The following is a 113,813-nucleotide window of genomic DNA, read 5'->3' on the forward strand; positions in this document are numbered from 1 at the left end:
CAGCGGAGGGGAAACGCCCGGTCCCATCCCGAACCCGGAAGCTAAGCCCTCCAGCGCCGATGGTACTGCGACCGCCAGGTCGTGGGAGAGTAGGACACCGCCGGAACACCCAACCACCCCCACCACACACGCCCCCGAGACCACCCGGTCCCGGGGGCCATTCGTGTGTCCGGGGTCGGAATCGAAGCAGACGATTCCCCTGGTCGGTGGAGCCCGGTGGGTCCTCGGCCGCTCGTTACAGTGGCCGCCGTGTCCCCGATGTTGTGGCTCGTGACGCCGTCGGATTCGCGCAAGCCGACGGGGGCGAGCCGATGACGAGCATCGACGCGCCGATCGGCTCCGGGCCGGACGCGCTGCGGCGGGCCGCCCGCGACCAGGACGATTCCGAGCTGGCCGAGCTCGCGGTGCACTACTTCGACCGGCTGCCCCGCGAGGAGCGCGTCGACGACCCGGCCGAGGCGCTGGCGATCGTCCGCGCCCACCGCAGCCTCGCCCGCCTCCACGTGCCGGGACAGCCGGTGACCGCGGTCCTCGGCGCCGGCGCGGAGTCCCTGCCGGGCCTCACGGCGCCGGATTCGGATCGGGTGTTCGTCCTGGTCGTCACCGACGACATGCCCTACCTGATCGACTCGGTCATCGCGGAGCTCTCGCGGACCGGGACCGTCGTGCACCGCGTGGTGCACCCCGTCGTCGTGGTCCGGCGCGCGCCGGACGGCGCACTCCGGGAGATCCTCCCGGACGCGGACCCGTCCGACCTCCCGCCCGGGGCGGTCGCCGAGTCGTGGATGAACCTCGAGCTCGAGGTGGACGCCGGGTCGGAGTCGGTCCGCGAGCTGGCCACCGACCTGCACGAGCGGTTGACCGCCGTGCTGGCGGACGTGCGGGACGTCGTCGACGACGGCGAGGCCATGCTGGCCCGGGCGCGGGCGGTCGCCGACGACCTCGAGTCCACGCCGCCCCCGGTGCCCGAGCACCGCACCGACGACACCGTCGCGCTGCTGCACTGGTTCGCCGACGGCAACCTCACCTTCCTCGGCTACCGGTACGGCACCATCAACGGCGACGACGAGCAGGACGCCCCGGGTCTGGGCATCCTGCGGCGCGACAGCCCGGCGGCCCGGGCCCTCACCGCGGGTCCCGACCTGGCCGAGCGGCAGGCACTCGACCCGGACACCCTGTCCGAGGTCTCCGCCCCGGACCGCACCGGCAACGACCAGTCCACGCTGCTCGTCCTGACCCGGGCGAGCGCCCGCTCGACCGTGCACGAGCCGGTGCACCCGCTCTACGTCGGGGTCCGGGTGTTCGGGCCGGACGGCCGCGTCGTGGGGGAGCACCGGTTCCTCGGCGTGCTGACCGTCGCGGCTCGGAGCGCCGACGTCATGCGCATCCCGGTCGTGTCCCGGCGCGTGCGGGACGTGATCCGGCAGACCGAGTTCCCCGTGGAGTCGTGGTCCGGGCAGCGGATGCTCGAGGTGCTCCAGACCTACCCGCGGGCCGAGCTGCTGTGCACGGACCGGGAGTCGCTCCTGGAGACGGTCACCGGCGTCCTCGCGCTCGCCGAACGGCGACGGGTGCGGCTGTTCCTGCGCCGCGACCGGTGGGGCCGGTACTTCTCCGCGATGGTCTACCTGCCCCGCGATCGCTACACCACGGCGGCGCGGCTGCGGATGCAGCAGCTGCTGCTGGACCGGCTCGAGGGCACCGACATCGAGTACACGGCGCGGGTCACCGAGGACCAGCTCGCGCTGCTGCACGTCACCGTCCACACCGGTCAGCGCGAGCCGGTGCGGCCGGACATCCCGGCGCTGACCGCGGAGCTCGCCGAGGCCGCCCGCACCTGGACCGACCGGCTGCGCGCCGCCGCCGGCCCCGCCGAACGCCGCGCGCTCGCCGCCCTCGGCGTCGCCGAACCGTTCAGCCAGGCCTACCAGGAGGACTTCCTCCCCGAGCAGGGCCTCGCGGATCTGCTGGTCCTCGACGGCCTGACCGGCCCCGACGACGTCGCCGTCCGGCTCTACCGGCCCCCGGAGCCCTCGCTCGACGACGGGGCCGAGGACACCCGGCTCAAGCTCTTCCTCATGGGCCGCCGCATCACGCTGTCCTCTGTCCTGCCGGTGCTGCGCTCGCTGGGCATCGAGGTCATCGACGAGCGGCCGTACGAGGTCCGGCGCAGCGACGGGGCCGTCGGGTGGATCAACGACTTCGGCCTGCGTCTGGGCCAGACCGCGACCGATGCGCACCCCGAGGACCTCCGCGACCGCTTCGCCGACGCGTTCACCGCCGCGTGGCGCGGCCTCGCCGGCACCGACGAGTTCAACTCGCTGGTCCTCACCGCGGGCCTGACGTGGCGCGAGACCGCCCTGCTGCGCGCGCTGGCCCGCTACCAGCGCCAGATCGGCAGCCCCTACGGCCAGAGCTACATCACCGACGTCGTCGGGGCGCACGCCCAGGTCGCGGTCGGTCTGGTCAGGCTCTTCGAGGCCCGGTTCGACCCGGACCTCGTGCCCGACCCGGCCCGCTACCCGAACGGCCGTCCCGACGTCGTCGCCGAGCTCGACGGCGAGGTCGAGGCGGCGATCGACGCCGTCACCGGCCTCGACGCGGACCGGATCCTCCGGGCGATGCTCGGGCTGGTCCGCGCGACGCTGCGCACCACCTTCTTCCTCCGCGACGCCGACGGCGCCCCGCGCGAGTACCTGGCGTTCAAGCTCGACCCCGCCCGGGTCCCCGGCGTGCCCGAGCCGCGGCCGGCGATCGAGACCTTCGTGCACTCCCACCGCGTCGAGGGGGTGCACCTGCGGTTCGGGCCGATCGCCCGCGGTGGGCTGCGCTGGTCGGACCGCCTGCAGGACTACCGCACGGAGATCCTCGGGCTGGTGAAGGCGCAGGCGGTGAAGAACGCCGTCATCGTCCCGGTGGGCGCGAAGGGCGGGTTCGTCGTCAAGCGCCCGCCGGCCGCGAGCGGGGACGCCGCCACCGACCGGGACGCCCAGCGCGCCGAGGGCGTCGCCTGCTACCGGATGTTCATCTCCGGCATGCTCGACCTCGTCGACGACCGCGAGGGGCACGCCGCGAACTCGGCGGCGCGGACCCCCGACCGGATCGTGCGCTACGACGAGGACGACACCTACCTCGTCGTCGCGGCCGACAAGGGCACGGCGACGTTCTCCGACATCGCCAACGGCGTCGCGAAGGACAAGGGCTTCTGGCTCGGCGACGCGTTCGCCTCGGGCGGGTCGGTCGGCTACGACCACAAGGCCATGGGCATCACCGCGCGCGGCGCGTGGGAGTCGGTGCGGCGTCACTTCCGCGAGCTCGGGCGCGACGTGGCGACCGACGAGATCACCGTCGTCGGGGTCGGCGACATGTCCGGCGACGTGTTCGGCAACGGCATGCTGCTCTCCGAGCACCTGCGCATCGTCGCCGCCTTCGACCACCGCCACGTCTTCCTCGACCCCGACCCGGACGCCGCCACCTCGTTCGCCGAGCGCACGCGGCTCTTCGGGCTGCCGCGCTCGTCGTGGGCGGACTACGACGAGACGCTGATCAGCGCGGGCGGCGGCGTCCATCCCCGCACCCTCAAGCGGATCCCGGTCACCGACCAGGTCGCGGCGGTGCTCGGCATCGAGCCCGACCCGGTCGGGCTCGACCCTGCCCAGCTCATCCGCGCCATCCTGCGGGCGCCGGTGGACCTGCTGTGGAACGGCGGCATCGGGACCTACGTGAAGGCCTCCGACGAGACCCAGGCCGACGCGGGCGACAAGGGCAACGACCCGGTGCGCGTCGACGGCGCCGAGCTGCGTGTCGCGGTCGTCGGCGAGGGCGGCAACCTCGGGCTGACCCAGCGCGGGCGCATCGAGTACGCGCGGGCCGGCGGCCGGGTGAACACCGACGCCGTCGACAACTCGGCGGGCGTCGACTGCTCCGACCACGAGGTCAACATCAAGATCCTGCTCGACTCGCTGGTGGAGCGCGGCGAGCTCGCGGCCGAGCGGCGTGACGAGCAGATCGCCGCGACCACCGACGACGTCGCCGCCCTCGTGCTCGCCGACAACGTCGCCCAGAACGAGCTGCTCGGCGTCGCGCGGGCCCACGCCGCGGACATGCTCAACGTCCACGAGGCGCTCGTACGGGACCTCGAGGCCCGCGGCGAGATCGACCGGGAGCTCGACGTCCTGCCCGGCACCGAGGGCTTCGAGGTGCGCCGCGCCGCGGGCGAGGGGCTCTCCGGTCCGGAGCTCGCCACGATCATGGCGCACGTGAAGCTGGACCTCACCGAGTCGCTCGCCCAGACCGAGCTGCCCGACGCCGAGGTGTTCGCCCGCCGGCTCCCGTCGTACTTCCCGCCGGTGCTGTCCGGGACCTACTCGGAGGCGGTCGCCGCGCACCCGCTGCGCCGCAGGATCGTGACGACGATGCTCGCCAACGACGTCGTCGACGGCGGCGGGCTGTCCTACGTGCACCGGCTCGTCGCCGAGGTGTCCGCGACCCCGTCCGACGCGGTCCGCGCCTACCAGGTGGCCACCCGGGTGTTCGGGCTCGACGCCCTCGCCGCGGACATCGCGAAGGCCACCGCCGAAGGCCTCCGGACGGAGGTCGCCGACCGGTTGACCCTCGCCGCGCGGCGGCTGCTCGACCGCGCGTCGCGGTGGCTGCTCATCCACCGCCCGCAGCCGCTGGCGGTCGGCGCGGAGACGCAGCGGTTCTCGAGCGCCGTCGCGGCCCTCGACCCGCAGGTGCCGGCGATGCTGCGCGGCGTGGAGGCCGAGGGGCTCGCCGACCGGGTGCAGACGATGGTCGACCTCGGCGCGCCGATGGGGCTCGCGGACCGCGCCGTCGGCGGCCTCTACAGCTTCGGGCTCCTCGACGTCACCGAGATCGCCGAGATCGCCGAGGCCGACCACGACGGCGACCCCGACGACCTGTTCGCCGTCGCCGAGATCTATTACGCGCTCTCCGACCACCTGGGGCTCGACCGGCTGCTGACCGCGGTCGCCGGGCTCTCGCGCGCCGACCGGTGGGACGCGCTCGCCCGGCTCTCGCTGCGCGACGAGCTGTACTCGTCGCTGCGGGCCGTCACCCTCGACGTCCTCGCCGACACCGACGACACCGAGACCGCGGACGAGAAGATCGAGCACTGGGAGCAGGCCAACGCCTCCCGGCTCATGCGCGCCCGGACCTCGCTCGGTGAGATCGCCCGGTCCGGGCGCAGCGACCTCGCGACGGTGTCGGTCGCCGCCCGCCAGATCCGCAGCATGGTCCGATAGGAGGCCCGTGACCTACGACGTCGACGTCCCCCTGCGCTGGTCCGACCAGGACCCGTACCGGCACGTCAACCACGCCAAGGTCGTCACCCTGCTCGAGGACGCCCGGGCGTCGCTGCTCTTCGACGCCGCCGTCCAGCACGGCGTCTCGGCGTTCGAGGCGGGCCTGCTGGTGGCGAAGGTGCAGGTCGCCTACCGGCGTCCGATCCCGTGGCACCCGCGCGGGGTCCGGGCCCGGATGTGGTGCGAGCAGCTGCGGGCGGCGTCGTTCACGGTCGGTTACCAGCTGCTGCTGCCCGACGGGGACTCCTGGGACGCCGCGAAGCCCGCCGTCGTCGCCGACACCCAGCTCGTGCCGTACGACCTCGCCGCGGAGCGTCCCCGGCGTCTCACCGACGAGGAGCGGTCCTTCCTGGACCGCTACACGGTCCCGTGAGCGGCCCGAACGGCGCCGCGCTCCCGGGTCTGCGCACCCCGGGCCGGCTGACGGTGCCGGACCGGGCGCAGCGCGACGACCTCGCCGAGTTCGTCGGGCGCGCGGTGCGGCTCGACGGCGCGGTCGTGGTGCGGCTGCGGGCCCGTCCGGGGTCCGACGGGGAGCCGGACGCGGTGCAGGCCTGGGCGCCGACGCCGTTCGACGCGCTCGTCACCCGCACCGCGCCCGGCGGCGTGGTGCCCGACGACGTCACCGTCGTGGGCTCCGACCTGCTCGCCGCCCTCGCTGTCAGCGGCGCCGAGTCGGTGGAGCCGGGCACCCCGGTGGACGACCGCTGGCGCGGCCCGCTGCCCCCGGTGCGCCCCGATCACCGGTGGGAGGTCGTCGGGGAGGTCCCGGCTGCCGAGATCGACGGGCTCGCCGAACGCGGGGTCGCCGCGGCGCGGGCGGGGGATCCGAGCGGTCGGCCGTCGGCGGCGCTGCTCGACCAGGTCGTGCTCACCGTGACCGGCGACGGCTCCGGCACCGAGGTCCGCGTCCCGATGCGCTGCGTGTTCGCGCTCTCCGGGATGGGCTTCGTCGGGTCGGGGGAGACGGGCGGGACGGTGCGGGTCGCGACGGACGGCGGGTGGCTGCGGCTGGACACGCGCGGCGGCGCCGTGGTGCGCCGCCGTCGCGCCCAGCTGCCGTGGGCCTGACGGCCATGTGCGTGCGTTTCCGTGTCCAGACACGGAAACGCACGCACATGCGCGTCAGCGCAAATTCGCGCGCAGGAAGTTGAGCGTCTCGTCCCAGGCGATGGTGGCCTGCGCCGGGTCGTAGGTGCCCATGTGGTTCTCGTCGTTGAAGAACGCGTGCCCGGCGGGGTAGAGCCGGAAGTCGGGGCGGCGTCCGGACTCGGACTCGATCCGGTCGGCGAGGGCCTTCACCGCCTCCGGCGGCGCCATCGAGTCCTGCTCGCCGAAGTGGCCGAGCATCGGGGCGGAGAGGTTCGCGAAGCTCGGGTAGTCCTCGCCGAGCACGCCGTAGAACGGCACCGCGGCGCCGATCTTGTCGCCCTGCTGCGCGGCGAGCACCATGACGAAGCCGCCGCCCATGCAGAACCCGACCGTGCCGACCTTGCGCCCGACGACGGCGTCGTGGCCGAGCAGGAAGTCCACGGCGCCACCGAGGTCGGTGGCCGCCTGCTGCACCGGGAGCTGCTGCATCAACCGCCCCGCCTCGTCGGCGTCGTGGGTGGTGGTGCCGCCGTAGAGGTCCGGGGCGAGCGCGACGAAGCCCTCCGCCGCGAGCCGGTTCGTGACGTCGGCGATGTGCGACGTCAGGCCCCACCACTCCTGGATGACGACGACGCCGGGGCCGGCGCCCGACTCGGGCAGGGCGAGATAGCCGTGGGCGGTGCCCCCGTTGCTTCCGAAGGTGACGTTCTGCAGCGGATTCTCTGCCATGGCCGCCACCATCCCAGACGTCAGAACGCCTTGTTCATCATGCTCATCGCGGCCATCTCCATGTACTCCCAGATCTGGCGATGCCGCTCGGGGTCGAGCGCGGCCTCGTCGACGGCCACGCGCATGCAGCGCAGCCACGCGTCGCGCTCGAGCGGGCCGATGGGGAAGGGGGCGTGACGCATCCGCAGCCGGGGGTGCCCGCGCTGCTGCGAGTAGGTCTGCGGCCCACCCCAGTACTGCTCGAGGAACATCCGCAGCCGGTCCTCCGCCGGTCCGAGGTCCTCCTCGGGGTAGAGCGGGCGCAGGACGGGGTCCTCGGCGACCTGCTCGTAGAACCGGTGCACGATCTGGCGGAACGTCTCGTGGCCGCCGACCGCGTCGTAGAAGGTCTGGGGACTGCTCACGCCCACCACCGTCTCAAATCGCCGCGCACCGTGTCCGGGGCGCCCGCCGGACTCACCGCCCGGCCGCCGGCGTCGCGGAGCCGAACGCGGTCGGTGCCGGGACCCCCGCCACGTCGAGGGCGGTCTTCACCGCCCCGGCCACGGCCCGCTGGACCGCCCACTGCTCGCCCGGCCGGGTGCGCACCGTGAGCCGCAGCAGGATGCCCTCCGCGGTCACCGACTGGACGCCGAGCATGTCGGGCGGGCCGAGGACCTTGGCGGCGACCCGGGGCTGGGTGCACTCCTGGGCGGCGGCGGCCTGGGCGAGCTCCTGGGTGTGCTCCACGTCGGCCGAGTGCCCGACCGGGATGTCGACGACGGCCACCGAGTAGCCCTGGCTGGAGTTCCCGACCCGCAGCACCTCGCCGTTGCGGACGTACCAGACGGTCCCGGCGATGTCCCGCAGCGTCGTCACGCGGAGACCGACGGCCTCGACGGTGCCGCTGGCCTCGCCGAGATCGACGACGTCACCGACCCCGTACTGGTCCTCGAGCATCATGAAGATCCCGGAGAGGAAGTCCCGGACGAGGTTCTGGGCGCCGAAGCCGATGGCGACGCCGACGACCCCGGCCGACGCGATGATCGGCGCCAGGTTCACCCCGAACTCGCCGAGGACCAGGACGAACGCGATGCCGTAGATCAGCATCGTCGTGAACGAGCGCAGCACCGACCCGATCGTCTGGGCGCGCTGCGTCCGGCGCTCCACGATCTGCGGGGCGGCCTCGCGCAGGCTCGCCGCCGCCCGGTCGCGCAGCGGGCGCAGGATCTTGGGCACGCGGCCGGCGTGCGCACCCGCCGTCAGGCGCTTGATGCCGCGGTGCAGCGCGTAGCGCAGCAGGACCGCCACCACGACGATGATCGCGACGGTCACGCTGTGGGAGACGATCGAGTCCGCCGACCGCGACAGCCAGCTCGCGTGGGTGTACTGGAAGACGCGGGCGCACAGCGACCCGGCGTCGTTCGCGCAGGACGGCGCGTCCACCGGGACCCCGGGCAGCACCGTCGTCGTGGTCTCGACGACGGGCGGCGTCGTCGTGGGGGTGGGGGGCGGCGTGGGCAGCGGGACCTGGGCGGCGACGTCCATGCCGGCGGCGGGCAGCACGCCCGCGCACGATACGGAGAGCCCCTCGCGGCCGGTGCGGAGGCTCCCCCGTACCACCGCGACGCCACGGCCGGGAACGCCGAGGTGAACGGTGCTTTATCACAGGTGCACAACGGGCCCGGATGTGGTCGACTGTGGTCACTCTCGGTGGGAGGTGGTCGTGTGCCCGAACGACAACCCAGGACCGTGACGCCGCTGATACGCGGGGTCGACGCGGGCGGGGGTCCTGAGCCCACCGCCGGTCCGGTCGAGGCGATCCCGATCGCCACCCCCGCTCCCGTCCCCCTCGATCCGCCCGCCCCCTCCGACGCGGGCGACGACGACGTCACGGTCACCGTCCGACCCGAGCCGGCCGCGCCCGCCTGGGGCCGACGCCGCGTGCTGCTCCTCAACGCCACCTACGAGCCCCTCACCGCTCTCCCGTTGCGCCGCGCGATCGTCCTGCTCGTCTGCGGCAAGGCCGACGTCGTCCACGGCGACCCCTCCGGGCTGGTGCTGCACTCCGCCGCCGGCTCCGTCGAGGTCCCCTCCGTGATCCGCCTCCGGGTGTACGTGCGGGTGCCCTACCGGGCCCGCGTGCCGCTCACCCGGGCCGCGCTCATGCACCGCGACCGCTTCCGCTGCGCGTACTGCTCGGGCAAGGCCGAGACCATCGACCACGTGGTGCCCCGCAGCCGCGGGGGCACGCACACCTGGGAGAACTGCGTCGCGTGCTGCGCCCGGTGCAACCACAAGAAGGCGGACAAGCTGCTCGCCGAGCTGGGCTGGCCGTTGCGCACGATGCCGACGGCGCCGCGCGGGCGGCACTGGCGCCTCCTGGCCGGGCTCGTCGACGCCGACCCGCAGTGGCTGCCCTACCTGGGGGAGACCGCGGCCTGATCCGCCCGCCTTCACGGACCGGTCGTCCGGGCGCCGCTGCCCGGACACCGTCGCGGGGGCATGATCGCGCGACGTGAGCGACCTGCACGAGCTGACCGCGCTCGAGACCGCCGAGGCGATCCGTCGGGGGGACGTCCGCGTCCTCGACGTCGTCGACCACGCCCTGACCCGGGCCGAGACCCTCGGGGCGAGGCTCGGCGCGTTCGCCGTGCTCACGCCCGACGTCGCGCGGGACGCCGCGGCGGCGCTCGACGGGGCCGTCGCGCGCGGTGAGGTGTCCGGGCCGCTCGTGGGGGTCCCCACGGCGATCAAGGACCTCACGATGACGGCGGGGGTGCCGACCGGGCGCGGGTCCGTCGTGACCCGCGGCTGGGTGCCCGAGCACGACGACGACCTGGTGGGCCTGCTGCGCGCGGCCGGCACGGTGAGCATCGGGAAGACGGCCGTCCCCGAGTTCGGGCTGCCCTGCTACACCGAGCCGGCGGGGGCGCCGCCCGCCGTCACGCCGTGGGACGTGTCCCGGTCGGCCGGCGGGTCCTCCGGGGGTGCGGCGGCCGCGGTGGCGGGCGGCGTGCTGCCGGTCGCGCAGGGCTCCGACGGGGGCGGCTCGATCCGCATCCCGGCGTCGGTGTGCGGGCTGGTGGGGATCAAGACGACCCGGGGGCGGATCCCGGCCGGGCCCGCGGGCGGGGATCCGGCGGGGCTGTCGGTGCCGGGGCCGCTCGCGCGCACCGTCGCCGACGCGGCGGCCCTGCTGGACGCGTTGTGCGGCGGCCGGAGCTGGCCGGGCGAGCCGTTCGTGCCGGCGCCGCCGCCGGGCGGGGGATACCTGGGGGTCGCGCGCGGCGGGCCGGGTCCGCGCCGCCGGATCGGGCTCTCGACGGCGCCGCCCTACGGGGACCTGTCGGCGCTGGTCGGTCCGGCGGCCGGCCCCGCCGTCGTCGACCCGGTCTGTGCCGCGGCCGCGGAGGACACCGCCGCGGTGCTGGCCTCGCTCGGGCACGTCGTCGAGCCGGTCGACCTGCGCCTCTCGGACGAGGCGGTCGCGGCCTTCGTGACGCTGTGGGCGGTGCTCGCGCTCGCCGACCCGGCCGCCCCCGACGACGAGGAGCGCCTCCAGCCCCTGACGCGGCTGCTGCGCGCCCGGGGCCGGGAGGTCGGCCCGATGACCGCGCTCGGCGCGCTGCACACCGTGCAGGTCGAGACGCGGCGGATCGTGGCCGCGCGGGCCCATCTCGACGCGGTCCTCACCCCGTCGGTGGCGCTGCCGCCGCGGCCCGTGGGCTGGTTCTCCGCCGACGGCCCGGAGACCGACTTCGCGCGGCAGGTCGCCTTCACCCCGTGGACGGCGATCGCGAACATGACCGGCGAACCGGCGATCGGGCTGCCGACGGGGTGGCCGGTCCTCGGCGGCACGACGTTGCCCGTGGGCGTGACGCTGCGGGGGCGCCGCGGCGAGGAGGATCTGCTGGTCGCGCTGGGTGCGGAGCTGGAGGCGGCGCGGCCGTGGGCACACCGTCGGCCGCCCGTGTGGTGACCGGTTCCGACGACGGACGCCTCTACGACACGACGTAGCAGCCGCTTTCCACTACGGTTCGCCCCGTGAGACCGATCGAGACGATCCTGATCTACGTGGTGATCCCGATCGTCGTCCTGCTGCTGCTGTTCGCGCTCACCGCGGTGCGGAAGCCGGGCGGCAAGGCGGCGCGCTACCGCGTCGGGGACGACTGGCCGCACGAGCCGCTGTGGTGGATCGGCAACCCCAAGGGGACCGGCCTGCCCGAGCCGACCGTCGACGCCGTCGGCCGCCCGACGACCCGGACCGCCCGAGGAGGCGCACGTGGCACCTGGTGACCTGGCCCGGCCGCAGGCCGGCCCCGGCGAGACCCCGGCGGTGACCAGTGCGGGACTGGCGGAGGAGCCGGTCTCCGGGCACGCGCGCGTCCCGACGGCGTCGGGGCGTGTCTCGGAGGCGACGGAGGTCCTCGCCGAGGACAAGCGGGTGCCGTTCTCGCCGTCGCAGCTCTCCCGCATCGACGAGGCGCTCACGCGGACCTCGGCCGAGACGGGCCTGCTGTTCACGCTGTGGGTGGGCGAGCTCGGCGGACGCTCCCGGGAGCGCGCCGAGGAGCTGCACGCGACGCTCGGGGACGAGGCGGCCGAGGCCGTGCTCATCGCGGTGTCGCCCGGCGAGCGGGTCGTCGAGGTGGTGACCGGGGAGGAGTCGGTGCGCCGGGTCGACGACCAGGGCGCCAAGATCGCCGTCGGTCAGATGGTCTCGCGGTTCACCGAGTCGGATCTGGTCGGCGGCATCGTCGAGGGTCTGCGCGTGCTGGGCGACCACGCGGGGAGCGCTCCGCGCATGTGAATGGATTTGGTCGTCTGGACGACCAAATCCACTCACATGCGGTCGAAGTCGCGCGCCGCGAGCGCCCGGACGATCCCGGCGCGGCCCTCGGAGACCAGCCGCCGCAACGACGCCGGGTGCTCGTCGGCCAGCCAGCGGTCGGCCGCCTCGACCGTCGCCGGCTCCACCGCCCACGACGGGAACAGGCCCTGCACCATGGGCTGGGCCTGCTCCGAGGAGCGCCGGCCCCACACCTCGTCCACCGACGCGAAGTACTTCTCGGTGTAGGGCGTGAGCAGCGCGCCCTGGGAGGGGTGCGAGAAGCCCATGATGATCGCCATGTTGATCGCGTTGGGCAGCGAGTCGTCGTAGACGGCCCGCTCCCACGCGGTGGCCTTCGCCTCCGGGGTCGGGACCAGTGCCCGCGCCCGCTCCGCCATCCGGAGCCCGGTCGCGGTGTTGTCCCGCGCCAGCTCGGCCTCGATCTCCCCGGCGCCCGCGGCTCCGTGCGCGACGAGGGCGTGCAGCAGCCGCCAGCGCAGGTCGGTGTCGACGGTGAGGCCTTCGAGCGGCGTGGTCCCCTCCCGCCACCCGGCGATCGCCTCGAGGGCCTCCCGGGTCAGCACCGAGCCGGCGAGGGCGTTCACCAGCGCGAGCTGGTGGTCCGAGCCGGGCTCCGCGCGGCGGGCGAGGTCCAGCAGCGTCGCGACGAACGACGGCCAGCCCTGCTCCACGGCCCACGTCGGGTCGGCGTAGGAGGCGAGCGCGGTCTGGGCCTGCAGCAGCAGCCGCTGCACGACGCCGACCTCGGTCTCGGCGGGCAGCCCGTTGAGGACCAGCGTGACGAAGTCGCGGGCCTTGAGCTCGGCCTCGCGGGTCATCTCCCACGCCGCCGACCAGCACAGCGTGCGCGGCAGCGGGTCGGCGACGTCGCCGATGCGGTCGATCAGCGTCGTCAGCGAGCGCTCGTCGAGGCGCATCGTGCAGTAGGTGAGGTCGTCGTCGTTGACCAGCACGAGCGCGCCCGCCGCGACGCCGACCAGCTCCGGGACCTCGGTGCGGTCGCCGGTCACGTCGAGCTCGGTGCGGTGCCGGCGGACGAGCTTGCCGTGGGAGTCCTCGTCGTAGATCCCGACGGCGATGCGGTGCGTGCGGGTCTCGCCCGCGCCCGGCCGCGCACCGCCCTGGGTGACCTCGAAGCGCTCGTACCGGCCGTCGGACCCGACCGCGAACGACGGGCTCAGCGAGTTCAGCCCCGTCGTGCGCAGCCACTGCGCGCTCCAGCCGGACAGGTCACGGCCGGAGGCCTCGGTCAGCGCGCCGAGCAGGTCGTCGAACGTGGCGTTGCCGTAGGCGTGCCGTGAGAAGTAGAGCCGCAGCCCGGAGAGGAACTCGTCCTGCCCGACGTAGGCGACGAGCTGCTTGAGCACCGACGCGCCCTTGGCGTAGGTGATGCCGTCGAAGTTGACCTCGACCGCCTGCAGGTCGGGGATGTCCGCGGCGATCGGGTGGGTCGAGGGCAGCTGGTCCTGCCGGTACGCCCAGGACTTCTCGACGTTCGCGAACGTGGTCCACGCGTTGCGGTACTCGGTGGCCTCGGACTGGCTCACGACGCTGGCCCAGGTCGCGAACGACTCGTTGAGCCACAGGTCGTCCCACCAGCGCATCGTCACGAGGTCGCCGAACCACATGTGCGCCATCTCGTGCAGGATCGTCTCGGCGCGGCGCTCGTAGAGGTAGCGCGTGACGCGGCTGCGGAAGACGTAGTCCTCGAGGAAGGTCACCGCGCCGACGTTCTCCATCGCGCCGGCGTTGAACTCCGGCACGAAGAGCTGGTCGTACTTGGTGAAGGGGTAGGGCACCCCGAAGTTGCGGTGGTAGAAGCCGAAGCCCTGCTTGGTCTCGGTGAACAGCCGCTCGGCGTCCATGTGGTCGGCGAGGCTCGCGCGGCAGTAGATGCCCAGCGGGATCGTGCCGTGGTCGTCGGAGTAGGTGTCGGTCCACTTCGCGTAGGGCCCGGCGATCAGCGCGACGAGGTAGGTCGAGATGCGGACCGTGGTCTCGAAGGCGTGGTGCACGGCGCCCGACTCGATCGTCGTCGTCGTGGACTTCGCGCCGTTCGAGATCACTTCCCAGCTCGGCGCCGCGAGCGCGGTGAGGCTGATCGTGGCCTTGAGGTCGGGCTGGTCGAAGCAGGCGAACATCCGCTTGGCGTCCGCGGTCTCGAACTGGCTGTAGAGGTAGACGCCGCCGTCGACCGGGTCGACGAACCGGTGCAGGCCCTCGCCGGTGTTCATGTACCGGCAGTCGGCGTCGACGATCAGCTCGTTCTCGGCGGCGAGGTCGGGCAGCGCGATGCCCTTCTCCTCGTCGTAGCCGGAGACGTCGAGCGCGACCCCGTTGAGGGTGGCGCTGCGGACACCCGCCGCGACGATGTCGATCCAGCTCGCCGCGCCCGGCGAACCGCAGCGGAACCGCGCCGTCGTCGTCGAGCGGAAGGTCGTCTCCCCGGGGCCCGCGGCCCCGTCGGTCAGGTCCAGCGAGACCGTGTAGGAGTCGACGTCGAGCATCTCGGCGCGCGTGCGTGCGTCGGCCCGGGTGAGGTTCGGAGCAGCCACGCGGCTCACCCTATCCACGCGGCCGTGCCACACGCCCCCGCGTCGATGCCCCGTCGCTCCGCTCGCCCCGGGCGAGCGGGAACACACTTGCCGCTTCCACCGTTCGCTCGGGTACAGACCCGTTGCCCGAGGGAAGCCTGGTGTCATGACCGCTGCCGCAGAGAAGACCCGCGTCGACTTCTGGTTCGACCCGCTGTGTCCCTTCGCCTGGATCACCTCACGGTGGATCCTCGAGGTCGAGCAGGTCCGCTCGATCGACGTGCACTGGCACGTGATGAGCCTCTCGGTGCTCAACTCCGGCCGTGAGCTCGACGAGAAGTACCAGTCGATGATGGACGAGGGCTGGAAGCCAGTCCGGGTGTGCATCGCCGCGGCGCAGAAGCACGGCGACGAGATCCTCGCGCCGCTCTACACCGCCATGGGCACCAAGATTCACAACGAGCAGAACAAGGACTTCGACGACGTCATCGCGAAGTCCCTCGACGAGGTCGGCCTCGAGGCGGACCTGGCGAAGGCCGCGACGTCGACCGACTACGACGACGCGCTGAAGAAGTCTCACCACGAGGGCATGGACCCGGTGGGCATGGACGTCGGCACCCCGACGATCCACGTCGACGGCTCGGCCTACTTCGGCCCCGTCATGACCCGCATCCCGCGCGGCGAGCAGGCCGGCACGATCTTCGACGGCGCGAAGCTGCTCGCGGGCTACGAGTACTTCTACGAGCTCAAGCGGACCCGGAACACCGAGCTCAAGTTCGACTGACGTCATGTGCGTGCGTTTCCGTGTCAGGGCACGGAAACGCACGCACAGGCGCTACGCGCCAAGGCATCCGCACAGAGCCGAACCGCCCGGTCCGGCCCACCCGAGTTGCCGCAGCCGGGCGGCGACGACCGCGCTCACGGCGCAGGGGTCGCCGGCGACCTCCTCCCAGCCGAACGTGAGCCGCGCCCGGCCGGCCAGTTCCGCGGCGTTGTCCCGGGCGCGGTCGATGACCCCGACGCGGCGGTCGGAGTGCCACCGCCAGCCGTCCAACCGGACGATCAGCTCACCGTCGGGCACGTGGTAGCGACAGTCCTCGTAGCGCTCGACCCCCTCGACGACGACGGGCGCCTGACGTTCCGCGACCGGTAGGCCGTGGGCCTCCTCGACGTTCACGAGATAGGTCGCTTCCAGCGCGGACCCCACACCATCCGCGAGTTTCGCGGCGGCGTGGCGGAGTGCGGTGGCGTAGCGACGCGGGCGTCGCCGCTCGAGGGCGGCGAGGAGCGCCGTCGCCGGCACTTTCATGCCGAGGGCGGCGTGCAGCAGCGTCCGCATCCCGGCTCTGGCGTCCGGTTCCAGGACGGCGAGGTCGGAACAGGTGTCCGCGGCCGAGACCGTCGGCATGTCCTCCCGGTCGATCACGATGTGCCGGAACGCGCGGCTCCGGTGGATGACCACGCCGGGGTGGGGGTCGGCGGAATGGCCGTAGGGCACCGTCACGTGGACGACGCCGTCGTCGCGATCCCGTAGACCGAACCTGGCCGCTGCGCTGCGATGGCTCAGAGCCACTTCGGGCCCCGCACACAGGAGCGCCGCCCGCTCGCGCTGGCGCCTGGTCGGCGCGCCCGTCGTCGTCCGGAACACCTTGCGGCCGACGCGTACCCAGCGTCCTGCGGCGAGCTGGGCCTCGATCCATTCGTCTGTTCCTCACGCAGGCGATGACCTGCGAGCGCGTGATGTGGTCGTCCTGGGCGTCGCGAAGGGCCTGGATGGCCGAGTCGTCTCTCATGGTCAGGACGGTCGGGGACACCGGCCCGCCTGGCGAAATCCGCGGGCCCGGCCTGTGGACGGTTCGGGGCCGGACTGCCACCCGTGGATGGGCGGTGCTGCGGACGGCGTAGTGCGGGGCTCCGCCCCTCGTGCGTGCGTTTCCGTGCCCAGGCACGGAAACGCACGCACGAGGCGTCAGCCGAACTCCGCCCAGCCCTGGTCCAGGACCGGTTCGTCGTCGCGCGTGGTGCGGAAGTGCGTGCCGCCCTCGCCGTCCCACACCGCGACCTCGAGCTCGTCACCCGGCAGCACCGGCCGGGTGAAACGGGCGTGCATCGCGACGAGCTTCCCCGGGTCGCCGGCGATCGTGCCCAGCGTCCGGGCGGCGAACCCGTAGGTGCACATGCCGTGCAGGATCGGGCGCTCGAAGCCGGCGCGCCGGGCGAAGGCCGGATCGGTGTGCAGCGGGTTCCGGTCGCCGGTGAGCCGGAAGAGCAACGCCTGGTCGGAGCGGACCGGCATCACGACGCGGCGGTCCGGCTCGCGCTCGGGGATCGGTCCGGGCGGGGTCACGACGGCGGGTGCGAGGGGAGGATCCGGTCGCTCTTGGCTGCCGAGGGTTCCCCTCGTGCGGGACGAGCCGGCCGTCTCTCCGCGGATCATGACCGTCTGCAGCGTCTCGGCCAGCAGCGCGCCGGTGCCCGCGTCCACCGCCTCGGCGCGGGTGCGCACCAGCACGCCGCTGCGCTTGTCCTCGACCCCGACCACGGACCCCGTCACGCGCGCCCGGCCCGACGACGGCAACGCCGCGTGCACCCGGAACGCCTGCTCGGCGTGCAGGACCCGGGGATCGTCACCACCCGCGTCGACCCGGGCCCCGCGCGTGACGATGTTGGCGAAGCCCGGCAGGACCCGCGGTCCGTCGCTGCCCTCGAGGTTCTCGGTGGTGAACTCGAGGTCGGCGAGCGGGTCGGCCTGGCCGGCGCCCACCGCGAGCGCGTAGAGCATGACGTCGTCGGGGCCCCAAAAGAACTCGACGGGTTCGGCCCGCGCGCCCAGCAGATCCGGCCTCAGCGCCACGGCCCGACGACACCAGACTGATCGTCGTTCCACAAGGGCGTTGACACAGAGGCGGCTCCGCCGCATGTGAACGAATCTGGTCGTCCAGGCGACCATATTCGTTCACATGCCGAAGGCCGGCTCCCGACCCTCGAACCGCGCCGCGACCGCCTCGGCCTGGTTCGGGCTCCCGATCAGCTCGGCCATCGCGTCCTGCTCGGCCGCGAACCCCGCGGCGGCGTCGACCCGACCCGCGACGCCGAGCAGCCGCACCGCCCAGCGGACCGCCTCCGGGTTCCGCGTCGCGATCTGGCGGGCCAGCGACAACGCCTCCGCCCGCGGGTCCTCGGCGGTCCGGGTCGCCAGGCCGAGCGTGACCGCCTCGGTGCCGCTCACGACCCGCCCGGTCAGCGTCAGCTCCGTCGCCACGTCCCGGCCGACGAGCTCGGGCAGTACCTGGGTCCCGGTCATGTCGGGCACGAGACCCCAGAGGATCTCCAGGACGGCGAGCCGCGCGTCCGGGGCGACGAGGCGGATGTCGGCGCCGAGGGTCAGTTGGAGCCCCCCGCCGAGCGCGTGCCCCTGCACCGCCGCGATCACCGGGACCTCGAGCTCCCGCCAGACGTGCACCGCTCGCTGCCCGGTCGCCTTCGCGGGACCGTCGGACGGCGGGAGATCCACCGTCGCGCTCGGTCGGTCGCCCCGCGCGAGGTCGCGGAACGAGGAGCGGTCGAGCCCGGCACAGAAGTCCGGGCCCTCGGCGGAGAGCACCACGGCCCGTACTGACCGGTCGTCGCGCAGCGCCGTGCCCGCCTCGATGATCGCCCCGAACATCGCGGGATCGAGCGCGTTGCGCTTCTCCGGGCGCGAGAGCCGGACCTCGGCCACGCCGCCGCTGATCTCGACGTTCACGCGATCGCTCATGACCGGTCCTCCACGGTCCGCCGCGCGATCGCCGCGTTGCTCGGGCTCCTGGTGCCACCACGACCGCGCGACATACCGGTAACTTATCGATCGTTCAGTGACGACGCGAGGGAGCGCCCGTGGCGGAGGAGAACTGGCGGGAACGACTGCGGACCTGGCTCGCCGAGCATCCGCCGCCGCCCGAGGCCCACACCGACGTCGCCGCGGCGCAGCGCTACCAGGCGCAGTTGCACGACGCCGGGTACGCGGGCCTGACCTGGCCGAAGGAGTGGGGCGGGCAGGGACTCGGGGCGGTCGAGGCGCAGGCGTTCGCCGAGGAGTCGGCCGCGGCCGACCTGCCGACCCGCCCGTTCATGATCGGCATGGGCATGACCGGCCCGACCCTGGTCGACCTCGGCACGCCCGAGCAGAAGCGCCGCTACCTGCCGCCGCTGCTGCGCGGCGAGGAGATCTGGTGCCAGCTGTTCTCCGAGCCGGGCGCCGGGTCCGACGTCGCGAGCCTGCGCACCCGCGCGGTGCGCGAGCCCGACGGCAGCTGGGTGCTCTCGGGGCAGAAGGTCTGGACCTCCAACGCGCAGTGGGCCGACGTCGCCGCGGTGCTCGCCCGCACCGACCCGGACAAGCCCAAGCACGGCGGGATCACCATGTTCGTGCTCGACATGCGCCAGCCCGGGGTCACCGTGCGGCCGCTGGTCGACATGACCGGGCACGCCCCGTTCAACGAGGTCTACCTCGACGAGGCCCGCGTCCCGGCCGACGGCGTGCTCGGCGAGGTCGACGGCGGGTGGCGCGCGGCCACGACGATGCTGGGCCACGAGCGCGTCTCGATCAGCGGGATGCGCCAGCGACGGGGCCGCGGGGTCACCTCGGCGGCGCTGACCGAGCTCGCCCAACGCCGCGACGTGGCCGGCGACCCGCTGGTGCGCGACCGGCTCGCCGACCTCTACGCCCACGAGCGCGTGCTGGAGCTCTTCACCGACCGGATGCGCCAGGAGACCGCGGCGGGCGTCCCGGTCGGCGCGCGGGGATCGGTCGGCAAGCTCGCGGGCGCCCTGCTGGCCCATCGCGGGGTCGAGGTCGCGGGGCACGTCGCCGGCGCGGACGCCGTCGCCTGGGAGGTGTCCGACGACGGCGAGGGTCCGGGCGACGATCTCGCGCTCGGCATCGCCTCGGCCCCGGCGGCCTCGATCGCCGGTGGCACCAACGAGATCCAGCGCTCGATCATCGGCGAGCGCGTGCTCGGCCTGCCGCGCGAGCCCGCCGCCGACCGTGATCGTCCGTTCCGTGACGCCCCCACCGGGGAGGTGGACCGTGCAGCTGGTTCCCACGTCTGAGCAGGACGAACTGCGGTCGGCCGTTCGTGCGCTGCTCGACAAGCAGGCGCCGAGGGCGGTCCGCGCGACCGTCGACGACGGCGCCGGCTACGACCGCGACCTCTGGCGCCGGCTCGGCACCGAGCTCGGCGTCCTCGGGCTCGCCGTGCCCGAGGAGCTCGGCGGTGCCGGGGCCGGCCACGTCGAGCGCGCGATCCTCGCCGAGGAGCTCGGGCGCGCGCTGCTCCCGTCGCCGTTCCTCGGTTCGGCGGTGCTCGCGACGGACCTGCTGGTGGGTCTCGACGACCGCTCCGGGCTGCTCGGGGCGCTGGGCTCGGGGGAGCGGATGGCCGCCGTGGCCGGGGTGCTCGGTCCGGCGGGAGACGTCTCGGTGTCGGGTGGAGGGCTCCGCGGTTCGGCCGGTCCGGTCGTCGACGCCACCGACGCCGACGACCTGCTCGTCGTCGTCGACGGCGTGGTCCACCACCTCGACGCGACCGGACCCGGCGTCGTGCGCACCCCGTTGCGGTCGCTCGACCCGACCCGGCGTCATGCTCGTGTCGACCTCGACGGCGCCGCCGCGACCCGACTCGGGAGCCTGGATTCCGACGCGCTCCAGCGGGTGCGGGACCTGGCCACGGTGGCGATCGCGGCCGAGCAGACCGGCGTGATGGGGGCCGCGGTGGACCGCACCGTCGCCTACGTCTCCGACCGGGTGCAGTTCGGCCGCGTGATCGGGTCCTACCAAGCGGTCAAGCACGGCTGCGCCGACATGTACGCGTCCACCGAGCAGGCGGTCTCGGCGGTGCGCGCGGCCGCGTGGGCCGCCGACCACGACCCGGACGCGCTGCCCCTCCCGGCCGCCGTCGCGCGGGTCTTCGTCGGGCCGGCCGCGTTCGCCGTGACGAACTCGATGGTCCAGTACCACGGCGGCATCGGCTACACCTGGGAGCACGATGCGCACCTGTTCTACAAGCGCGCGAAGTCCGACGAGCTGCTGAGCGGCCCGCCCGGTGCGGCGCGGGCCCGGCTCGCCGAGCTGATGAAGGTCTGATGCGTACCCGGGGACGGACATCCGGGGTGCGGTGACGTTCTAGGCCGCCGGTGATCACCGGCCGGCCGGTCGGTGGCTGGTCCGGGCAAGATCAGCGGGCCTGGGTGGCTGTCGCCGCGGCCGTGCGCCGCCGTGCAGGTCTGTTGATCACCGCGCGGCCTGGAGAGAGGTACGGGTGCAGCGTCTCGTCCCGCGTTCACCGCGGTTTCGAGCGAGCGCTCGCTAAGGTGACCCGCCGGTGCCCGTCCGAGGGAGGCACGCGATGGAGACCGAGCACGGCGACTGGCGCACCTACGACGACGTCGTGCTGTCGCCGGTCCTCACGGCCGCTCTCGACGCGTTCGTCGAGTTCGGGTACCACGGGACGACGGTGCGGATCATCGCCGCGCGCGCGTCGATGTCGGTGCCGGGGCTCTACTACCACTACCCGGGCAAGCAGGAGATGCTCGCCGCACTGCTCGCGCGCTCCCTCGACGAGCTGCTCGGTCGCAGCACGGCGGCGGCGCACGACGCGGACGACGACCCGGTCGCGCAGTTCCGGGTACAGGTCGAGAACGCGGTGCTGTTCATGACCCACTGCCAGAAGCTGCGCCTGCTCGCCTCGCGCGACGTCATCTCGCTCGACGAGCCGGCGCGCTCCGCGCACGTCGCCCGCCGTGACGAGCTGCAGGAGCACGTGACGATCCCGCTCGCCCGCGGGCAGCGGGAGGGTTGCTTCACGGTGGACGACCCGGCGGCCGCGGCCCGGGCGGTGCTCGACATGTGCCGAGGAGTGGCGGACTGGTACCGGCCCGACGGGCCCGAGAGCCCGGAGCGGATCGCCGAGCGCTACACGGCCTACGCCTTGGCGCTCGTCGGGCGTACTTTAGCGAGCGATCGGTAAAACCGAGCTCGGTCGAGAGGATCCCTCGATGACGCGGATGACGTACGCGGCCGTCCACGAGCCGCACACCGACCTCGCCGGTCTGGAACGTCCCGACGAGACGACGCTGCGCGAGCAGGTCCGGGCGTTCGCGTGGGACCGGCTCGAGCGCCGGCGGGGCGAGATCGACGAGAAGCGGCTGTCCCGCGAGCTCATCCCGCTGCTGGCCGAGCAGGGGTACCTGGCCACGCTCGTGGCCCCGGACAAGGGCGGCTCCGGGCTCGGACTCGGGGCGAGCGTCGCGATCGCCCGCGAGCTCGGCGGCGTGGTCCCGTCGCTCGCGGCGCTGCGGGCGATCTGCGGGAACTTCGTGGCCAAGCCGATCGAGGAGTTCGGCACCACCGAGCAGATCGACACCTGGCTGCGGCCGCTCGTCCGCGGGGAGATCACCACCTCGCTGGCGATCACCGAGCCGGCCTCCGGCTCCGACGTCGCGCACATGACGACGACGGCGACCCGCGACGGCGACGGGTGGGTGCTCCATGGCGCGAAGAAGCACGCGAGCGGCGCCGCCGAGGCCGACATCGTGCTGATCTACGCGGCCACCGAGCCCGAGGCGGCGGCCTCGCGGCGGCTGACGGCGTTCCTCGTCCCGACCGACCGGCCCGGCGTGAGCATCTCCCCGGACACCTACCTCGGCCTGCGCGGCCTGTCCCACGCCGAGATCGAGCTCGACGGGGTGCGGCTCGACGACGCCCACCGGCTCGGCGAGGTGGGGGAGGGGCTGCGGATCCTCTACTTCGGACTCGCGGCCGAGCGGATCGACATCGCGGCGCGGGCGACCGGGTGCGCGTCCCGGGCGTTCGAGGAGGCCCGGGCGTTCTCCGCCGACCGCGGGCTGCCCGGCCGGCCGATCCGCGCCCACCAGGGGGTGTCCCACCGCATCGCGGACATGCGGACGACGATCGACGCCGGGTGGCTGCTGACGTTGCGTGCCGCCCGGCTCTACGACCGCGTGCTCGCCGAGCAGGGCCCCGAGGAGGCCAACCGGGTCTGCGACGAGGAGTCCTCGATCGCCAAGCTGTTCTGCGCCCGCGAGAGCTTCGCGGTGTGCGACTCGGCGATGCAGGTGATGGGCGGCCTCGGCTACGAGTACGGGACGGCGGTGGAGGGGATGTTCCGCGACTCGCGGGTGTTCCGCTTCGGTGGCGGCACCGACGAGATCCAGCAGCACATCATCCAGCGCGAGGAGTACCGCCGCTTCCGGACCAGCCGGGAGGGCTGAGATGACCTCCACCGCCTCGACGACGAGGCACGCCGACCTGGGTGCGCTGCGCCGCGAGATCCGCGAATTCCTGACCGAACAGCGCGCGGCCGGGGCGTTCACCCCGACCGTCGACGTCTTCGCCCGCTCCCACGACCCCGCGTTCAGCGCCCGGCTCGGGGGCCGCGGGTGGCTCGGGATGACGTGGCCGGCCGAGTACGGCGGGCACGAGCGGAGCGTGCTCGAACGGTTCGCCGTGCTCGAGGAGCTCCTGGCCGCCGGGGCGCCGATCGGGGCGCACTGGATCGCCGAGCGCCAGACCGGCCCGCTGCTGCTGCGCCTGGGCACCGAGGACCAGCGCCGCCGCTTCCTGCCCGCGATCGCGGCGGGCGAGCTGTTCGTGTCGATCGGGATGAGCGAGCCCGACAGCGGCTCCGACCTCGCCTCGGTGCGCACCCGCGCCGAACCGGTCGAGGGAGGGTGGTCGCTGTCCGGCCGTAAGATCTGGAGCACGTTCGCGCACCGCAGCGGGTGGCTCCTCGCGCTCGTGCGGACCGGCCCGCCCGGCGACGACCGCCACGGCGGGCTGAGCCAGATGTTCGTCGACCTGTCCTCGCCCGGGGTCGAGGTCAGCCCGATCGCGTCGATGGGCGGCGGGCCGGCCCACTTCTGCGAGGTCCTGCTCGACGAGGTGTTCGTCCCGACGGAGCTGGTGCTCGGCACCGTCGGCGAGGGCTGGGCGCAGGTCAGCGGGGAACTCGCCGACGAGCGCAGCGGGCCGGACCGCTACCTCACGGCGTTCCCGCTGCTCGCCGCGCTCGTCAGCGCGTACTCGGCCGCCGGGTCCGAGGCCCTGGACCCGACGGCGGCGGTGCGGCTCGGCGAGATCCTCGCCCGGCTGCGCGGGGTGCGGGCGCTGTCGATCGAGGTGCAGCGGGCGCTGGCCGCCGGCGAGGCACCCGTCGTCACCGCCGCGATGGTGAAGGACCGCGGGACCCTGCTCGAGCAGGACCTCGTCGAGGTCGCGGCGGCCCTGACCGCGGACCTGCCGACCGCCCGCGACCGCACCCTCGACCGGCTGCTTACCACCGCGCAGCTCGCCGCACCCACGTTCACCCTGCGCGGCGGGACGACGCAGATCCTGCGCAGCATCGTGGTGCGCTCGCTCGACGGGCGTCCGGCTGCGCACGACGACGTCGCCGACGCGGTCGACGACCTCGTCGACGCCCACGCGGAGGTGATGCGCGGCGAGGAGCGCACCCTCGGCTGGAGCCCGACCCTCTGGGCCGCGTTCGTCGAGGGAGGCTTCGCCGAGGCGCCGCTCCCCGGGACCGTCGACGACTCCGCCGCGGGGCGCTCCGTCCTGCGCGCCCTGGGCCGCCGTGCCGCGCCGATCGGAACGGTCGAGCACGCCGTCGCCACCTGGACGCTGCAGGCGAGCGGACTCCCGGTGCCCGACGGTGTCCTCACCCTCGCCGTCGCGCCGCTCGTGGGGCCTGCCCGAGAGCCGGGCGCCCCCTGGGCGGGTAGCGCCGACGCCGTCGTCGTGCACGGGACCACCGGGACGCTGTCCCTGGGCCCGCTGCCCGACCCCACCGCCGCCGACCTCGCCGGAACCCGGTGGGCGCCGGTCGACACCGATCAGCCGGGGGCGCCGGCCGCGGTGGACCCGCGGCCGGTGCTCGAGCTCGGGCGGCTGCTCGTCGTCTCCGGGGCGATGCGCCGGGTGCAGGAACTGACGGTCACCCACGCGAGGTCGCGCAAACAGTTCGGCCGGCCGCTCGCGGCGTTCCAGGCGGTCGGTCAGCAGCTCGCCGAGCTGGCGGGCGCGATCGCCGAGGCCGACGCGGCCATCGACGCGGCGGCGGACGCCCTCGACGTCGGGAACAGCGAGCCGCTCCTCGCCGCGATCGTCGACACCGACCTGGCCGTCCGCCGGGTGACGGCGATCGCACACCAGGTCCACGGCGCGCTCGGGGTGACCGCCGAGTACGAGCTGCACCACCTCACCCGGCGTCTCACGGCGTGGCGCACCACCGGCACCTCGGCGACCGCGGCCGCCGCCGAGATCGGACGCCGAGCGGTGCACGACGGGGCCGACGCGCTCTGGCCGGCGCTCGCGACGGACACGGCGTGACGGCGGCCGACCCGGTCCCGCCCGCGCTCGAGGGCATCCGGATCATCGACCTGACCAGCACGTTCATGGGCCCCTACGCGACGATGCTGCTCGCCCGGATGGGCGCGGACGTGATCAAGGTCGAGACGCCCGACGGCGACGTCGTCCGGCACATCGGTCGCGGCCGCAACCCCGGGATGGGCCCGATCTTCCTGGCGGCCAACCACGGCAAGCGCAGCATCGCGCTCGACCTCAAGCACCCCGAGGGCCGGCGTGCGCTCGACTCGCTGCTCGCGACCGCGGACGTGTTCGTCACCAACCTGCGGCCGGCTGCTCTGGACCGTCTGGGCCTGACGGCCGAGGCGCTGCTCGCCGCCCACCCCCGGCTGGTGTTCGCGACGCTGCCCGGCTTCGGCAGCGCCGGGCCGTACCGCGACCGGGCCGCCTACGACGACGTCATCCAGGCCGCCAGCGGCCTCGCCGCGGTGCAGGGCGGGACGGGCGAGCCCGGGTACGTACGCACGGTGGTCGCGGACAAGGCGGTCGGGCTGCTCGGGCTCGGCGCGATCACCGCGGCGCTGCTGGGCGTGGCGCGGACCGGGCGCGGCCGGGCGGTCGAGGTGCCGATGTTCGAGTCCATGGTCGAGTTCTTCCTGCTCGAGCAGCAGAACGGCCGGGTGCTCGACCCGCCGACCGGGCCGACCGGCTACTCGCGCACCTCCTCGCCCAACCGGAAGCCGTACGCCACCGCGGACGGTCACCTCGGGGTCGTCGTCTACACCGACCGGCAGTGGCTCTCGTTCTTCGACCTCATCGGGCGCCCGGAGCTCGCCCGTGAGGAGCGCTTCGCGACGATCACCGCGCGCACCGAGAACATCGACGAGCTCTACGGCCTGCTCGCCGAGACGCTGCCCTCCCGGACGACCGACGAGTGGCTCGCCGCCCTCGGTGCGGCCGGCATCCCCGCGCAGCCGGTCCTGACGTCGGACGATCTCCTCGACGACCCGCACCTGGCCGCCGTCGGGCTGTTCGAGCCGCTGGAGCACCCGAGCGAGGGCCGGTTGGTGCTGCCGCGGTTGCCGGTGATCGTCGACGGTGCGTCCGCCCCGCCGGTGCGTGGGGCGCCGCGGCTCGGCGAGCACGGCGCGGAGGTGCTCGCCGAGGCCGGCTGGGACGCGGCGGAGATCGCGATGCTGGGGCTCCGCCCCATGTGAGTGAATTTGGTCGTCATGACGACCAAATTCGTTCACATGGCGCGGAGGGCCTCAGCACGCGCCAGCAGCTCCTCGGCCAGCTTGACGTGCGCGGCGTCGACGAGCTTCCCGTCGACCCCGGTCGCGCCGAGTCCCGAACGCTCGGCCTCCCGGTACGCCTCGACGTTGCGCCGCGCGTTCTCGACCTCGTCCGGGGTGGGGGAGTAGACCTCGTTGGCGAGCTCCACCTGCGACGGGTGGATCGCCCACTTCCCGGAGAACCCGAGCGCGGAGGCGTACCCGGCCTCGCGGGTGTAGCCCTCCGGGTCGCGGTAGTCGGGGTAGGGCGCGTCGATCGCGAGGACCCCACCGATCCGGGCCGCCACGGCCACCCGAGCGCGGGCGTGGTGCCAGAAGTCGCCGGGGTAGGGCACCGTCGGGACGAAGTTGGTGTCGACGCGGGTGCCCATCGAGACCGAGAAGTCGCCCGCGCCGAAGATCAGGGCGTCCAGGCGGTCGGAGACGGTCGCGATCTCGACGGCGTGCTCGAGCCCGGCCACGTCCTCGATGAGCACCTCGAGACGGATGGGCCGCTCCCGACGGAGCTTGGTCTCCAGCTGGGTGAGCAGGGTGTCGACCCACCAGACGTCCCGCGCCGCGGTCGCCTTCGGGACGATGATCGTGTCGAGCTGCTCGCCGGCCCGCGTGACGATGTCGATGACGTCGTCGTGACACCACTCGGTGTCGACGCCGTTGATCCGCACCGCACGGGCCGTGGTGCCCCAGTCGATGTCGCGCAGTGCCTCGACGGCCTTCTTGCGGGCGTCCGGGCGCTGGGCGGGCGCGACCGCGTCCTCGAGGTCGAGGAACACCAGGTCGGCGCCGGAACGCGCGGCCTTCTCGAACATCCGCTCGTTGCTGGCGGGCGTCGCCAGCTCGGAGCGACGGACGGGCAGGGGCGAGCGAAGCGACGGGGAAGGGACGGGCGGCATCAGATCACTCCTCGGGAGCTCAGGTCGTCGATCTCGGAGCCGTCGAGCCCGACGACCTCGCTCAGGATCTCGCGGGTGTGGGCGCCGAGCTCGGGGCCGAGGTGCTCGACGCGCCCCTCGACGCCGGAGAGCCGCGGCACCGGGGACTGCACGAGCAGGCTGCCGAGCTGGTCGTCGGGGATCCGGCGGAAGACCTCGCGGGCGACCATCTGGTCGTCGGCGACGAGGTCGGTGACGTCGTAGACCGGCGCCGCGGCGATCTCGGCGGCCTCGAACACCGCCATCGCCTCCTCGAGGGTCTGCTTCGCGACCCAGTCGGCGACGATGCCGTCGACCTCCGTCGCGCGGGCCAGGCGTTGCTGCGGGTCGGCGAAGTCCGGGTCCTCGGCGAGGTCACCGCGGCCGATCGCCCGGAACACCCGCAACGCGACGGTCGGGGCGCTGCCGGACATCGCGATCCAGCGGCCGTCGGAGGTCTGGTAGGTGTTCCGCGGCGCGGAGATGTCCCACTTGTTGCCCGCCCGACGGGGCACGGTGCCGGTCGCGTCCCACGTGACCAGCGACTGCTCGAGCACGCGGGCCAGCGGGTCGAGCAGGTTGACGTCGACGAGGCGTCCGTCGGCGCCGTGCACGTCGCGGTCGTAGAGCGCCATCATCACCGCGTACGCGGCGTTCAGGGAGGCGACGCCGTCGGCGAGCATGAAGGCGGGCAGCGTCGGGGGCCCGTCGGCTTCGCCGGTCATGTGGGCGAACCCGCTCATGGCCTCGCCGAGGGTGCCGAAGCCGGGCCGCTCGCTCTTCGGGCCGGTCAGCCCGAACCCGGTGATATGCAACATCACGATCTTCGGGTTCACGGCGTGCAGCCGCTCGTGGTCGAGGCCCCAGCGGCGCAGCGTCTGCGGCCGGGTGTTGGCGACGACGACGTCGCAGTGCGCGGCGAGCTTCCGGGTCAGCTCCTGCCCGTCGGACGTGCGCAGGTCGACGGTGATCGAGCGCTTGTTGCGCGACACGCTCTTCCACATCAGCCCGACGCCGTCGCGCTGCGCGCCCCAGCCGCGGATCGCGTCGCCGACGCCCGGCGGCTCGAGCTTGATCACATCGGCGCCGAACTCGCCGAGGTAGGTCGCGGCGAGCGGCGCCGCCGCGAGCGACGCCATGTCCAGCACACGCAGGCCGGTGAGGGGGAGATCAGGCATCAAGGCGCTCCGGGCGGGGGAGTCCGAGGGTCTCGCGCAGCGTGGTGCCCGGGTACTCCGAGCGGAACACTCCGCGGCGGCGCAGGTGCGGCACGGCCATGCGGACCACGTCCTCGAAGGAGCCGGGGAAGTGCGTCGCCGCCAGGACGAAGCCGTCGCAGGCCTCGGCGTCGTACCACTCGTGCATCTGCTCGGCGACCTGCTCGCCGGTCCCGACGAACCGCGGCCCCTGCAGCAGCGTCGCCCGGTGCGCGGCGAGGGTGCGCAGGGTGAGCTCCTCGCCCTGGGTGTGCTTGCGTACTCCCTCGACGAGGCCGCGGATGCCGGTGACGCTCGAGATCAGCTCGTCGGTGATCGGGTCGTCGAGGTCGTGGCCGGAGAAGTCGTGGTTGAGCAGTTCGGAGAGCAGCGCGAGCGACGCCATCGGGTGCACCAGCTGGTCGAGGAAGATCTCCTCCTTCTCCTTCGCGATCGACTCGGTCTCGCCGATGACGGTGTAGGCCATCGGCAGGATCCGGACGGCGTCGGGGTCGCGCCCGAAGGCGGCGATGCGGTCCTTCTGGTCGCGGTAGTGCTCGACGGCGACCTCCCGGCTCGGGTCCCCGGTGAAGATCAGCTCGGCCCACCGGGCGGCGAAGTCCCGCCCACGCCCGGACGACCCGGCCTGCAGCAGCACCGGCCGGCCCTGCGGCGAGCGCGGCACCGTCAGCGGACCCCGCACGTCGAAGTACTTGCCGTGGTGGTGCAGCTCGTGGACCTTGCCCGGATCGGCGAAGATCCCACCCTCCCGGTCGCCGACGATCGCGCCGTCCTCCCAGGAGTCCCAGAGCCGCGCGACGACGTCGACGAACTCCTCGGCCCGGTCGTAGCGCTCGTCGTGCCCGAGGTGGATGTCCTGCCCGAAGTTGCGTGCCTCGGCGTCGTTGACGCTGGTCACGACGTTCCAGGCGCTCCGGCCGCGGGTCAGTTGGTCGAGCGTGGCGAACGTCCGAGCCACGTGGAAGGGCGGGTAGTAGGTCGTGGAGTACGTCGCGCCGAGCCCGAGGTGAGTCGTCGCGGCGGCGCACACGCCGAGCACCGCCGTGAGGTCGAGCTTCACCGGCCGGGCGCCGTAGCGGACCGCGTCGTCGGTCGAGTCGCCGTAGATCGCCGGCATCGCGAGACGGTCGTCGAAGAACATCAGGTCGAACGTGCCCTCCTCGAGGACGCGCGCGATCCGTTGGTAGTAGCGCAGGTCGAGGTAGTCGTCGGTGGCCGACGGATACCGCCACGACCCCGAGTAGACCGAGACGTTGGACGCCTGCAGGAAGGCCACCAACGACATCTGTTGCGACCGGGCCATGGCGCCTCCTCGCTCGTACCTGATATATCAGGAGGCTGACAGTAGAGCCTGGCGACCGGCAGGGTCAACGGGGGAGGAGCTCGTCGATGAGCGCACCTGACAGCGATCACGGGCCGGTGATCGACGCCTTCCTGCACACCCCGTGGCTCGGCGGCGACGACCCGGCCGACCCCCGCGGGGACCGGGTCGACTGGACCGGCGACGCGCGCCTGGCCCGCGTCATGCACACGTTCCGGCACGACGAGGCCGCGTTGCTCTCGGCGGACGATCTCCTCGCCGCGATGGACGACGCCGGGACCACGAAGGCGCTGCTGCCCGCGAAGGTCTACTACCGGGCGACCGAGGACGGCGTCCGCGCGGTCCATCGGGAGATCGGTGCGCTGACCCGCGCCTCGGGCGGGCGGCTCAAGGGCGTCGCGACGATCCCGCCGCCCGAGCTGGGGCCGGGTACCTACTGGGACGTCATGGCCACCGTGCGGGTGCTGCGCGACGCGTACGCCGAGCACGGCGTCGTCGGGGTACACCTGACGCCCGCGCCGTGGGGGATGCCGCCCGACCATGCGTGGTTCTGGCCGGTGCTCGCCACCTGCTCGGAGCTCGGGCTCGCGGTGTTCGTGCACGTCGGGATGCCCGGGCCGCTGTGGCCGGCCGAGCACCAGGACCCGGTGCACCTGGACCGGATCGCGCTGGCCTTCCCCGACCTCGTGATCGTCGCCCACCACATCGGCGACCCGTGGACCGAGACCGCGGTCCGATTGGCCGCGCGGCACCCCAACCTCTACCTCTGCACCTCGGCCTGGGCGCCGTCCCGCTACCCAACCCCGCTGGTGGGGTTCCTGCGCGGCGGATGGCACGGCACGGTCGGCGCGGAGAAGGTGCTCTTCGCGACCGACCACCCGCTCCTCGACATCGGGCGCGCCACCGCCTCGGCCCGCGCGCTCGGCCTCGACGAGGAGCGCTCGCGGGCGTTCCTGCACGACAACGCCCGTCGGCTGTTCTGGCCGGAAGAGGAGTCATGACCGCACCGCTGGACGGCATCACCGTCGTCGACCTCACCCGCAACCTTGCCGGTCCCTACGCGACGATGGTCCTGGGCGACCTCGGCGCGCGGGTGATCAAGGTCGAGCGCCCGGGGACCGGGGACGACACCCGCGCCTGGACCCCGCCGACCTGGGGCTCCCCGCCGCGCTCCGTGTTGTTCGACGCGCTCAACCGCAACAAGGAGAGCGTGACGCTCGACGTCGACGACCCGGACGACGCCGCCCACCTGCGTGCGCTGGCCGCGCGCGCCGACGTCGTCGTGGAGTCCAACCGCGCCGGCGCCCTCGAGCGCCGCGGCCTGGGCTTCGAGCAGATCCGGGAGCTCAACCCGCGGATCGTGTACGTCTCGATCTCCGGGTTCGGCAGCGTCGGGCCCGACCGCGACCGGCCGGGATACGACGCCGTCGTCCAGGCCGCCTCCGGCGTCATGAGCATCAACGGCGAGCCCGGCCGGATGCCCTCGCGGGTCGGACCGTCGATCGTCGACCAGGGCACCGGGATGTGGGCGGCCCTGGGCGTGCTCGCCGCGCTGCGCCGCCGCGACGCCGACGGCGAGGCCCAGCATGTCGAGACCAGCCTCTACGAGACCGGTGTCTCGTGGGTCGGGTACCAGACCTCGAACTACCTCGCGAGCGGCACCGTGCCGGGACCGCAGGGATCGCGGCACTCACAGTCCGCGCCGTACGAGGGGTTCGCGACCCGCGACGGTCACCTGCTGATCGCCACGCTCAACGACGCCCTGTTCCGTCGGCTGTGCACCGCGATCGGGCGCGAGGACCTCGCCGACGACGACCGCTACCGCACCAACCCCGACCGGGTCGCCCGCCGCGACGAGCTGGCCGCGCAGATCGCGGCGGTCCTGACCGGCGACGACACCGCGGCCTGGGAGGCCCGCCTGCGCGAGCACGGCGTGCCCTGCTCGGCCGTGCGCTCCCTCGACGAGGTGGCCACCGACCCGCAGACCGCCGCGCTCGGCCTGCTGCGGGACTACGACCACCCCGACGTCGAGGGCATGCGCCTGGTCGACCACCCGCTGACCTACAACGGCACCCGCTCCTTCCGCCACGACTGGCCGCCGGGGCTCGGGGAGCACACCGGGGCGGTCCTCGGCGAGGATGGGCACTCGGTGAACGACCGTTGACATGACGGTCGTCGGATTGCGAGGCTCCACGGAGGTCAGTGACCGGGGTGTGCGAACGCTTGCTCCGATCCACACCGACGACGGAGGTCGCCGTGGAAGCTCGGGTGCAACGGGTCCTGATCTGGTCGGGCCCTCTGATGGTGGTCCTCTGGGTCGGGGCCTTCATCGGCATCGCGGGCTGGTTCCCGCCCTCGCCGCCGTCGAGCAGCGCACCCCAGATCCTCGACCTGTACGCGAGTCACCCGAACGCGATCAAGTTCGGCATGGTCGTGTCGATGGCGGCGTCGGCGCTGCTCGTGCCGTGGGCGGTGGCGATCTCGGGCCAGCTGCGGCGCATCGACGGCGCCAAGGCGCTCGCCGACGTGCAGATGGTGTCGTGCGCGCTGCTCTCGCTCGAGTTCATCACGCCGATCGGCGTCTGGATGGCCGCCGCGTTCCGGTACGACGGCCGGGCCCCCGACGTCACCGAGGCGCTGCACGACGTCGGCTGGATCCTGTTCATGACGGTGATCTGGTCGCTCTGGATCCAGCTGGTCGCCATCGGCGTGGCCGTGCTCATCGACCGTCGGACACCCACGGTGCTGCCCCGCTGGATCGGCTATCTCAACCTCTGGGTGGCGGTCCTGATCATCCCCGCGGGCCTGGTCCTCTACTTCAAGAACGGGCCGTTCGCCTGGAACGGGCTGATCGGGCTCTACCTCCCGCTGACCGCGTTCGTCATCTGGGTGTTCTCGATGACGCTGACCGTCCACCGCAACCTCGGCCGGCAGATCGCCGAGGCCGACGAGGGGAGCGAACCGGCATGGACGAGGTCTTCGACCACATCGTCATCGGAGCGGGTCACAACGGGCTGACCGCCGCCGTCACCCTCGCCGAGGCCGGGCACCACGTGGCCGTCGTCGAGCGCCTCCCGGAGCCGGGCGGGCTGACCACGGCGCTGCCGCGGGTCGAGGCGGCCCCGGAGCACCTGCTGCACGTCGGCGCCATGGACGACATGTTCATGTCCGGCACCAGCCTCGCCGGCGACCTCCGCCTGGCGGACCACGGCCTCGAGTCGATCTCGCTCGAGCAGCCGTACGGGTGGATGGGCGAGGAGGGCGAGACCCTCGTCCTGCACCGCGATCTCGAGCGCACCCTCGACGAGATCCGGTACTTCTCGCCGCGCGACGCCCGCACCTACGCGGAGCTCCACCGGACCCTCGACTGGTTGGTCGGCCTGCAGGCCCGGCTGGGCGCCCGTCACCCGCGCGACCTCGGGCGTCTCGACCTCCTCAAGATCGCGATGTCGGCGGGCGCGAGCCGGCGGACCCGCTCGCTGCTCGGCCGGATGCTCTCGTCGAGCATCTTCGAGCTGGTCGCCGACACATTCTCCTCGGACGCGATGCGCGGCCTGTGCGCCTACTGGTGCAGCATGTTCGGGCCCGCGAACCTCGACGGGAGCGGGCTCTACCTGGTCGGGTTCGCGGCGGTGCACCGCGGCGCCGGGGTGCAGCGGCCGCGGGGCGGGATGAGCGCGATGATCGAGGCGCTCGCGTCGTCGGTGCGCTCCCGCGGCGGCGAGGTCCGGTGCGGGCACGGCGTCGAGCGCATCGTCGTCGACCGTGGGCGCGCCACCGGCGTCCGGCTCGACGACGGCAGCGAGCTGTGGGCGCGCCGGGCGGTGCTGAGCTCGTGCGCGCCGCAGCACACCCTCGGCCCGATGCTCGACGACGGCGTGCTGGACCCGGCCGACCGGATCAAGGTCTCGATGCTGCCCGCGAACGCCGCGAACGTGTCGCTCTTCAAGATCGACATGGCGGTGGGCGGGCGGCTGTCGTACCCGCGGGCCCAGGCCGTCCGGGCGCGCCGCGACGATCTCGACCTGCGACCCACCACGTTCATGACGGGGACCCTCGAGGACCACGTGGCGCAGTTCCACGCCATGAACGCCGGCCGGAACGTGTCCGACCCGCCGGTCTACCTGGCGATCCTCTCGGCCACGGACCCGACGCTCGCCCCGGACGGGCAGGACGTCCTGTACATGCTGTCGAACTGCGCGGCCCGGCCGAGTGCCGGCTGGGACGCCGAGAAGGACGGCTACAGCAAGGCCATGACCGCGGGCGCCGAGCGCTACCTGGACGGGCTGGACGCCGAGATCGGCCGGGTCGAGCACTCCCCGCTCGATCTCGAGCGGGTGTTCTCCCTCCCCAACGGCTGCTTCTTCCACGTCGACATGACCCCGACCCGGCTCGGCATGAACCGGCCCGCCGCCGGCCTGGGCGGCTACGACACCCCCGTCGAGGGGCTCTACCTCGCCGGGTCCGGGGTGCACCCCGGCGGCGGGGTCAGCGGGTGGCCCGGCCGGCTGGCCGCCCGGCACGCCCTGGCCGCCCGGTAGGTCTCACTCCGGGCGCAGGTGCGCCGAGGCCTCGTCGTCGGCGCGGCGCCAGAGCTCCACCGCCATCGGCTGCTCGCCCTCCTCGAGGATGTGTCCGACGAGGCCGATCGCGCGCGCCATGACGCCCAGCCCGCGGACCGCGCGCAGCGGCAGCCCGAGTTCGCAGGTCAGCGCCCCGATCGCGCCGGTGGCGTTGCACGGCAGGTCCTTGCCGATCGCCCGGCCGCCCGCGGCGGCGACGAGCTGGACGAGCTCGACGTAGCGCCCGGAGAGCCCGTTCTCGGCGGCGATCTCGAACAGCCGGGGCGCCCGCGGGTCGACCGGCTTGTGGAACGGGTGCCCGATCCCCGGGACCGGCTCCTTCCGGGCCCGGAAGCCCGCGACGATGCTCTCGGCGGCCGCCTCGAGGTCGGTGGACCCGTCGTCGTCGGCGAGGGCGTCGGAGAGCATCCGCGCCGCGCCCTCGGTGCTTCCGACGAAGACGCTCCCCAGTCCGCACAGTCCCGCGGCCACCGCGGCCTGCAGCGACTCCGGCGCGCCCGCATAGGTCATCCGCGCGGCCAGCGCGCTCGGCGTGAGGCCGTGCTCGACGAGCGTGATCAGGAGCGCGTCGTAGACCCGCGACTGCTCGGCGGTCGGCCGACGCCCGGTGAGCTGCAGGAACGAGAAGTCCGCGAGGGTGAAGTGCCCGAGGATCTCGTTCGGCAGGTCCAGGCCCCGCACGGAGATGCGGTCGGGCGTGCTCCAGGCGATGTCGGAGCGGATCGGCGTGGGCTGGTACGTCACGGGTGTCCTCTCGGTGTGAATCGGGTGATGCCTGATATATCAGCTCTGTGGGAGACTGGCCGGACCGACGGGTGGAGGGGTACGTGGACGAGGCCGACGAGGGGCCCTGGGCGGTGGCGGGCGCGTCCGCCGGGCGCCTCGGGGACACCGTGCGGGACCGGGTCGCCCGCGAGCTGCGCGACCGCATCCTCACCGGCCGCTACGAGCGCGGCGAGCGTCTCGACCTCGACGCCGTCGGTGCCGAGCTGGGCACCAGTCGCACGCCGGTCCGGGAGGCGTGCCTCGCGCTGCAGACCGAGGGACTGCTGCGGATGGCGCCGCGCAGCGGGGTCACCGTGCTCGGCGTCGAGCCCCAGGAGGTGCTCGACAACTTCCTGCTCATGGCCCGCCTCTCCGGCTTCGCTGCCGAGCTCGCGGCGCAGCGGATCACCGGCGCCGAGCTCGCCGAGGTCGCGGGGATCAGCGACGCGATGCGCGAGGCGTCGCAGGCGGGGAAGTCCATCGCCGAGCCGAACTGGCGGTTCCACCGCGAGATCCACCGGGCGTGCCGGTCCCGACGGTTGATCAGCCTCATCGCGCAGACCGGGCGCTCCATCCCGCGGACCTTCCTCGAGGTCTTCCCCGAGCACGTCCCGTGCGCGCTCGACGAGCACGACGAGCTGGTCGAGGCGCTGCGCCGGCGCGACGGCGACGAGGCCCGCCGGGTCACCGAGCGGCACTACGCGGTGCCGGCGGAGCTGGTGAGCGGCGTTCGCTGACGCATGTGCGTGCGTTTCCGTGCTCCAGCACGGAAACGCACGCACGTGACCGGAGGTCAAACCAGCTCCGCGGCGCGCTCCCGCAGCACGCCGGTGCGTACCTTCGGTCCGTTGGTGCCGGCCGTCGTCGGGAGCTCGTCGAGCACGACGATGCGGGTAGGCACCTTGAACCCCGCGAGGTTCGCCCGGCAGTGGGCGAGCAGCACCTCCTCGGTGCACTCCGCGCCGGCCGGGCCCTCGGCGGGCACGACGAACGCGACAGCGACGTCCGCGCCGCCCCCGTCCTTCGTATCGCCAGCCTTGGCGCCCACGACCTTCCCCGTCGCCACCGCGTCGTGCTCGATCAGGAACGCCTCGATCTCGGCGGGCTGGACGAGGAAGCCGCGCAGCCGCAGCGCGTCGCCGGCGCGGCAGGAGTAGAGGTAGCCGCGGTCGTCCGGGTCGAGGTGGCCGAGGTCGGAGGTCCGCAGCCATCCCTCGGGGGTGATCGCGGTGGCCGTCGCCTCCGGGTTGCCGAAGTAGCCGCTCATGACGTGCGGACCCCGGAACAGCAGTTCCCCGGTGTCGCCGACCGGGACGTCGGCGCCGCTCTCCGGATCGACGACGCGCACCTCGATGTCGTCCGACACCGGACGGCCACCCCCGCGGACCCGGCGCTCCCACTCCAGGTCGGCGTCCTGGATGGCGGCCAGCGCGAAGCCCTCCGACGAGCCGTAGACCCCGCAGACCGGCACCCCGAAGCGGTCCTGCGCCCAGCGCGCGACCTCCGCGGAACGCCCGGAGAAGTCCGCGATCGCCCCGTGCCGCCACGCCGGCAGCTCGACCGGATCGGCCTCCCAGGCGTCCTTGATCCGGCCGAAGAGGTCGTCGCCGCCGACGAGGTGGGTGACGTCGTGCTCGCGGGCCAGCCGCAGCGCGGCGGCGGCGTCGAAGACCGGCTCGAGCACGATCGTGGCGCCCGCCGCCAGGGCGGCCATCGCCGCGGTGTGCCCGAAGACCCCGGCCAGCGGCAGCGGGAGCAGCAGCACGTCACCCGGCCCCAGGCCCTGCGCGCGCCCGGCGTGTCCGCCGTGGGTCACGACGGACGCCTGGTCGTGGGCGGCCAGCTTCGGGGCGCTCGTCGAGCCGGAGGTGGTGAAGAGCTTGAACGTGTCGCCGGCCTTCCCGACGGCGGGTATGGCGGGGTGGTCGGTCCGGTCACCTGACGCGTGGGCGCCGCCGCCGAGGTCGAAGCCGCCGAGGTCCGCGGTGGCGGGCGCGCGGACCACGTGCACCGTCGGCGTCGCCCCGGTGTCCTCGGCCGCCGCCCGCAGCGTCCCGGCGAGGTCGAGATCGCGGGACCCGGTCCGGAACGCGAACGGCACGACGACGTGGGCCGGCGCGGCGGTGCGCAGCAGGTGCGCGACCTCGTGGCGCTGGTAGCGGGTGTGGATCCCCAGCGACACCGCGCCCAGAGCACCGAGCGCGAACTCGAACGCCACCGCCTCGGGCCAGGTCGGCAGCCACACCCCGACGACGTCGCCAGGGCGCACCCCGCGGGCCGCCAGCTCGGCGCGCAGCGCCGCGGCCCGTTCGGCCAGCCCGGCGTAGGTGACCGCCTCGCCGTCGGCGATCAGGGCCACCCGATCCGGATGCCGCCCCGCCAGGTCGTCCAGCATCGTCGTCGCCGTGGGCACGGGTTCCTCCCGGGGAGTCTCAGGCGTCGCGGGGCAGGCCGAGCACCCGCTCCGCGAGCACGTTGCGGGTGATCTGCGAGGTGCCGCCGCCGATGGTGGTGAACCGGCTCCGAAGGTAGAGCCAGCCGAAGTCCTCGTCCTCGTCCACGCCGGCCTCACCGAGCAGCCGCAGCCCGACGTCGGCGATCCGCTGGATCCGCTCCGAGTTGACGATCTTCGCGACGTTGGCCTCGGCCGCGGGCCCGGCGCCGGTCATCGCGCGCAGCAGCCGCCGTAGGTTGAGCGCCTCGACCGCCTGCTCCTCGGCGATCGCGTGGCCGACCTCGCGGGCGAACCCGGCGTCCTCGGGCCGGGTCCGGCGCCACAGGTCGAGCAGGGCCGCCGCGTTCACGGGGGAGCTGCGCTCGCCGATCGTCGTGCGTTCGTTGCCCAGCAGCGTCCGGACCACGCGCCAGCCGTCGTCGACGTCGCCGACCACGTCGCCGTCGGGGACGAAGACGTCGTCGAGGAACACCTCGTTGAAGCTCGTGTCGCCGAAATCGCTCGCGGTGGGCCGCGCACCGCCGACGATCTCCCGCAGCGGCCGCACCGTGATCCCGGGCGCGGCCATGTCGACGATCATCAGCGAGATCCCGGCGTGCTTGGGCTTGTCCGGATCGGTCCGCACGGTCGCGAGGCCGTGGGTCGCGGTGGCGGCGTGGCTCGTCCAGACCTTCTGCCCGGACAGCAGCCAGCCACCCTCGGTCCGGACCGCCCGGGTCCGGACGGCGGCCGCGTCGGACCCGGCGTCGGGCTCCGAGGACAGCTGGCACCAGGTCACCGTCCCGCGCAGCGAACCCGGCAGGTACCGCGCCGCCTGGTCGGCGGTGCCCTGCTGGCCGATGGTCATCGGCACCCAGGGCACGTCGATGACCCGGCGGGGGAGCGCCTTCGCCTCCTGCTTGACCACGTACTGGGTCAGTGTGTCGGCGTCGAGCCCGTAGGGCCGCGGCCACTCGGGCATGAGGTGGCCGGACGCGGCGAGCGCCTCTGCCTGCTCGTCGACCGGGAGCGAAGCGATGCGCGCCACCAGCTCACGGGCCCCGGCGCGGACATCCGCTGCTTCCGGCGGGAGCGGCACCTCCCGGGCGCGGTCCACACCCCCGGCCGCCCGAGCGGCGACGTCGGCATCCGCCTGCCCGCCCGGGTCGAACACCGCCGCGAGCATCCCCGCGCGACGCAGGTAGAGGTGGGCGGGGTGGTCGAAGGTGAAGCCGATCCCGCCGTGGACCTGGATGTTCGTCTCGGCGCAGGTCCGGAACGCGGGGAGGGCGACGGCGGCCGCCACGGCGGCGTCGAACGCGGCCCGTTCCTCGTCCGCGCCGGTGGGCCGGGCCGCGTCCCAGGTGGCCGCGGCGGCGGTCTCGGCGGCCACGAGCATGTCGGCGCACAGGTGCTTCACCGCCTGGAACGAGCCGATCGTGCGGCCGAACTGGCGGCGGATCTTCGCGTAGTCGACGGCCGTCGCGGTGACAGCGGCCGCCCCGCCCGCGGCCTGGGCCGAGGCCAGTACCCGGCCGACGCGCAGCGCGAGAGCGGCACCGCCGGGGAGCACCTCGCCGGCGTCGTGGGCGACCCCGGAGCAGCGCACCCGACAACCACCGGAGCTGCGGTCGAGCACCGTGACCGGCTCGCGCGTGGTCCCGGCGCGGTCGGCGTCGACGACGACGAGGTCGGGTCCGCGCCGCAGCAGCAGCACGTCGGCGACCGTCCCGCCGAGGACGAACCCGGCGTCCCCGTCGAGCGTTCCGGAGCCGCCGAGGGCCGTCGCGGCCACGCGCTCCCCGCTCCCCAACGACGGCAGCAGCCGCTCGCGCAGCGCCGGCGACCCGAGCGCGTCGATCACCGCGGACGACAGCACCGTCGCCAGGAACGGACCCGGCGCGCAGTGCTCGCCGACGGCCTCCATCACCAGGCACGCCTCGAACAGCCCGGCGCCCGCCCCGCCGACGTCCTCGCCCAGGTGCAGCGCCAGCCACCCCTGTTCGGCGGCCTCGGGCCACAGCGCGGGCAGCGTCTCCTCGGGCGCGTCGAGGGCCGCGTGCGCGGCGGGCAGCGCCTTCATCCGCTCCAGCGCGCGACCGAGGACCGCCCGGAACGCGACGTGCTCCTCGTCGACGGCGATCGTCATCGTGCCTCCTCCGCGATCGGCAGGGCGGGCGGTTCGGGGAGGTCCGACGCGGACGGGCGCAACGCCCCGGCGATCGGCAGCGGCACCGCCGGCAGGGTCGCGCCCCTACCCGTCGTCGTGACCTGGTGGGCGAGCACCCCGCGCGCGACGACCTGCTCGTCGGCCACCGCATCGGCCAGGTCCCGCGGCCACTGCCCGGCGGCGCCGCCGGCCACGCCCCAGTAGACGAAGGTCAGCAGGTTCTCGGCCATCGCGACGTCGAGGTGCGCGCCCACGCCGGTCCGGTGCCGCCGCAGCAGTGCCAGCAGGATGTTCACGACGGCGGGGTAGGAGCCGCCGCCGATGTCGGCCCACGTCGTCGCGGGCATCGGGGGAGCGCCGTCGGTGCCGTGGACCAGCGAGAGTAAGCCCAGTTCGGCGGCGAAGTTGAGGTCGTGGCCGGCCGCCTGAGCCTTCGGTAGCGTGGCGTTGCGTTGAACTTCGAAGATCTTGCAGTAGAGATCGATGGGTCGGTCTCGCTGTGAGGAGTGCTCGCGATGCCCACGATCTCTGTCACGCTCTGTGCCGAGGTTCCCGAGCTCGCTGAGGGCCCGGGCGCCTTGAGCTGGTCGATGGTCGAGGCGTGGGCGGTGGCGATGCGTGAGGAGGTTCCGGCCGCGGCGCTGGCGGTGTCGTTGGAGCAGGTCCAGGACCAGCTCATCGACCGTGTGTGCGGGCCCCGCTGGCTACCGGTGCGGGGTCTGCCCGCGCCGTTCGGCTGCCCGGGATGCGGAGTCATGCAGGACTTCGCCCGCAAGGGCAAGCGCACCCGTGCTCGCCGGGTCGACACCTCGGTCGGGGTGGTGCGGCTGCAGCTGGCCAACGTGGGTTGCCGCGACTGCGGCCGGGTGTTCGCGCCGCTGCTGTTGATGCTCGATCTGACCGGGCGGCGTCGCACCGACCGGCTGGCGGTCGACCTGGCCGAGCTGGCCAGCCAGATGTCGTTCGCCCGAGCCGGGGCGGTGGCCCACAGCTTCGGGGTCCCCGCCTCGCCCGGCCGCGCCCACCAGGCCGTCGCGGACATCGCTCCCCGGCTCGCCTCGGTCGGGCGAGTGGAGCTCGGTGGCCCCTCGCGCGCCGCGGTGGTCGTGCTCGATGGCACCGGGGTCCGCGCGGGGCGTCGACGCCTGGGCGTGAACACCAACATCGCCCTCGGGCTCAGCGCGCGCAGCGGGCCGCGTCGCCGGCGACGCGCCCAGACCGCGCTGCTCGGGCTGACCGTCGATCAACCCTGGTCGGCCATGGCGACCCAACTCGCCGCGCTCGAGACGCCGACGATGGTGGTCGTCGACGGCGAACTCGCGGTCACCCGCGTCGCGGAGCTGACCTGGCCCGATGTCCCGATCCAACGCTGCTGGTGGCACCTGGCCCGCGCGCTGCGCTGGGCGCTCTACGCCGACAAAGCACCTCATCGCTGGTCCCGCGACAAGCGCGGCGAGCTCACCGAGCTGTTGCGCAGCACCGCCCGGGAACACCTGACTCACGCCCAGGCCCTGGCCCGCTACGACGCCTTCGTCGACTCCGTGCGCGCCGAAGACCACCACGCCGCCCTGGAACTGCTCACCGGCGCCCGCGACCAGGTCTTCACCTGCCTGCAACCAGGCATCCGACACGACCTGAGGCGTCTCGGCGGCCCCGAGCTCGGCAGCGGCCTGCTCGAACGCGTCATGCGCGAACTCAACGCCCGCACCGACATCGGCGGCAGCCGTTGGTCGGTCGACGGGCTCCGCGACCTGATCACCATCCAGCTCACCCGCATGACCCACCACCCAGCGTGGACCACACTGCGCCAGTCAACCCATCCGCCGAACCCCATCGACTTCAAGATCAATCACCTGAAGTTCAACGCTGGCTGACGCTACCGAGCCTTCGGCCCGTCCTGGCCGTAGCCGGTGATCGAGCAGTAGACCAGTCCCGGGTGGGCATCCCGCAACGCGCCGGCGCCGAGCCCCAGCCGGTCCATCACCCCGTGCCGGAACCCCTCGACGACGACGTCGGCGGTGGCCGCCAGCTGGCGGGCCCGCGCGGCGCCGGCGACCGACTTCAGGTCGAGCGCCACCGAGCGCTTCCCGGCGTTGAGCAGCGTGAACCGGATCGAGGACCCGTCGGCGGCGAACGGCGGCATGTGCCGCATCTCGTCGCGGTGCGGGGCGCGCTCGACCTTGAGCACATCGGCGCCCTGCTCGGCGAGCATCACCGTCGCGAGCGGGCCGGGCAGCAGCGTCGTGAAGTCGAGGACCCGCACGCCGTCGAGGGCTCCGCCGGTCGACGGGGCCGGGTCGAGCCAGGTCATCGGCCCTCCCCCTCGGCCCCGGTCGAGTCGACCCAGGTCAGCAGCACGTCGACGGCAGCGCTGCGCCCCGGGACGCTGGACACGAGGAACGGGTTGACGTCGGCCTCGAGCAGCCGGCCCCGGTGGTCGAGGGCCGCGTCGGAGAGCGCGACGACGGCGTCGACCAGGTCGTCGACACACGCTGTCGGTCGGCCACGGGCCCCGTCGAGCAGCGGGAAGCCCTTCAGACTCCGGATCATCCGCGCGGCCTGATCGCGGTCGATCGGCGGCAGGCCGAACGCGACGTCGCCGAGGGTCTCCACGAACACCCCGCCCAGCCCGACCATGACCACCGGGCCGAACGTCGGGTCGTCGGAGAGCCCGAGGACGGTCTCCACGCCGTCGAGCATCGGCTGGACGACGACGTCGCCGACGCCGTTCCGGTCCCGGATGGCGGCGAGATCGCGGTAGGCCTCGGTCAGCGCCACCGGATCGGCGAGACCGGCGCGGACGAGGCCGTGCTCGGTCTTGTGGGCGTCGCCGGTGCCCTCGAGCTTGGCCACCACCGGCCACCCGAGCGCGCCCGCCGCCGCCCGCGCCTCGTCGTCGTCGGACACCGTCCGGGACTCGACGAACGGGATGCCGGGGAGCCGCCCCGCCGCAGCGGGGCCGGTCTCGACGACGACGGCCCGCGTCGGGTTGTCCGGCGGTCGGGCCGGCTCGTGGTGGGTGGCGGCACCGACCCGGGCGGGCGCGGCGGCCGCGATGGCGTCGACCGCGTCGATCGCCAGCGGCTCGACCGGGATGCCCGCCGTGCGCAGCTCCTTCTCCGCCTCGGCGTTCGCGAGCCCGGTGATGATCAACGGCTTCCCGTGGGCCGCCCCGACCCGGACGATCGCAGGGACGAAGACGTCGCTGATGTGCTTCGCCTGCAGCATGTACGCGAAGCCGAGTACGGCGCTGTGGACCTCGGCCCGGCCCAGCACGTGGTCGAGCACCGCTTCGAGCAGGTCCGGGCGGCTGCCGATCTGCCCGGTGAGGTCGAGCGGGTTGTCGAACCGCGCGGCGGGCAGCGCCTCGGCCGCCGTGGGGTCGGGCGGCGGCGGGAGCGGCGGGACGTCGAGGTCGCGCTCGACGCAGAGGTCGGTCAGCAGCGTGGCGACCCCGCCCGAGAGGCTGAACACCGCGACCCCACGCCCCTGCGGGACACACCCGGCGTCGTAGCACCGCAGGGCCGCGAGGAACTCGTGCTCGTCGCGGGCGCGGAGCACGCCGTGCTGGCGGAACACCGCGTCGTAGACCTCGTCGCTGCCGGCCAGCGCGCCGGTGTGCGAGGCGGCGGCCCGCGCTCCGGCCTCCGAGGTCCCGATCTTGAGGGCGACGACGGGCGTGCCCTGCTCCTGCGCGGTGGCGAGCGCGCGGCGCACCCGGTTGCCGTCGGCGAACCCCTCCGTGATCAGTCCGATGACCGAGACCCCGGGGTCGTGGGCCATCATCGCGAGGCAGTCGGCGACGTCGACGTCGGCCTCGTTCCCGGGGTCGACCACCCATCGGTAGCCGATCCCGCGGGCCTTCGTGACGGCCGCGCCCAGGTAGCCGGCGAGCCCGCCGCTCTGGCTGACCACCGCGACCGAGCCCGGCCCGGGCAGCGCGCCGAGCGCGACGTCGGTGGCGAACGTGGCGAACAGGCCGCGCGCCGGGTGGCGGACGCCCGCGGAGTTCGGGCCCATCAGCGTCACTCCGGTCTCCCGGGCCGCGTCGGCGAGCTCGGCCTCGAGTGCCGCGCCGGCCGGGCCGGACTCCCGGAACCCCGCGGCCATGCAGATCGCGGTCCGGCCGCCGCGGGCCGCTAGCTCGCGGACGGCCTCCGTCGTGTGGGCGGCGTCGACGGCGATGACGGCGAGGTCGGGGACCTCGGGGAGCGCGGCGATCGAGGGGTGGCAGGGCAGGCCGTGCAGTTCCGTGACGCGCGGGTTGACCGGGAGCAGCGTCCCGTCGTACCCGCCGTCGACGAGGAAGCGCAGCACCCGGGCGCCGACGCGTTCGGGCCGCGAGCTCGCGCCGACCACGGCGATCGAACGGGGGTGGAACAGCGGCTCCAGGCGCGGGTCGACCGGGAGCGGCTCGACGGTCATGCCTGCGGGTCCCGCTTCATCAGGAAGACGCGGGTGCACTCGCACACGACCTCGTCGTGCTGGTTGAGCCCCTCGTGACGGGCGGTGACGATGCCGGCCGCCGGGTTCGACCGGGACTCCCGCTTCTCGACGACGGTGGTGCGCGAGCGCAGCGTGTCGCCGTGGAAGACCGGCTTCGGGAACGTGATGTCGGTGAAGCCGAGGTTCCCCAGCGTCGTCCCGAGGGTCATGTCGTAGACCGGCATCCCGCAGACCAGCCCGAGGGTGAAGACGCTGTTGACGATGCGGGTCCCGAAGTTCGTGTCCTTCGAGGACTCCTCGTCCATGTGCAGCGGCTGCGGGTTCATGGTCAGCGCCGAGAACCAGGTGTTGTCGGACTCGGTGATCGTCCGCCGCAGCGGGTGATCCAGGGTCTCCCCGACGACGAACTGCTCGTAGTACATCCCGGCCACGTCAGCGCTCCTCTCGTCAGTCCCGGCTCGCGGAGGCGACGATCGCCCGCGCGGTCTTCGCGTGCGCCGCGTCGATGTGCTGGCCGCGGTAGTCGACCGAGGCGGCACCACCGGCGGCCGCCTCCTCGAAGGCGGCGACCATCCCGCGGTAGAACTCGATCTCCGCCGCGTCCGGCCCGTAGATCTCGTGGACCGGCGCGACGTGGTTCGGGTGGATGAGCATCTGGCCGTCGTAGCCGAGGTCGCGCTGGGCCTGCGCGAAGCTGCGCAGCCCGTCGAGGTCGGCGATGTCCTGCCACATCCCGCAGACCGCGAATGCGTGCCCGGCGGCCCGCGACGCGAGCAGGATCCGGCTGCGCAGGTAGAGCGTCTCGTGGCCCTCGAGGGAGAAGCGGTAGCCGAGCGAGCGAGCGGTGTCGGCGTCGCGGGCGGTGGCGCCGACCAGCGCGGTCATGCGCGGGGAGGCGCTCGCGATCTCCTCGCAGTGCGCCATGCCCGGCGCGGTCTCCAGCGAGGCGAGGAACGCGGTGGAGCCGATCTCGACGCCGTTGCGGTGCTCGGCGTGGGTGACCAGGGCGTCGTAGCGGATGACGTCGTCGCGCCCGTCGAGCTTGGGGAGCACCAGGCCGGTGAGGCCGGGCCGGACCAGGGCCTCGACGTCGAACCCGACGTGCTCGGAGTGCAGGTCGTTCGGCCGGCCCCAGAACGCCGTGCCGCTGGTGCCGGCGTGGGTGCGGAGGGACTCGACGACGGCGTCGCGGGCCTCGGCCTTCGCGGACTCGGCGACGGCGTCCTCGAGGTCGAGGATCACCGCATCGGGGCCGGCCCGCAGCGCCTTCTCGACCCACGACGGGCGCTGGCCGGGCACGAACAGCATCGAGCGGTACGGCCGGATCACACGCGCCTCCACCTCAAGGTACCTGATATATCAGACACTGGACTCTGCTCCCGTCCGGCTGCCGTTGTCAACTGGGTGCGCTCCGCGCTCGTGAGCAGTAATTGCTGCTCTGGCCTCAATTACTGCTCACGAGCGCGGAGCGCACCTACACCGCCGTCCACCCGCCGTCGACGGAGAGCGTCGTGCCGGTGACGTAGCTGGACGCATCGGCCGCCAGGTAGACGAGTGCGCCGTGGAGCTCGGCGAGCTCGCCCGCGCGGCCCATCGGGGTCTGGCGCCGCATCCACCGCTCGGCGCCTTCGTCGGAGAACATCCCCGTCGTCATCTCGGTGGAGAAGAACGCCGGTGCGATCGCGTTGACCCGGACACCGCGCCGGGCCCACTGCGCGCCGAGCTCACGGGTCAGGTTCACGACGGCGCCCTTGCTCGCCGCGTACGACGCCTGCGGGACCTGCCCGGACCCGACCAGCCCGAACATCGACGCCACCGTGATCACCGAGCCGCGGCCGGCGTCGAGCATCGGGCGGGCGGCCGCGCGGGTGAGCGCGAAGACGGCGTTCAGGTTGACGTCGACGACCCCGCGGAACGTCTCGACGCTCTCGTCCTCCGCCGGCCCGATGTGGTGGGTCCCGGCGTTGTTGACCAGCACGTCGATGCGCCCGTGCTCGGCGAGCGTCCGGTCGACCAGGTCCTGACAGGCCGCGGGATCCCCGACGTCGCACGGCACCGGGAGCGACCCGGGCAGCTCGGCGGCCAGCTCGTCGAGGCGTTCCTTGCGGCGCGCGGCGAGCACGACGCGGGCCCCGCGCTCGGCGTAGCAGCGGGCCGCGCTCGCCCCGATGCCGCTCGACGCGCCGGTGATCACGACGACGCGGTCGGTCAGGTCGAAGAGCGGGTCAGGGCTCACGTCGAGGGCTCCAGGACGACGGGGAACGAGGACATGCCGCGGCTGACCAGCGTGGGGTGCCACACCGGCTCGGTGGTGCCCTCGGCCATCGTCGGGAAGCGGCGGTGCAGGCGCTCGAGCGCGATCGTGCCCTCGAGGCGGGCGATCGGGGCGCCCAGGCAGTAGTGGATGCCGTGGCCGAAGCCCACGTGGCGGCCGTCGGTCCGGGCGAGGTCGAGCCGGTCGGGGTCCGCGAACGCCTCGGGGTCCCGGTTCGCGGCGGCCTGGAGCAGGTAGACCTGCGACTCCGCCGGGATCGTCGTCCCGCGCAGCGCGAAGGTCTCGACGCAGCGCCGCACCTCGAGCTTCGAGGGCCCGTCGTAGCGCAGCAGCTCCTCGATCGCGTTCCCGACCTCGTCCGGGTGCGCCAGGAACCGCGCCCGCTGCTCCGGATGGCGGATGAGTGCGCGGCTGCCGTTGCCGATGAGGTTCGTCGTGGTCTCGTGGCCGCCGAAGAGCAGCAGCACGCACGTGGAGACGATCTCGTCGAGCGTGAGCCGGTCGTCGCGGTCGACCGCCGCGGCGAGGTCGCTGATGAGGTTGTCGGCCGGGTGCTCGCGGTAGTGGCGGGCCAGGTCGGCGAGGTAGTCGCGCAGCTCGACGAGGCCGCGCTGGGCCGCGTCGAGGACGCCGGGTTCGCGGGCCACGCCGAAGACGATGACCATGACCGCGTCCGACCACGCCTTGAACTTCTCGACGTCGGCCCGCGGCACCCCCATCAGCTCGGCGATCACCGCCGCCGGGATGAGATAGCTGAACTCCGTGATGAGGTCGATCTCGGCGGCGGTGTTTTGCGCGGCGAGCTCGTCGAGCAGTTCGTCGACGATCTCGGTGATCCGCGGCGCGAGCTGGCGCACCGCCTTGGGGGTGAACGCCGCGCGCACCAGCTTGCGCAGCCGCGTGTGGTTCGGCGGGTCGTTGAAGACCATCCAGTGCTCGAGCAGGTCGTAGGTCGGGGCTCGCTGCTCGCGCTGTTCGGGGGTCAGCTTGTTCTCGTAGATCGGCCGGACGCGGTCCGACGAGAGCCGCGGGTCCTGCAGCGCCGCGGTGAGGTCGTCGTGGCGCAGCACCAGGTAGGCGCGCTGCGCGTCGCTCCAGACGACCGGCTGCTCCTCGCGCAGCCACGCCAGCAGCGGATACGGGTCGGCGACGGCGTCCGGGGCGAGCAGGTCCAGCGGCAGCGTCCCCGTCATGCGGCGCCCTCCAGGACCGCGACCACGCAGCCGTTGCCGTCGATGCCCGCGGCGCCGCCGCCCATGGTCTCGACGACGCCGAGCCGTGCACCGTCCACCTGCCGGGCGCCCGTGAGCCCCCGCAGCTGCCAGACGATCTCCGCCACCTGCGCGAGCCCGGTCGCCCCGAGCGGGTGCCCGCGGGAGAGCAGCCCGCCGGACGGGTTGACGGGGGAGCGGCCGCTGAGCGTGGTGACGCCCGCCGCGGCCAGTCGCCCGCCCTCGCCGAGCGGGGCCAGCCCCAGCGCCTCGGTGGTGACGACCTCGCCGATCGTGAACGCGTCGTGTACCTCGAACACGTCGACGTCGGAGGCACCCACCCCGGCGGTCTCGAACGCCGCGGCCGCGGTGTCGTGCACGACGTCCCAGCCCCAGACCTTCGTGCTGCGGTGGTCCCACAGCCCGCCGGAGCGCAGCGCGGTGGCGCGGACGGTGACGTCGTCGGGGGCGTTCCTGGCCGGCCCGACGACGGCGGCCGCGGCGGCATCGCTCATCCCGCAGCACTGCAGCACCGTCAGCGGGTCGGCGATCATCCGCGAGGCCAGCACCTCCTCGACGGAGACCCCACGACGGCGGGCGGCCCGCGGGTTGTGCACGCCGTTGCCGAAGTTCTTCACCGCCACCGCGGCGAGCTGCTCGGGCGTCGTGCCGAACTCGGCGGCGTAGCGCGCGGCGGCCATCCCGTAGATCGACGGCATCGCCATCCCGGACCGGCCCTCACGGTCGGTGTCCTCCGGGACGATCGACGAACTGAACGTGTGGGTCATCGTCTCGACGCCGACCGCGAGCACGTTCTCGTAGCGCCCCAGCCGCACCGCCTCGACGGCCTCGTGGAACGCCGTGGTCCCGCTCGCGCAGGCGTTCTCGACGGTCACCACCGGCACCCCGACGATGCCCAGCGTCTGCAGGCAGCGCTGGATCGTCCCGGGGCCGTCGAAGACCGTGCCGGCGAACACCGCGTCGATCCCGGTCGTCGGCGTGCCGGCGTCGTCGAGGGCCTCGGTGACGGCGTCGCGCAGCAGCGCGGGGGCGCCGCGATGGGACTGCTTGCCGAACGCGCTGGTCCCGACGCCCCGGACGACGGTGCTCACCGCGACTCCCCGTCGGCGGCGAAGGCCGGGTCACCCTCGTCGGTCTCCCCGACCAAGGTGACGCGCTCGTGCGGGCGCAGCACCCGCTCGGGGTCCTGGCCGTGCCCGAGGACGCGCGGGCCGTCATCGAGGTCGATGTAGGCGAGCGAGATCGGGGGCTGCCGGTCGCCGACCGGGATGCGCAGCACCGTGCCCGAGAAGACGGTGCCGGTGCGCGCGAAGGTCGTCGGGCGGGTGGGCCCGCCGCAGACCGGGCAGCGCTCGACGTCCTCGAGCGTGGGGTGCGCGCACGCCGTACAGCGGGTCCCGACGACGGCGGGCTCGATCCCGTCGGTGACCCGCGGGCGCGGGTCGTAGCCCTCGGGTGGGGCGTCGCGCCGGGGCTTCTCGTCCGTCGTCGGTGACGTCGTGGCGGTCATCGAGCACCCTCCTCGCGCCGACGCGAGCGGCCCCGGCGGGAAGCGACGCTAGCGTTTAACCAAACGCACGGTCAACTAAAACGGGAGCACCCGGCTCGTCCAGGCCGAAGCGCGCTCCGGCGACCGAGTCACGGTGACTCGGTTGCACCGGAGCGGTTGCCGTCGCTGGGGTGGCGTGTGTGTCGCGCGCACGGGCGCGGTCAGCGGAATCGCCATGGAGGCCGACCGAGTCACGGTGACTCGGTTGCACCGGAACGGTCCCCCTGCCGGGCCGGCACACGCCGCGGCCGACCCGGCCGACGGCTCAGGCCGAGGCCCCGCCGTCGACGGGGAGGTTGACGCCGGTGATGAACGCGGCGTCGTCGGAGGCGAGGAAGAGGGCCGCGCGGGCGACGTCGTCGGGAGAGGCCAACCGCCCGAGCGGGACCGCGGCGGCGAACTGCGCCGCAGCCTCGTCGGGATCGCCGTAGCCGGCCATGAGCTGCGGCCACATCGGGGTCTGCGAGGCGATCGGGCACACCGAGTTCACCCGGATCCCGTACGGCCCGAACTCGCGGGCGAGCGAGCGCACGAGCATCACCGTCGCGCCCTTCGAGGACTGGTAGGCGCTCGTGTCCGCCCGTCCCTTCAGCCCGGACAGCGACGCGGTGACGACGATCGAACCGCCACCTCGGGCCCGCAGCGCCGGCAGTGCCGCCCGCGCGCCGAGCCACGGACCACGGGCGTTGACGGCGGAGAGCCGGTCGAAGTCGGCTGGGTCGATCTCGGTGATCGGACGGAAGGGCGACGCGATCCCGGCGTTGGCCCAGAACACGTCCAGCCCGCCGAACGCCGCGACGGCCGCCGCGACCACTGCCTCGTTGCCCTCGACCGTGCTGATGTCGGTGATCACCGGCGCTGCCCGCCCACCGGCTTCCACCACCTGCTGCACGGTCGCCTCGGCCCCCTCCGCGTCGCGATCCACCACGACGACGGCTGCGCCCTCGGCGGCGAACAGCACCGCACCGGCCCGACCCATTCCGGAGCCGGCGCCGGTGATCACCATGACCCGGTCGACGAGCCTCACGAGCCGACCGCCGTCATGTCCTCGCGGAGCGTCCCGGTGTGCTCGCGGAAGTCGACCTCCAGGCGGTGGCGCTCGGAGCGCACGAACGTCGCGGCGACCCAGCGACGGTGCGCGTCGATCTCGTGGTCCATCTCCGCCCGCCCGGGCAGCGGCAGCCGGCCGGACAGCACGTCGCCGATCCAGCGGCCCTGGACCTCGACGAGCGGGACGGTCGGCCCGACCGGCTGGACCAGTCCGGAGAAGAAGAGCCCGGGGGCGTCGGGGTGCACGATCCGGCGGTAGAGCCGGGCACCGTGGTCGGCCGACGCGACGACGTCGTCGGGCAGGAACGGGAACGACGGCTCGTACCCGGTCGCCCAGACGATCGCGTCGGCGGTGCGGCGGGAGCCGTCGGTGAGCACGACCTCGTCGCCGTCGAGTCGCGCGATCGCCGGGGTCACCTCGATCCACCCGTACGCCACGTAGGGCAGCAGTTCCTGCCCGACGGTGCCGTGGGCCTGGTCGATGCGATGCGCCGGCTTGGGCACCCCGAAGTTCTCCTGGTCGCCGACGGCGAGCCGGACCGCGAGCTTGATGACGTTGCGGGCCACCCGCGTGGGCAGCTTGAGGCGCCGCACGAGGAGGCCGTTCCAGTGGTCGGTGGGCCGCCCGAGCAGGTACTTCGGGAGGATCCAGGCGCTGCGCCGCACGGCCAGGTGGACCTGGGAGGCGACCCGCGCGAGGTCGACGGCGATGTCGCACGCCGAGTTGCCCATCCCGACGACGACCACGCGACGACCGGTGTAGGGCTCCGGGGTGCGGTAGTGGTGCGAGTGCAGCTGCTCGCCGCTGAAGTGCCCGGGGATCTCGGGCTGGCGGGGTGCGGACAGATGGCCGTTGGCGACGATCACGGCGTCGTAGTGGCGGTCGGAGCCGCCGTCGAACGAGACCGTCCACCCGCCGTCGGGGGAGCGACGCGCCGCGGTGACCTCGGTCGTGGGCTGCAGCCGCTCGGCCACCCCGAAGTGCTTCGCGTACGACTCGAGGTACTCGAGCACCTGCGAGTGCCGCAGGTAGGCCGGCCAGCGCGAGGGGATCGGGAAGTCGGGGAACGCGAGGCTGCGCGAGCTCGTGTCGATCTGCAGCGACCGGTAGGCCGACGACGTCCCGCTGTCGTTCTCGTAGCGCCACATGCCGCCGAGGGCCGAGCCCTTCTCGAACCAGTCGAAGTCGACGTCGCGCTCGGCGAGGGCCTTCGCGGCGGTGATCCCCGCGGCGCCGGCGCCGATGATGCAGGCCTTCATGAGCGTCCTCCGCCTGAACCCGAGGGTCCGAACCTGATATATCAGCGAGGCCTCGCACGGTAGGGCGCGACGGCACCGGCTGCCAAGTCCCGGCGGGTTGACGGTGATGAACGAACGCTGGTTTGCTCATCGGCGAGCTGCTTCCCAGTGCAGGAGAGCGGGTGGCCCCCATGGCCGAGGTGTACATCGTCGACGCGCTGCGCACGCCGATGGGACGGCGGAACGGGGGCCTGTCCGGCTTCCATCCGGCCGATCTCGGCGGCGCCGTGATGAAGGAGCTGGTCGACCGGGCGGGGATCGATCCGGAGCTGATCGACGACGTCGTCGTCGGGTGCATCTCGCAGTTCGGCGCCCAGGCCTTCAACCTCGCGCGCACCGCCTGGCTCTCCGCCGGCCTGCCCGAGTCGGTGCCTGCAGTGACCGTCGACCGGCAGTGCGGGTCGAGCCAGCAGGCGCTGCACTTCGCCGCGCAGGGCATCCGGGCCGGGGACTACGACCTCGCGATCGCGGGCGGCATCGAGCTGATGAGCCTGGTGCCGCTGAACTGCTCGGGGGAGTGGGGCGAGGAGCTCGGGGTCGGCTACCCGTTCTCGGGTGCGGGCTGGACGAAGCGGTACGGGTCGGACCGGGTGCACCAGTTCATGTCCGGGGAGCGGATCGCCGCGAAGTGGGGCATCAGCCGCGAGGAGATGGAGCGCTTCGCCCTGGCCAGCAATCATCGCGCCGAGCAGGCGTGGGCCGAGGGCCGGTTCGACCGTGAGGTCCACCGGGTCAACGAGCTCGACACGGACGAGACCATCCGGCGCGGCACGACGCTGGAGAAGATGGCGACGCTGAAGCCGATCTCCGAGGGCGGGGTGATCACGGCGGGCACGGCCAGCCAGATCGCCGACGCCGCGACGGGCGTGCTGCTCGCGTCCGAGGAGGCGGTCGAGCGCTATGGACTCACCCCGCGGGCCCGCATCCGCTCGATGGTCGCGGCCGGCAGCGACCCCTGGCTGATGCTCACCGCGCCGATCCCGGCCACCGAGAAGGTGCTGCGCAAGGCCGGGCTCGGGATGGACGACATCGACCTGTTCGAGGTCAACGAGGCGTTCGCGACCGTCGTGCTCGCGTGGGCCCGCGACACCGGCGCCGACCTCGAGCGGACCAACGTCAACGGCGGGGCGATCGCGCTCGGGCACGCGCTCGGCGCGACCGGCACGCGGTTGATGACGACGCTGCTCCACGAGCTCGAGCGCCGCGAGGCCCGCTTCGGGCTGGAGACCGTCTGCGAGGGCGGCGGGCAGGCCAACGCGACGATCATCGAGCGGGTCTGAGATGCCTCCGGTCGACGCGGTGGGGGAGCGGACCCTCACCGACCTGCTCGCCGAACAGTGCGCGCGCGATCCCGCCCGGACCTGGCTCGTGTTCGAGGACCGCGAGGGCACCGTCTCCGAGTGGAGCTACGGGCAGTTCGCCGACGACGTGGCCCGCGTCGCCGGCGGGCTGCGCGGGCTCGGCGTCGCGCGGGGCGACCGGGTGCTGCTGCACCTGCGCAACTGCCCGGAGTTCCTGCTGACCTGGTTCGCCGCCGCGTCGATCGGTGCGGTGATGGTCCCGTCGAACGTCGCGAACACCGCCGGTGAGGTGGCCTACCTCGTCGAGCGGGCCGGCGTCGCGGTCGCCGTCGTGGACCCGGCGACGGTGGACGTCGTCGCGGGTGCTCCCGGTCTGACCACGCTGTTCGTGTCCGGCCGAGGTCCGGCGCCCGGTGGGACCCGGCCCTTCTCCGACCTGCTCGAGGCGGCGCCCGCCGTCCGGGACCCGCAGGTGACCTCGAGCGACCTGCACCAGATCCTCTTCACCTCGGGCACCACCTCGAAGCCCAAGGGTGTGATGGTCACCCACGCGAACGCGCTGTGGTCCGGCATCCGGATGGGCCTCGGGATGGGGCTGGAGCCGACCGACCGGTGCCTCACCGCGCTGCCGCTCTTCCACGTCAACGCGCAGTCGGTCACCGTGCTCGCCGCGCTGACCGCCGGCGCGTCGGTGGTCTTGCTCGAGGCGTTCGAGGCGGCGCGCTACCTCGACCAGATCCGCTGCCACGGGGCGACCGCGACCAGCTTCGTCGCCGCCCAGTCGAAGGCCCTGCTCGCGCAGCCCGCCCGGGACGACGACCGCGACCACGGCATCCGTCGCACCGGGCACGCCATCAACGTCACCGACGCCGAGAAGGCCGAGTTCGAGGACCGCTTCGGCGTCGCGTTCATCAACATCTACGGGCTGTCCGAGGCCGCGGAGACGGTCGCGATGTCCCCACTGCACGGCCCGCAGCGCTGGCCCGCGGTCGGCCTGCCGGCGCTCGACCGCCAGGTGCGGCTGCTGACCCCGGAGGGCGAGGACGCCGAGGTGGGGGAGATCGGCGAGATCCTCGTGCACGGGGTCCCCGGGCGGACCGTCATGGCGGGCTACTTCGACGACCCGGAGGAGACCGCCCGGACGCTGGTCGACGGCTGGGTGCACACCGGCGACCTCGGTCGGTTCGACGAGCACGGCTACCTCTACTTCGTCGACCGCACCAAGAACATCATCAAGGTGGCCGGGCAGAACGTGTCGACGACCGAGGTCGAGGAGGCCATCGCGATCCACCCCGCCGTCGTCGAAGCGGCCGTCATCGCGGTCCCGCACCCGACCCGCGGCGAGATGGGCAAGGCGTTCGTGGTCCTGGAGCCCGGGGCGGCGCTCGACGCCGACGCGGTGGTCGCCCACTGCGCGGAGCACCTGGCCCGCTACAAGATCCCCGGGGAGGTGGAGTTCCTCGCGGCCCTGCCCCGGACCTCCGTCGGGAAGCTGGCGAAGGGCGAACTGACTGCTCGCGAGAAGACGAGGGAGATCGTGTGACCGACCGCGAGTTCGTGACCACCCGCGTCAGCGACGGGGTCTGCGTCCTCACTCTCAACCGTCCCGACCGGCTCAACGCCATCAACCGGCAGCTCGACCTCGACTGGCTGCACGCGCTGCAGGAGGCCGAGGCCGACCCGGACGTGCGCGTGGTGGTACAGCACGGCGCGGGGCGGATGTTCTCGGCCGGGCACGACCTCGCCGAGGTCGGGCAGGTGATCAAGGACCTGGCCGCGGAGGCCCACGACTGGTCGAAGGTCTACGAGTTCATCTGGCCCGAGGGCTCGCCGCTGGACCTGACCTGCGAGTACTCCAAGCCGATCGTCTCGGCGGTGCACGGCCACGTCATCGGGCAGGCGGTCTTCCAGGTCCTCGCCACCGACCTCGTCGTCGCCGCGCCGGGCACGGTGTTCAACCTCGAGGTGATGCGGACCGGGGGCGCGGCGGGCGCGGCGGCGTTCTCCGGGCTGCTGCCGGTGAAGCTGGTCAACGAGGTCGCGCTGCTGGGGCGGCTGCACGCCGAGGAGCTGTTGGCGTGCGGGTCGATCAACCGGGTGGTCGACGATCCCCTCGACGAGGCGCTGCGCCTGGCGTCGTCGGTCGCCCGCATGCACCCGACCTCGGTGACCGCCTACAAGACGGCGATGGCCGAGACGCTGCGCCGCCGCGACATCGGTGACTTCAAGGCTGCCTTCGATGCGATCCGTGACTCGCACGGCAACGACGACGACAACGAGTTCTGGGCCATGGCCGCCGAGCGCGGGGTCAAGGAGGCCCTCGCCTGGCGCGACGCCCAGTTCGGTCCGGCACCGACACCCGGAGGGACCCGATGACGACGATCTCCGCCCCGACTCTGCGCTCCTTCACCCAACTGTTCGTCGGCGGCCGCTGGGTGGCCCCGTCGACCGACGACGTCATCGACGTGATCTCCCCGCTCACCGAGCAGGTGATCGCGACGGTGCCCGCGGCCGGACCGGCCGACGTCGACGCCGCCGTCGCCGCCGCCCGGGAGGCCTTCGACCACGGGCCGTGGCCCCGGATGACGCCCGCCGAGCGCGGCGAGGCGCTCGCCAGGGTCGGGGACGAGCTGGAGAAGCGGCTCGACGAGCTGGTCGCCTCGTTCACCGCCGAGGTCGGCGGCCCGACGGCGCTCTCGACGGCCTTCCACACCCGGGCCGCGGCGGGGTGGCGCGAGATGTCGGACCTCATCGACCGGACCGTCTTCGAGGAGGAGCGCTCCGGACCGGGCGGAACCGGCGTCATCGTGCGAGAGCCGGTCGGCGTCGTCGGGGCGATCATCCCGTGGAACGGCCCGGTCACCACCGGCTCGAACAAGCTGCGGGCGGCGCTGGCCGCCGGGTGCACCGTCGTGCTGAAGCCGGCGCCGGAAGGCCCCGTCGCGACGTTGATCCTCGCCGAGGCGCTGTCGGCCGCCGGTCTGCCCGAGGGCGTGGTCAGCATCCTGCCGGGCGGCCGGGAGACGGGGGAGCACCTCGTCAGCCACCGCGACGTCGACAAGATCACCTTCACCGGCAGCACCGCGGCCGGGCGGCGGATCATGGCGCTCTGCGCGGAGCGGATCGTGCGGGTGACGCTCGAGCTCGGCGGCAAGTCGGCGGGGATCATCGCCGACGACGTCGACCTGTCCTCGGTGATCCCGACGCTGCTGCCGGCCGGCGTCGGGCACTCCGGCCAGGTGTGCGCGGCGATCACCCGCATCCTGGTCCCGCGCGAGCGCCAGCAGGAACTGCTCGACGCCCTGGTCCCCGCGGTCGAGGGGATGGTGCTCGGCGACCCCGCCGACCCGGCGACCCAGCTCGGCCCGCTGGTGGCCGAGCGGCAGCGGGACCGCGTGGAGTCCTATATCCGGGTGGGCGTCGAGGAGGGGGCGCGGCTGGTCACCGGCGGCGAGCGGCCCGACGGACCCGGCTGGTTCGTCGAGCCCACGGTGTTCGCGGACGTCTCCAACGACATGCGGATCGCGCGCGAGGAGATCTTCGGCCCGGTGGTGTGCGTGATCCCGTTCGACTCCGTCGACGAGGCCGTGGACCTGGCCAACGACTCCGACTACGGGCTCTCCGGCGCGGTCTACGCGAAGGACCCGGCGCTCGCCGAGGCGATCGCGCGGCGGATCCGCACGGGCCAGATCGCGATCAACGGCTGGACGATCTGCGGGTCGCAGCCCTTCGGCGGGTTCAAGCAGTCCGGGATCGGCCGCGAGGGCGGCGCGGAGGGTCTCGAGGCGTACCTCGAGACCAAGTGGATCCACCGCGGCTAGGCTCGAGCATCCTCGGCCCGGGAGGTTGACGTGGCACGACCCAGCCGGTGGGACGACGTGGTGCGCTCGGCCGCCCGCGTGTTCCGCCGACGCGGCTTCGCGCGCGCGTCGCTCGAGGAGATCGCCGACGAGCTCGGGATGTGGAAGGGCAGCCTCTACAACTACATCTCCTCGAAGGAGGACCTGCTCGTCGCGGTGGTGAAGGTGCCGGCCGAGCGGTTGATCGCCGACGTCCGCACCATCCGCGACGGCGAGGGCACCCCCGAGGAGAAGCTGCGCGCGATCGTCCGGTGCCACGTCGACGTGCTCGTGGACATCTACGACTTCGCCGCCGTCTACCTCTACGAGGCCGCAGCCAGTGACCTCGGCGAGCAGTGGCGCGAGACCGACCGGGAGTACACCTCCGCGATCCAGGGGGTCGTCGAGGCCGGGATCGCGGCGGGCGACTTCCGCGGCGACCGGGATCCGCACCTGATGACCATGACGCTGCTGGGCGCGCTCAACTGGCTCACGCGCTGGTGGAATCCCCAGGGCGACCTCGGCCCGGAGGCGGTCACCGACCAGATCGCCGACACCGTCATCCACGGGTTCGCCGTCCCGGCGCCGGTGACCGCGCAGACCTGAGAACCCGTGCCCCGAGGCGGTCGCCACGACGCTTGACCGGAAAACCAAACCGTGGTTCGGTCAAGTTTCACGACGGTGTGAGGAGGACGACACATGCGGACGCGCGGCGCGGTGGTCCGGGAGGCGCCGGGGAAGTACGAGGTCGTCGGCATCGAGGTCGACGACCCGCGTCCCGGCGAGATCCAGGTCGAGGTCCACGCGGCCGGTCTGTGTCACTCCGACGACCACATCGCCACCCGCGACCTGCCCGTCGCCGTCTACCCCTTCGCCGGGGGCCACGAGGGCGCCGGGGTCGTGACGAAGGCCCCGCCGAACCACAAGGGCCTCGTCGAGGGCGACCGCGTGGTGTTCTCGTTCGTCCCCGCGTGCGGGCGCTGCCGCTGGTGCGCGGTCGGCCGGTCCCACCTGTGCAACCTCGGCGGCGGGACCCTCGCGGGCGCGCGTCCGGGCACCACCGACGACTTCCGTCTCCACCTCGCCGACGACGGCCGCCCCGTCGGGCAGATGTCCGGGCTCTCGACGTTCTGCGCCACGACCACGGTCTCGGTGGACTCGGCGATCCGCCTGCCCGAGGACATCCCGTTCGAGGTGGCCTGCCTGCTGAGCTGCGGCGTCGGCACCGGGTGGGGCTCGGCGGTGAACGACGCCGGGGTCGAGCCCGGGCACACCGTGATCGTCATGGGCGTCGGCGGGGTCGGGATCAACGCCGTCCAGGGCGCGCGGCACGCCGGTGCGTCGACCCTGATCGCGGTCGACCCGGTGGCGTTCAAGCGCGAGAAGGCGCTGGAGTTCGGGGCCACGCACGCCGTCGCGACGATGGACGAGGCCGTCGAGATCGCCCGCGAGCCCACCGACGGCCAGGGCGCCGACTCGGCGATCGTCACCGTCGGCGTCACCCGCCCCCACCACGTCGGCGAGGCGTTCGCCGCGATCCGCAAGGCCGGCACCTGCGTCGTCACCGGGGTCGGACTCATGACGCAGGTCGGCGCCGACATCCCGCTCGGCCAGCTCGCCTTCTACGGCAAGCGCCTGCAGGGCAGCCTGTTCGGCTCGACCAACGCGAACGCCGACATCGACCGCCAGATCCGGCTCTACCGCCAGGGCGTGCTCAAGCTCGACGAGCTCGTCACCACGACCTACGCCCTCGACGAGATCGCGCAGGGCTACGAGGACATGCACGCGGGCCGGAACCTGCGCGGCGTCCTCGTCCACGAGCACTGAACCCGGGGGATCCATGACCGAAGAGCGGGACGTGCTCGTCGTCGGGGCCGGTTTCGCCGGGCTCTACCAGCTCCACCGGCTGCGCGGCCTGGACCTGGACACCCGCGTGATCGAGGCGGGCTCCGACGTCGGAGGAACCTGGTACTGGAACCGGTACCCGGGCGCCCGCTGCGACGTCGAGTCGATGTCCTACTGCTACTCGTTCTCGCCGGAGCTCGAGCAGGACTGGACCTGGACCGAGAAGTACCCGGCCCAGCCGGAGATCCTGGCCTACCTCCGCCACGTCGCGGCCCGGTTCGACCTGCGGCGTGACATCACCTTCGACACCTCGGTCACCGACGCGGCGTGGGACGACGACCGACGGCGCTGGCTGGTGCGCACCGACGACGGCGAGGAGATCTCCGCCCACTGGCTGATCTGGGCCACCGGGTGCCTCTCGATCCCCAAGACCCCGGAGATCGAGGGTCTCGAGGACTTCACCGGCCGGATCCTGTCCACCGCCCGGTGGCCGCACGAGGGCGCGGACGTCGCCGGGGAACGGGTCGCCGTCGTCGGCACCGGCTCGTCCGGGATCCAGGCGGTCCCGCAGCTCGCTGCCGACGCCGCCGAGCTGACGGTCCTGCAGCGGACGCCGAGCTTCTCCTTCCCGGCGTTCAACCGCCCGCTCGCCGACGACGAGGTCGCCGAGCGCAAGGCGCACTATCCGCAGTGGCGCGAGGCCCAGCGGGCGTCCGGGTTCGGGGTGCCGGTCCAGCCGCCGACCCGCTCGGCCCTGGAGGTGTCGCCCGAGGAACGGGACGCGACCTACCAGGAGCGCTGGGACCAGGGGGTGCTCACCGCGGTCAGCTCGGCCTACACCGACATCCGCACGAACCCCGCCGCGAACGAGACCGCCGCGGAGTTCGTCCGCGAGCGCATCCGCGACACCGTCGACGACCCCGACACCGCCGAGGTGCTGTCGCCGCGGTCCTACCCGTTGGGCACCCGCCGGCCGTGCCTGGACACCGGGTACTACGAGACGTTCAACCAGCCCCACGTGCGGTTGCTCGACCTCACCGCGACCCCGCTGCTCCGCGCGACGGCGACCGGCCTGGAGACGACCGCTGAACACCTCGAGGTCGACACGATCGTCCTCGCCACCGGCTTCGACGCCGTCACCGGCGCGCTGCTCGCCGTCGACCCGCGCGGGCGCGACGAGTCGCTGTCGGAGCACTGGGCCGCCGGGGCCCGCAGCTACCTCGGTCTCGCGGTGGCGGGCTTCCCGAACATGTTCACCGTGACCGGGCCGACCAGCCCGAACGTGCTGTCGAACATGGTGATCTCCATCGAGCAGCACGTGGACTGGATCACCGACGCGATCGCCCAGGGCGCGGAGGTCATGGAGGCCGATCCGGCCGCCGAGGAGCAGTGGGTGGCCGACACCTCCGCGATGGTCGCCGGGACGCTCTACCCCCGCGCCGACTCCTGGTACATCGGCGCGAACGTCGACGGCAAGCCCCGGGTCTTCCTGGCCTTCGTCGGTGGGATCGCCGAGTACCGGCGTCGGTGCGACGAGGTCGCGGCCGCGGACTACCGCGGTTTCACCCTGACCCGCGCCCCCGCCGAGGTGGGCGCGTGAGCCGACCGCCGTTCGACCCCCAGCTCGCGGCCGCGCTCCCGATGATCAACGAACTCATCCCGCCCGGGTTCGGCCCGGACCACATCCCGACGATGCGGGCGGTCACCGGCGCCCGGATCGCCTCCGACGACGACCTGCGCCGCGGCGGGACGTTCGACGTCACCGAGGTCCCCGCCGACGAGGCCGGGGCCGGCCTGCTGGTCTGCCGGCCGACCGGGGTGACCGGGCCGACGCCGCTGCTGTACTACCTGCACGGCGGCGGGATGATCATGGGGACGCACCGGGCGCCGGCGCTGCTCGAGGTCCTCGACTGGGCGGAGGAGCTCGGCGCGACCGTGGTCTCCGCGGACTACCGACTCGCCCCCGACCACCCGGACCCCGCTCCCGTCGAGGACTGCTACGCGGGCCTGACCTGGCTGACGGGCAAGGCCGGCGACCTCGGGCTCGACCCGGCCCGGGTCGTCGTCGTGGGGACCAGCGCGGGTGGTGGTCTCGGGGCCGGCACGGCGCTGCTCGCCCGCGACCGCGGCGGGCCGGCCCTCGCCGCGCAGATGCTGCTCTGCCCGATGCTCGACGACCGGAACGCGTCGGGCTCGTCGGCGCAGATGGCCGGGGTCGGGGTGTGGGACCGGACGGCGAACGACACCGGCTGGACGGCGCTGCTCGGTGATCGGCGCGGCGGCCCCGACGTGTCGCCGTACGCGGCACCGGCCCGGGCCGAGGACCTGTCCGGGCTCCCGCCGACCTTCCTCGATGTGGGGTCGGCCGAGACGTTCCGGGACGAGACGGTCGCGTTCGCGTCGCGGCTGTGGGCGGCCGGCGGGTCGGCGGAGCTGCACGTGTGGCCGGGTGGGTTCCACGTCTTCGACGCGATGGTCCCGGATGCCTCGCTGTCTCTGGCGGCGCGCTCGGTGCGCCTGCCGTGGCTGCGCCGGGCGATCGAGGGCCTCTGACCGGCCGTCGGCTTCTATGCTCCTCGGCGTGGGAGAACGCGACGGCGGGGTCAGCCTCGCCGCGCTCCTGGGGGCGTTCTCGCTGGCCACCGACCTCGGCCTTGGGCAGCCGATGGAGCACGTCCTGCGCTCCTGGTGGATCGCCTCGCGCCTCGGCGAACGGGTCGGGCTCGACGATTCCGAGCGAGCGGACTTCTACTACACCGCCGTGCTGTCGTGGGTGGGGTGCGTGGCCGATGCACCCGAGGTGTCGGCCTGGTTCGGGGACGACATCGCGTTCCGTGCGGACAGCTTCGGCGTCGACTTCGCGGGGCTGCCCGCGATGGCGTTCATGGTCCGCCACGCCGGGGCCGGCGGCTCCGCGTGGCAGCGGCTGCGCCTCGCGACGACGCTCGTGGCGACCGGCGCCACCGACGTCGAGCACGGGCTGGCCTCGCACTGCGTGTCCACCGCGATGATGGCCGACCGGCTCGGGCTGAGCGCCGGGGTCCGTGACGGGCTGCGCCAGTTCTTCTGCCGGTGGGACGGTTCGGGCGTCCCCGACGGCGTCGGCGGGGACCGGATCGCCCGGTCGATGCGTCTGTTCCACCTCGCCGACGTCGTCGAGGTGTTCCACCGGACCGCGGGCGTCGACGCGGCGGTCGAGGTGGCCCGGGCGCGACGGGGGAGCAAGTTCGACCCCGTGATCGTCGACGTGTTCTGCGCGGCGGCGCCGGAGGTTCTGGCGGGGCTCACCGACGACCTGGACCTGGGCGGCCTCGTCGCCGACGACCCGCTCCTGGCCACCCCGCTCGCGGACGACCGCCTGGACGAGGCCCTCGAGGTCGTCGCCGACTTCACCGACCTCCGCTCGACGTTCCGCGCCGGGCATTCCCGCGGCGTCGCCCGGCTGGCGGGGGACGCGGCGTCGGGCGCGGGGCTCCCGGACGGTGACGTGCTCGCCGTACGCCGGGCCGGGCTGCTCCACGACGTCGGGCTGCACGGCGTCCCCGGGTCGATCCTGGACAAGCCCGGGCCACTGACCCCGACCGAGAGCGAGCGCGTCCGCGCCCACTCGTACTACACCGAGCGGACGCTGGCCCGGCTCCCCGGGCTGTCCCGGGCGGCCGAGATCGCGAGCCTCGCCCACGAGCGCCTCGACGGCTCCGGGTACCACCGTGGCCTGACCGGGGCGGCGCTGCCGATGACGGGTCGCGTCCTGGCCGCCGCCGACGCCTTCCAGGCCATGATCGAGCCCCGGGCACACCGGCCGGCGCTCTCGGTGAAGGAGGCGACGGCGGCGCTGCGTCGGGAGGTCGGTGCCGGGCGACTGGCGGCGGACGCGGTCGACGCGGTGCTCAGCGCGACCGGTGTGGCGCCGCCCCGCCGGCGCAGCGGCCCGGCCGGGCTCACACCCCGCGAGGTCGAGGTGCTCGTCCTCATCGCCCGGGGTGCCCTGACCAAGCAGGTGGCGCGGGAGCTCGGGATCACCCAGAAGACGGCGGGCACCCACATCGAGCGGATCTACGCGAAGACCGGCATCTCGACGCGGTCCGGCGCGGCCCTGGTCGCGGTGCAGCACGGACTCATCGGTGCCTCGGGATAGGAGCGCCCCCGGACGGCCCGGTTCGGTGCCGGTCATGGCCCGGCTCTGCTGGTGTAGGCGTGGCCGGTCGGGGTGGTGGTCCGCACCGTGTGCGGCCGATCGCCGTAGCCGTCGTGGACGGTCTCGGTCTGCCAGCCGGGCAGCTCCTTGACGTAGTTCCCGCGGGCACAGACCCCACGCCCGTTCGCGAGGCTCGTGGGTCCGCCCGCGCGGCGGGGCCGGATGTGGTCCCGGTGCCGGATCGCGGCGTCACAGAACGGGTCGCGGCAGCGGCCGCCGTCCCGCAGATCGATCAGCCGGGCGATGACCCCCTCGAAACGCCGCGTGCTCTGATCGCACCCCATCAGACCGCCGTGGCCAGGGTGGGCGAACAGCCGCCGCCACCACAGCCCGCCCTCGCTGCCGGCCTGCACATCACCCTCACGACGCAGCGCACCTACGGCCCTTCTGGTAGGCATTCCCCCGCATCTGCGGTCCCCTTCGGGATGGACCGCACCGCCGACCGAGGAGTGAGTCGTGGCTGCACCGTCGCTGACCAACATTCACCACTACAGCCCGACCGTCTCGGACGTCGAGGCGAGCGCGGCCTGGTACGAGCGCATCCTCGGCCTGGCACGGGTCCCGGCCCCGTTCCCGCACTGGGGTGACGAGGAGGGCGGCCACGCTGTCGTCCTCGCGCACCCGGCCGGGTTCCTCGTCGGACTCCACCACCACGAGGCCCACATCGACGGGAGCTTCGACGAGCGGAAGACGGGCCTGGACCACATCGCGTTCGGCGTCGCCTCCCGGGCCGACCTCGACGCCTGGACCGCCTGGCTGGACGAGTCCGGGGTGCCCCACAGCGGGGTGCAGGACCTGAATGAGCCGATGCCGCTCTCGACGGTGGTGTTCCGCGACCCGGACAACATCCAGCTCGAACTCTTCTACGCCGACCTCTGACCCGCGGGTCCCGCCAGCTCGGCGATGTAGGCGTCCAGAGCCCGCGGCTCCCGGCCCAGGGCCGCTCGGAGCACGAGCGCGTTGCCGCCGGGGAAGCCGTGCCGGTCGTACTCCTCGAACATGCGCCGCATCCCGTCGCGCTCCGGCCCCGCCACCAGACCCACCGCATCGGCCCACGACCCGAACTCCGGCGCCTCGGCGGTCACCTCCCGCCCGAGGACCGCGGCCATCAGGCCGGCGATCTCGACCCGGGTGCGGGTGCCGGGCGCGGCGAGCTCGAACGTGCCGTCGGCGAAGGTGTCCTCGACGAACGCCCGCGCCGCGACCTCGGCGACGTCGCGGTAGTCGACGAAGGCCTGCCGCGCCGTCGTCAAGAAGGGCAGGCCGATCCGGCCGTGGTCGCGGGCCGACGCCCAGAGACCGTCCAGCGTCTGGAAGAAGATTGCGGGCTGCAGGACCGTGAACCGCAGGCCGGAGGCGAAGAGCGCCTCCTCGACGGGGCGCTTGCCCGCGTGGTTCGTCAGCGACATCGACGGGTGGTAGACGCTCGAGAACACGAAGGTCGTGGCCCCGGCGTCCCGCGCGGCCTCGACCACGCGGACGCCCATGGCCGCCTCGTCGGGGACGAAGACGGGGTTGAGGTGGAACACCCCGTCGGCGCCGTAGACGGCGGCGCGCAGGCTCGCCGCGTCGGTGAGGTCGCCGATCGCGACCTCGTCGGCGCCGGCCCGGCGGGCCACCTCGGCGCGGTCCTGACTCCGGGCCAGGGCCCGGACGGTGACGCCGCGGCGGTGCAGTTCGGGGACGACGTGGGTGCCGAAGGTGCCGGTGGCCCCGACGACGAGCACGGTTCTATCGCTGGTCATGTGCTTCCTCCCTCGACTCATTGCCCGCCCTGCGGCGAGCGACCTCCTCCACCGTCGAGCAGACCAGGGATCGCGTCCAACGATGATCGTCGATGCCGGTATCGCGATCGGCGATAGCATCGCGCGGTGGAGCTCCACCAGCTCGAGTACTTCGTCGCGGTCGCCGAGGAGGGCGGGTTCACGGCGGGCGCCCGTCGCGCGGGGGTCGTGCAGTCGGCGGCGTCCGCGGCGGTCGGTCGTCTCGAGGACGAGTTCGGGCTGGACCTGTTCACCCGCGCGGGACGGCGGGTGACCCTGACCGACCCGGGCCGGGTGCTGCTCGAGAACGCCCGTGAGGTCCTCGCCGCCGCCCGGGTCGCCCGGGAGGAACTGGAAGGGCGACGCCGCGGGCTGTCGGGCACCGTCGTCGTCGGGACCCTGCTCTCCACCGGCAGCCTCGACCTGGCGGCGGCGCTGCGGATCTTCCACGAGCGCCATCCCGGCGTCTTCGTGCGGCTGCGCCACAGCCCGGGGCACTCCGAGGAGCACCTCGCCGCGGTGCGCGAGGGGGTCGCCGACCTCGCCGTCGTCCTGGTCCCGGACCGCGTGCCCGACGGCGTCCGCGTCGACCCGGTGGCGTCCATCCAGCAGGCGCTCGTCGCCCCGCCCGGGCACCCGCTGGCCGGACGGACCGGGGTCACCCTGGCTGAGCTCGCCCCGGAGACCTTTGTCGACTTCCCCGTCGGCTGGGGCAACCGCGAGAACGTCGATGCGACCTTCCGCGCCGCCGGGGTCACGCGCACCGTCGCGATCGAGGCGACCGACGTGGTCTCGATGCTCGAGCTGGTCGCCGGCGGGCTCGGGCTCGCGTTCGTGCCCGCCCGCGAGATCGCCCGGGTCCGCGACGACGTCGCCGTCGTCGGGCTCGCGGACGCGTTGCCGCCGGCGCCACTGGGGATCGCCAGCACCGCCCGGCACCGGCTCTCGCCGGCGACGGAGGCCCTGCGTCAGGCCCTGCTCGGTCGGTGGCCTCCGGCCTTGTGAGCAGTAATTGACGCCAGAGCGTCAATTACTGCTCACGGGCGCGAAGCGCACCTACCCGGCCGCCTCGAGCGCCTCGGTCAGCAGTGCGACCAGCGCCCCGTGCTGCGCGTCGGACGACGACCCGATCTCCTCGTCGGACCCGTCGAGGGCCACGGCGGCGAGGCCGGCCTTGTCGTCGATCAGGGTGGCGATCCGGGCGTCGATCGTCTGTGCGGCGAGGATGCGCCACGCGGTGACCGGTTCCGACTGCCCGATGCGGTGGCTGCGGTCGATCGCCTGCGTCTGCTCCGCCGCGGTCCACGGCAGCTCCGCGAGCACGATGTTGGAGGCCACCTGGAGGTTGATGCCGACCCCCGCCGCGGTCAGCGAGCACACCGCGATGGCCACCTCGGGGTCCTCGACGAACGCGTCGATGTTCCGCTGCCGCACCGCGGGGGTCTGGTCCCCGCGGATCGACGAGTACCGGACGCCCTGCTTCGCGAAGGTCTCCTCGGCGGCGTCCATGACGTCGATGTGCTTGGCGAAGAAGACCACCTTGCCCGCGCTGCGGGCCAGCTGGGCGGCGTAGTCGGCGGCGAGGGTCGCCTTCGCCTCGCCGATGCGCCGCATCATGGTGAAGACGTTGTCGCCGCTCTTCGCGCCGGCCGCGTCCTTCTGCTCCCAGGTGGCCACCCGACGCACCAGGTCGTGGTCGATGCCCTCGACGGGGCCGGAGCCGCGGGCCGCGACGGCGTCGTTGTAGCGCACCACCATCCGCTGGGCGAGGTCGCGCTCGGCTGCCCGGATCGAGCGGCCGGTGGGCCCGTCGAGCTCCACGGGGAGGTCGGCGACGCGGCGCTCGGGGATGTCGGCGGCGACGTCCACCTTGCGACGGCGGACGATGCCCCGGTCCACGACGCACTGGCGGGCGGCGGCCGAGAAGCCCGGGTCGGCGGGGGTCAGGCGGGTCTCGGACAGAGCGTCCATGAGCTCGGCGAGCGGCTTCTTCTCGTCGATCCAGCCGAGGAACTCCCAGATGGCGAGGAAGTCCTCGATGTCGTTGATCAGCGGCGTGCCGGTCAGCGCCATGAGCAGCGGGCGCGCGGTGAAGGACCGGATGCGCTCCGAGAGCGAGAGCACGTGCTGGGAGCGCTGCGAGCCCTTGTTCTTGATGAAGTGCGCCTCGTCGACGACCATGCCGCGGAAGCCGAACTCGCCCAGCCAGCCGACGTGCCGGTCGAGCACCTCGTAGTTCACCACGACGATGTCGGCGAACCCGTCGACGGAGTCACCGTTGCCCTGGATCGCGGTGGCCTTGCGGCGGGGTGACCACAGGCCGGCCTCGCGCACCCAGTTGGTCTTGACGACGTTCGGCACGACGACGAGCAGCGGATAGGCCTTCGCGGTCTCGGCGGCGAGCAGCGCCTGGGCCGTCTTGCCGAGTCCGGGCTCGTCGGCGAGGAGGAAGGTGCGGTGACCGTCGGCGGCCGCGGCGACCATCCGGGCCTGGTGCGGCATCAGCTCGCCGCCACCGGGCACCTTCCGGGAGCCGGGCTCGGGCAGGTCCATGCACGCCGAGGCCCCGTCGCCGGCCCGCTCGAACGACCGGAGCAGGGGGCCGAGGAGCTCCCAGCCGTTCAGCGACGTCGGGCGAGCGGCGCTGGGCCGGGCGGCCGAGAAGTCGGGCGCGAGGAACGGGTTGGCCATCTGTCGGGAGACCACCGACTGCGGCACCACCCCCGGCTTGACGGGTGCGGCGGGCTGCGGCTCGTCGACCGGCGCGGCCTCCTCGGGGGCGGCCTCGACGCCGGCCCGGCGCAGCATCTCGCGCTCGAGCGACCGGGCCTCGTCGGTGACGACGGCGTCCTCGCCGAGCAGCGCCAGGAGGCCGGCGTCGCGGACGGCGTTCTTCGCCAGCGACGTCGCGAGGTCGTCGAGCCGCTTGAGCCGGTCGGCCCGGCGGGACTCGCTGATGTCGGCCGCGCGGACGCGGGCGCGCTCGTCGCGCAGCAGCAGGGCGGTGGCCTGGAACTTCGTGCGCGTCCCCGGCGTCACCCGCCCCCGCCCGAGGGCGTTCTGCACCTCGCGCACGGCGTCCGCGAGCACGGACATCACGTCCTGGCGCTGACGGCTGCGGCGCCGGTCCCCGGACGCGCCACCACCGCCGCCACCACGACGGCCTCTGTTCTGGGGCTGGCCTCGACGAGCCACGGACCTCCTCCGTCACGCCCGGCAGCGGCTGCCGGGCAACGTCGCACGGGTGAGGGGCCGTCAGGAGGAGCGACGTAGCTCCTCCGCGAGACGACCTGACCCGCGGAACCGGCGGGGGATCGCCGCCGCGGGACCGACCGGCCCACGGGCGGGCAGCGCCACCGTTCGAAGGTGACGACATCCACCGCCCACGCCGACCGTGCCGCGAACGCCGCACGGCGGGCTGGATTCGCCTTCCAGCATACCGCCTTCCGGTCGACGGCGTCCGACGTCCCGCCCGACGGTGTGTCGGGCACTCCGCCGGGCGATTCGGTGGACGCCGGGTGTCGCCCGGGACCTCGCGGCCGGGCAAGATAGGTTGGACACGACCGGATCCCCGTCGGCTCCTCGCGCGACGGTGGTCCAGCACCGGACGATGTGAGAGACGTCGGGGAGCCTCGGATGGGACGGGCGGCAGCGCTGGACGGACGCACTGAGCCCGAGTCCCGCGCCCGCTTGTTCGAGGGGGAGGCCGACGACGCGTTCGAGCGGCTGGCCCGGCTGGCGACGTCCCTCACCGACACGCCGGTCGGGGTCGTGTGGCTGCTCCGGGACGACCACCTCGTCCTGCGTAGCAAGGTCGACCCGCAGGGCTCGGTCTCCCGGGGGACCGGGCGACCCGACGCCGCGGTCCACGACTCCTGGGCCGCGGCGGTCCGGGTCGCCGATCGCCCGGTGTGGGTCGACGACGTGCTGGCCGACCCGACCGACGGGCCGGCCACGACCACCCGGGCCTGGGCGGGCGCCCCGGTCCACGACCGCGCGGGCGCTGTGGTCGGGGTGCTCGGGGTGATCGACGTGCGGCCGCGGGCCTGGTCGGCCCATCACCGCGACGTCCTGATCACCCTCGCCCAGGCCGCGACCGGCGAGGTCGTGCTGCGGTCGGCGTTGGCGGAGTCCCGGGCGGACTCCTCGGAGGCCGTGCGGCAGGCGGCGGCCTCGGACCGGGAGGCCCAGGAGGCCGGCCGGCAGGCCCGGGAAGCCGGGGTGGCTGCGCAGGAGGCGGGCGCCGCGGCCCGGTACTACCGCGACCGGGCGCGCTCGGCGGACGCGCAGGCCGCGTCGTCCGACCAGGTCGCGGGTGAGGCGCAGCGCCTGGCGAGGCTGGCCGAGCGGCACGCGGCCGAGGCCGAGGAGCTGGCCGCGACGCTGCGGGAGAGCCTGCTGCCCGCCCGGTTGCCCGAGTTCCCGCGGCTGGAGGTCGCGGCCCGCCACCGCCCCGGGACCGGCGCGTCCGTCCTGGGGGACTTCTACGACCTGTTCCCGACCCCGGGCGGCTGGGGCGCGGTCATCGGCGACGTCTGCGGCAAGGGGCCGCAGGCCGCCCGCACCACGGCCCTGGCCCGGTCGACCGTCCGCGCGCTGGGCCACACCGACGACGATCCGGAGGCCGTGCTCGCCGCGCTGAACGGTGTGCTGCACGTGTGGTTCGACAAGCGGGCCAGCTTCGTCACCACCGTGTATCTGGGCATCACGCCGCGTCCCGACGACGGCCTGGAGGTCCGGGTCGCGAGTGCGGGACATCCGCCGGCGGTCGTCCAACGTCGCGACGGATCCATCGAGACGATGCCGGCCGGTGGCCGGGCCCTCGGGGTCCGCGCCGAGGCACGGGTGGCGGTGGAGCCGCTGACCCTCGACGTGGGTGACCGGGTGCTGGTCTTCACCGACGGCGTCACCGAGGCCCGGCCCGTCGGTGGCCGCGAGTTCGAGATGGAGGGCCTGCTGGCGCTCCTCGGCGAGGTCGACCCGGCGGCCGACGCGCACACGACCGCCGACGCTGTCCTCACGGCAGTCGACGAGCACGCCGCCGGTGCGGCCCTCGACGACACCGCATTGCTCGTGATCCGCGCGGTGTCCCGGGAGGGGTGACGACGGGCCGGAGGAGTTCCCGCTCACCCGGGGGTGTGGGGTCCGGCGGGCCGGGCACCCGGTGGGGCAGATGCCGAACTCCGACACGCCCGACGTCGACGTCGCGCCCTGGCCCGCGCCCCTGAGGCTGCGGACCCCGGCGCTGAGCAGTCACGTCCGCGGGCTCCGGCGACGCCTCTCCCGGTGGCTCCCCGTGGATCACTTCGACGTCGGTGTGGTCGAGGACCTGGTCGCGGCCGTCTCCGAGGCGCTCGAGAACTGCTGTGACCACGCCTTCGCCGATGCCGCCGCGAGCGGGACGATGACACTCTCCGCCCGCACGCTCGACGAGTGCCTGCGCGTGAGCGTGGTCGACGACGGCGTCTGGCAGATCCCGGACACCGGGCCGACCACCCGGGGGCGGGGAATCGCGATGATCCGGGCCCTCATCGACGACGTCGTGATCTCCTCCGGCCTGGAGGGCACGCAGGTCGACCTCACCCACCACGTCCCCGGGTGCGGCAGTCACGCCCTCGCCCAGTGACGCGTCCGGCCGGCCGGTGCCCGTCCGGCGGCGGCCGCGTACTGAGGGGGGTCAGGCCGGGGCCTCGGTCGTCGGCTGCTCGTCGGCGTGGGTCCCGATCGTCTCACCCTGGAGTCACCGGGCGACCTCGACGAGCTTGAGGTTGGTGTCCTGCGATGACCGCACCAGCATCTGGAAGGCCTCGTCGTCGACGCCGTAGCGCTCGATGAGGATGCCCTCGGCCTGTCCCAACCGGGGCCACCGGTCGCCGTCGGGACCCGCGAGGTCGTCGGCGAGGACGACGCCGTCCGCCGCCGGGTCGTCCATGGCACTCACGCAGGGCCCCTCGCGCAGCTCGCTCTGCAGCTGGTCGAGCTTCGTGACCCCGGGCGCGGTCGGGTTGCGCGAGGTCACCTGGCCGTTCCGGGTCATCGAGATGCCGCCCGCGTCGGCCCCCGGGACGAGGCGCACGGCGGCGGCGACGATCTGGGTGAGGTCGCATCGACGTCGTCGAGGTTCCGACGATCGCGCATCACCCCGGGGGTGACCGACGCGCGACTCACCCCGAGGCACTCATCCGACTCCGACGCGCTGACGCTCCGGCTCGACGACGGCGACGACCCGCTCCTCCGACCGCGGGTACGGCGCCCCGATGTACTTCCGGGCGATCTCGTCGATGATCTCCCAGGCCTCGTCGCCGTCGAGCCATTCGACGACGCGGCCGCGGACGACGACGGGCGTGAACGGGTCGTCGCTCGGCGCCACGGACAGCGCGACCCGTGGGTCGTGGTGCAGGTTGCGGACCTTGCGGGACTGCGGGCCGGTGAGGAAGACGATCTGCTCGCCGCGGGTGCCGACCCACAGCGGGACGGAGTGCGGTGAGCCGTCGGGCGCGACGGTCGCCAGGTGGGCGATCGCGGTGGTGTCGAGGTGGCGGCGGACATCGTCGTCGAGCATGGTTCCGGTTCTCCTGTCGCGAGGGGGATGAACGGGGTCAGCGCTCGACCGCGTAGTGGAGGTGGGTGACGCCGGGCGCGGGCACGGCCTCGAGGAGCCGGAGCGCGACCTGCGTGGGCAGCTCCTGGAAGAACGGGCGTCCCGCTCCGAGCAGGATCGGGATCTGGTGCAGGACGATCTCGTCGACGAGTCCGGCGGCGAGAGCCTCGGTGACGACGCCGCCACCCATGAGGGCGACGTCCTTCTCCCCGGCCGCCTGCCGGGCGGCGGTGACGGCGTCCTCGATGCCGGTGCTGATCAGGGTCTGGCGGCCGGACATCGCCGGCGCGGGCCGGTGGCTGAGGACGAACAGCGGTGCCGTGGGGTGCGGGCCGCCGTCGTCGCCGAAGCGGCCCGAGTCCTCGTAGGTGTTGCGGCCGGCGACGGAGGCGCCGATCCGTCCGGCGAGGGCGTCGAAGACGCGGGCGCTCGGCCCGCTGAGCCGGAACCCGTCGAACACCGAGCTCGGGGTGTCACCGTCGAAGTACCAGTCGAACAGCATCGATCCGTCGCCCAGCCCGCGGCCGTCGCCGGGGTCCCGGCCGGTGATGTACCCGTCGACGGAGACGGACAGGGCGGTGAAGACCTTGCTCATGACCACGGTCCTTCCGGAGTTCCTTCAAGAGACTCCGTGACCGTAGCAGCTTGAGTTCCCTGAGGGAACTCCAAAAGCGTAGACTGGCCCCATGCAGCGCACGGACTTCAGCGGGATGGCCTGCTCCATCGCGCGGACCCTGGACGTGATCGGGGAGCCGTGGTCGCCCCTGGTCCTGCGGGACGTGTACGTCGGGCTGAGCCGGTTCGACGAGCTCCAGGCCGATCTCGGGATCTCGCGCAAGGTGCTGACCGAGCGGCTCAACCACCTGGTCGAGCACGGCGTGCTCGAGCGCCGCCCGTACGACAGCAGGCCGCGCTACGAGTACCACCTCACCGAGAAGGGCACCGAGCTCGTCGACCTGCTCATGGTCATGGTCGGCTGGGGGGACCGCTGGCTCGCCGGCGAGGCGGGGCCGCCGGTGCTCTACCGGCACCACGCCTGCGGCGAGATCAGCGGCGTCGACCTGCGATGCACCCACTGCGGCGAACCGATGCACGCCCGCGACGTCGACCCGCTCCCGGGGCCCGGCGCCGCCTGAGGAGGGACGGGGCCGGGCTCGCCGGGAATGTCAGCTGGTGCAGCGGTGCCACCGCACGACGTTGATCGCGATGTCGTCGAGCTCCTCCGCGTCGAGCTCGGTGCGGCGACGGTCCGCCTCCATGGCCGCACCGATGCCGTCGAACGGGCCGTGCGCGTCGACGGCCCCGGTGTCGGGGTCGGAGACGACGACGAGGTAGCCGTCGCACGCGTCGATCTCGTGCACCCGCTCGAGCATTACGTCGGTGATCGTCACGGTGGTCCTCTCGCGATCGCGTCGTTATCCACTCGTGATGTCGTCTCCCGAGCCGCCGGTGTTACAGGCGTAGCGATCGCGATGCGTCCGGACTGCGGACGCCCTCCTCAGCGCCCGATCGACTGCTCCCCGAGGAACCCGGTGACGACCTTCGTGAAGTCGTCGGGGCGCTCGATGTGCATCCCGTGGCTCGACCCCGGACCGGTCACCAGCTCGAAGCGGGCGCCCGGGATCGCGTCGGCCACCTTCTTCGCCTGCCACGGCGGGGTCAGGAGGTCCTGCTCGCCGACGACGACGAGGGTCGGCGCGGTGATCCCGCCGAGCCGGTCGATCGTGTCGTGCGCCAGGTCGGCCTCCCACTGCTCGACCGTCACCTGCATCTGCGCCTCGTTCTGCGGGAAGGCGGGCAGCATCGGCTCGAGCATCGCCGCGAAGTCCGGGTGGTCGAGCAGCTGCGGCGAGAACGCGAGGCCGGAGACCGCGAGAGCCGACTCCATGTCGCGGTGCACGTAGGGCAGCCGGAACGCGCTGAGCACCGAGCGCTGGAACCCGTCGCAGCGTCCCCAGGTGCCGAAGAGCACCGCGGAGGCGACCTGCTCGGGGTGGGCCAGAGCCATCTCCTGGAAGACGGCCGAGCCGAGCGACCAGCCGAGCACGTGGGCGCGGGGGATCTCCAGCGCCTCGAGCAGGGCGGAGGCGTCCTCGGCCATGGACGCCACGGTGATCGGCCCGGTGCCGCGCTCGCTGCCGCCGAGGCCGCGGTTGTCGAAGGCGATCACCTGGTGGGTCTGGGCGAGGCGCGCGGTGACCTCACCCCACAGCTGGAGTGAGCCGGACGTTCCCATCGCGAGCAGCAGCGGCTCGCCGGCCCCGCTGATCTCGTAGTTGAGGGTGACGCCGGTACGGACGGGGATCTGGGGCACGGTTGCTCCTCGGGGATGGGGCGGGCGGTCAGCGGTACTGGAGGCCGTCGTCGAGGTCGGCCTGCGGGAGCGCGACCCGGTCGTGGTCGTGCTCGTGCATGTGGGTCCACGGCTCGCGGTCGCCCTGCTTGAACATCTTGTCCTGCGAGCGCATGACATAGCCGGGGTTGAAGTTGTCCGGGCTGCTCCACGGCAGCAGCGGCATGTCCTCGTCGCCGGGACGCAGCGTCGGGACGACCGTCGACGCCCCCCGCTCGGACATCTGCTCGAAGATCCGCGCGATGACGTCGTTGACGAGGTCGATGCGCAGCGTCCAGCTGTGCCGGAAGTAGCCGAAGGCGTAGGCCATGTTCGGCACGCCCGAGATCATCATGCCGTGCCAGGTGACCTGCCGGGAGAAGTCGACCGGCTCACCGTCGACCGCGAACGGGATGTCGCCGAACACCGCCAGGTTGAACCCGGTCGCGGTGACGATGATGTCGGCCTCGATCACCTCGCCCGACGCGAGCTGCACGCCCTTCTCGGTGAACTCCTCGATCTTGTCGGTGGCGACCGAGACCTTGCCGTCGCGCATGCGCTCGAAGAAGTCGCCGTCCGGGACGAACGCGATCCGCTGCTGCCATGGCCGGTACGCCGGCGTGAAGTGCTTCTCGACGTCGGTGCCCTCGGGCAGCAGCGGCCGGATCGTCTCGACGAGGAACTCGTGCAGCTGGTCCGGGTCGTCACGGCCGGTGGTGGCCAGCCAGTCCAGCTGCTGCACGTAGGTCCGGCGGAGGATCTCGTGCGTCCACTCGGCCGGCAGGTCCAGTGGCTCGAGCATCGTCGCGAGGTCGTGCACGGTCGGCGCCGGGAACCAGTACGACGGCGAGCGCTGCAGCATCGTCACGTGCGCGGCGGTCTTCGCCACCGCCGGGACCACGGTGGCCGCGGTCGCGCCGGACCCGATGACGAGCACCCGCTTGCCGGCGTACTCCAGGTCCTCCGGCCAGGTCTGCGGGTGCACGATCGTGCCCTCGAACCGCTCCTGACCGGGGAACTCGGGCGTGTAGGGCTCGTCGTGGTTGTAGTAGCCCTGGCACATCCACAGGAACGACGAGGTGACGCGCACCTTCTCGCCGGTGTCGGTGCGGGTGACCTCGGCGGTCCAGCGGGCGTCCCCGGACGACCAGCTCAGTCCCGTCACCTCGTGGTGGTACCGGATGTGGTCGGCGAGGTCGTCCTCGTCGATCAGCTCCTGGAGATACTGGCGGATCTCGCCGCCCGCGGCGATGGACGGGCCGCTCCACGGCCTGTCCCGGAAGCCGTAGGTGAACAGGTCGCTGTCGGAGCGGATCCCCGGGAAGCGGTGGGTCCACCAGGTCCCGCCGTGGTTGTCCTGGGACTCGAGGATCGCGAAGCTGCGGTCCGGGAACTCCTTGCGCAGCCGGTGCGCGGCGCCGATGCCGGACACCCCGGCTCCGACGATCAGGACGTCGACGTGCTCCTGCTCGCCGCTGCGTGGTTCCTGGGTGGCGGTGGCGGCACTGGTCATGGCCGTCCTCCCGGGGTCGAGGGTGACGTCGGTCGCCCTGACCGTAGAGCCGTGGGTCACACCCCGAGGTGTCCGAACATCGGACACGTGGTGTCCTTGACGTGGCTCACGTGATGTGAGGCAGTGCACAGAGAGGTGCGGTGCATGGGTGATGTCCTGGCTCGGCGCAAACTGCTCGCCTCCGCCCGCGCGGAGCTGATCGAGCGTCCCGACGTCGAGCTGCCCGGGATCCCGGGGCTCGTGGCGGCGTCCTGGCGCCGCAGCGTGGCTTGCGGCGTCGACCCGGGTGCGATCACCAACCGGTACTACGAGGACCTGGACGTCGAGTCCCGCCTCGTGCAGTGCGCCCGCCCGGCGATCGAGCGCCTGGCCGAGCAGACCGCGGGCGTCCCGGTGTGCGTCGTGCTGACCGACGACCAGGCCCGCGTGCTCGTCCGCCTCGACACGGCCAGCTCCATCGCGCGGGCCGCGGACGGTCGCCGGTTCGCCGCGGGGTTCGGCTACGCCGAGGGCGCGGTGGGGACGAACGGGGTCGGCACCGTGCTGGAGTCCGGCGGGTCGGTGCACGTCGTCGGCGCGGAGCACTTCAACGAGCAGCTGCAGGACTACGCGTGTGCCGGGGCGCCGGTCCGCGACCCGTTCACCGGACGGATCGAGGGGGTCCTCGACGTCAGCTGCCGGGCCGAGCACTCCTCACCGATCCTGCACTCGCTGGTCCGTTCGGCCGCCGTCGGCATCCAGGACGCCCTGCTCCACGACCGGGACGAGGGCCGGCAGGCCCTGTTCGACGCGTACAGCCGGATCGACGCCCGCGCCCGGCGCGCGGTCTTCGCGGTGGGCCGCGCGACGGTGCTGGCGAACACCGCCGCGCAGACCCTGCTGGACCCGGGCGATCTCCACGCGCTGCAGGACCACGCCCGGTTCGTCATGGGCCGGGGCTCCGACATCGACCATCGCCTCGACCTGCCGTCGGGGGTCCGGGTGCGCATGCGCGGGACCGCCGTGACGACCGGGAGCACGGTCGCCGGCCTGGTCGCCGTCGTCGCGGTGGTCCGGGAGGCCGAGGGGGTCGCGCTCACCCGCGCGGCTCGCGACGACCGCCCGCTGCCGGAGCCGGCGAGCGCCAGCCCGGCGTGGCGCGCGGCGTGGACCACGGCGGCCGAGACGCTCCGGGCGCGGACGCCGCTGCTCGTGGTCGGCGAGGCGGGCTCGGGACGCAAGCGGCTGCTGGCCGACCTGGACCGTGCCCTCCACGGCACGACCGGCGTCGTCGAGATCGGGCCCGTCGACGTGGGGGAGGGCACGGCCGCGCAGATCCGCCGCGCCGGGCCCTCACCACTGGTCGTGCTCGGCGATCTCGACCGGTGGGACGACCACGTTCCCGCCGGCGTGGTGGAGGCGCTGCGCGATGCCGGGGCGCGGTTCGCGGCGACCGCCGAGGACACCACGCGGTGCGGACCCGCACTCGCGGGGCTGCTCGGCCGGTTCGAGCGCTCGGTGACCGTGCCGCCGCTGCGCAACCGGACCGCCGACCTGCCGTCGCTGGTCACGGACGTCCTGGCGGATCTGGCGCCTCGCCGCGACACCCGGCTGTCCGCCGAGGCGCTGCGGACCCTGAGCCGCCATCGGTGGCCGGGCAACGTGGGGGAGCTGCGGGACACCCTGGACGCGGCGTTGCGGCGGCGGCCCGTCGGCACGATCGAGGTCGGCGACCTGCCCGAGTCCTGCCAGAGCGCGCCGCGCGTGGCACTGCGCCGGTCCGACGAGGCCGAGCGCGACGCCATCGTCGGCGCCCTGCGCGAGTCCGGCGGGAACCGGGTGGCCGCGGCCGGCGCGCTCGGCCTGGCCCGCTCCACGCTCTACCGCAAGATCGCGCTCTACGGCATCACCGGCTGACCTCCTCGCGGTAGGGACGGAAGAACTCCCGCAGCTCCCGCGCGTAGATCTCGGGCTGCTCGAACGCCGCGAAGTGCCCGCCCCGGTCCGGCTCGGTCATCCGCACCAGGTTCGTCGTCCGCTCCAGCCACGCGCGGGGCGGGCGCAGGAGGTCGGCGGGGAACAGCGAGAACCCGGAAGGGACCTCGACCCGGCGGGCCAGCTGCTCGGGCGGGATCGCGGCGTTCGCGTGGTACATCCGCATCGACGAGCCGATGGTGCCGGTGAGCCAGTAGATCGTCAGGTTCGTGAGGATCTCGTCGTCGGTGAAGGCGTGGTCGCCGTCGCTCCACCCGCGCAGCTTCTCCACGATCCAGGACGCCAGCCCGACCGGGGAGTCGGTGAGGCCGACGGCGGCGGTCTGCGGCTTCGTCCGGTGCATCCCCATGTAGGCGCCCTCGCGGGCGGCCCACCCGGCGCCCGCGTCGAACCAGTCGCGCTCCTCGGGGGTGAGGGAGGCGAGGTCGACGCCGGGGTAGGGCTGGCCGCCGTCGGTGCGGTGGACGGCCACGACGCGTTCGGGGTGGTCCAGCGCGAGGTAGCGGCTGACGTGGCTGCCGATGTCGCCGCCGGCCGCGCCGAAGCGGGGGTAGCCGAGGATGGTCATGAGCTCGGCCCACAGCGCGGCGACGGCGATCGAGTCGAGCGGGCGCCCCGGCCGGTCGGAGTACCCGAAGCCGGGCATGTCCGGCACGACCACGTCGAACGCGTCGGCCGGGTCGCCCCCGTGCGCCGCCGGGTCGGTCAGCAGGTCGACGACCTTGGTGTAGCGCCAGAACGAGTCCGGCCAGCCGTGGGTGAGGACCAGCGGCAGCACCGGCGCGCCGCGATCGGCCGCGCGGGCGTGCACGACGTGGACCCCGAGCCCACCGAGCCGCACCCGGACCTGCGGGAGCCGGGACAGCGCCGCCTCCTGCGCCGGCCAGTCGTACCCGTCGGCCCAGTACCCCGCGAGCTCCCGGAGGGAGGCGACGTCGGTCCCGAGCGACCAGCCGGCGTCGTCGGGCGCATCCGGCCAGCGGGCGGCGCGCAGCCGGGCGCGCAGGTCGGCGAGCGCGTCCGGCTCGGTGTGCAGAGCGAAGGGCTCCGGGGATCGGTCCGGCATGGGGCGAACGTAGACCGGGGGTCCGACAGCGACGGGCCGCGAACGTCACGGTGATCTTGGGATCCGGTCGCCGGTCCGGCTACAGTCGGCGGCATGACCGGCGCGGCTTGGCTCACCACGCGGGGTCACATCGACCTCGCGCGCGTGTCCTCCGCGCTCTGTCGTCGCTGACGCCGTTCCCGCGCACTCGCGACGCGTCGGCCGTCTCCCGGCCCCCTGGGCCGCGGGCGCCTCGTCGCGCCCCCCGACCCGCCCCGCCCCCGGCACGCGGCGCCGTCGTCGTGGGCGTCTCCCGCACGCCTGCCGCTCACCGCCCACCAGCGAAAAGGACACCCCTGTGACCACGACGGTCAGCACCGACCCCACCACCCGCTCCGAGCCCTACTCGGACTCCGAGCTCGACGCGGTCTTCGCGCCCGTGTTCGCCCGCATCGCCGACGGCGCCGTGCAGCGCGAGCGGGACCGCTCGCTCGCCCATGACGAGGTCGCGGCCCTCAACGAGGTCCGCTTCGGTGCGCTGCGCGTCCCCGTGGAGTTCGGCGGCTACGGCGCCTCGGTCCGTCAGCTGTTCCGGCAGCTGATCAACCTCGCCGCCGCGGAGTCCAACCTGCCGCAGGCGCTGCGGGTGCACTGGTGGTTCGTCGAGGAGCAGCTCCTGGCCGAGCCGGGCCCGGAGCGGGAGCGCTGGCTCCGGGCGGCGGCCGACGGCGGGCTCGTCGGGAACGCCATCTCGGAGCCGGGCGTCGGGGCCATCGACCGCTACACCACCACGCTGACCCCGGACGGCCCGGACGGTGACCTGCGGCTGACCGGTACCAAGTACTACAGCACCGGCAGCCTCTACTCCGACCACATCGTCGTCGCCGCCGACCGCGACGGCGACCGGCTCGCGGTCCTCGTCGACGCCGACGCCGAGGGGATCACCCAGCACGACGACTGGGACGGCTTCGGCCAGCGCCTGACCGCCAGCGGCACCACCGAGTTCGACGGCGTCGCGGTGCCGGCCCACCGGGTCCTCGGACCGGGGTACGGCACGCCGGGCAAGACCTACGGCACGGCATACCTGCAGCTGGTGCAGCTCTCGGTGCTCGCCGGGATCGCCCAGCGGGCCACCGACGACGCCGCCGCCTGGGTGCGCGACCGGACCCGCAGCTACACCCACGCGGCCGCCGACCTGCCGCGCCACGACCCGCTCGTCCAGCAGGTGATCGGCCGGCTCTCCGCCGCCGCCTTCTCCGCGCGGACGCAGGTGCTCGAGATCGCCGACCAGCTGGGCCACGTCCTGGCCACCGACAGCGAGAACGCGGAGCTGCTCGACCGCGTGGAGTTCGACGTGGCCCGGGCTCAGGCCGGGGTCATCCCGACGGTGCTCGACGCCACCACCCAGCTCTTCGAGGTGGGCGGCGCGTCGATCACCTCCGAGAAGCTGCGCCTCGACCGCCACTGGCGCAACGCCCGGACGATCTCGGTGCACAACCCGCTGATCTACAAGCTGCAGACCGTCGGCGACCACATCCTCAACGACTCCGAGCTGCCCTACGCCTGGAGCGCCGGCAACCGGAAGTGATCACGGAGCAGCGACTCAGCCCGCCGGCCGGATGTTCTGGTTGACGTGGAAGACGTTGTCCGGGTCGTAGCGCTTCTTGGCCCGGGTGAGCCGGTCGTAGTTGTCGCCGTAGGCGGCCCGGATCCGGTCCTGGCCCTCGTCCATCATGAAGTTCACGTACTCGCCGCCCGTGGAGTACGGGTGCAGGGAATCCGCATAGTCCTTCGCCCACCGCGTGATGAGCTCGGCGTTGGCCGGATCCGGGTCGACACCCACGACGACGCCTGCCCAGCCGCCCCCGCGGTAGGAGAACGCCGTCGCGCCCGCCGGCACCCGCGCGGCCGCGCCGTCGATGGGGTAGAGGTGCATCGTGGAGTGCCCGGTGGGCAACTGCCGGCCGAAACGCATGTGCACGTCGATGGCGGCGTCGGGGATCTCGCGGAAGAAGTCCGTGCGCCAGTACCACTGCAGGCCGGCCGGGAAGAGCGGGTCGAAGGCGCTCTGCAGGGCCGTGAACGGCATCGCCTGGATGCCGTCGACCAGCGGCGAGCCGAAGCCGCGGATCGGGGCGAGGACCTCGTCCGCGCGGTCGTGCGGCCCGGTGTAGCACCAGACGATGGCGCAGGCCTTGCGTCCGTGGAGCTCCTCCGGGAACGGCGGCGCCGGCGGGATCGCCACCACGCCGAACCAGCCGCTGATCTCCTCGGGCAGGGACGGGATCAGCTCGCGGTACCACCGCAGGACCTCGGGAGCGTCCTCGAGGTCGTAGAACACCGGCCCGCCGATGACGGTGCCGTGATCGCCGATGTCGTGGCAGCGGAACGTGAACGACGTGACGATGCCGAAGTTCCCGCCGCCGCCGCGCAGCGCCCAGAACAGCTCGGGATGCGAGGTCTCGGAGGCGGTCACGAGGCTGCCGTCGGCCAGCACGACGTCGGCGGCGAGCATGTTGTCGACGGTCAGCCCGAAGCGTCGGGACAGGTAGCCGATCCCGCCGCCGAGCGCCAGACCGGCGACGCCGGTGGAGGCCAGGAACCCGCACGGCGTGGCCATGCCGAACGCGACGGTGGCGTGGTCGACGTCGCCCCAGGTGCAGCCGGCGTCGACGCGGACGGTGTGGTGCTCGGGGTCGACCGTGGTGCTGCGCATCAGCGAGAGGTCGATGACCAGGGCGCCGTTCCAGACGCCGTAGCCCGCGGCGTGGTGCCCGCCGCCCCGGACGGCGATCTCGAGGTCGTGGCGGCGCGCGAAGCCGACGGCGGTGACGACGTCGGCGGTGTCCCGGCACCGGGCGATCGCGGCGGGCCGCTTGTCGATCATCCCGTTGTAGACGGCGCGGGCGGCGTCGTAGCCGGCGTCGGCCGGCGTGATGAGGTCCCCGCGCAGGGAGGCGGCGAGCTCGTCGAACGGTGCGGTGGCGATGGTGGTCACGAGGAGGTCCCTTCGACTCGGCGTCCGATCAGCTCGGGCGCGTCGTCGCCGACGCTAGGAAGGGGCCGTTCGCAGAGCGTTCCGGTCCGGCGTCACGGCTCGACCGTTCGAGTGAACACGGCTCGTTCGGCGGTGACTCCCCGTTCGAGCAGGTCGTGCTCGCAGCGGCGGAGGAGCGCCACGCTGCCCTGCGAGGACGCGAGCTCGGCGGCCGAGCGCAGGCGCGTCACCGCCGCGGGCCCGTCGTCGAAGGCGGCGCGCATCCGCATCACCTCGGGGCCCCACCACAGATCCTCGCGGGAGCGGGCGCTGATCATGGCGGCGTCGAGGGCCGCGCGGGCGGCCTCGTCCTGACCGAGCCGGACGTTCAGGTCGGCGATCAGCGACAGCCAGTACGGCATGCGGCTGAACGAGTCGGTCGCGGTCAGGGTGTCGACACCGCGCCGGGCGAGATTCAGCCCGGCCTGGTCCCCGCGCTGCCACCCGGACAGGACCATCGCCCACTCGCGGTAGTAGGCGAAGTCGTAGCGGTCGCAGAGCTCACGGAGCTCGCCGACGGTGTCGGCCAGTTCGGCGGGGCGGCGCCCGAGCTGGTGGGTCACGGCGCCGTACGCCAGCGCCACCGCCACGTTGTAGGTGCTGTCGACCCGGCGGGCCAGCGCGATGGCCTCCCGAGCGTTGGCCAGCGCCTCGTCGTCGTGCCCCAGCAACCAGTGGGCGTGGGCGGCGAACGCCCGACCGTGGACGTCGGTGCGGCTCCCGATGCTCAGCGGCGGGCCCTCCCCGTGCCCGACGCCGTACTCCAGGTGGCTCAGGCCGCTGCCCAGCCGCCCGAGGCTGACCTCGGAGCCGCCGACGGCGAAGTGCGCGCGGCCGCTCAACGACGGGTCCGCGTCCGCCTCCGACTCCACCAGCGCCAGCGCCCGCGTCGCGATCCGGTGGCCGCCCGCGATGTCGCCCTGGACGAAGTAGGAGCCCCAGAGGCCGACCAGTCCGGTGACCGTCGAGTCCCGGCGGCCGAGTGACTCGGCCACCTCGACCGAGCGCTCCAGGACCTCGCGGAGCTCGGGTGACGAGTAGCCGAATCGGGCGTTCAGCGGGGCGGCCATCGCCTCCAGGGTCGCCAGCTCGCGGGTGCGACGGTCCCGGCCGTCCGGCCAGGTCGCCAGGGTCGCGAGGACCTCCTTGTCCAGCCGGATGGCCTCGGCGTGGGCGAACCGGTCCGCCGCGACCGCGGCCGCACGTCCGTAGTACTCGACGGCGCGCCCGGCCCGACCGCCGTGGGCGTACTGCTCGGCGAGCTCGGCGGAGACGGCGTCGGTGTCGTCGGCGTGCAGCAGTTCGAGTCCCTGGGCGACGCGTCGGTGCAGGAGCCAGCGCTTCGGCGGGCTCACCTGCTCGTAGGCGGCGTCCCGCAGCAGGTCGTGGGAGAAGTCGTAGCCGTCGTCGATCTCCTGGATGATCCGGGCCCGCCACAGTTCGTCGACGGCGCGCACCACGCAGTCCGCGTCCAGGTCGCTGGCCTCGGTGAGCAGGTCGAGGGTGAAGTTCCGCCCCACCGCCGCGGCCAGCCCGGCCAGATCGCGGGCGTCCGCGCTCACCTGGTCGAGCCGCCGGGAGAGCACGACGCCGAGGTCCCCGATCGGGAGCGGACCGTTCCCGGTGCCGCCCCGGGCGGCCTCGACGACGTAGAGCGGGAACCCGCCGGTGGTGGCCTGGAGCAGGTCCTGCTCGGTCGTCGTGAGGGCGCGCCCGGAGAACTCCTCGGCCAGCCGGGCGGTGTCCGGTCCGTCCAGCGGGCGCAGCGGCACCTCGCTCAGCAGCGAGGTGCCGCGCATCCGGGCGGTCCACTCCTCGAGTCCGGGCTCGTCGTCGGGGTTCGCCGCCCGCAGCGTCGCGGCCACCATGACCGGGGTGTCCGGGCTCAGTCCGAGGTAGAACGCGAGGAACGCCCGGGTCTCCTGGTCGCACCACTGCAGGTTGTCCAGCACGAGCAGGGTGGGACGCCCGGCGCCGATCAGGGCGCGGGCCAGCCCCTCGAAGAAGCGGTGGCGCTGCCAGGCCTCGGCCATCGTGCGGGCGCCGCCCGGCTCGTTCCGGCCCCTCGTCGTCGGGACCAGCCGTTCCACCTCGGTGCGCCAGACCGGGTCGAGGGAGGCCGCCGCGGTCTGGACGGCGGGGCTGCGCAACCAGTCCGCGACCGGCGAGAGCGCGAGCCGGCCGGACGTGCCGAAGCACTGGGCCGTCGCGACCACGGCACCCTGGGTCCGGGCGAGCTCCGCGACCTCGGTCACCAGCCGGCTCTTGCCGACGCCCGGGTCGCCGCGGACCAGCGCCAGGCGCGGGCGGCCGGCCGCGGCGTCGGTCCAGACGCGCCGCAGCATCTCGAACTCGCCGTGGCGCCCGACGAGCGGAGCCGCGGCGAGTCCGGGCCGTCGGGTCGCCGGCGGCGTCTCCGGCTCCGGCGTGACGGCGGGGCCGACGCGCGCGAGCAGCTGGTCCAGCGCGGCGCGGGTGGACGGGTCGGGTTCGACGCCGAGCTCGCGCTCCAGGACAGAGGCACACCGGTGGAACGTGCTCACCGCCCCGGCCCGGTCGCCGGCGTCGCCCTGCCACTGCATCAGACGGCGGTATCCGGCCTCGTCGAGCGGCCGCAGGTTGGTTCGACGGCGGCCGTCGGCAACCGCCCCGGCGAGGTCGCCCGTCCGCGCCCGCGTCTCGGCCAGCAGGTCGAGCACGTCCACGCAGCGGCCCTCGAGCTCGGCCCGGGCCTCCAGCAGCCAGTCGTCGTAGCCGCCGGGCAGGAACTCGCCCCGATAGGCGTCGACGGCGGCCGCGGCGTGGGTCAGGACGCCGGCGTCGTCCCCCGTGGCCGCGGCGGCCAGCGCGGCGTCGTGCTCACCGGTGAACACGCGGACGTCGACCCGGCACGACGGCGCGTCCTGCCAGCACAGGTCCCTCGCCGTCACGACCAACGAGGGCTCGTCGCCCAGCACCCCCCGCAGGTGGTGCAGCTCGCGCCGCAGGTTGGTCAGCGCCTGCTCGTCGGCCGAGTCCGGCCAGAACAGCGCGGCGATCCGCTGCCGGGTCTGCGGGAGGGTCGCGTGGACCACGAGATAGGCCACCAGGGTCACGCTGCGCGACGACCGCGTCCGGAGCGTGCCGGTCGCATCACTGATCACCTGCTCGCCCAGCAGACAGATCTGAAACATGCCGGCCCGACCTCCGTGGCCGAACGGTACTCGGCCGAGGAGTGGCGACGAAGGGATGAGTCGACATTTCCCCGATGTCGCCCAGTGCGACCGATCCGGAACTGTTCGTGAGGACTTCAGAAATGCGGATCACCGTTTCCGGAACGGACTTCTCGGCGCAGTCGTCGGGGCCCGGTGCCGAGGCTCCGATCCCGCAGACGGAGCAAGGCTCGCAGATCTGTTCCGATCTCGCCCTGGTCAGGCCACGAGGTCGGCCAGGATGTCGTCCTCGGAGATCTGTCCGACGCCGTCCAGGAGGGCCGTCACGATCACCGCGTCCCGGTCGCGTCGCTCGAGGAGGACCTCGAACTCGGCGCGGAACAGCTCCAGCGCCGCCGTGTTCTCCGGCAGGACGCGAGCGGTCAGCCGGTCGATCCCCGCCGCGCGGGCCCGCTCGGTGACCTCGGTGACGAGCCGACGGCCCACGCCGCGGCGCTGCCAGGCGTCGGCCACGGCGACGGCGATCTCGGCCTCGGTACCGCGTGGTGCCACCTCGTCCGCACCGGACGCCCGGATCACGTGGACGAGGCCGATCGCCGTGCCGTCCCCCGCCTCGGCGACGAGGGCGATGCGGTTCCGCCCGTCGACGTCGAGCAGGGCCCGCCGCACCACGGGCGGCAGTTTCGGGATCGGGCTGTGGAAGCGCAGATATCGGCTGTGCGGTGAGAGCCGATCGACGAAATCCTCCAGCAGTCCGGATTCGTGGCGCTGCAGCGGGCGGATCAGCGGTTCCATGACGACTCCCTCGAATGGTGTGGCCGCCCCGATACGGGAGCGGCACGGACGACGCTAGGAATGCAGCGCTCGCGCAGCGTTCCGGGAATCGTCGGCGAGGAACGCGGAGTCGGAACGGGGTGCGAACGGGGGCTTCCTAGCGTTCGACCCATCGGCGCCATTCCGACGGCGCCCATGACGGACGAGGACCCGACACCATGTCACGCAGCGCGCTCCACCTCCGCCCGACGCCCGACGCCCCCGCGATCACCGAGGCCGCCGATCTCGGCACCGTCCTGGGCATCTGGGCGCACCCCGACGACGAGGCGCTCCTGTCCGCCGGGCTCATGGCGGCCGCCCGGGACGCCGGTCAGCGCGTGGTGTGCGTGACCGCCACGCTCGGCGAGCACGGCACCGACGACCCGCGGCACTGGCCTCCCGACCGGCTGGCCGCGGTCCGCGGGCACGAGCTGCGTGCCTCGCTCGCGGCTCTCGGCGTGTGCGAGCACCACGTCCTCGGCATCGGCGACGGTGCCTGCGCCGAGCAGCCCGAGGACTTCGTCGTGCACCGCCTGGCGCGGATCGTCCGGGAGGTCGCGCCGGACACGATCGTGACCTTCGGGCCCGACGGCCTCACCGGGCACGAGGACCACCAGACGGTCTCGCGCTGGGCGACGGCCGCTCGCGCTCTCGCCGCGCCGCGGGCCCGCCTGCTCTACGCCACGACCACCGAGGAGTTCGTCGACGCCTGGGAGCCCGCGCGCGACGCGTTCGCGGTGTTCCTCACCGACGAGCTCCCGCTGCGGACGCCGCGGTCGTCGCTGGCCGTCGAGCTGCGGATGGACTCCGCCGCCCTCGACCGGAAGATGGTCGCCCTGCGGGCCCAGGCCAGCCAGATGACCGGGCTCATCGCCGCCCTCGGCGAGGACCGGGTCCGCGACTGGTGGTCGGTCGAGACCTTCGTGGCTGCCGAGCGCGTCGAGTCGCGCACCGCCTGGGCGAGCTGGCGGGTGGCGGCATGAGCACCGCGGAACGCACGCAGGCCGTCGTCGCACCGGTGGTCCGCCACGGCTGCCGGGACGCGGCCGCCGTCGTACTCGCCTACGTCCCCTTCGGCGTCACCCTGGGGGCCACGCTGGCACGGACCGGCGTGAACCCGCTGACCGCCTGGGCCAGCTCCCCGTTGATGTTCGGCGGGGCCGCCCAGCTGCTGTCGGTCCAGCTGCTCGACGCCGGCGCCAACGCGATCGTCGTCATCCTGGGCGCGCTGGTCGTCAACGCCCGCATGCTGCTCTACAGCGCCTCGCTGGCGCCGCATGCCGGCGACTGGCCCGCCCGGTGGCGCTGGGCGGGGGCCTACCTGCTCGCCGACCCGGTCTACGCCGTGGCCGTGGCCCGCTTCTCCCGCCCCGACCGGGGCGGCGACGGCCGCGTCCGTCTCACCTACTACCTCGCCGTCGGGCTCACCTTCTGGGTCGGCTGGATGGGCCTCACCGGGGCCGGCGCGCTGCTCGCCGGGGTGCTCCCGGCGTCGCTGTCACTGGAACTCGCGGCGCCGCTGACGTTCCTGCTCCTGCTGCTGCCGATGCTCGCCGACCGGGCCGCGTACGCCGCGGCCGCGGTCGGTGGGGGAGTCGCGGTCCTCGCGTCCGGGCTGCCGCTCGGGCTGGGCCTGCTCCTGGGGGCCGCGGCCGGCGTGACCGCCGGCGGACTGATCGGAGCCCGTCATGCGTGAGCTGCTGATCCTCGCCGCGATCGGCGTCGGCACCTACGCGATGCGGGCGGTGTTCCTCGTACGGGCGAGCACCGATCCGCCGGCCCGGCTCGCACGGCTCCTGCCCCATGTCGGGCCGGCCGTGCTCGCCGCGATCACCCTGCCCGCCCTGCTCGCCCCGCACGGCGAGATGTCCTGGGCGGGGACCGTGCCCTCGGTGCTCGCCGCACTGGCCGCCTGGGCGCTGTGGCGGCGGACCGCGAAGCTCCCGATCGCGCTGTTCGGCGGGCTCGGCGTCTGGTGGGTCGGCACGTGGGTCACGACGATGCTGTGACCGGTCACCGTCCGCCGACCACGAGGATCTGTTGGCCCTCGGTCAGCCCGGCGAGCACCTCGGTGCGGTCGGCGCCGACCAGGCCGGGCGTGAACGTCGTCGGGATCCGGCGGCCGTCGGCGGTGACCACGACGACCGAGCTGCGGTCGCCCTCGTGACGGACGGCGGTGTTCGGGACGCTGAGCATGTTCGGCGCGTTGCCGGTGATCACCGAGACCCGGGCGGTCTGGCCGTCGCGCAGACGCGGGTCGTTCTGGGTCAGGGTCACCGTGACGTAGTAGTTGACGACGTTGCTGATCGCGGTCGAGGACGGGGCCACCGCCAGGACCGACCCGCTGAAGGTCCGGTCCGGGATCGCGTCGACGGACACCGACGCGTCCTGGGCGGGGGTGATCGAGACGGCGTCGGACTCCTCGAACGGCGCCACGGCCTGGAACAGCCCGGGGTTCTGCAGCACGACGAAGTTGCTCCCGCCGGGCTGGGTGGGAGTCGCCCCGGCGGCCGCCGCCGTGGCCGGCATCGGAGCGATGCCGGGCAGGGCGGCCTGGTTGCCGGGGGCGACGGGCGTCGGGGTCGAGTTCGCGGCCACGAACTCCCCGACCGCCCCGTTGAGCGCGGTGACCACGCCGGCCGACGGTGCCCGCAGCGTCGTGTTGGCCAGGGTCCGGTTCGCGTTGTTCACCCCGGCCTGGGCGCCGGCGACGGCGGCCCGGGCGGCGTCGAGATCGTGCGGCTGGTTCGCGGAGGCCGTGTCGAGCTGGTTCTGGGCGGTGACCACACCTTGGCGGGCCATCTCGATCTGCAGCCTCCCGCCGGCCTGGTCCACCTGCTGTTTCTGTTCGGCGGCGGTGCTCGCGGGGCCCTTGGCCGCGTTCACGGCGGTGTCGTCGACGTCGGCGACGGCACCGACCTGGTCCTTGGTGGCGTGGAGGATGCGTCGGGCCTGATCGAGGGTGGCCTGCGCCCCGGAGACGGCGGTGCCCTCCTCGAGCTTCGCGAGGTTCGCCTGGGCGGTGTCGAGCTGGGCCTGGGCGGTGGCCACGCCCTGGCGGGCGGTGAAGTCGTCGATGGTGGCCAGCACCTGGCCGGGCTGGACCCGGTCACCCACGCCGATCAGGACCGAGGTGAGCTGTCCGGCCTGCGGGAAGCCCGCGTTGACCTGGCCGACCGCCGAGAGCGACCCGGTCGCCGACACCCCGGTGCTCACCGTCGCCCGTGCGACCGGGACGGTCTGCGGGGGAGGCGGCGCGGAGCTCCCGCACCCGGCGAGGACGAGCCCGAGCGTCGCGGCCACGGCTGCCACCCGCACCGACGAACCGACACCGGTTCGCGATCGTGTCCGCCCCAACAGATTCCCCCGGGCCGTGCCGCGTCTCGCTGGACTCCGACGAATTCAACATCGTCAGGGGGCCGATGTCCACGATCTGCGAAACGTGTCGCGCGTCGCGGGGAAAATCGTCGCGCGTCTAACGAAGATCGGGTGGCGCCGGGCAGGTTCTGCCGGGTGCGAGGCGGATGCGTCCATTCGGCCGACGGTTTTCCGACATCATTCCGCCCATGGGCTCCGTTCTCTGCGGTCGATCGCCAGGTGGCGCGGGAGACGGCGCCCGTGGCCGGGTGATCCGCGCTCGAGTGCAGGCCAGAGCCCGGTTTCGCCGGTGAGGTGATCGATGCGTTCATCGGACAGATTACGTCCGCATCGAATGCGGGGTGCGATCCGATCGCTCACGGCCTGATCTCCCGGAACGGAAGGATCGACCGGTGATCTCGTCGGTGGTGTTCCGTTCCCGGAGCGGGTGCGGTAGTAGTGGAGTGATCCGGTCCGACGACACCGAGTCGCATGGGGGCGACGATTGCGTGCGTGTCCGGGAATGGCCGGTGACACGGGGCATCGTGGGGGGACATCGGTGGTGCGCGCGCGCTCGGGACGAACCAGGGGGAACGGTCCGATCGACGGTGACGTGACGAGCAGGCCGATCCCGGCCCTCGTGGACGGGTCCCGCCGACCCACCACCGGAGCATGACGCTCCGGCGGGTCGGCTCCCACGTCGCTCGCCGGACACCGGATCGGGCGCACCGCCGGACACGGCGCCGCCGCCGTGTCCGGCGCCGGATCGGGCTGGCGGTCCTCGGCGTGGCGTCCGTGGCCGCGGCGGCCCTCGTCGTGGTGGGCATCCCGATGGCCCGGCCGCCGGACCGGGGGCCGGAGGCGCCGCCGCCGGCGGCGCCGCGGTGGGCAGTCGACCCGGCGGCGACCGACGAGGTCTCCGACCTCATCGGTCCCGACGCGGCCGGCGGGGACACCCTGGCGCGGTTCGGGGTGGGCGGCACGGACCTGGGACACATGTTCACCGTGGACGGGCGCCTGGCGATCGCGTTCGGCGACACCTACGGCGGGCCCCCGTCGCCCGGGAACTTCTTCGCGGTCCCGCACCAGGACTGGCGCAGCAACGTGCTGGGATTCATCGACCCGCCGGCCTCGCCGCGGGACGGGCTCGCCCTGAGCGACATGATCACCGACCGGCCCGGCCACGCCGCCGAGCTGCTGCACTCACGCAAGCAGGACGGCGTGGAGCGGACCGTGATCCCGACGTACGGGATCTCGGTCGGGAACCGGATGCTGCTGCACTACATGTCGGTGCGACGGTTCACCCGCCCGGGCCGGTGGACCCTGAACGACGCGGGCGTCGCCGTCTCCGACGACGGCGGACACACCTGGACCAGGCCGGCCTCGGCGGTGTGGCCCGGAGACACCCGCTTCGGCCAGGTCGCCTACGTACGCCCCGGCGGTCCCGACGATCCCCGCGCGCCGGACACCTTCCCGGTCCCCGGCGAGCCTGACCTGATGCGGATGTACCCGGGGCCGCAATCGCCCGCGCCGAGCCCCTGGGTCTACGTCTACGGCATCCCGGGCGGGCGCTACGGCGACGTGTCGCTGGCCCTGGTCCGGGCCGACCGGATGCTCGACCGGTCGGCCTACCGGTACTGGAACGGCTCCGGCTGGTCGACGAGCGAGCAGGACGCCGCGCCGCTGGTCCACGGGCCGGTCGGCGAGCTCTCGGTCCGGTGGAACTCCTTCTACCGCCGCTGGCTCATGATGTACCTGGTCGACCCGACCGGGCAGATCGTGATGCGGACCGCGACGACGCCGACCGGTCCGTGGAGCGATGCGCAGGTCGTCACCACCACGCACGACCATCCCGAGAGCTACGCGCCGTACCTGATTCCGGGCTGGACCGACGGACCCGACATCTGGTTCACGATGTCGGAGTACACGACGTACCGGGTGACGGCGATGCACGCCCAGCTGCGGGCACGACCCCCCGCGGGTTCCTAGCTCCCACCGGGTGGGTGCGGAGGGGGAAAGGCGGGCAGGCAGGATGCGGGCCGGTCCCGGACGGGTGACTCGCCGGGCCGACCGAACAGGGAAGGTCCCCCCTCGATGTCGAGCTTCACCGCAACCCCCACCGGTCTGCCGAGGTCCGGGAGAACGGCGTTCCTGCGACGCGCGCTCACCGATCAGGCCGCCATCGGAGCGATCGCTCCCACCTCGGCCAGCCTGGCCGGCCGACTGGTCGACCTGATCCCGGCGACCACCGGACTGCGGGTGCTGGAGCTCGGCGCGGGCACCGGAGCCATCAGCGCCGCGATCGACCGGCGGCTCGGGCCGGGGGCGACGCACATCGCCCTCGAACGGGATCCGGCCCTGCTCGCCGAGGTCGGACACGTCGCCCCCCGGGCCACACCGGTGCTCGGTGACGCCGTCGAGCTGGCCACCCACGTGCAGGACGCCGGTCTGAGCGAGGTCGACCTCATCCTCAGCTCCCTGCCGTGGAGCAACTTCGACCCCGCGGTGAGCCGGCGCATCATCGCCGCGGCCTGCTCGGTCCTCGCCCCGTCCGGGGCGTTCGCGACCATCGCCTACCGCCCGACACGGCTCAACCCGCGGTCGCGCCGCTTCCGGAGGCTGCTCGCGTCGTCGTTCACCGACGTCGTCGCCACCGGGACCACCTGGGCGAGCCTGCCGCCCGCGCGGCTGCTGGTCTGCCGGGAGCCGGTCGCCGGGAGCCGCGGGCCCGCGTGACCCGCTCACACCGGTGCGCTCCGCCGGAGCCCTGATCGGGGCCCGGCTGCTTGCGTGGCAGGGTCGGTCCGGAGGTCGACCGACGAACGGAGAGGTCCCGCTCATGTCCGCATCCGGCGTGACGCGGCCGGGCGACTCGCCCGACGAGGCGGCGGGCGCCCGGTCCACCCGCCTGCGGGTCATGAGCTTCAACGTCCGGGGCTTCAGCACGCCCGCGGACGGCGCGAACCGGTGGTCCCTGCGGGCGGACCGCAACGTGGCGACCGTGCGCGAGCACGCCCCGGACCTGCTCGGCGTCCAGGAGCTCCAGCCCGAGGCGCTGGCGACCTACCGGCAGCAGCTCCCGGAGTACGGCATGGTCCTGGGCCCGGCCGCCGGGAACGAGCGCCGGCCCGAGTACAACGCGATCCTGTTCTCCCCGGACCGGCTCGAGGTGCTCGACGCCGACGGGTTCTGGCTCAGCGAGACCCCGGACGTGCCCTCGTCGTCGTGGCGCTCGAAGGTCGTCCGGACCGCGAACCGGGTGACGTTCGGCGTCCGCGGGACCGAGCGGACCTTCCGCCACGTGAACACCCACCTCGACCACTGGAGCAGCCTCGCCCGGGAGCGGAGCGCCCACCTCGTCCTGCGGCGCCTGGCGTCGGAGGACGCCCCGCCCACGCTGGTGACCGGCGACTTCAACTGCCCGCCCGGCTCCCCGCCGCACCGGGCGTTCCTCGAGCACGGCTATCGGGACACCTACCTCGCGCGGGGCCCGTCGGAGAGCCGGGACGACGGCACCTTCCACGCGTTCGGCGGGGTCCGCGCCGCGCTCGTACGACGCTTCCACCGGGCGCGGTACGGTCGGCGGCCGATGCGTCTCGACTGGATCCTGGTCGGTGACGGCGGCGGCTCCTGGCGCGTCGACGAGGCCGCGATCGTGCGCGATCGCGACCCGGTGACCGGCGCGCCGCCGAGTGACCACGACCCCGTGACGGCGGCCCTCGCCCTCGGCTGACGTCCGGCACGCGCCTCGATGTCCGGTACCGGACGACCGTCGCCAGTACAGTGACCGTGAGCGGCTCGATCCCGCCGGCAGCGGGCGCCGGGCCTCGACCGTGACGACGAGCGCCGCGAGGGTGACGCATGGACGTCGATGACCTCGAGGCCTACCTCGACCGCTGGTCACGGGCCCACGGCGGGTACGACGTCCGGTCGTCGCGGCCCACGTTGCTGTGGCTGCGGACCGCCCACCGGCTCGGCGCCCCGCTGGCGCGCCGCGGTGTCGCGCCCACGTGGATCACGGGCCTCGGCGGCGTCGGGGCGGTCGCGGTCAGCGTCGTCGCGTCCCTCGGCGGCCGGTGGCCGCTGCTCGCGGCGGTCCTCGTCGTGCTCGTCGCGCTGCTCGACGGGATCGACGGCGCGGTCGCGGAGCTGACCGACTCCGCGACGGCCTGGGGTCGGATCCTGGACCAGCTGGTCGACCGCGTCGGCGACCTGAGCATGCTCGTCGGGCTCTGGTTCCTCGGTGCCCCGGGGCCGGTCTGCGCTGCGGCCGGTGCGCTGACCCTGCTCGACGAGTCGATCCGGGCGAGCGCGGCCGCGGAGGGCATGTCGGAGAAGGGCCTGGTCGTCATCGCCGAGCGGCCCACCCGCCTGGTGATCGGCGGCGTCACGCTGGCGACGGCGGGTGTCGTGCCGTCGGTCGCGGTGCCGGTGGTGACCGTCGGCGCCGCGATCTGGGCGGTCGTCGCCGTCCTCGCGACGACGCAGCTGATCGTCAACGTCGGCCGGCGCCTGCGCGGCGTGCCCCGGAACGTGGTCCGGGCCGAGCAGGGCGATCAGCCAGGCGTCGAGTAGGGATGGTGAGCGATCGCTCAGGTAGTATCTGGGGCGTTCGCTCAACTTTCTCGGAGGATGCCGGCGTGCCGTACGTGTTCCTGGCGCTGGCGATCGTGTCGGAGGTGGCCGCCACCGTCTCGCTGCGGCTCTCCGACGGGTTCAGCCGAGTGGTGCCGTCGGTCGTCGTCGTGATCGGCTACGTCGCCGCGTTCGCGCTGCTGTCCCAGGCGCTGACCCGCGGACTCGCCCTCGGCGTCGCGTACGGGACGTGGGCGGCGGCGGGGGTGGCGCTGGTCGCGGTCATCGGGGCCGGGTTCCTCGGGGAGAGCCTGAGCTGGGTCCAGGTCGGCGGGGTCGTCCTGGTGATCGGTGGCGTCCTGGCGCTCGAGCTGGGCGGGGCGCACTGAGATGTCGGAGCCGACGACCGACGGCCGGCTCCTGAAGGGGCAGCGGCGTCGTCGGGCCCTGATCGAGGCCTGCGTCCGCACCATCGGGCGGGTCGGGGTGCCCGGCGTCAGCCAGCGGGTCGTGGCGGCGGAGGCGGGCGTCCCCCCGAGCGCGGTCGCCTACTACTTCCCGACCGTCGACGAGCTCCTGCTCGCCACCTTGTGCGAGGTCAACGACGGCTACGTCGCGGCCCTGGAGCGCTGCGGCGAGGCGCCGGACCCGCTGGACGCGCTCGCCGAGGTCATCGCGGGGACCGGTCAGCCCGGGACCCGCGCGTCGGCGGCGGCCGAGTACGAGCTGTTCATGCTCGCCGGGCGGGGCGAGCGCTGGCAGCGCGAGTACGAACGGTGGGCCGCGGCGCTGACCGGGTTCTTCACCTCGTGCTGCCGGCTCGACCCGGCCCGGGCGGAGTCGGCGTCCGCGGCCGTCGACGGGCTGTTCATCCGGGCCTACTGCCTGCCCGGCTCCTACGGGGTCGACCAGGTCCGCGCGATCCTGACCTCCGTGGTCGGGCCCGTGGCGGGGCCATCATCACCGGGGTGGGCTGCTCCACGCTCGTAGGCTGGTCGACGACCGTAGGAGTGGACGATGGACGGCGAGCCCAGCGGGACGCGGGCCTCGGACCGCGAGCGTGAGCTGGTGGTCGAGCGGCTCACGCGCGCCCTCGGGCACGGGCGGCTCACGCTGGGCGAGTACGACGAGCGGGTCGCCGCGGCGTACGCCTGCGTCGGCCGCGACGAGCTGTCCAAGCTCACGGACGATCTTCCTGGTCGCCTCTGGTGATCCCGGGCGCGACGTCGGGCACCGGCACCGCGCCGTTCGGCGAGGCTCCGTCGGTGATCTCCTCGGTCGCCTCCTCCACCGCCGGGCCGTCGGCGCTCTCCTGACGGCCGGTCATGTGCTCGAAGAACCGCAGCAGCTCGACCGGGAACGGCATCACCAGGGTGCTGTTCTTCTCCGCGGCCACGTCGGTCACGGTCTGCAGCAGACGCAGCTGCAGCGCCCCGGGGGTGGCGCTCATGGCGCCGGCGGCCTGCGAGAGCTTGGTCGAGGCCTGGAGCTCGCCGTCCGCGGCGATCACCCGCGCCCGCCGGTCGCGCTCCGCCTCGGCCTGACGCGACATCGAGCGCCGCATGCTCTCGGGCAGGGAGATGTCCTTGATCTCCACGCGCTCCACGGTGATGCCCCAGTCCTCGGTCGGGGCGTCGATGACGTCCCGCAGTTCCGAGTTGATCCGCGCGCGGTCGGACAGCAGCGTGTCGAGGTCGGAGCGGCCGATCACCGAGCGCAGGGACGTCTGCGCGACCTGGGACGTGGCCTGGATGTAGTTCTCGACGTTGATCACGGCCCGGACCGGGTCGTCCACCCGGAAGTAGACGACCGCGTCGACGCCGATCGTCACGTTGTCCCGCGTGATCGTGCCCTGCGACGGCACGTCGAGCACCACGGTCTGGATCGACACCTTCCGCATCCGGTCTGCCACGGGGATCATCGCCGTGAGCCCGGGCTGGCGGACGGCGGGCAGCAGACGGCCGAATCGCAGGACGATCCCCCGCTCGTACTGCTGCACCAGCCGCAGCGAGGTGGACATCAGGATCACCACGAGCAGGACGGCGACGACGATCACGATCACGGCAACATTCATCGGAGGACTCCCGCATCAGGCCGGGTGGCTCCTGTCGGGTCCCGGCTCCACCGTTCATCCTCCTCCCGATTCCGCGCCCCGGACCCGGATTCGGCGCTCCGTCCGTCACTAGGATTCGCAGGGTGCCGGGGACGGGTGCGCGGGGCGTCGACGCCGAGGGTCGGGACCGTGAGGCCGGATGCTGCGCCGTGCTGTACCCGGCCGTCGCCGAGGCGGCGGGCCGGGTCGGCGCGACGGCGATCGGGCTGATCGGGGTCGGGCGCTCGGCCGGGCCGAACCTCGCCGTGGACCGGGTCGGCATCACCTACGACGACGGCCGGTCACTGGGCGACCCGTCCGCCCCCGAGCAGCACACCGCCGCCGTCGTCGGCGATCGCCCGATCCCGGCGCGACCGCTGCCCGACGTCGTCACCCGGGCCGCCGTCGAGCACGACCCGATCGCCGGGCTGTCCGACGCCCTCGCGGCGGTGCCGGCCGACGCCCTGCGCGTCGTCATGACGACGTGGGCGCTGTCGCGGCTGCGGCCCGAGAAGCGCCTGCGGTTCGTGGACCGCCTCGAGGACGCGGCCGTCGCGCGGGTGGTGGCGTGGGTGTCGGTGGAGGGGGTCGGGGTGGCTCCCGGTGTCCCGACGCTCGGCGACCGGCCCGCCTCGGGGCACAGCATCGTCGGGCTGACGCTCTTCGGCGGCCCGGCGCCGGGCAGCGAGGCGCTCGGTCGCTGCTGGTCGCGGGGGCGCTGGCTGTCCTGGCTGGTCGACTCCTGACCAGGCCGTCAGGAGCGCGCCTGCAGGGTCGGCACGCCGTCCCCCTTGAGGTCGCCGAGCACCGGCGGGCGTCCGACCATGGCGAGGATCAGCGTCCGGATCGGGCCGTGCACCTCGGGGCCGTCCCCGGCGGTCCAGTCGACGTCCTCGGCCCGCAGCCGCAGCCCGGCCACGCGCTTCTTGGCGCCGAGCAGCGGCTGGGTGTCCTTGGCGGCGTCGGCGGCGGCGACGAGGGCCTCCTCGGAGTGCGCGATCGTCGTGCCGGTGGGGTAGGCGATGTCCTCACCGTGCGCGACCGTCTCCACCAGCCACGACGACGTGGGCCCCGGGGGAGAGTTGCGGTCGTGCACCTTGGACTCCAGACGCTCCAGCAGCCGGGGGACCGGGTCGGCGCCGACGGTGGCGACGTTGCGGGCCATGAGCTTGCCGAAGGAGAACCCGCTGCCCGCGAGCCCGGCGAAGAACTTCGGCGGCGTCATCTCCGCGGTGGAGACGATGTGGGCCAGGGTGTCCTTGGTGCTCCAGCCGGTGCACAGCGAGGGCACCGTCCACTGGTCGTCCTCGAGCTTCGTGAGTGCCTCGACGAGCCGGGCGCGTTCGGTCGCGATCAGTTCCCAGGTGTTCATGGTCTCCCTGCCGGTCGAACGTCGAACGCGCTGTTTCGAGTAGCACCGAATTAGAGTGCGACCGAAACCGGGAGTCAAGGGTGGTGGGTGTGGACGAGGTCCAACGGGTGCTGCACGCCCTCAGCTCGCCGGTGCGCCGGGAGATCCTGTGGCTGATCGGCGATCGGGAGCGGGCGGCCGGGGAGATCGCGGCGGGGGTGCACGTCAGTGCCCCGACGGTCTCCGAGCACCTCAAGGTGCTCCGGGACGCCGGTCTCGTCGCGATGCGAGTGGACGGCAGCTTCCGGCGCTACCGGGCCCGCCGGGAGGTGCTCGACGGGCTGCAGCGGCTGCTCGTCGGCCCGGGTGACCGGTGGGAGCCGGCCGACGACCTCCCGGAGCGCGAGCGGGCGAGCGCCCGGACCGCCATCGCGGTCGTCGCGACGGTGGACCTGCCCTGCTCCCGGGAGACCGCGTTCACCGCGCTGACCGATGCCGAGGTCTACAGCCGCTGGCTCGGCGTCCCGGTCCGGATCTCCGACGGGCACTTCGCGGCGACCATGGAGTGGGGCACGCAGGTGCGGGGGCGCTACGAGCTGACCGTCGCGCCGGAGCTGATCGTGATGTGGTGGGACCTCGCCGACGACGACGTCGTCCCGGTGCCCGGTGGCGAGCACCGCGCGTACGCCCACATCCTCGAGACGGCGGAGGGCTGCCGGGTCGAGGTGAACCAGCTGGTGGACACCCCCGAGCAGGCCAGGTTCATGCACAACGCCTGGCGGATGGTGCTCGGTCGGCTCGCCGACGCCGCACCCGATCTCGCGGCGACCCGGACGCGGTCGAGCCGGGCCAAGCACGTCCGGGGGTGAGCGCCGCCGGTCCGGGGTCGTGCCGCGCGTGGAGGGTGGGAAGTGGTCTGGCGCGACCGAGTTCCTTGATCACCAGGATGACGAGGATCTGCCCGCCCAGCCCTCACATCCTCGTCATCCCGGTGATCATGGGCCGAGGGGAGGGGGCGGGAGCAGGAAACCGTGGGGCCGTCAGGAGAGCACGCGCCTCGTAGGCCACTCCGAGTGACCGGAGTGAACGCGGTCTGTCAGGCTCGGCGGCGATGTCCGACGCGACCGACTCCTCGCCCGACCGCGGCTCCGGCACGCTGATCACGGCCCGGCGGGTGATCACCGACCCGGAGCGGGAGCCGCTCGAACAGGGTGGGGTGCTGCTGCGCGACGGCGTGGTCGCCGCCGTGGGGCCGGCGAGCGAGCTCGAGCGGACCGCGGGCGCCGTCGACCACCTCGAGTTCCCGATGGGAACGGTCATCCCCGGGCTGATCAACGCCCACCTCCACCTCGCGTTCGACGTCACCACCGATCCGCGCACCGCCCTCGAGGCCGGGGACGCGGACGCGGTGCGGGCGACCATCGCGGCGAACGCGCGGGCGGCGCTCGACGGCGGCGTCACCACCGCCCGGGACCTCGGCGACCAGGCCGGGCTCGTGGCGGCGTTCGGGGCGCAGGCCGCCACCGGGGACGTCGCGGGCCCACGCCTCCTGTCCGCGATGTCGCCGCTGACGACGCCCGGAGGCCACTGCTGGTTCCTCGGCGGCGAGATCGACACCAGCGGGGACGACGCCGAACGGGTCGTGCGCGCGGCGGTCGACGAGCGGGCCGACGCCGGCGCCGACCTCATCAAGATCATGGCGAGCGGCGGCCACCTGACCCCGACCGGCGCACCCATGTGGCAGAGCCAGTTCGGAGACCGCGATCTCGCCGTCGTCGTCGAGGCCGCGCACGAGCGGGGCCTGCCCGTGGCCGGGCACGCCCACGGCACCGAGGCGATGGCGCGGTGTGCCCGCGCGGGCGTCGACACCATCGAGCACGGCGGCTGGCAGGCCCCGCCGGGCGCCGACGGCAAGGCCCGCCACGACCTCTCGCCCGAGGTCGCCGATCTCGTCGCCGCGTCCGGGGCGGCCATCGTCCCCACCCGGGCCCGCGGCTGGGAGTCCTGGACCGCCGAGGCGGGGCTCGAGCTCCAGCTGGAGAAGTTCGCCTGGGACGCGGAGCGCGGCATCCCGCTGATCGCCGGCAACGACGCCGGGGTGGGCCAGGGCTACTTCGACGACCTCGTCGACGCGATCACGCTCTTCGAGGCGGCGGGGTGGTCGCGCGCACAGGCCCTCGCGACCGCGACGACCCGGGCCGCCGCGGCCGTCGGCCAGGCCCACCACGTCGGTCGCCTCGAGACCGGCCACAGCGCCGACCTGGTCGTGCTCGACGCCGACCCGCTGGCCGATCTCCACGCGCTCCGCAAGGTCCGCCTCGTCGTCGTACGCGGTCGGCAGCACGTCCCGTCCTGATCACCGGCCCCGTCGCCGGGGCGGCCGGGCCCTGCCAGGGTGGCGGGCACTGTCGTCGACCCCCCGGGAGGAGATCGGTCGTGCCGGTCGCCCTGACCACCCATCGCGTCGCGCTCGACGGGATCACGCTCAACGTCGTCGAGGGCGGTGAGGGGCCGGCGGTCCTGCTCCTGCACGGCTTCCCCGACCGCGCGACGTTGTGGCAGCACCAGATCGAGGGCCTGGCCGAGCAGGGATACCGGGTCATCGCCCCGGACCTGCGCGGCTTCGGCGACAGCGACCGGCCGGCGGAGGTCGGGGCCTACGGGGTGCGGACGGTCATCGGTGACCTCCTCGCGCTGCTCGACCACCTGGGCGTCGGCGAGGTCCGCGTCGCCGCCCACGACTGGGGTGCGGCGGTGGCCTGGGCACTGACGGCGTTCGCGCCGGGGCGGGTGAGTCGTCTCGCCGCCTTCTCGGTCGGCCACCCGCACGCGTTCGCGGGTGCGGGCTACGTCCAGAAGCAGCTCTCCTGGTACATGCTCTGGTTCCAGTTCCCGGGGGTCGCCGAGACGCAGATGCCCGCCGACGACTGGCACTGGTACCGCGACTGGGCCCACGGCGGCACGGCGCGCGGGGTCGATCCTCTCGTCGACCAGCAGCTGGCGGACCTCGACCGTCCGGGGGCGCTCACCGCCGGGCTGAACTGGTACCGCGCCGGGATGCCCCCGGAGATCTACGCCGCGACCGGGGGGCCGCTCGAGATGCCGGCGATCCGATGCCCGGTGCTGGGGGTCTGGAGCGACGGCGACCTCGCGCTGACCGAGCGGCAGATGACCGACTCGCAGCGCTACGTCGCGGGGTCCTGGCGCTACGAGCGGATCCCGCGGGTCGGGCACTGGATTCCCGCGCACGCCCCGGCCCGCACGACGGAGATGCTCCTCGAGCACTTCGCGTAGCGGGCTCAGTCCTGGTCCGCCCGGTAGGGCACGTGGGACGAGACCACCAGCTCGGGCGTGAAGCGCACCCGCCGCCCGGTCTCCTCGTCGGCGTCCCACTCGACGCTCGCCCGCCCGGACAGCTGCAGGACCGCGCCCCGGTCGAGGTCGAGGAACAACAGGGACGCGGCCGGGTCGACGGCGAGGTTGCCGAGGCTGTTGAACAGGTTGTTGCCGGGATAGTCCGGCCACCACAGCTCGCCGTCCTCGTGGCGCACGAAGCCCGGCTCCCCACCCCGGTGGGACGCGTCCGCGCCCCGCTCCGGGTGGTGCGTGCCCAGGACGAACGTGTCCGCGTGCACGATCTGGTCGACGTCCTCGGGTGCGAGCCGCGTGCTCCGACGAGCGTGCGCCTCCCCGTCGTCGTCGTGGTCGTCACCGATCCCGACGAGCCGACGGGGGTGGATGTAGCGCGGGCAGTTCCCGTAGGCCTGCTCGACGACGACCGCGAGCCGGTCCGGTCCGGACTCGCTCACCGTCCCGTTGACGCGCAGCCGGCGACGCCGGGCGAAGTCGACGAGCAGCACCCCCACCGGTCGGCCGACCGGCAGGTCCCGCAGCGGGTCGTCCGCGGCCACCGTGCGGGACATCGTCAGGGCCCGGTCGTGCCCCGCGGCGAACCCGGGCGGCCCGAACACCGGTGAGGTCCAGAGGTGCCCCTGGTCGTCCTCGGCGGTGACGAACACCAGGTCGCGCTCGGCGACGAAGCGCGCCATGCCGCCGCTGAGGTGCGCCGAGCTGACCATCCCCGCGAGGCGCTGGGCCTCGGCAGCGACCCCGGCCCGCCGCTGGACCAGCAGCTCGCCCTCGTGGAACCCGTCGTCGGGCACGTCAGCCGAAGAAGCCGCAGGACGGCGCGGCGCCGGTGACGGCCCGCTCGGTCGCGACCCCGGCGGGCGCGCACACCTCGAGCCGCGTCCCGTCGGGGTCGAGGAAGAAGATGCCGCCGGAGTCGAACTCGGTGCTGTGGGGGACGATCTCGCCGCCGTGGAGCAGCTCGACGCCCAGGCTCTGCACCCGGTCACGGACGCGCTCGACGTCGGAGACCGAGTCCACGTGGAAGGCCAGGTGGTGCAGCCCCGGGGCGTGGGTGGAGAACGTCCCGGTGCTCTGCTCCCAGAGCGTGATCGCGAGCCGGTCCAGGAAGACCTCGGAGCTGACGTCCGGGTTGCCGAGGAAGGCGAACCGCCGGCCGTCCTCGGTGGACTCGCCGAGGAGCTCGAGCCCGAGAACCTCCAGGTAGAACCGCCGCGAACGGTCGAGGTCGGTGACGTTGATCCCGACGTGCCCGGTGCCCAGTGCCATGATGTCTCCCGATCACTGCCCAGTGAACTAACCGTCTTGGAGTACGATTGCAGGTTAGTGATGGATGAACAAGCCCCGGAGCACCCCTTCGTCTTCCTCGGCGGTGACGTCGCGCTGGACTTCGTCAACACGGTGCTGGTCGACGGCGGCGCGCCGGTCGACCGGCTGCCCGCGCCCGCCGACCTGGCCGGGTGGGTCGCAGCGTCGGGGCTGGGGGAGGAGTTCGGCGTCCCGGACCGGATCGCCCCGACGGTCCACGCCACCGCGATCGCGCTGCGGGGCGCGCTGAAGGCGGGCTTCGACGCGGTCGTGACGGGCGAGCCGGTGCCGGACGAGGCGGTGGCCTCGCTGAACGCGGTGCTGCGTACGGGGCCCGGGAGCGAACTGCGCGGTCTCCCGGGCGACGACCTGCGGCTCCGGCCGGCGGTCGACCTCACAGCCGACGCCACGGCCCTGCCCTGGTTGCTCGCCGACGCGGGCGCCCGGTTGCTGGTCGGCGACCGCGCCCGGCTGCTGCGGCGCTGCGCCAACCACGACACCTGCGTGCTGATGTTCCTCGACACGTCGCGGAGCCACACCCGGCGCTGGTGCAGCATGGATCTCTGCGGCAACCGCAGCAAGGTCGCGGCCCACGGCGCGCGGGCACGCCGCCGACAGCAGCCGTAGCGGGTTAGGGACTGCCCGGGGCCGCGTCGCCGACCCCGGGCGTCCGGTCCGCCGACCTGTCACGCTCTGCGCCACCGACAGCGCTGTCGGTACCCATGAGGGGAGCCGTCATGGACCGGACCGTCGAGCACTACGAGCGGATCGCCGCCACCTACAACGAGCACTGGACCTACAACCCCGACTACGTGCGGGGCTTCTCCCACGCGATCACCGACGCGCTGCGGCTGACCGCCTCGGACGCCATCGCCGACATCGGGTGCGGCACCGGGCTCTACACCCGCCGGCTCTACGAGGACGTCCGGCCGACCCGCCCCATCCTCTGTGTCGACCCGGTCCGCGCCATGCTCGACCAGATCCCGGCCTCGCCCGGCCTGCAGCCGCTGCTCGCCGAGGCGGAGGACCTGGCCTCCGGGCGGGTCGCGCTCCCGGACGGCGGCCCGCTGGACGCGATCCTCCTCAAGGAGTCGATCCACCACATGCCGGACCGGCGGGCCACGTTCGACGGCCTCGCCGGCCTGCTGTCGGGCCACGGGCGGGTCCTGATCGTCATGCTCCCGAAGTCCATCCAGCACCCGCTCTTCGCCGAGGCGCACGAGCGGTTCGAGCAGCTGCAGCCCGACCCGACCGAGATCGCGGACATGGTCGCCGCGGCCGGCCTGCGCTCGTCGGTCAGCTACCGGACCTTCCATGCCGCGGTCGAGCGCGAGCGCTACGTCCACATGCTCGAGTCCCGGTACATGTCGGTGCTCGGGGAGTTCTCGGAGGACGAGCTGCGCGCCGGGATCGACCAGTTCCGGCACTCGTACCGGGACACGCCGCTGCTGCGCTTCGACGACCACTTCGCCTTCGTGAAGGGCTGGGTCCCGGCTCGCTGATCCCGGAGACCCACTCCGCGTGCCCGCCCGGGCACGGCGCGAGGTGATGGTTCCCCCCGGCGCCCGACGGGAGGATCGTCCGCGTCGGGACGCGCGGCGGACGTGCCGCGGTCGAGGGGGAGGCAGCCGTGCCCGAGTACGAAGATCTGTCGGCGCTGTTCGTGAACTGCACCCTCAAGCGCTCGCCCGAGGTGAGCAACACCCAGGGACTGGTGGACCTCAGCGTCGGCATCCTCGAGAAGCAGGGCGTGCAGGTCGACCAGATCCGCGCCATCGACCACGACATCGCGGTCGGCGTCTGGCCGGACATGACCGAGCACGGCTGGGCGACCGACGAGTGGCCCGCGCTCTACCGGCGGGTGCTGGCCGCGGACATCCTCGTCATCGCCGGCCCGATCTGGCTCGGGGACAACAGCTCGGTCACCAAGCTGGTCATCGAACGGCTCTACGCCTGTTCGCACCTGCTGAACGAGGCGGGCCAGTACGCCTACTACGGCCGGGTCGGCGGCTGCCTGATCACCGGCAACGAGGACGGCGTGAAGCACTGCGCGATGAACGTGCTCTACAGCCTCCAGCACCTCGGGTACACGATTCCGCCGCAGGCCGACGCCGGCTGGATCGGCGAGGCCGGCCCCGGCCCGTCCTACCTCGATCCCGGGTCCGGCGGGCCGTCGAACGACTTCACCAACCGGAACACCACGTTCATGACCTGGAACCTGCTGCACGTGGCGCGGATGCTCAAGGACCGCGGTGGCATCCCGGCCCACGGCAACCAGCGCTCGGAGTGGGACGCCGGGTGCCGGTTCGACTTCGCGAACCCGGAGCACCGCTGAGCCGGGAGCGGGTCACTGGCCGTTCTCCCGCGCGAGCGCCGGCTCCCGGGTCTCGCGGAGCACCCCGGCCAGCCAGCGGAACAGGTGCTCGTGGAAGACCGCGCGCCCGGTCATCTCGCAGTGGCCGCTGACGTCGTCGTCGTCACCGAACTCGACGTACTCGTGGGGACACGTCAGGGCGTCCGCCATGGCCCGGGCGTCGGCGCTGATGTCGTCGCCGGCGGTGTGGCAGACGAAGGTGGGGCAGCGGATCAGGTGCTCGCGGCCCTTGAGCGTGTACTGGGGCGCGATCTCCAGGAAGGCCATCGGGTCGTCGACGCCGTGGACCCAGAGGTTGCGGCGCAGCGCCCACCCGGCCGAGGGCTTGTGCATGGTCGAGTCCAGAGCCCGGTCCAGCAGGGCCAGGGCGACCCGGTTGCCGTCGGGGAGCTGGTGGGCGAGGGCGCCGGGGATCCGGGACACGGCCGCGTCGTAGAGGTCGTACGGCCCGGAGTCGGCCACGCAGGCGGCGAGGCGGTGCTCGACGGTGGCCGCGCGCGGCGCGGTGTAGCCGCCGAAGCTCCAGCCGATCAGCACCAGCCGGTCGGGGTCGACGTCGGGGCGCGCGACGGCCAGGTCGACGACGGGGGTGACCACGTTCTCCCAGTCGGGGCGGAACGGGATGCCCTGGTCGAGGATCACCGAGCCCTGGCCGGGGCCGTCGAAGGCGAGGACGTGGTAGCCGCGTTCGAGCGCGGCGGCGCCGTTGGCGAAGTACAGCTCCTCGACGGTGCCGTCGTAGCCGTTGGTGAGGATCACGGTCGGCCGCGGGCGCCCGTCGTCGGCGGCGCGGAAGAAGTACCCGGGCAGCGTGGTGCCCTCGTACGGGATCGCGAGGATCTCCGGCGGCGAGGCGAACAGCGCCGCGCCGCTGCGGAACGTGTCGGTCTGCCGGGCGGCGGCGTGCCGGAAGCGGTCGTCGACCGGCGCGCCCATGAGGAACAGGCCCGCGGTGCGGTAGTAGTTGGACGCGCGGAGGTAGGCGCCCCGCGCTCCCGCCCGGTCGCCGGCGAGGGAACTCGCGACCGCGTCCTGCTCGGCCCGCTGGGCGGTCGCCAGCCACTCGCGGTACCAGAGCTCGGGGTCCATCGTCGTGATCCGGTGGGCGGTCCCGATGCACTCGCCGACCTCCGCCCCGCCGGAGCGGACGTAGGCGAGGGCCCGGACGAACTGGGCGTCGAAGAGATCGTCGTGCAGAACGAGGGTCATGCGTCCCGTCCTCCCTGGGCCGCCGCGGCGTGAGCGCCCGAGTGTGACGCTCAGTTGCGGCCGGGCGGGCCAGGATCACACTGATGGAGCAGTCATGCCTCCGTCCGCATCCGCCAGGCGTCGGTGACCAGTTCCGTCAGGCGGCCGATGTCGACGCGTCCGAGGCGCACCATCACCAGCGGGAAGCGTTCGTAGGCGGGGGTCGAGAAGAACAGGTCGGGCTCGCCGAGGACCAGGGCCTGCCGTTCCGCCTCGTCGCCGACGAACAGCACGGCGATGTCGGTGCGCAGCACCCGCCGTCCCGACCCCTGGCGCTCCGGATACGACCACACGAAGCCGCGGCCGCCGACCCGGAAGTCGAACCCGTCGCTCTCGATCTCCTCGACGCCGTCGAGCGCGAGGGCCAGCCGGCGGACGTCGTGCTCGTCGGTCACGGTCGTGCCTCCCTCGCCGTCTCGTCGGGTGTGTCCCGCCCGGGGCCTCGCTACGATGCCCCGACCAGGGAATCCTCCTCGACATCGGGATCGGCCATGACTGAGGTCGACGAATTCCTCGACGCCGTCGTGCCGCGGCTGGTCGAGGCGGACACCGCACTGCACAACGGGGACGCCGCGCCGCGCCGGGCGCTGTGGTCGCACGAGGACCCGGTCACCCTCTTCGGCGCCGCGATCACCACGCACGGCTGGCCGGCGGTCTCGACCGTGTTCGGGCAGCTCGCGGACACGTTCTCGGACTGCACGGCCTACGACTGCGAGGTGCTGGCCGCCGGGACCAGCGGCGACCTCGGGTACCTCGTCGCGATCGAGCGCGTGACGCTGTCGATGGAGGGTGGCCCGCCGCGGTCGATCGCGCTGCGCGCCACCACCGTCTTCCGCCGGGAGGACGGCGCCTGGAAGGCCGTCCACCGCCACGGCGACCCGGGACCCTCGGACACCTACACCTGGATCGTCGAGAAGTGAGCCCTCCCGGCGCGGACGCCCGGACGCTGATCCCGGCGGCCGTCGACCGGTTCGGGGCACGGGTGCACGCCGTCCCGTCCGGCGCCTGGGACGCCCCGACTCCGTGCGACGCCTGGACCGTCCGGGACCTGGTCAACCACCTGTGCTCCGAGCACCGGTGGGCCCCGCTCATCCTGGCCGGCCGGACGATGGACGAGGTCGGCGACCGCTTCGACGGCGACCTGGTCGGCGACGACCCCGTGAGCGCCTGGGACCGGGCCGCGGAGCCGTCGCGGGCGGCATGGCGCGCGACGGGGTCGCACGCCCCGCGGGTGCACGTGTCGTTCGGATGGCTCGACGTCGAGGAGTACGCGGTCCAGATGCTCGTCGACCTCACCGTGCACGAGTGGGACCTCGCGCGGGGCGCGGGGCTGGACGAGGAGCTCGACGCCGCCGGCGTCGAGGCGGCGCTGGCCTACATCCGCACCGACCCGATCATGCTCACGGGGCCGGGCCTGTTCGCCCGGGCGGTCCGGCCGCGCTCGCCGTCGCCGCGCGACGAGCTGCTGGCGCTGGTGGGGCGTCGTGTGTGAACGCCGTTCCCCGGCCGGGGCACTGGGTTAGGATGACCTGAGTCGGGCTGCCCTTCCACGGTGATCAGCCCGTTTCGCCGTTCGAGCCAAGGACGGTCGGGCCACGCGCGACGTCGATACCGGCGTGGCCCTCAGCGCGATGCCCGTGTCGGGGACGGGTTCTCGCGGGTTTTCGACATCTGGGGGTGTGATGGGTCGTCGCTCGGAACAGGCCCGGGTGTTCCCGTCACCGCGGTCCGACGACTGGCAGCGCATCGTCGACGAGGGCGTCGACAGCGTCGAGGTCAAGATCCTGCTCGGCCCGGCCGCGGACGCGGCCGCGGCGGCCCTGACCGGCCGCACGACGAGCCGGTGGCGGCTGCGCCGGGTGTACCTGCTCGACACCCCCGACCTGGACTTCGCCCGGTCCGGGGTGGAGATGCGGCTGCGACGGCGTGCCCGGGGGCGTCACGACCTCACGGTCCGGGCGCGGCGCCGCCACGGCGGGGCCCGGCGCCCGCAGCCGCCGGGGGCGCGCGTCGAGTTCGACGTGCTGCCCGGCGCGGTGTGGCACACCGTCGAGCTGCGCCGCGACGTCGACGCCTCGCTGGCCGAGGCGGTCGCCGCCGGGAGCGCGTTCCCCCGCGAGCTGCTCACCGGTGAGCAGGAGGAGTGGATGCGCGCGGCCGCGGGGAGCCTGCCCGCCGCCGCCCTCGCCACCAGCCTGGTCGTGCACGGCCCGCTGCGGGTGAGCCGCGTCGGCGTCCCCGACAGCCGGTTCCGCGCCGGGCGCGCCCACCTCGAGCACTGCCGCTACCCGAGCGGCCGCGAGCTCGTCGAGTTCTCCACCCGCTGCCCGCCCGAGTCGGCCGGTCGGGTCGCCGAGGAGGTCACCCGCTTCCTCGCCTCCCAGGGCGTCGCGCCGTCACGCAGCCACGCGACCAAGACCGCGATCTGGCTCGACGAGCTCACCCGGTGCGCGGCGTCCGACGACGACGCCCTGCCCACGCCCCGTCCGGGCTCCTGAGCCGGCCGCGGGGCTGATCGCCGGCGGGGCTCAGGACGGCAGGTGCTCGAGCGCGACCCAGCCGTCGTAGCCGGCGGCGGTGAGCGCCTCGAGCCACCGTGCCAGCGGCAGCGACCCGGTGCCCGGCGCGCCGCGTCCGGGGGAGTCGGCGATCTGGACGTGCGCGAAGTCGTCCCCGCGCAGCGCGATCGTCGCGTCGACGTCCTCGCCGTTGACCGCCAGGTGGTACAGGTCGCCGAGGACGCCCGCGCCCTTGCCGAGCGCGCTGACCAGCGCGAACGCGTCCCTCGACGTCGTGATCGGGTAGTCCTCGACGCCGCTGAGCGGCTCGATCAGGATGCGCCGCCCGTCGGCGAGCGCCGCCTTGGCGGCCATCTCGAGCCGGTCCGCCGCGAAGTCCCGCAGCGGCCCGATCCCGACGAGCGTGTTGAACAGCCGGGTGCCCAGGCGGCGCCCGACCTCGAGGGCGACGGCGAGCGAGTCGTCGAACTCGGGCTTGCGGTCCCGCTCCTGGACGATCCCGCGCTCGCCGGCGGCCATGTCCCCGCCGAAGGTGTTCATCGCGACCAGCTCGACCCCGGCGTCGGTCACGGCGGCCACGAAGGCGTCGACCTCGGCGTCCGACGGTCCGGCGGACGCGAACGGCCACCACGACTCGATCGCGGTGAACCCGTCCTGGGCCGCCCGCTCGGCCCGCCCGAGCAGCGGGGTGTCCGGGTAGAGGATCGAGACGTTCGCCGCGTGTGCGGTCATCGCCCGCTCCCGAAGGTCGTGAGCCGCTCGGCGAGGTCGTCGAGGGCCTCGAGCCCGAGGTTGCCGACGCTCACGCGCATGGTGCCGTCGTCGCGGCTCTGGAAGTCGGTCCCGGGCATCACCAGGACATCCTGCTCGGTCAGCAGGTCGGCGACGACGTCCGGGGTGGGCCGGTCGAACGGGTGCCGCACCCACGCGAAGAACCCGCCGCAGGTGAGGACCTCGACCCCGCCGGGCCGTTCGGCGAGCGTCGTCGTGAACGCCGCGCGGCGGCCCGCGACCTCGGCGGCGCGCTCGGCGCGCCAGTCCCGGGCCTTCGTCAGGCCGGCCCACGCCGCTTCCTGGCCGATGCGCGGGGCGCCGATCGCGACGCAGTCGAGCAGCTTCATGACGTCGCGGCGCAGCTCCGGCGCCCCGACGACGGCCCCGACCCGGTAGCCCGGCAGCGCGAGGTCCTTCGAGAAGCTGTGGAGGCTGACGACGGTGTCGCGCCAGTCCGGGTCGGCGAACAGCCGGTGCGGTGGCGCCGGGTCGTCACGGAAGGAGCGGTAGGTCTCGTCGAGCACCAGCGCGAGGTCGTGACGACGCGCGAGGGCGGCGAGGGCCGCGAGCTCGTCCGGGGGCACGACGACGCCGGTGGGGTTGCCCGGCGTCACGACGACGACGGCGCGGGTCCGGTCGGTGATCAGCGGCTCGACGTCGGCGGCGCGGAGCACGAGGTCGGGACCGGGCTCGGCGATCACCGGCACGACGCCGTGCATCCGCAGCCACATCTCGTGGTTGAAGTACACCGGGCGCGGCGTGACGACCTCGTCGCCCGGCTCGGTCAACGTCGCCGCGACCAGGCAGAACGCCTGGTTGCAGCCGGCCGTGACGACGACGTCGTCGGATTCGAGCCGCCCGCCGCCGTAGTCCTCGACGAGGTCGGCCGCGAACGCCTCGCGGAGATGGCCGAGGCCGGCCTGCGCCGCGTAGGCGGCGCCGCGGGGGTCGTGCGCGACTGCGGTGACGTGCTCGACGACCTCCGGGGCGGGCGGGTACGCGGGCGCGGCCTGGGCGAGGTCGAGGAGCGGGCCGCGGCCGGCCCGCGTCGGGAGCCGCGCATAGGCCGCACCGACCGGGGAGTCGATCCCGGCGGCAACGCGGGCAGCGAAACGCACCAGGAGAGCTTCGCTCATGTGCACGGATTTGGTCGCTCGGACGACGAAATCCGCTCACATGACGGAGTCTGTCGGGGTGGCTGCCGACGACGCTGACGTCCTCGTGATCGGAGCCGGGTTCGCCGGGCTCTACATGCTGCACCGGCTGCGCGGGCTCGGGTTCTCGGCGCGGGTGCTCGAGGCGGCCGACGGGGTGGGCGGCACCTGGTACTGGAACCGCTACCCGGGCGCGCGCTGCGATTCCGAGAGCTACTACTACTGCTACTCGTTCGACCCCGAGCTCGAGCAGGAGTGGCGCTGGACCGAGCGCTACCCGCGCCAGCCCGAGATCCTCGCCTACCTGGAGCACGTCGCGGACCGGTTCGACCTGCGGCGGGACATCGACTTCGGGGTGCGGGTCGCGTCGGCGGTGCGGGACGACGACGGCTGGTCGGTCACCGACACCGACGGGCGGGTGCGACGGTGCCGCTGGCTGGTGACCGCGGTCGGGTGCCTGTCCGCGGCGAACGTCCCGGACCTGCCGGGGCTCGCCGACTTCACGGGACCGTGGCACCACACCGGCCGGTGGCCGCACGACGGGGTCGACGTCGCGGGGAAGCGGGTCGGGCTCGTGGGCACCGGCTCGACCGGCATCCAGGCGGTCCCGGTGCTGGCCGAGGCGGCGGCGCACCTGTCCGTCTTCCAGCGCACCGCGAACTACTCGATCCCCGCCCGGAACGCGCCGGTGAGCGAGGCCGAGGTCGCCGCCACGAAGGCCGACTACCCGGAGATCCGCCGCGTCCAGCGCGAGTCGACCAACGGGCACCCGTTCCTCGTCGCCGACGTCGACGCGCTGGCGCTGTCCGACGACGAGCGGGACGGCGTCTACCAGCGCGCGTGGGACCGCGGCGGACTGCGCTTCCGGGCCGCCGTGAAGGACCTGCTCAGCGACCCCGCCGTCAACGAGACCGCCTCCGACTTCATCCGCGAGAAGATCCACGAGACGGTGGCCGACCCGGCGACGGCGGAGGCGCTGACGCCGCGCGACCACTACTTCGCCACCAAGCGCCCGCCGATCGACACCGGGTACTTCGAGACCTACAACCGGTCCGACGTGTCGCTGGTGGACGTGCGAGCCGATCCGATCGCGTCGGTCACCCCGGACGGTCTGCGGCTGGCGTCCGGGGCGGAGCACGAGCTCGACGTCCTGGTGTTCGCCACCGGGTTCGACGCCCTGACCGGTCCGCTGCTCTCGATCGACGTCCGCGGGCGCGACGGCGTGGCGCTGCGCGACGCCTGGGCGGAGGGCCCGCGGACCCACCTCGGCCTCGGCGTCGCCGGGTTCCCGGACCTGTTCACGATCACCGGGCCCGGCAGCCCGTCGGTGCTGACCAACATGCCGACCGCCATCGAGCAGCACGTCGACTGGATCGCCGACCTGCTCGTGCGGCTGCGCGAGACGGGGGAGACCGCCGAGCCGACGCGTGCGGCCGAGGACGCGTGGGCGGCCCGGGTGCAGGAGGCCGCGGACGCGACGCTGCTGCCGCAGGCGGCGTCGTCGTGGTACCTCGGCGCGAACGTGCCGGGCAAGCCGCGGGTCTTCCTGCCGTTCGCCGGCGGGATGAACCACTACCGGCGCGCGTGCGACGACGAGGCCGCCGCCGGCTACCCGGGGTTCGGCCTCCGGCCTCGTGCGTGCGTTTCCGTGTCATAGCACGGAAACGCACGCACAAGGCCGCAGGCCGAACGTAACGGATCTCCGGAGGACGCCGATCCCTCCGGCATGTCCCGCTGGCGCGATGCCCTCTTCGGTGAGTTCCGGGTGTCGCTGCCGCGCACCCTGGCCGCCCGCCGACCCACCCGGATCACCGCCTCGCGCGGGTTCGCGGTCCACCACCCGGAGCGCATCACGCTCGCCACGCCGGACGCCCGGCTGCGTCTCGGCACCCACGAGTTCGGCTTCGCCCGCGGCGATCAGGGCGGGCTGCTGCGCGTCGACGGCGAGCTCGAGCTCCGCGGCAACGTGCAGGTCGGGGTCGGCGCGGGGTGGGTGATCGGGGAGAACGGCCGGATGTCGATCGGCGCCCGTACCTACTTCTCGCCGAACACCCGGGTCGTCGCGATGAACTCCATCTCCATCGGCGACGACTGCGCGATCTCCTGGGACGTCCAGCTGCTCGACGAGGACTTCCACGAGGTCATCGTCGGCGGCGAGATCCGCTCGACGTCCGGGCCGATCAGCATCGGCAACCACGTGTGGATCGGCTCGCGCGCCACGGTCCTCAAGGGCGCGGTGATCCCCGACGACACCGCCGTCGCGGCCGGCGCCGTCGTCTCCGGCCGGTTCACCGAGCCGGGCACCGTCCTCGCGGGGTGCCCGGCCCGGCCGGTGCGGAAGAACGTGGTCTGGACCTAGCGGTCATGTGAACGAATGTGGTCGCCCTGGCGACCACATTCGTTCACATGAGCGGAGCTCTCCCGGCCTCGAGACGTGCCACCGGGATCCGGAACGGCGAGCAGGACACGTAGTCGAGCCCGGCCCGGTGGAAGAAGTGCACCGAGTCCGGGTCGCCGCCGTGCTCGCCGCAGATGCCGAGCTTGAGGTCGTGGCGCACCTCCCGGCCGCGCCACGACGCGATCTCGACCAGCTCCCCGACGCCCTCGGTGTCGAGCGACTCGAACGGCGAGACCCCGAAGATGCCCGAGTCCAGGTAGTTCGAGAAGAACGAGCTCTCGACGTCGTCGCGGGAGAACCCCCACGTCGTCTGGGTGAGGTCGTTGGTCCCGAACGAGAAGAACTGCGCGACCTCGGCGATCTGCGCGGCCACCAGGGCCGCGCGCGGCAGCTCGATCATCGTGCCGATCTGGTGGTGGACCGGCTCCCCGCCGACCTGCGACTCGGGCTCGGCCACCACCTGGGCGATCTCCGCGGCGACGGCCTGCAGCTCCTGCACGGTGCCCACCAGCGGCACCATGATCTCCGGCCGTACCTCGACCCCCTCGGCGACCAGCGTGGCCGCCGCGCGGGTGATCGCCCGGACCTGCATCGCGAACAGCCCCGGGACGGCGATCCCGAGCCGCACCCCGCGCAGCCCGAGCATCGGGTTCTGCTCGTGCAGCCGGCGGACCGCGACGAGCAGGTCCTCCTGCTCCTGGGTGACCTCGCCGCGCTCGCGGGCCACGGCGACCTCGACGGAGAGGTCGGTGTAGTCGGGCAGGAACTCGTGCAACGGCGGGTCGAGCAGGCGGATCGTCACCGGCAGCCCCGCCATCGCCCGGAAGATCGCGGTGAAGTCCTCGATCTGCAGCGGCAGCAGCGCGGCGAGCGACTCCTCGCGCTCCTCGCGGGTCTCGGCCAGGACCAGCGCCTCGACCAGCGAGCGGCGCTCGCCGAGGAACATGTGCTCGGTCCGGCAGAGGCCCACGCCCTCGGCGCCGAAGGTGCGGGCGGTCGCGCAGTCCTCGCCGGTGTCGGCGTTGACCCGCACGCGCAGCCGCCGTCCGTCGTCGGCGTGGCGCATGATCCGGTCCACCGCGGCGACGAGGTCGTCGTCCTCGGGCGCCCCGAAGCCGTCGGAGAAGTACGACATCACCGGGCTCGCGACGACCGGGACCTCACCGAGATAGACCTCGCCGTTGGTGCCGTCGATGGAGAGCAGGTCGCCTTCGACGACCTCGCGGCCGTCGGGCAGCGTCAGCCTCTTCGCCCGGACGTCGACCTCGAGCTCCTCGGCGCCGCACACCGCGGTCTTGCCCATCCCGCGTGCGACGACGGCCGCGTGCGACGTCCGCCCGCCCCGGCTGGTGAGCACGCCCTGCGCGGCGATCATGCCGTCGAGGTCGTCGGGGGTGGTCTCGCGGCGGACCAGGATGACCTTGTCGCCGGCCTTCGCGCGGCGCACCGCGGTGGGTGAGTCGAACACGGCGGTCCCGCTCGCCGCGCCCGGCGAGGCGTTCATCCCGGTGGTCAGCAGCTCCTTGGCCGCGTCGCGGTCGAAGCGCGGGAACATCAGGTTCGCGAGCTGGGCGCCGGTGACCCGGCGCAGCGCCTCGTCCATGTCGATGAGGCCCTCGTCGACGAGCTGGATCGCGACGGTGAACGCGGCGGCCGCCGTCCGCTTGCCCACCCGGGTCTGCAGCATCCAGAGCTTGCCGCGCTCGATGGTGAACTCGATGTCGCACAGGTCGCGGTAGTGGTGCTCCAGCGTCGCCATGATCGACATGAGCTCGTCGTAGGAGCTCCGGTCGATCCGCTCGAGCTCGGTGAGGGCCATCGTGTTGCGGATGCCGGCGACGACGTCCTCGCCCTGCGCGTTCTGCAGGTAGTCGCCGTAGACGCCCCGCGCGCCCGACGCCGGGTCGCGCGTGAAGGCCACGCCGGTGCCGGAGTCCATGCCGAGGTTGCCGAACACCATCGAGCAGACCGAGACCGCGGTCCCGAGGTCGGCCGGGATGCGCTCCTGGCGGCGGTAGATGGCCGCGCGGGCGGAGTTCCACGAGTCGAAGACGGCCCGGACGGCGAGGTCCATCTGCTCGCGCGGGTCCTGCGGGAAGTCCCGGTCGGCGTGCTCGCGCACCACGCCCTTGAACGTCTCGACCAGTTTCGCCAGGTCGGAGGCGTCGAGGTCGAGGTCGTTCTTGGTGCCCTTGGCCCGTTTCGCCTCGTCGAGGGCCTCGGCGAAGTGTTCGGCCTCGATGCCGAGAACGGTCGCGCCGAACATCTGGACCAGGCGCCGGTAGGAGTCCCAGGCGAAGCGGTCGTCACCGGCCTGGTGGGCCAGCCCGTGCACGGACTGGTCGTTCAGCCCGACGTTGAGGACCGTCTCCATCATCCCGGGCATCGAGAACTTGGCGCCGGAGCGCACCGAGACCAGCAGCGGGTCGTCCGCCTGCCCGAGCTGCTTGCCCAT

The 113,813-nt window shown here is 73.5% G+C and carries 106 protein-coding genes and 1 rRNA gene (1 of these 107 running past the window's edge); 60 read left to right on the top strand and 47 right to left on the bottom strand.

From position 1 onward, the window contains the following. The 4 genes from rrf to LQ327_RS18205 all read left to right on the top strand — a co-directional run. A 5S ribosomal RNA gene (gene rrf, locus LQ327_RS18190) occupies positions 1-106 on the top strand; the annotation flags it as partial. 205 nt (positions 107-311) lie between these two features. Continuing rightward, positions 312-5,267: an NAD-glutamate dehydrogenase gene (locus tag LQ327_RS18195; protein WP_230736294.1), complete on the top strand. Its 4,956-nt coding sequence runs from the start codon at positions 312-314 to the stop codon at positions 5,265-5,267. 7 nt (positions 5,268-5,274) lie between these two features. Then, on the top strand, positions 5,275-5,700 hold the full coding sequence (locus tag LQ327_RS18200) for an acyl-CoA thioesterase (protein ID WP_230736296.1): 426 nt from the start codon (positions 5,275-5,277) through the stop codon (positions 5,698-5,700). Next, complete coding sequence (locus tag LQ327_RS18205) at positions 5,697-6,398, top strand: DUF8185 domain-containing protein (RefSeq protein ID WP_230736298.1); 702 nt, start codon at positions 5,697-5,699, stop codon at positions 6,396-6,398. The genes LQ327_RS18200 and LQ327_RS18205 overlap by 4 nt, the downstream gene beginning before the upstream one ends. Before the next feature lie 54 nt (positions 6,399-6,452). Here the strand turns inward: LQ327_RS18205 and LQ327_RS18210 are convergent, their stop codons facing one another. From LQ327_RS18210 to LQ327_RS18220, 3 genes are read right to left on the bottom strand one after another with little or no spacing between them, the layout of a single operon-like run. Beyond that, the gene (locus LQ327_RS18210) at positions 6,453-7,148 is read right to left on the bottom strand and encodes a dienelactone hydrolase family protein (RefSeq protein WP_230736300.1); all 696 of its coding nucleotides are present in this window, start codon (positions 7,146-7,148) and stop codon (positions 6,453-6,455) included. Between the two features lie 20 nt (positions 7,149-7,168). Continuing rightward, positions 7,169-7,552, bottom strand: coding sequence for a globin (locus LQ327_RS18215; RefSeq protein WP_230736302.1), 384 nt, complete (start codon positions 7,550-7,552; stop codon positions 7,169-7,171). 52 nt (positions 7,553-7,604) lie between these two features. Further along, on the bottom strand, positions 7,605-8,693 hold the full coding sequence (locus LQ327_RS18220) for a mechanosensitive ion channel family protein (RefSeq protein WP_372460698.1): 1,089 nt from the start codon (positions 8,691-8,693) through the stop codon (positions 7,605-7,607). 162 nt (positions 8,694-8,855) lie between these two features. Between LQ327_RS18220 and LQ327_RS18225 the strand changes: the two genes are divergently transcribed. The 4 genes from LQ327_RS18225 to LQ327_RS18240 all read left to right on the top strand — a co-directional run bounded on the left by LQ327_RS18225 (position 8,856) and on the right by LQ327_RS18240 (position 11,940). Continuing rightward, positions 8,856-9,572: an HNH endonuclease gene (locus tag LQ327_RS18225; RefSeq protein ID WP_372460699.1), complete on the top strand. Its 717-nt coding sequence runs from the start codon at positions 8,856-8,858 to the stop codon at positions 9,570-9,572. A gap of 73 nt (positions 9,573-9,645) precedes the next feature. Beyond that, complete coding sequence (locus LQ327_RS18230) at positions 9,646-11,109, top strand: amidase (RefSeq protein WP_230736304.1); 1,464 nt, start codon at positions 9,646-9,648, stop codon at positions 11,107-11,109. Between the two features lie 65 nt (positions 11,110-11,174). Then, a complete protein-coding gene (gene ctaJ, locus LQ327_RS18235; protein WP_230736306.1) occupies positions 11,175-11,426 on the top strand; it encodes an aa3-type cytochrome oxidase subunit CtaJ in 252 nt (83 codons plus the stop codon). Continuing rightward, on the top strand, positions 11,413-11,940 hold the full coding sequence (locus LQ327_RS18240) for a DUF5130 family protein (protein ID WP_230736308.1): 528 nt from the start codon (positions 11,413-11,415) through the stop codon (positions 11,938-11,940). Before ctaJ ends, LQ327_RS18240 begins: the two co-directional genes overlap by 14 nt. Positions 11,941-11,972: 32 nt before the next feature. Here the strand turns inward: LQ327_RS18240 and pepN are convergent, their stop codons facing one another. After that, positions 11,973-14,537: an aminopeptidase N gene (gene pepN / locus LQ327_RS18245; RefSeq protein ID WP_230736310.1), complete on the bottom strand. Its 2,565-nt coding sequence runs from the start codon at positions 14,535-14,537 to the stop codon at positions 11,973-11,975. A 145-nt stretch (positions 14,538-14,682) separates the two neighbouring features. Between pepN and LQ327_RS18250 the strand changes: the two genes are divergently transcribed. Then, entirely contained in the window at positions 14,683-15,300 is a 618-nt protein-coding gene (locus LQ327_RS18250) for a mycothiol-dependent nitroreductase Rv2466c family protein (protein WP_230736312.1), read from the top strand. 51 nt (positions 15,301-15,351) lie between these two features. Here LQ327_RS18250 and LQ327_RS18255 read toward each other — a convergent pair whose 3' ends face one another. The 3 genes from LQ327_RS18255 to LQ327_RS18265 form a co-directional block, all read right to left on the bottom strand. Then, positions 15,352-16,020: a hypothetical protein gene (locus LQ327_RS18255; protein ID WP_230736314.1), complete on the bottom strand. Its 669-nt coding sequence runs from the start codon at positions 16,018-16,020 to the stop codon at positions 15,352-15,354. Between the two features lie 465 nt (positions 16,021-16,485). Next, on the bottom strand, positions 16,486-17,370 hold the full coding sequence (locus LQ327_RS18260; RefSeq protein ID WP_230736316.1) for a MaoC/PaaZ C-terminal domain-containing protein: 885 nt from the start codon (positions 17,368-17,370) through the stop codon (positions 16,486-16,488). Positions 17,371-17,472: 102 nt separating this feature from the next. Continuing rightward, on the bottom strand, positions 17,473-18,273 hold the full coding sequence (locus LQ327_RS18265) for a crotonase/enoyl-CoA hydratase family protein (RefSeq protein WP_230736318.1): 801 nt from the start codon (positions 18,271-18,273) through the stop codon (positions 17,473-17,475). Between the two features lie 119 nt (positions 18,274-18,392). On the opposite strand from LQ327_RS18265, the gene LQ327_RS34840 reads away from it, so the two are divergent. The 6 genes from LQ327_RS34840 (at position 18,393) to LQ327_RS18295 (ending at position 26,096) form a co-directional block, all read left to right on the top strand. Next, the gene (locus LQ327_RS34840) at positions 18,393-19,607 is read left to right on the top strand and encodes an acyl-CoA dehydrogenase family protein (protein ID WP_230736320.1); all 1,215 of its coding nucleotides are present in this window, start codon (positions 18,393-18,395) and stop codon (positions 19,605-19,607) included. Next, positions 19,585-20,640, top strand: a complete 1,056-nt coding sequence (locus LQ327_RS18275) for an acyl-CoA dehydrogenase family protein (protein ID WP_230736322.1) — start codon at positions 19,585-19,587, stop codon at positions 20,638-20,640. Before LQ327_RS34840 ends, LQ327_RS18275 begins: the two co-directional genes overlap by 23 nt. A gap of 262 nt (positions 20,641-20,902) precedes the next feature. Further along, positions 20,903-21,523 carry a TetR/AcrR family transcriptional regulator gene (locus LQ327_RS18280; RefSeq protein ID WP_230736324.1) on the top strand — a complete coding sequence of 207 codons (621 nt, stop codon included), beginning with the start codon at positions 20,903-20,905 and terminating at the stop codon, positions 21,521-21,523. A gap of 28 nt (positions 21,524-21,551) precedes the next feature. After that, positions 21,552-22,787, top strand: a complete 1,236-nt coding sequence (locus LQ327_RS18285) for an acyl-CoA dehydrogenase family protein (RefSeq protein ID WP_230736326.1) — start codon at positions 21,552-21,554, stop codon at positions 22,785-22,787. 1 nt (position 22,788) lies between these two features. After that, positions 22,789-24,903, top strand: coding sequence for an acyl-CoA dehydrogenase family protein (locus LQ327_RS18290; protein ID WP_230736328.1), 2,115 nt, complete (start codon positions 22,789-22,791; stop codon positions 24,901-24,903). After that, entirely contained in the window at positions 24,900-26,096 is a 1,197-nt protein-coding gene (locus tag LQ327_RS18295) for a CaiB/BaiF CoA transferase family protein (protein WP_230736330.1), read from the top strand. Before LQ327_RS18290 ends, LQ327_RS18295 begins: the two co-directional genes overlap by 4 nt. A 32-nt stretch (positions 26,097-26,128) precedes the next feature. Here LQ327_RS18295 and LQ327_RS18300 read toward each other — a convergent pair whose 3' ends face one another. From LQ327_RS18300 to LQ327_RS18310, 3 genes are read right to left on the bottom strand one after another with little or no spacing between them, the layout of a single operon-like run. Next, positions 26,129-27,067, bottom strand: coding sequence for an HpcH/HpaI aldolase/citrate lyase family protein (locus LQ327_RS18300; protein ID WP_230736332.1), 939 nt, complete (start codon positions 27,065-27,067; stop codon positions 26,129-26,131). Continuing rightward, positions 27,067-28,263 carry a CaiB/BaiF CoA transferase family protein gene (locus tag LQ327_RS18305; RefSeq protein WP_230736334.1) on the bottom strand — a complete coding sequence of 399 codons (1,197 nt, stop codon included), beginning with the start codon at positions 28,261-28,263 and terminating at the stop codon, positions 27,067-27,069. Before LQ327_RS18305 ends, LQ327_RS18300 begins: the two co-directional genes overlap by 1 nt. Beyond that, the gene (locus LQ327_RS18310; protein WP_230736335.1) at positions 28,256-29,605 is read right to left on the bottom strand and encodes an LLM class flavin-dependent oxidoreductase; all 1,350 of its coding nucleotides are present in this window, start codon (positions 29,603-29,605) and stop codon (positions 28,256-28,258) included. Before LQ327_RS18310 ends, LQ327_RS18305 begins: the two co-directional genes overlap by 8 nt. An 86-nt stretch (positions 29,606-29,691) precedes the next feature. Here LQ327_RS18310 and LQ327_RS18315 point away from each other — a divergent pair, with 86 nt between their 5' ends. The 4 genes from LQ327_RS18315 to LQ327_RS18330 all read left to right on the top strand — a co-directional run bounded on the left by LQ327_RS18315 (position 29,692) and on the right by LQ327_RS18330 (position 34,164). Continuing rightward, entirely contained in the window at positions 29,692-30,624 is a 933-nt protein-coding gene (locus LQ327_RS18315; protein ID WP_230736337.1) for an amidohydrolase family protein, read from the top strand. Beyond that, entirely contained in the window at positions 30,621-31,787 is a 1,167-nt protein-coding gene (locus LQ327_RS18320; protein ID WP_230736339.1) for a CaiB/BaiF CoA transferase family protein, read from the top strand. Before LQ327_RS18315 ends, LQ327_RS18320 begins: the two co-directional genes overlap by 4 nt. Before the next feature lie 92 nt (positions 31,788-31,879). After that, a complete protein-coding gene (locus LQ327_RS18325) occupies positions 31,880-32,641 on the top strand; it encodes a hypothetical protein (protein ID WP_230736341.1) in 762 nt (253 codons plus the stop codon). Next, positions 32,590-34,164 (top strand): phytoene desaturase family protein, encoded by a 1,575-nt coding sequence (locus LQ327_RS18330; protein WP_230736344.1) that lies wholly within the window; start codon positions 32,590-32,592, stop codon positions 34,162-34,164. The genes LQ327_RS18325 and LQ327_RS18330 overlap by 52 nt, the downstream gene beginning before the upstream one ends. A 3-nt stretch (positions 34,165-34,167) precedes the next feature. Here the strand turns inward: LQ327_RS18330 and LQ327_RS18335 are convergent, their stop codons facing one another. After that, positions 34,168-34,950: a citryl-CoA lyase gene (locus LQ327_RS18335; RefSeq protein ID WP_230736346.1), complete on the bottom strand. Its 783-nt coding sequence runs from the start codon at positions 34,948-34,950 to the stop codon at positions 34,168-34,170. A gap of 83 nt (positions 34,951-35,033) precedes the next feature. Between LQ327_RS18335 and LQ327_RS34845 the strand changes: the two genes are divergently transcribed. Next, positions 35,034-35,708 (top strand): GntR family transcriptional regulator, encoded by a 675-nt coding sequence (locus LQ327_RS34845; RefSeq protein ID WP_230736348.1) that lies wholly within the window; start codon positions 35,034-35,036, stop codon positions 35,706-35,708. 56 nt (positions 35,709-35,764) lie between these two features. Here the strand turns inward: LQ327_RS34845 and LQ327_RS18345 are convergent, their stop codons facing one another. Genes LQ327_RS18345 through LQ327_RS18355 form a run of 3 tightly spaced genes read right to left on the bottom strand, consistent with a single transcriptional unit; the run spans position 35,765 to position 40,060 of the window. Continuing rightward, positions 35,765-37,384, bottom strand: a complete 1,620-nt coding sequence (locus LQ327_RS18345; RefSeq protein WP_230736350.1) for an AMP-binding protein — start codon at positions 37,382-37,384, stop codon at positions 35,765-35,767. Positions 37,385-37,403: 19 nt separating this feature from the next. Beyond that, positions 37,404-39,554, bottom strand: a complete 2,151-nt coding sequence (locus LQ327_RS18350; protein WP_230736352.1) for an acyl-CoA dehydrogenase family protein — start codon at positions 39,552-39,554, stop codon at positions 37,404-37,406. After that, a complete protein-coding gene (locus tag LQ327_RS18355; protein WP_308286351.1) occupies positions 39,551-40,060 on the bottom strand; it encodes a CoA transferase in 510 nt (169 codons plus the stop codon). Before LQ327_RS18355 ends, LQ327_RS18350 begins: the two co-directional genes overlap by 4 nt. Before the next feature lie 30 nt (positions 40,061-40,090). On the opposite strand from LQ327_RS18355, the gene LQ327_RS18360 reads away from it, so the two are divergent. Continuing rightward, entirely contained in the window at positions 40,091-41,449 is a 1,359-nt protein-coding gene (locus LQ327_RS18360) for a hypothetical protein (RefSeq protein WP_230736353.1), read from the top strand. Positions 41,450-41,451: 2 nt separating this feature from the next. Here the strand turns inward: LQ327_RS18360 and LQ327_RS18365 are convergent, their stop codons facing one another. The 10 genes from LQ327_RS18365 to LQ327_RS18410 all read right to left on the bottom strand — a co-directional run bounded on the left by LQ327_RS18365 (position 41,452) and on the right by LQ327_RS18410 (position 51,387). Next, positions 41,452-41,886 (bottom strand): CoA transferase, encoded by a 435-nt coding sequence (locus LQ327_RS18365; RefSeq protein WP_230736355.1) that lies wholly within the window; start codon positions 41,884-41,886, stop codon positions 41,452-41,454. Then, positions 41,883-44,000: an acetate--CoA ligase family protein gene (locus LQ327_RS18370; protein ID WP_230736357.1), complete on the bottom strand. Its 2,118-nt coding sequence runs from the start codon at positions 43,998-44,000 to the stop codon at positions 41,883-41,885. Before LQ327_RS18370 ends, LQ327_RS18365 begins: the two co-directional genes overlap by 4 nt. Then, positions 43,997-44,443 carry a MaoC family dehydratase gene (locus LQ327_RS18375; RefSeq protein ID WP_230737471.1) on the bottom strand — a complete coding sequence of 149 codons (447 nt, stop codon included), beginning with the start codon at positions 44,441-44,443 and terminating at the stop codon, positions 43,997-43,999. Before LQ327_RS18375 ends, LQ327_RS18370 begins: the two co-directional genes overlap by 4 nt. 25 nt (positions 44,444-44,468) lie before the next feature. After that, positions 44,469-45,350 carry an HpcH/HpaI aldolase/citrate lyase family protein gene (locus LQ327_RS18380; RefSeq protein ID WP_230736359.1) on the bottom strand — a complete coding sequence of 294 codons (882 nt, stop codon included), beginning with the start codon at positions 45,348-45,350 and terminating at the stop codon, positions 44,469-44,471. A 145-nt stretch (positions 45,351-45,495) separates the two neighbouring features. Continuing rightward, positions 45,496-46,257, bottom strand: coding sequence for an SDR family NAD(P)-dependent oxidoreductase (locus tag LQ327_RS18385; protein ID WP_230736361.1), 762 nt, complete (start codon positions 46,255-46,257; stop codon positions 45,496-45,498). Then, positions 46,254-47,489, bottom strand: coding sequence for a cytochrome P450 (locus tag LQ327_RS18390; RefSeq protein WP_230736364.1), 1,236 nt, complete (start codon positions 47,487-47,489; stop codon positions 46,254-46,256). Before LQ327_RS18390 ends, LQ327_RS18385 begins: the two co-directional genes overlap by 4 nt. Continuing rightward, complete coding sequence (locus LQ327_RS34850) at positions 47,486-48,619, bottom strand: thiolase family protein (protein WP_230736366.1); 1,134 nt, start codon at positions 48,617-48,619, stop codon at positions 47,486-47,488. Before LQ327_RS34850 ends, LQ327_RS18390 begins: the two co-directional genes overlap by 4 nt. Further along, entirely contained in the window at positions 48,616-49,038 is a 423-nt protein-coding gene (locus tag LQ327_RS18400) for a Zn-ribbon domain-containing OB-fold protein (protein WP_230736368.1), read from the bottom strand. Before LQ327_RS18400 ends, LQ327_RS34850 begins: the two co-directional genes overlap by 4 nt. Positions 49,039-49,342: 304 nt before the next feature. After that, the gene (locus tag LQ327_RS18405) at positions 49,343-50,104 is read right to left on the bottom strand and encodes an SDR family NAD(P)-dependent oxidoreductase (RefSeq protein ID WP_230736370.1); all 762 of its coding nucleotides are present in this window, start codon (positions 50,102-50,104) and stop codon (positions 49,343-49,345) included. Next, positions 50,101-51,387 carry a flavin-containing monooxygenase gene (locus tag LQ327_RS18410; RefSeq protein ID WP_230736372.1) on the bottom strand — a complete coding sequence of 429 codons (1,287 nt, stop codon included), beginning with the start codon at positions 51,385-51,387 and terminating at the stop codon, positions 50,101-50,103. The genes LQ327_RS18405 and LQ327_RS18410 overlap by 4 nt, the downstream gene beginning before the upstream one ends. Before the next feature lie 170 nt (positions 51,388-51,557). Between LQ327_RS18410 and LQ327_RS18415 the strand changes: the two genes are divergently transcribed. The 9 genes from LQ327_RS18415 to LQ327_RS18455 all read left to right on the top strand — a co-directional run bounded on the left by LQ327_RS18415 (position 51,558) and on the right by LQ327_RS18455 (position 62,549). After that, the gene (locus tag LQ327_RS18415; RefSeq protein ID WP_230736375.1) at positions 51,558-52,706 is read left to right on the top strand and encodes an acetyl-CoA C-acyltransferase; all 1,149 of its coding nucleotides are present in this window, start codon (positions 51,558-51,560) and stop codon (positions 52,704-52,706) included. 1 nt (position 52,707) lies between these two features. Next, positions 52,708-54,270, top strand: coding sequence for an AMP-binding protein (locus LQ327_RS18420; RefSeq protein ID WP_230736377.1), 1,563 nt, complete (start codon positions 52,708-52,710; stop codon positions 54,268-54,270). Beyond that, positions 54,267-55,103 (top strand): enoyl-CoA hydratase/isomerase family protein, encoded by an 837-nt coding sequence (locus tag LQ327_RS18425; RefSeq protein ID WP_230736378.1) that lies wholly within the window; start codon positions 54,267-54,269, stop codon positions 55,101-55,103. Before LQ327_RS18420 ends, LQ327_RS18425 begins: the two co-directional genes overlap by 4 nt. Continuing rightward, a complete protein-coding gene (locus LQ327_RS18430; RefSeq protein ID WP_230736380.1) occupies positions 55,100-56,548 on the top strand; it encodes an aldehyde dehydrogenase in 1,449 nt (482 codons plus the stop codon). The genes LQ327_RS18425 and LQ327_RS18430 overlap by 4 nt, the downstream gene beginning before the upstream one ends. A gap of 30 nt (positions 56,549-56,578) precedes the next feature. Then, complete coding sequence (locus LQ327_RS18435) at positions 56,579-57,172, top strand: TetR/AcrR family transcriptional regulator (protein ID WP_230736383.1); 594 nt, start codon at positions 56,579-56,581, stop codon at positions 57,170-57,172. 93 nt (positions 57,173-57,265) lie between these two features. Then, positions 57,266-58,393 (top strand): NDMA-dependent alcohol dehydrogenase, encoded by a 1,128-nt coding sequence (locus LQ327_RS18440; RefSeq protein WP_230736385.1) that lies wholly within the window; start codon positions 57,266-57,268, stop codon positions 58,391-58,393. A gap of 13 nt (positions 58,394-58,406) precedes the next feature. Continuing rightward, positions 58,407-60,011, top strand: a complete 1,605-nt coding sequence (locus LQ327_RS18445) for a flavin-containing monooxygenase (RefSeq protein WP_230736387.1) — start codon at positions 58,407-58,409, stop codon at positions 60,009-60,011. Next, a complete protein-coding gene (locus LQ327_RS18450; RefSeq protein WP_230736389.1) occupies positions 60,008-60,964 on the top strand; it encodes an alpha/beta hydrolase in 957 nt (318 codons plus the stop codon). Before LQ327_RS18445 ends, LQ327_RS18450 begins: the two co-directional genes overlap by 4 nt. Before the next feature lie 28 nt (positions 60,965-60,992). Further along, positions 60,993-62,549 (top strand): HD domain-containing phosphohydrolase, encoded by a 1,557-nt coding sequence (locus tag LQ327_RS18455; RefSeq protein ID WP_230736391.1) that lies wholly within the window; start codon positions 60,993-60,995, stop codon positions 62,547-62,549. A gap of 32 nt (positions 62,550-62,581) precedes the next feature. On the opposite strand, the gene LQ327_RS18460 is transcribed toward LQ327_RS18455, so the two are convergent. Continuing rightward, the gene (locus LQ327_RS18460) at positions 62,582-62,962 is read right to left on the bottom strand and encodes an HNH endonuclease family protein (RefSeq protein ID WP_230736393.1); all 381 of its coding nucleotides are present in this window, start codon (positions 62,960-62,962) and stop codon (positions 62,582-62,584) included. 103 nt (positions 62,963-63,065) lie between these two features. On the opposite strand from LQ327_RS18460, the gene LQ327_RS18465 reads away from it, so the two are divergent. After that, a complete protein-coding gene (locus LQ327_RS18465; RefSeq protein ID WP_230736395.1) occupies positions 63,066-63,488 on the top strand; it encodes a VOC family protein in 423 nt (140 codons plus the stop codon). On the opposite strand, the gene LQ327_RS18470 is transcribed toward LQ327_RS18465, so the two are convergent. Further along, positions 63,473-64,354, bottom strand: coding sequence for an SDR family oxidoreductase (locus LQ327_RS18470; protein WP_230736398.1), 882 nt, complete (start codon positions 64,352-64,354; stop codon positions 63,473-63,475). The genes LQ327_RS18465 and LQ327_RS18470 overlap by 16 nt on opposite strands. A 126-nt stretch (positions 64,355-64,480) precedes the next feature. Here LQ327_RS18470 and LQ327_RS18475 point away from each other — a divergent pair, with 126 nt between their 5' ends. Further along, the gene (locus tag LQ327_RS18475; RefSeq protein ID WP_230736400.1) at positions 64,481-65,377 is read left to right on the top strand and encodes a LysR family transcriptional regulator; all 897 of its coding nucleotides are present in this window, start codon (positions 64,481-64,483) and stop codon (positions 65,375-65,377) included. Between the two features lie 51 nt (positions 65,378-65,428). Here the strand turns inward: LQ327_RS18475 and LQ327_RS18480 are convergent, their stop codons facing one another. Further along, on the bottom strand, positions 65,429-67,468 hold the full coding sequence (locus tag LQ327_RS18480; protein WP_230736402.1) for a DEAD/DEAH box helicase: 2,040 nt from the start codon (positions 67,466-67,468) through the stop codon (positions 65,429-65,431). Positions 67,469-68,008: 540 nt separating this feature from the next. Here LQ327_RS18480 and LQ327_RS18485 point away from each other — a divergent pair. Together LQ327_RS18485 and LQ327_RS18490 are read left to right on the top strand one after the other, a co-directional pair. Then, entirely contained in the window at positions 68,009-69,475 is a 1,467-nt protein-coding gene (locus LQ327_RS18485; RefSeq protein WP_230736404.1) for a PP2C family protein-serine/threonine phosphatase, read from the top strand. Between the two features lie 70 nt (positions 69,476-69,545). Further along, positions 69,546-69,998: an ATP-binding protein gene (locus LQ327_RS18490; RefSeq protein ID WP_230736406.1), complete on the top strand. Its 453-nt coding sequence runs from the start codon at positions 69,546-69,548 to the stop codon at positions 69,996-69,998. A gap of 114 nt (positions 69,999-70,112) precedes the next feature. Here LQ327_RS18490 and LQ327_RS18495 read toward each other — a convergent pair whose 3' ends face one another. From LQ327_RS18495 to LQ327_RS18505, 3 genes are all read right to left on the bottom strand, one after another. Next, positions 70,113-70,448 carry an ANTAR domain-containing protein gene (locus tag LQ327_RS18495; protein WP_230736409.1) on the bottom strand — a complete coding sequence of 112 codons (336 nt, stop codon included), beginning with the start codon at positions 70,446-70,448 and terminating at the stop codon, positions 70,113-70,115. A gap of 102 nt (positions 70,449-70,550) precedes the next feature. After that, the gene (locus tag LQ327_RS18500; RefSeq protein ID WP_230736410.1) at positions 70,551-70,934 is read right to left on the bottom strand and encodes a TIGR03618 family F420-dependent PPOX class oxidoreductase; all 384 of its coding nucleotides are present in this window, start codon (positions 70,932-70,934) and stop codon (positions 70,551-70,553) included. Between the two features lie 37 nt (positions 70,935-70,971). Beyond that, the gene (locus LQ327_RS18505; RefSeq protein WP_230736412.1) at positions 70,972-71,568 is read right to left on the bottom strand and encodes a dihydrofolate reductase family protein; all 597 of its coding nucleotides are present in this window, start codon (positions 71,566-71,568) and stop codon (positions 70,972-70,974) included. Positions 71,569-71,659: 91 nt separating this feature from the next. Here LQ327_RS18505 and LQ327_RS18510 point away from each other — a divergent pair, with 91 nt between their 5' ends. After that, entirely contained in the window at positions 71,660-72,109 is a 450-nt protein-coding gene (locus LQ327_RS18510) for a winged helix-turn-helix transcriptional regulator (protein ID WP_230736414.1), read from the top strand. Positions 72,110-72,139: 30 nt separating this feature from the next. On the opposite strand, the gene LQ327_RS18515 is transcribed toward LQ327_RS18510, so the two are convergent. From LQ327_RS18515 to LQ327_RS18525, 3 genes are all read right to left on the bottom strand, one after another. Continuing rightward, positions 72,140-72,364 carry a hypothetical protein gene (locus tag LQ327_RS18515; RefSeq protein ID WP_230736416.1) on the bottom strand — a complete coding sequence of 75 codons (225 nt, stop codon included), beginning with the start codon at positions 72,362-72,364 and terminating at the stop codon, positions 72,140-72,142. 107 nt (positions 72,365-72,471) lie between these two features. Next, the gene (locus LQ327_RS18520) at positions 72,472-73,287 is read right to left on the bottom strand and encodes an alpha/beta fold hydrolase (protein ID WP_230736418.1); all 816 of its coding nucleotides are present in this window, start codon (positions 73,285-73,287) and stop codon (positions 72,472-72,474) included. Positions 73,288-73,315: 28 nt separating this feature from the next. Continuing rightward, positions 73,316-74,818 carry a flavin-containing monooxygenase gene (locus LQ327_RS18525; RefSeq protein WP_230736420.1) on the bottom strand — a complete coding sequence of 501 codons (1,503 nt, stop codon included), beginning with the start codon at positions 74,816-74,818 and terminating at the stop codon, positions 73,316-73,318. Positions 74,819-74,962: 144 nt separating this feature from the next. Here LQ327_RS18525 and LQ327_RS18530 point away from each other — a divergent pair, with 144 nt between their 5' ends. Then, positions 74,963-76,714 carry a sigma-54-dependent Fis family transcriptional regulator gene (locus LQ327_RS18530; RefSeq protein WP_230736422.1) on the top strand — a complete coding sequence of 584 codons (1,752 nt, stop codon included), beginning with the start codon at positions 74,963-74,965 and terminating at the stop codon, positions 76,712-76,714. Here the strand turns inward: LQ327_RS18530 and LQ327_RS18535 are convergent. Beyond that, positions 76,704-77,858, bottom strand: coding sequence for an epoxide hydrolase family protein (locus tag LQ327_RS18535; protein ID WP_230736425.1), 1,155 nt, complete (start codon positions 77,856-77,858; stop codon positions 76,704-76,706). The genes LQ327_RS18530 and LQ327_RS18535 overlap by 11 nt on opposite strands. Positions 77,859-77,951: 93 nt before the next feature. On the opposite strand from LQ327_RS18535, the gene LQ327_RS35255 reads away from it, so the two are divergent. Next, positions 77,952-78,029: a putative leader peptide gene (locus LQ327_RS35255; protein WP_372460715.1), complete on the top strand. Its 78-nt coding sequence runs from the start codon at positions 77,952-77,954 to the stop codon at positions 78,027-78,029. A gap of 166 nt (positions 78,030-78,195) precedes the next feature. Further along, positions 78,196-79,425 carry an acyl-CoA dehydrogenase family protein gene (locus LQ327_RS18540; protein ID WP_230736427.1) on the top strand — a complete coding sequence of 410 codons (1,230 nt, stop codon included), beginning with the start codon at positions 78,196-78,198 and terminating at the stop codon, positions 79,423-79,425. A 15-nt stretch (positions 79,426-79,440) separates the two neighbouring features. Here the strand turns inward: LQ327_RS18540 and LQ327_RS18545 are convergent, their stop codons facing one another. The 3 genes from LQ327_RS18545 to LQ327_RS18555 all read right to left on the bottom strand — a co-directional run bounded on the left by LQ327_RS18545 (position 79,441) and on the right by LQ327_RS18555 (position 84,821). Further along, positions 79,441-80,835 carry an FAD-binding oxidoreductase gene (locus LQ327_RS18545; RefSeq protein ID WP_230736428.1) on the bottom strand — a complete coding sequence of 465 codons (1,395 nt, stop codon included), beginning with the start codon at positions 80,833-80,835 and terminating at the stop codon, positions 79,441-79,443. A gap of 92 nt (positions 80,836-80,927) precedes the next feature. After that, complete coding sequence (locus LQ327_RS18550; protein ID WP_230736430.1) at positions 80,928-84,047, bottom strand: ATP-binding protein; 3,120 nt, start codon at positions 84,045-84,047, stop codon at positions 80,928-80,930. A 237-nt stretch (positions 84,048-84,284) separates the two neighbouring features. Further along, entirely contained in the window at positions 84,285-84,821 is a 537-nt protein-coding gene (locus LQ327_RS18555) for a GNAT family N-acetyltransferase (protein WP_230736432.1), read from the bottom strand. Positions 84,822-85,018: 197 nt separating this feature from the next. On the opposite strand from LQ327_RS18555, the gene LQ327_RS18560 reads away from it, so the two are divergent. Genes LQ327_RS18560 through LQ327_RS18570 form a run of 3 tightly spaced genes read left to right on the top strand, consistent with a single transcriptional unit; the run spans position 85,019 to position 86,848 of the window. Next, on the top strand, positions 85,019-85,822 hold the full coding sequence (locus LQ327_RS18560) for a PIG-L deacetylase family protein (RefSeq protein ID WP_230736434.1): 804 nt from the start codon (positions 85,019-85,021) through the stop codon (positions 85,820-85,822). After that, the gene (locus LQ327_RS18565; protein ID WP_230736436.1) at positions 85,819-86,535 is read left to right on the top strand and encodes an AzlC family ABC transporter permease; all 717 of its coding nucleotides are present in this window, start codon (positions 85,819-85,821) and stop codon (positions 86,533-86,535) included. The genes LQ327_RS18560 and LQ327_RS18565 overlap by 4 nt, the downstream gene beginning before the upstream one ends. Next, positions 86,528-86,848, top strand: coding sequence for an AzlD domain-containing protein (locus tag LQ327_RS18570; protein WP_230736438.1), 321 nt, complete (start codon positions 86,528-86,530; stop codon positions 86,846-86,848). Before LQ327_RS18565 ends, LQ327_RS18570 begins: the two co-directional genes overlap by 8 nt. A gap of 4 nt (positions 86,849-86,852) precedes the next feature. On the opposite strand, the gene LQ327_RS18575 is transcribed toward LQ327_RS18570, so the two are convergent. After that, positions 86,853-88,142, bottom strand: coding sequence for an efflux RND transporter periplasmic adaptor subunit (locus LQ327_RS18575; RefSeq protein WP_230736441.1), 1,290 nt, complete (start codon positions 88,140-88,142; stop codon positions 86,853-86,855). A gap of 840 nt (positions 88,143-88,982) precedes the next feature. Here LQ327_RS18575 and LQ327_RS18580 point away from each other — a divergent pair. The 7 genes from LQ327_RS18580 (at position 88,983) to LQ327_RS18610 (ending at position 93,983) form a co-directional block, all read left to right on the top strand. Further along, positions 88,983-90,185 (top strand): glycoside hydrolase family 183 protein, encoded by a 1,203-nt coding sequence (locus LQ327_RS18580; protein WP_230736443.1) that lies wholly within the window; start codon positions 88,983-88,985, stop codon positions 90,183-90,185. A gap of 105 nt (positions 90,186-90,290) precedes the next feature. Next, positions 90,291-90,932: a class I SAM-dependent methyltransferase gene (locus tag LQ327_RS18585; RefSeq protein WP_230736445.1), complete on the top strand. Its 642-nt coding sequence runs from the start codon at positions 90,291-90,293 to the stop codon at positions 90,930-90,932. 103 nt (positions 90,933-91,035) lie between these two features. After that, positions 91,036-91,929: an endonuclease/exonuclease/phosphatase family protein gene (locus tag LQ327_RS18590; protein WP_230736447.1), complete on the top strand. Its 894-nt coding sequence runs from the start codon at positions 91,036-91,038 to the stop codon at positions 91,927-91,929. Between the two features lie 128 nt (positions 91,930-92,057). Next, complete coding sequence (locus tag LQ327_RS18595) at positions 92,058-92,771, top strand: CDP-alcohol phosphatidyltransferase family protein (RefSeq protein WP_230736449.1); 714 nt, start codon at positions 92,058-92,060, stop codon at positions 92,769-92,771. Between the two features lie 65 nt (positions 92,772-92,836). Beyond that, positions 92,837-93,160: a DMT family transporter gene (locus tag LQ327_RS18600; protein ID WP_230736452.1), complete on the top strand. Its 324-nt coding sequence runs from the start codon at positions 92,837-92,839 to the stop codon at positions 93,158-93,160. Position 93,161: 1 nt separating this feature from the next. Continuing rightward, positions 93,162-93,761: a TetR/AcrR family transcriptional regulator gene (locus LQ327_RS18605; protein ID WP_230736454.1), complete on the top strand. Its 600-nt coding sequence runs from the start codon at positions 93,162-93,164 to the stop codon at positions 93,759-93,761. Positions 93,762-93,788: 27 nt separating this feature from the next. Further along, positions 93,789-93,983 (top strand): DUF1707 SHOCT-like domain-containing protein, encoded by a 195-nt coding sequence (locus LQ327_RS18610; protein WP_230736456.1) that lies wholly within the window; start codon positions 93,789-93,791, stop codon positions 93,981-93,983. Here LQ327_RS18610 and LQ327_RS18615 read toward each other — a convergent pair. Beyond that, a complete protein-coding gene (locus LQ327_RS18615; RefSeq protein ID WP_230736457.1) occupies positions 93,952-94,845 on the bottom strand; it encodes a slipin family protein in 894 nt (297 codons plus the stop codon). The genes LQ327_RS18610 and LQ327_RS18615 overlap by 32 nt on opposite strands. A gap of 122 nt (positions 94,846-94,967) precedes the next feature. Between LQ327_RS18615 and LQ327_RS18620 the strand changes: the two genes are divergently transcribed. Further along, positions 94,968-95,609: a DUF2332 family protein gene (locus LQ327_RS18620; RefSeq protein ID WP_230736459.1), complete on the top strand. Its 642-nt coding sequence runs from the start codon at positions 94,968-94,970 to the stop codon at positions 95,607-95,609. Between the two features lie 8 nt (positions 95,610-95,617). On the opposite strand, the gene LQ327_RS18625 is transcribed toward LQ327_RS18620, so the two are convergent. Next, complete coding sequence (locus LQ327_RS18625; RefSeq protein WP_230736461.1) at positions 95,618-96,235, bottom strand: maleylpyruvate isomerase family mycothiol-dependent enzyme; 618 nt, start codon at positions 96,233-96,235, stop codon at positions 95,618-95,620. A gap of 89 nt (positions 96,236-96,324) precedes the next feature. Here LQ327_RS18625 and LQ327_RS18630 point away from each other — a divergent pair, with 89 nt between their 5' ends. The 3 genes from LQ327_RS18630 (at position 96,325) to LQ327_RS18640 (ending at position 99,508) form a co-directional block, all read left to right on the top strand. Next, on the top strand, positions 96,325-97,083 hold the full coding sequence (locus LQ327_RS18630) for a metalloregulator ArsR/SmtB family transcription factor (RefSeq protein ID WP_230736463.1): 759 nt from the start codon (positions 96,325-96,327) through the stop codon (positions 97,081-97,083). Positions 97,084-97,325: 242 nt separating this feature from the next. After that, positions 97,326-98,570, top strand: a complete 1,245-nt coding sequence (locus tag LQ327_RS18635; protein WP_230736466.1) for an amidohydrolase family protein — start codon at positions 97,326-97,328, stop codon at positions 98,568-98,570. Between the two features lie 80 nt (positions 98,571-98,650). Next, positions 98,651-99,508: an alpha/beta fold hydrolase gene (locus LQ327_RS18640; protein ID WP_230736468.1), complete on the top strand. Its 858-nt coding sequence runs from the start codon at positions 98,651-98,653 to the stop codon at positions 99,506-99,508. A gap of 5 nt (positions 99,509-99,513) precedes the next feature. On the opposite strand, the gene LQ327_RS18645 is transcribed toward LQ327_RS18640, so the two are convergent. Together LQ327_RS18645 and LQ327_RS18650 are read right to left on the bottom strand one after the other, a co-directional pair. Beyond that, on the bottom strand, positions 99,514-100,377 hold the full coding sequence (locus tag LQ327_RS18645) for a pyridoxamine 5'-phosphate oxidase family protein (protein ID WP_230736470.1): 864 nt from the start codon (positions 100,375-100,377) through the stop codon (positions 99,514-99,516). Position 100,378: 1 nt separating this feature from the next. Then, complete coding sequence (locus tag LQ327_RS18650; protein WP_230736472.1) at positions 100,379-100,852, bottom strand: VOC family protein; 474 nt, start codon at positions 100,850-100,852, stop codon at positions 100,379-100,381. A gap of 60 nt (positions 100,853-100,912) precedes the next feature. On the opposite strand from LQ327_RS18650, the gene LQ327_RS18655 reads away from it, so the two are divergent. The 3 genes from LQ327_RS18655 (at position 100,913) to LQ327_RS18665 (ending at position 103,226) form a co-directional block, all read left to right on the top strand. Continuing rightward, positions 100,913-101,518, top strand: coding sequence for a CGNR zinc finger domain-containing protein (locus LQ327_RS18655; RefSeq protein ID WP_230736474.1), 606 nt, complete (start codon positions 100,913-100,915; stop codon positions 101,516-101,518). 110 nt (positions 101,519-101,628) lie between these two features. Continuing rightward, complete coding sequence (locus LQ327_RS18660) at positions 101,629-102,393, top strand: class I SAM-dependent methyltransferase (protein WP_230736476.1); 765 nt, start codon at positions 101,629-101,631, stop codon at positions 102,391-102,393. Between the two features lie 128 nt (positions 102,394-102,521). After that, on the top strand, positions 102,522-103,226 hold the full coding sequence (locus LQ327_RS18665; RefSeq protein WP_230736478.1) for a flavodoxin family protein: 705 nt from the start codon (positions 102,522-102,524) through the stop codon (positions 103,224-103,226). A 12-nt stretch (positions 103,227-103,238) separates the two neighbouring features. Here LQ327_RS18665 and LQ327_RS18670 read toward each other — a convergent pair whose 3' ends face one another. Both LQ327_RS18670 and LQ327_RS18675 read right to left on the bottom strand, forming a co-directional pair. Then, positions 103,239-104,474, bottom strand: a complete 1,236-nt coding sequence (locus LQ327_RS18670) for an alpha/beta hydrolase family protein (RefSeq protein WP_230736481.1) — start codon at positions 104,472-104,474, stop codon at positions 103,239-103,241. A 92-nt stretch (positions 104,475-104,566) separates the two neighbouring features. Continuing rightward, positions 104,567-104,908, bottom strand: a complete 342-nt coding sequence (locus LQ327_RS18675) for an MmcQ/YjbR family DNA-binding protein (protein ID WP_230736483.1) — start codon at positions 104,906-104,908, stop codon at positions 104,567-104,569. A gap of 96 nt (positions 104,909-105,004) precedes the next feature. On the opposite strand from LQ327_RS18675, the gene LQ327_RS18680 reads away from it, so the two are divergent. The 3 genes from LQ327_RS18680 (at position 105,005) to LQ327_RS18690 (ending at position 107,011) form a co-directional block, all read left to right on the top strand. Next, positions 105,005-105,433 carry a YybH family protein gene (locus LQ327_RS18680; RefSeq protein ID WP_230736485.1) on the top strand — a complete coding sequence of 143 codons (429 nt, stop codon included), beginning with the start codon at positions 105,005-105,007 and terminating at the stop codon, positions 105,431-105,433. Beyond that, positions 105,430-106,005 carry a TIGR03086 family metal-binding protein gene (locus LQ327_RS18685; RefSeq protein ID WP_230736487.1) on the top strand — a complete coding sequence of 192 codons (576 nt, stop codon included), beginning with the start codon at positions 105,430-105,432 and terminating at the stop codon, positions 106,003-106,005. Before LQ327_RS18680 ends, LQ327_RS18685 begins: the two co-directional genes overlap by 4 nt. A 190-nt stretch (positions 106,006-106,195) precedes the next feature. Then, on the top strand, positions 106,196-107,011 hold the full coding sequence (locus tag LQ327_RS18690) for a hypothetical protein (RefSeq protein ID WP_230736489.1): 816 nt from the start codon (positions 106,196-106,198) through the stop codon (positions 107,009-107,011). Positions 107,012-107,041: 30 nt separating this feature from the next. On the opposite strand, the gene LQ327_RS18695 is transcribed toward LQ327_RS18690, so the two are convergent. After that, positions 107,042-107,764, bottom strand: coding sequence for a hydroxypyruvate isomerase family protein (locus LQ327_RS18695; protein ID WP_230736490.1), 723 nt, complete (start codon positions 107,762-107,764; stop codon positions 107,042-107,044). Next, positions 107,761-108,942, bottom strand: a complete 1,182-nt coding sequence (locus tag LQ327_RS18700; RefSeq protein WP_230736493.1) for an aminotransferase — start codon at positions 108,940-108,942, stop codon at positions 107,761-107,763. The genes LQ327_RS18695 and LQ327_RS18700 overlap by 4 nt, the downstream gene beginning before the upstream one ends. 58 nt (positions 108,943-109,000) lie before the next feature. Between LQ327_RS18700 and LQ327_RS18705 the strand changes: the two genes are divergently transcribed. Together LQ327_RS18705 and LQ327_RS18710 are read left to right on the top strand one after the other, a co-directional pair. Beyond that, complete coding sequence (locus LQ327_RS18705; RefSeq protein ID WP_308286341.1) at positions 109,001-110,617, top strand: flavin-containing monooxygenase; 1,617 nt, start codon at positions 109,001-109,003, stop codon at positions 110,615-110,617. A gap of 69 nt (positions 110,618-110,686) precedes the next feature. Then, positions 110,687-111,319 carry an acyltransferase gene (locus LQ327_RS18710; RefSeq protein WP_230736495.1) on the top strand — a complete coding sequence of 211 codons (633 nt, stop codon included), beginning with the start codon at positions 110,687-110,689 and terminating at the stop codon, positions 111,317-111,319. 43 nt (positions 111,320-111,362) lie between these two features. Here the strand turns inward: LQ327_RS18710 and ppdK are convergent, their stop codons facing one another. Beyond that, positions 111,363-113,813, bottom strand: the 3' portion of a protein-coding gene (gene ppdK / locus LQ327_RS18715; protein WP_230736497.1) for a pyruvate, phosphate dikinase. The gene runs 222 nt beyond the window's last position; only the last 2,451 of its 2,673 coding nucleotides appear in the window; its start codon lies off the right edge, out of view; its stop codon occupies positions 111,363-111,365.

It is taken from the genome of Actinomycetospora endophytica (genome assembly GCF_021026375.1).
In the GTDB taxonomy this organism is placed as follows: domain Bacteria; phylum Actinomycetota; class Actinomycetes; order Mycobacteriales; family Pseudonocardiaceae; genus Actinomycetospora; species Actinomycetospora endophytica.

Excerpts from the sequence above, each read along its gene's own strand:
- LQ327_RS18360 (WP_230736353.1), top strand. The coding sequence starts at position 40,091 with ATGCCCACGATCTCTGTCACGCTCTGTGCCGAGGTTCCCGAGCTCGCT.
- LQ327_RS18570 (WP_230736438.1), top strand. The coding sequence starts at position 86,528 with ATGCGTGAGCTGCTGATCCTCGCCGCGATCGGCGTCGGCACCTACGCG.
- LQ327_RS18660 (WP_230736476.1), top strand. The coding sequence starts at position 101,629 with ATGGACCGGACCGTCGAGCACTACGAGCGGATCGCCGCCACCTACAAC.
- LQ327_RS18695 (WP_230736490.1), bottom strand. The coding sequence starts at position 107,764 with ATGACCGCACACGCGGCGAACGTCTCGATCCTCTACCCGGACACCCCG.
- LQ327_RS18625 (WP_230736461.1), bottom strand. The coding sequence starts at position 96,235 with ATGAACACCTGGGAACTGATCGCGACCGAACGCGCCCGGCTCGTCGAG.
- LQ327_RS18400 (WP_230736368.1), bottom strand. The coding sequence starts at position 49,038 with ATGACCGCCACGACGTCACCGACGACGGACGAGAAGCCCCGGCGCGAC.
- LQ327_RS18430 (WP_230736380.1), top strand. The coding sequence starts at position 55,100 with ATGACGACGATCTCCGCCCCGACTCTGCGCTCCTTCACCCAACTGTTC.
- LQ327_RS18535 (WP_230736425.1), bottom strand. The coding sequence starts at position 77,858 with ATGCCGGACCGATCCCCGGAGCCCTTCGCTCTGCACACCGAGCCGGAC.
- LQ327_RS18470 (WP_230736398.1), bottom strand. The coding sequence starts at position 64,354 with ATGACCAGCGATAGAACCGTGCTCGTCGTCGGGGCCACCGGCACCTTC.
- LQ327_RS18605 (WP_230736454.1), top strand. The coding sequence starts at position 93,162 with ATGTCGGAGCCGACGACCGACGGCCGGCTCCTGAAGGGGCAGCGGCGT.
- LQ327_RS18525 (WP_230736420.1), bottom strand. The coding sequence starts at position 74,818 with ATGACCAGTGCCGCCACCGCCACCCAGGAACCACGCAGCGGCGAGCAG.
- LQ327_RS18420 (WP_230736377.1), top strand. The coding sequence starts at position 52,708 with ATGCCTCCGGTCGACGCGGTGGGGGAGCGGACCCTCACCGACCTGCTC.
- LQ327_RS18250 (WP_230736312.1), top strand. The coding sequence starts at position 14,683 with ATGACCGCTGCCGCAGAGAAGACCCGCGTCGACTTCTGGTTCGACCCG.
- LQ327_RS18195 (WP_230736294.1), top strand. The coding sequence starts at position 312 with ATGACGAGCATCGACGCGCCGATCGGCTCCGGGCCGGACGCGCTGCGG.
- LQ327_RS35255 (WP_372460715.1), top strand. The coding sequence starts at position 77,952 with ATGACCGGCGCGGCTTGGCTCACCACGCGGGGTCACATCGACCTCGCG.
- LQ327_RS18370 (WP_230736357.1), bottom strand. The coding sequence starts at position 44,000 with ATGACCGTCGAGCCGCTCCCGGTCGACCCGCGCCTGGAGCCGCTGTTC.
- LQ327_RS18305 (WP_230736334.1), bottom strand. The coding sequence starts at position 28,263 with ATGCCTGATCTCCCCCTCACCGGCCTGCGTGTGCTGGACATGGCGTCG.
- LQ327_RS18315 (WP_230736337.1), top strand. The coding sequence starts at position 29,692 with ATGAGCGCACCTGACAGCGATCACGGGCCGGTGATCGACGCCTTCCTG.
- LQ327_RS18365 (WP_230736355.1), bottom strand. The coding sequence starts at position 41,886 with ATGACCTGGCTCGACCCGGCCCCGTCGACCGGCGGAGCCCTCGACGGC.
- LQ327_RS18210 (WP_230736300.1), bottom strand. The coding sequence starts at position 7,148 with ATGGCAGAGAATCCGCTGCAGAACGTCACCTTCGGAAGCAACGGGGGC.
- LQ327_RS18440 (WP_230736385.1), top strand. The coding sequence starts at position 57,266 with ATGCGGACGCGCGGCGCGGTGGTCCGGGAGGCGCCGGGGAAGTACGAG.
- LQ327_RS18680 (WP_230736485.1), top strand. The coding sequence starts at position 105,005 with ATGACTGAGGTCGACGAATTCCTCGACGCCGTCGTGCCGCGGCTGGTC.
- LQ327_RS18615 (WP_230736457.1), bottom strand. The coding sequence starts at position 94,845 with ATGAATGTTGCCGTGATCGTGATCGTCGTCGCCGTCCTGCTCGTGGTG.
- LQ327_RS18280 (WP_230736324.1), top strand. The coding sequence starts at position 20,903 with ATGGAGACCGAGCACGGCGACTGGCGCACCTACGACGACGTCGTGCTG.
- LQ327_RS18415 (WP_230736375.1), top strand. The coding sequence starts at position 51,558 with ATGGCCGAGGTGTACATCGTCGACGCGCTGCGCACGCCGATGGGACGG.
- LQ327_RS18590 (WP_230736447.1), top strand. The coding sequence starts at position 91,036 with ATGTCCGCATCCGGCGTGACGCGGCCGGGCGACTCGCCCGACGAGGCG.
- LQ327_RS18530 (WP_230736422.1), top strand. The coding sequence starts at position 74,963 with ATGGGTGATGTCCTGGCTCGGCGCAAACTGCTCGCCTCCGCCCGCGCG.
- LQ327_RS18700 (WP_230736493.1), bottom strand. The coding sequence starts at position 108,942 with ATGAGCGAAGCTCTCCTGGTGCGTTTCGCTGCCCGCGTTGCCGCCGGG.
- LQ327_RS18650 (WP_230736472.1), bottom strand. The coding sequence starts at position 100,852 with ATGGCACTGGGCACCGGGCACGTCGGGATCAACGTCACCGACCTCGAC.
- LQ327_RS18655 (WP_230736474.1), top strand. The coding sequence starts at position 100,913 with ATGGATGAACAAGCCCCGGAGCACCCCTTCGTCTTCCTCGGCGGTGAC.
- LQ327_RS18555 (WP_230736432.1), bottom strand. The coding sequence starts at position 84,821 with ATGGAACCGCTGATCCGCCCGCTGCAGCGCCACGAATCCGGACTGCTG.
- LQ327_RS18265 (WP_230736318.1), bottom strand. The coding sequence starts at position 18,273 with ATGAGCGATCGCGTGAACGTCGAGATCAGCGGCGGCGTGGCCGAGGTC.
- LQ327_RS18510 (WP_230736414.1), top strand. The coding sequence starts at position 71,660 with ATGCAGCGCACGGACTTCAGCGGGATGGCCTGCTCCATCGCGCGGACC.
- LQ327_RS18635 (WP_230736466.1), top strand. The coding sequence starts at position 97,326 with ATGTCCGACGCGACCGACTCCTCGCCCGACCGCGGCTCCGGCACGCTG.
- LQ327_RS18480 (WP_230736402.1), bottom strand. The coding sequence starts at position 67,468 with ATGTCCGTGCTCGCGGACGCCGTGCGCGAGGTGCAGAACGCCCTCGGG.
- LQ327_RS18330 (WP_230736344.1), top strand. The coding sequence starts at position 32,590 with ATGGACGAGGTCTTCGACCACATCGTCATCGGAGCGGGTCACAACGGG.
- LQ327_RS18505 (WP_230736412.1), bottom strand. The coding sequence starts at position 71,568 with ATGAGCAAGGTCTTCACCGCCCTGTCCGTCTCCGTCGACGGGTACATC.
- LQ327_RS18310 (WP_230736335.1), bottom strand. The coding sequence starts at position 29,605 with ATGGCCCGGTCGCAACAGATGTCGTTGGTGGCCTTCCTGCAGGCGTCC.
- LQ327_RS18375 (WP_230737471.1), bottom strand. The coding sequence starts at position 44,443 with ATGTACTACGAGCAGTTCGTCGTCGGGGAGACCCTGGATCACCCGCTG.
- LQ327_RS18585 (WP_230736445.1), top strand. The coding sequence starts at position 90,291 with ATGTCGAGCTTCACCGCAACCCCCACCGGTCTGCCGAGGTCCGGGAGA.
- LQ327_RS18610 (WP_230736456.1), top strand. The coding sequence starts at position 93,789 with ATGGACGGCGAGCCCAGCGGGACGCGGGCCTCGGACCGCGAGCGTGAG.
- LQ327_RS18350 (WP_230736352.1), bottom strand. The coding sequence starts at position 39,554 with ATGACGATCGCCGTCGACGAGGAGCACGTCGCGTTCCGGGCGGTCCTC.
- LQ327_RS18390 (WP_230736364.1), bottom strand. The coding sequence starts at position 47,489 with ATGACGGGGACGCTGCCGCTGGACCTGCTCGCCCCGGACGCCGTCGCC.
- LQ327_RS18710 (WP_230736495.1), top strand. The coding sequence starts at position 110,687 with ATGTCCCGCTGGCGCGATGCCCTCTTCGGTGAGTTCCGGGTGTCGCTG.
- LQ327_RS18670 (WP_230736481.1), bottom strand. The coding sequence starts at position 104,474 with ATGACCCTCGTTCTGCACGACGATCTCTTCGACGCCCAGTTCGTCCGG.
- LQ327_RS18410 (WP_230736372.1), bottom strand. The coding sequence starts at position 51,387 with ATGAAGGCCTGCATCATCGGCGCCGGCGCCGCGGGGATCACCGCCGCG.
- LQ327_RS18595 (WP_230736449.1), top strand. The coding sequence starts at position 92,058 with ATGGACGTCGATGACCTCGAGGCCTACCTCGACCGCTGGTCACGGGCC.
- LQ327_RS18490 (WP_230736406.1), top strand. The coding sequence starts at position 69,546 with ATGCCGAACTCCGACACGCCCGACGTCGACGTCGCGCCCTGGCCCGCG.
- LQ327_RS18500 (WP_230736410.1), bottom strand. The coding sequence starts at position 70,934 with ATGCTCGACGACGATGTCCGCCGCCACCTCGACACCACCGCGATCGCC.
- LQ327_RS18300 (WP_230736332.1), bottom strand. The coding sequence starts at position 27,067 with ATGCCGCCCGTCCCTTCCCCGTCGCTTCGCTCGCCCCTGCCCGTCCGT.
- LQ327_RS18690 (WP_230736489.1), top strand. The coding sequence starts at position 106,196 with ATGGGTCGTCGCTCGGAACAGGCCCGGGTGTTCCCGTCACCGCGGTCC.
- LQ327_RS18290 (WP_230736328.1), top strand. The coding sequence starts at position 22,789 with ATGACCTCCACCGCCTCGACGACGAGGCACGCCGACCTGGGTGCGCTG.
- LQ327_RS18485 (WP_230736404.1), top strand. The coding sequence starts at position 68,009 with ATGGGACGGGCGGCAGCGCTGGACGGACGCACTGAGCCCGAGTCCCGC.
- LQ327_RS18445 (WP_230736387.1), top strand. The coding sequence starts at position 58,407 with ATGACCGAAGAGCGGGACGTGCTCGTCGTCGGGGCCGGTTTCGCCGGG.
- LQ327_RS18565 (WP_230736436.1), top strand. The coding sequence starts at position 85,819 with ATGAGCACCGCGGAACGCACGCAGGCCGTCGTCGCACCGGTGGTCCGC.
- LQ327_RS18320 (WP_230736339.1), top strand. The coding sequence starts at position 30,621 with ATGACCGCACCGCTGGACGGCATCACCGTCGTCGACCTCACCCGCAAC.
- LQ327_RS18285 (WP_230736326.1), top strand. The coding sequence starts at position 21,552 with ATGACGCGGATGACGTACGCGGCCGTCCACGAGCCGCACACCGACCTC.
- LQ327_RS18560 (WP_230736434.1), top strand. The coding sequence starts at position 85,019 with ATGTCACGCAGCGCGCTCCACCTCCGCCCGACGCCCGACGCCCCCGCG.
- LQ327_RS18550 (WP_230736430.1), bottom strand. The coding sequence starts at position 84,047 with ATGTTTCAGATCTGTCTGCTGGGCGAGCAGGTGATCAGTGATGCGACC.